Source organism: Advenella sp. S44 (genome assembly GCF_002810445.1).
In the GTDB taxonomy this organism is placed as follows: Bacteria; Pseudomonadota; Gammaproteobacteria; order Burkholderiales; family Burkholderiaceae_B; genus Advenella.
In genome coordinates this window covers 1-115343 of record NZ_NEXS01000009.1, presented here as the reverse complement: position 1 = coordinate 115343, position 115343 = coordinate 1, and the positions used below count along the sequence as shown (strand labels likewise).

At 55.4% G+C, this 115343-nt stretch carries 104 protein-coding genes and 1 tRNA gene; 73 read left to right on the top strand and 32 right to left on the bottom strand.

The genetic code is table 11. From position 1 onward, the window contains the following. Positions 1-52 precede the first annotated feature (52 nt). A complete protein-coding gene (locus CAP48_RS14390; RefSeq protein WP_100697914.1) occupies positions 53-1516 on the bottom strand; it encodes a form I ribulose bisphosphate carboxylase large subunit in 1464 nt (487 codons plus the stop codon). A gap of 141 nt (positions 1517-1657) precedes the next feature. Here CAP48_RS14390 and CAP48_RS14385 point away from each other — a divergent pair, with 141 nt between their 5' ends. The 25 genes from CAP48_RS14385 (at position 1658) to ftsB (ending at position 26468) form a co-directional block, all read left to right on the top strand. Beyond that, positions 1658-2569, top strand: a complete 912-nt coding sequence (locus CAP48_RS14385; protein ID WP_100697912.1) for a LysR family transcriptional regulator — start codon at positions 1658-1660, stop codon at positions 2567-2569. 320 nt (positions 2570-2889) lie between these two features. After that, positions 2890-4809 carry a methanol/ethanol family PQQ-dependent dehydrogenase gene (locus CAP48_RS14380; protein ID WP_100697910.1) on the top strand — a complete coding sequence of 640 codons (1920 nt, stop codon included), beginning with the start codon at positions 2890-2892 and terminating at the stop codon, positions 4807-4809. Positions 4810-4914: 105 nt separating this feature from the next. After that, the gene (gene moxJ, locus CAP48_RS14375; RefSeq protein WP_100697908.1) at positions 4915-5799 is read left to right on the top strand and encodes a methanol oxidation system protein MoxJ; all 885 of its coding nucleotides are present in this window, start codon (positions 4915-4917) and stop codon (positions 5797-5799) included. A 57-nt stretch (positions 5800-5856) separates the two neighbouring features. Further along, entirely contained in the window at positions 5857-6378 is a 522-nt protein-coding gene (gene moxG, locus CAP48_RS14370) for a cytochrome c(L), periplasmic (protein ID WP_100697906.1), read from the top strand. A 111-nt stretch (positions 6379-6489) separates the two neighbouring features. Beyond that, positions 6490-6795 carry a methanol dehydrogenase [cytochrome c] subunit gene (locus CAP48_RS14365; protein ID WP_100697904.1) on the top strand — a complete coding sequence of 102 codons (306 nt, stop codon included), beginning with the start codon at positions 6490-6492 and terminating at the stop codon, positions 6793-6795. Positions 6796-6924: 129 nt separating this feature from the next. After that, positions 6925-7959 carry a MoxR family ATPase gene (locus CAP48_RS14360; protein ID WP_100697903.1) on the top strand — a complete coding sequence of 345 codons (1035 nt, stop codon included), beginning with the start codon at positions 6925-6927 and terminating at the stop codon, positions 7957-7959. Then, complete coding sequence (locus CAP48_RS14355; RefSeq protein ID WP_100697901.1) at positions 7956-8825, top strand: DUF58 domain-containing protein; 870 nt, start codon at positions 7956-7958, stop codon at positions 8823-8825. Before CAP48_RS14360 ends, CAP48_RS14355 begins: the two co-directional genes overlap by 4 nt. An 8-nt stretch (positions 8826-8833) precedes the next feature. Beyond that, the gene (locus tag CAP48_RS14350) at positions 8834-9757 is read left to right on the top strand and encodes a hypothetical protein (protein WP_100697899.1); all 924 of its coding nucleotides are present in this window, start codon (positions 8834-8836) and stop codon (positions 9755-9757) included. Further along, complete coding sequence (locus CAP48_RS14345; RefSeq protein ID WP_100697897.1) at positions 9754-10800, top strand: vWA domain-containing protein; 1047 nt, start codon at positions 9754-9756, stop codon at positions 10798-10800. The genes CAP48_RS14350 and CAP48_RS14345 overlap by 4 nt, the downstream gene beginning before the upstream one ends. Next, positions 10772-11416, top strand: coding sequence for a hypothetical protein (locus tag CAP48_RS14340; protein WP_197707278.1), 645 nt, complete (start codon positions 10772-10774; stop codon positions 11414-11416). The genes CAP48_RS14345 and CAP48_RS14340 overlap by 29 nt, the downstream gene beginning before the upstream one ends. Continuing rightward, entirely contained in the window at positions 11416-12513 is a 1098-nt protein-coding gene (locus CAP48_RS14335) for a vWA domain-containing protein (protein WP_100697895.1), read from the top strand. The genes CAP48_RS14340 and CAP48_RS14335 overlap by 1 nt, the downstream gene beginning before the upstream one ends. Next, the gene (locus tag CAP48_RS14330) at positions 12510-13037 is read left to right on the top strand and encodes an SRPBCC family protein (protein ID WP_242444499.1); all 528 of its coding nucleotides are present in this window, start codon (positions 12510-12512) and stop codon (positions 13035-13037) included. The genes CAP48_RS14335 and CAP48_RS14330 overlap by 4 nt, the downstream gene beginning before the upstream one ends. A 7-nt stretch (positions 13038-13044) precedes the next feature. Next, on the top strand, positions 13045-14025 hold the full coding sequence (locus tag CAP48_RS14325; protein ID WP_161495268.1) for a YncE family protein: 981 nt from the start codon (positions 13045-13047) through the stop codon (positions 14023-14025). Positions 14026-14046: 21 nt separating this feature from the next. Continuing rightward, on the top strand, positions 14047-14676 hold the full coding sequence (locus CAP48_RS14320) for an aspartate kinase (protein ID WP_100697891.1): 630 nt from the start codon (positions 14047-14049) through the stop codon (positions 14674-14676). A 375-nt stretch (positions 14677-15051) separates the two neighbouring features. Next, on the top strand, positions 15052-15372 hold the full coding sequence (locus CAP48_RS14315) for a DUF485 domain-containing protein (protein ID WP_100697889.1): 321 nt from the start codon (positions 15052-15054) through the stop codon (positions 15370-15372). Further along, on the top strand, positions 15365-17083 hold the full coding sequence (locus CAP48_RS14310; protein WP_100697887.1) for a cation acetate symporter: 1719 nt from the start codon (positions 15365-15367) through the stop codon (positions 17081-17083). The genes CAP48_RS14315 and CAP48_RS14310 overlap by 8 nt, the downstream gene beginning before the upstream one ends. A 154-nt stretch (positions 17084-17237) precedes the next feature. Continuing rightward, a tRNA-Asn gene (locus tag CAP48_RS14305) sits at positions 17238-17313 on the top strand. 747 nt (positions 17314-18060) lie between these two features. After that, positions 18061-18459: a hypothetical protein gene (locus CAP48_RS14300; protein WP_100697885.1), complete on the top strand. Its 399-nt coding sequence runs from the start codon at positions 18061-18063 to the stop codon at positions 18457-18459. Positions 18460-18516: 57 nt separating this feature from the next. After that, a complete protein-coding gene (locus CAP48_RS14295) occupies positions 18517-18906 on the top strand; it encodes a cupin domain-containing protein (protein WP_100697883.1) in 390 nt (129 codons plus the stop codon). Between the two features lie 9 nt (positions 18907-18915). Continuing rightward, positions 18916-19788, top strand: coding sequence for an NAD-dependent protein deacetylase (locus CAP48_RS14290; RefSeq protein ID WP_100697881.1), 873 nt, complete (start codon positions 18916-18918; stop codon positions 19786-19788). Between the two features lie 349 nt (positions 19789-20137). Then, entirely contained in the window at positions 20138-21790 is a 1653-nt protein-coding gene (locus tag CAP48_RS14285; protein ID WP_100697879.1) for a CTP synthase, read from the top strand. 10 nt (positions 21791-21800) lie between these two features. Further along, entirely contained in the window at positions 21801-22658 is an 858-nt protein-coding gene (kdsA, locus tag CAP48_RS14280; protein WP_100697878.1) for a 3-deoxy-8-phosphooctulonate synthase, read from the top strand. Between the two features lie 181 nt (positions 22659-22839). Beyond that, positions 22840-24486 carry an MDR family MFS transporter gene (locus CAP48_RS14275; protein ID WP_100697877.1) on the top strand — a complete coding sequence of 549 codons (1647 nt, stop codon included), beginning with the start codon at positions 22840-22842 and terminating at the stop codon, positions 24484-24486. 227 nt (positions 24487-24713) lie between these two features. After that, positions 24714-26000, top strand: a complete 1287-nt coding sequence (eno, locus tag CAP48_RS14270; protein WP_100697875.1) for a phosphopyruvate hydratase — start codon at positions 24714-24716, stop codon at positions 25998-26000. Between the two features lie 30 nt (positions 26001-26030). Next, positions 26031-26468 carry a cell division protein FtsB gene (gene ftsB, locus CAP48_RS14265; RefSeq protein WP_100697873.1) on the top strand — a complete coding sequence of 146 codons (438 nt, stop codon included), beginning with the start codon at positions 26031-26033 and terminating at the stop codon, positions 26466-26468. A 291-nt stretch (positions 26469-26759) separates the two neighbouring features. On the opposite strand, the gene CAP48_RS14260 is transcribed toward ftsB, so the two are convergent. From CAP48_RS14260 to CAP48_RS14200, 13 genes are all read right to left on the bottom strand, one after another. Continuing rightward, on the bottom strand, positions 26760-27797 hold the full coding sequence (locus tag CAP48_RS14260) for a TadE/TadG family type IV pilus assembly protein (protein WP_100697871.1): 1038 nt from the start codon (positions 27795-27797) through the stop codon (positions 26760-26762). Between the two features lie 314 nt (positions 27798-28111). After that, positions 28112-29035, bottom strand: a complete 924-nt coding sequence (gene hslO, locus CAP48_RS14255) for an Hsp33 family molecular chaperone HslO (RefSeq protein WP_100697869.1) — start codon at positions 29033-29035, stop codon at positions 28112-28114. 23 nt (positions 29036-29058) lie between these two features. Next, complete coding sequence (locus CAP48_RS14250; RefSeq protein ID WP_100697867.1) at positions 29059-29580, bottom strand: gamma carbonic anhydrase family protein; 522 nt, start codon at positions 29578-29580, stop codon at positions 29059-29061. Between the two features lie 6 nt (positions 29581-29586). Continuing rightward, entirely contained in the window at positions 29587-31038 is a 1452-nt protein-coding gene (locus tag CAP48_RS14245; RefSeq protein WP_192871340.1) for an AMP-binding protein, read from the bottom strand. Beyond that, positions 31035-31568, bottom strand: a complete 534-nt coding sequence (locus tag CAP48_RS14240) for an RDD family protein (protein ID WP_100697865.1) — start codon at positions 31566-31568, stop codon at positions 31035-31037. The genes CAP48_RS14245 and CAP48_RS14240 overlap by 4 nt, the downstream gene beginning before the upstream one ends. Before the next feature lie 11 nt (positions 31569-31579). Next, positions 31580-33046: a class I SAM-dependent RNA methyltransferase gene (locus CAP48_RS14235; RefSeq protein WP_100697863.1), complete on the bottom strand. Its 1467-nt coding sequence runs from the start codon at positions 33044-33046 to the stop codon at positions 31580-31582. Between the two features lie 11 nt (positions 33047-33057). Next, on the bottom strand, positions 33058-33477 hold the full coding sequence (locus tag CAP48_RS14230) for a CopD family protein (protein WP_100697861.1): 420 nt from the start codon (positions 33475-33477) through the stop codon (positions 33058-33060). A gap of 4 nt (positions 33478-33481) precedes the next feature. Further along, complete coding sequence (locus tag CAP48_RS14225) at positions 33482-34762, bottom strand: glutamate-5-semialdehyde dehydrogenase (protein ID WP_100697859.1); 1281 nt, start codon at positions 34760-34762, stop codon at positions 33482-33484. A 7-nt stretch (positions 34763-34769) separates the two neighbouring features. Next, complete coding sequence (holA, locus tag CAP48_RS14220) at positions 34770-35831, bottom strand: DNA polymerase III subunit delta (protein ID WP_100697857.1); 1062 nt, start codon at positions 35829-35831, stop codon at positions 34770-34772. 5 nt (positions 35832-35836) lie between these two features. Then, the gene (gene lptE, locus CAP48_RS14215; RefSeq protein WP_100697855.1) at positions 35837-36406 is read right to left on the bottom strand and encodes an LPS assembly lipoprotein LptE; all 570 of its coding nucleotides are present in this window, start codon (positions 36404-36406) and stop codon (positions 35837-35839) included. A gap of 18 nt (positions 36407-36424) precedes the next feature. Beyond that, on the bottom strand, positions 36425-39082 hold the full coding sequence (gene leuS, locus CAP48_RS14210) for a leucine--tRNA ligase (RefSeq protein WP_100698625.1): 2658 nt from the start codon (positions 39080-39082) through the stop codon (positions 36425-36427). 147 nt (positions 39083-39229) lie between these two features. Next, the gene (locus CAP48_RS14205; RefSeq protein WP_100697853.1) at positions 39230-39931 is read right to left on the bottom strand and encodes a LuxR family transcriptional regulator; all 702 of its coding nucleotides are present in this window, start codon (positions 39929-39931) and stop codon (positions 39230-39232) included. Positions 39932-40311: 380 nt separating this feature from the next. Next, positions 40312-40665 carry a hypothetical protein gene (locus CAP48_RS14200; protein ID WP_100697851.1) on the bottom strand — a complete coding sequence of 118 codons (354 nt, stop codon included), beginning with the start codon at positions 40663-40665 and terminating at the stop codon, positions 40312-40314. Positions 40666-41033: 368 nt separating this feature from the next. On the opposite strand from CAP48_RS14200, the gene CAP48_RS20565 reads away from it, so the two are divergent. Continuing rightward, positions 41034-41165 carry a hypothetical protein gene (locus CAP48_RS20565; protein ID WP_255411715.1) on the top strand — a complete coding sequence of 44 codons (132 nt, stop codon included), beginning with the start codon at positions 41034-41036 and terminating at the stop codon, positions 41163-41165. A 49-nt stretch (positions 41166-41214) separates the two neighbouring features. On the opposite strand, the gene CAP48_RS14190 is transcribed toward CAP48_RS20565, so the two are convergent. Next, positions 41215-41883 (bottom strand): TIGR00730 family Rossman fold protein, encoded by a 669-nt coding sequence (locus tag CAP48_RS14190; protein WP_100697847.1) that lies wholly within the window; start codon positions 41881-41883, stop codon positions 41215-41217. On the opposite strand from CAP48_RS14190, the gene polA reads away from it, so the two are divergent. Beyond that, on the top strand, positions 41882-44599 hold the full coding sequence (gene polA, locus CAP48_RS14185; RefSeq protein WP_100697845.1) for a DNA polymerase I: 2718 nt from the start codon (positions 41882-41884) through the stop codon (positions 44597-44599). The two genes, CAP48_RS14190 and polA, sit on opposite strands and share 2 nt — an antisense overlap. Before the next feature lie 125 nt (positions 44600-44724). On the opposite strand, the gene CAP48_RS20560 is transcribed toward polA, so the two are convergent. Continuing rightward, positions 44725-44859 (bottom strand): hypothetical protein, encoded by a 135-nt coding sequence (locus CAP48_RS20560; protein WP_255411714.1) that lies wholly within the window; start codon positions 44857-44859, stop codon positions 44725-44727. A gap of 201 nt (positions 44860-45060) precedes the next feature. Here CAP48_RS20560 and CAP48_RS14175 point away from each other — a divergent pair, with 201 nt between their 5' ends. Beyond that, entirely contained in the window at positions 45061-45378 is a 318-nt protein-coding gene (locus tag CAP48_RS14175; RefSeq protein WP_255411713.1) for a LysE family translocator, read from the top strand. 86 nt (positions 45379-45464) lie between these two features. Here CAP48_RS14175 and CAP48_RS14170 read toward each other — a convergent pair whose 3' ends face one another. After that, positions 45465-45935 carry a MarR family winged helix-turn-helix transcriptional regulator gene (locus tag CAP48_RS14170; protein ID WP_100697841.1) on the bottom strand — a complete coding sequence of 157 codons (471 nt, stop codon included), beginning with the start codon at positions 45933-45935 and terminating at the stop codon, positions 45465-45467. A 163-nt stretch (positions 45936-46098) separates the two neighbouring features. Here CAP48_RS14170 and CAP48_RS14165 point away from each other — a divergent pair, with 163 nt between their 5' ends. The 6 genes from CAP48_RS14165 to CAP48_RS14140 all read left to right on the top strand — a co-directional run bounded on the left by CAP48_RS14165 (position 46099) and on the right by CAP48_RS14140 (position 51889). Continuing rightward, positions 46099-47025, top strand: a complete 927-nt coding sequence (locus CAP48_RS14165; RefSeq protein WP_161495267.1) for a tripartite tricarboxylate transporter substrate binding protein — start codon at positions 46099-46101, stop codon at positions 47023-47025. A gap of 27 nt (positions 47026-47052) precedes the next feature. Next, positions 47053-48582, top strand: coding sequence for an acyl-CoA carboxylase subunit beta (locus CAP48_RS14160; RefSeq protein ID WP_100697837.1), 1530 nt, complete (start codon positions 47053-47055; stop codon positions 48580-48582). Positions 48583-48665: 83 nt separating this feature from the next. Continuing rightward, positions 48666-50009, top strand: a complete 1344-nt coding sequence (locus CAP48_RS14155) for an acetyl/propionyl/methylcrotonyl-CoA carboxylase subunit alpha (protein WP_100697835.1) — start codon at positions 48666-48668, stop codon at positions 50007-50009. 23 nt (positions 50010-50032) lie between these two features. Beyond that, positions 50033-50260: an acetyl-CoA carboxylase biotin carboxyl carrier protein subunit gene (locus CAP48_RS14150; RefSeq protein ID WP_153045708.1), complete on the top strand. Its 228-nt coding sequence runs from the start codon at positions 50033-50035 to the stop codon at positions 50258-50260. 1 nt (position 50261) lies between these two features. Then, positions 50262-51509 (top strand): CaiB/BaiF CoA-transferase family protein, encoded by a 1248-nt coding sequence (locus tag CAP48_RS14145; protein ID WP_100697831.1) that lies wholly within the window; start codon positions 50262-50264, stop codon positions 51507-51509. After that, the gene (locus tag CAP48_RS14140; RefSeq protein ID WP_100697829.1) at positions 51506-51889 is read left to right on the top strand and encodes an aldehyde dehydrogenase family protein; all 384 of its coding nucleotides are present in this window, start codon (positions 51506-51508) and stop codon (positions 51887-51889) included. The genes CAP48_RS14145 and CAP48_RS14140 overlap by 4 nt, the downstream gene beginning before the upstream one ends. A 96-nt stretch (positions 51890-51985) precedes the next feature. Here the strand turns inward: CAP48_RS14140 and htpX are convergent, their stop codons facing one another. Beyond that, entirely contained in the window at positions 51986-52870 is an 885-nt protein-coding gene (gene htpX / locus CAP48_RS14135; RefSeq protein ID WP_100697827.1) for a protease HtpX, read from the bottom strand. 184 nt (positions 52871-53054) lie between these two features. Here htpX and CAP48_RS14130 point away from each other — a divergent pair, with 184 nt between their 5' ends. Continuing rightward, entirely contained in the window at positions 53055-53936 is an 882-nt protein-coding gene (locus tag CAP48_RS14130) for a DMT family transporter (RefSeq protein WP_192871339.1), read from the top strand. A gap of 30 nt (positions 53937-53966) precedes the next feature. On the opposite strand, the gene CAP48_RS14125 is transcribed toward CAP48_RS14130, so the two are convergent. Continuing rightward, the gene (locus tag CAP48_RS14125; RefSeq protein WP_100698623.1) at positions 53967-55106 is read right to left on the bottom strand and encodes an aromatic ring-hydroxylating dioxygenase subunit alpha; all 1140 of its coding nucleotides are present in this window, start codon (positions 55104-55106) and stop codon (positions 53967-53969) included. Between the two features lie 262 nt (positions 55107-55368). On the opposite strand from CAP48_RS14125, the gene xseB reads away from it, so the two are divergent. The 9 genes from xseB (at position 55369) to dnaB (ending at position 62803) form a co-directional block, all read left to right on the top strand. Next, entirely contained in the window at positions 55369-55623 is a 255-nt protein-coding gene (gene xseB / locus CAP48_RS14120; protein WP_100697823.1) for an exodeoxyribonuclease VII small subunit, read from the top strand. Beyond that, positions 55620-56534, top strand: a complete 915-nt coding sequence (locus tag CAP48_RS14115) for a polyprenyl synthetase family protein (protein WP_100697821.1) — start codon at positions 55620-55622, stop codon at positions 56532-56534. The genes xseB and CAP48_RS14115 overlap by 4 nt, the downstream gene beginning before the upstream one ends. 77 nt (positions 56535-56611) lie before the next feature. Beyond that, on the top strand, positions 56612-58480 hold the full coding sequence (dxs, locus tag CAP48_RS14110) for a 1-deoxy-D-xylulose-5-phosphate synthase (protein WP_100697819.1): 1869 nt from the start codon (positions 56612-56614) through the stop codon (positions 58478-58480). A 14-nt stretch (positions 58481-58494) separates the two neighbouring features. Continuing rightward, complete coding sequence (gene folE2, locus CAP48_RS14105) at positions 58495-59292, top strand: GTP cyclohydrolase FolE2 (protein ID WP_100697817.1); 798 nt, start codon at positions 58495-58497, stop codon at positions 59290-59292. Positions 59293-59666: 374 nt separating this feature from the next. Continuing rightward, positions 59667-60047, top strand: a complete 381-nt coding sequence (gene rpsF / locus CAP48_RS14100; protein WP_100697815.1) for a 30S ribosomal protein S6 — start codon at positions 59667-59669, stop codon at positions 60045-60047. Between the two features lie 24 nt (positions 60048-60071). Next, on the top strand, positions 60072-60410 hold the full coding sequence (priB, locus tag CAP48_RS14095) for a primosomal replication protein N (RefSeq protein ID WP_100697813.1): 339 nt from the start codon (positions 60072-60074) through the stop codon (positions 60408-60410). A 69-nt stretch (positions 60411-60479) separates the two neighbouring features. After that, the gene (rpsR, locus tag CAP48_RS14090) at positions 60480-60755 is read left to right on the top strand and encodes a 30S ribosomal protein S18 (RefSeq protein ID WP_100697811.1); all 276 of its coding nucleotides are present in this window, start codon (positions 60480-60482) and stop codon (positions 60753-60755) included. A gap of 15 nt (positions 60756-60770) precedes the next feature. Then, on the top strand, positions 60771-61226 hold the full coding sequence (rplI, locus tag CAP48_RS14085) for a 50S ribosomal protein L9 (protein ID WP_100697809.1): 456 nt from the start codon (positions 60771-60773) through the stop codon (positions 61224-61226). Between the two features lie 194 nt (positions 61227-61420). After that, on the top strand, positions 61421-62803 hold the full coding sequence (gene dnaB, locus CAP48_RS14080; protein WP_100697807.1) for a replicative DNA helicase: 1383 nt from the start codon (positions 61421-61423) through the stop codon (positions 62801-62803). 205 nt (positions 62804-63008) lie between these two features. Here the strand turns inward: dnaB and CAP48_RS14075 are convergent, their stop codons facing one another. The 4 genes from CAP48_RS14075 to CAP48_RS14060 form a co-directional block, all read right to left on the bottom strand. Beyond that, entirely contained in the window at positions 63009-64040 is a 1032-nt protein-coding gene (locus tag CAP48_RS14075) for a bile acid:sodium symporter family protein (protein WP_100697805.1), read from the bottom strand. 588 nt (positions 64041-64628) lie between these two features. Then, positions 64629-66443 carry a PhoH family protein gene (locus CAP48_RS14070; RefSeq protein ID WP_100698621.1) on the bottom strand — a complete coding sequence of 605 codons (1815 nt, stop codon included), beginning with the start codon at positions 66441-66443 and terminating at the stop codon, positions 64629-64631. A gap of 77 nt (positions 66444-66520) precedes the next feature. Continuing rightward, complete coding sequence (locus CAP48_RS14065) at positions 66521-67006, bottom strand: peroxiredoxin (RefSeq protein WP_100697804.1); 486 nt, start codon at positions 67004-67006, stop codon at positions 66521-66523. A 1-nt stretch (position 67007) separates the two neighbouring features. Beyond that, positions 67008-67454 (bottom strand): Mth938-like domain-containing protein, encoded by a 447-nt coding sequence (locus CAP48_RS14060; RefSeq protein WP_100697802.1) that lies wholly within the window; start codon positions 67452-67454, stop codon positions 67008-67010. Between the two features lie 319 nt (positions 67455-67773). Here CAP48_RS14060 and alaC point away from each other — a divergent pair, with 319 nt between their 5' ends. The 4 genes from alaC (at position 67774) to CAP48_RS14040 (ending at position 73306) form a co-directional block, all read left to right on the top strand. Beyond that, positions 67774-68964 (top strand): alanine transaminase, encoded by a 1191-nt coding sequence (gene alaC, locus CAP48_RS14055; protein WP_100697800.1) that lies wholly within the window; start codon positions 67774-67776, stop codon positions 68962-68964. Continuing rightward, on the top strand, positions 68961-70265 hold the full coding sequence (locus CAP48_RS14050; protein WP_100697798.1) for a homoserine dehydrogenase: 1305 nt from the start codon (positions 68961-68963) through the stop codon (positions 70263-70265). Before alaC ends, CAP48_RS14050 begins: the two co-directional genes overlap by 4 nt. A gap of 82 nt (positions 70266-70347) precedes the next feature. Further along, a complete protein-coding gene (thrC, locus tag CAP48_RS14045) occupies positions 70348-71781 on the top strand; it encodes a threonine synthase (RefSeq protein WP_100697796.1) in 1434 nt (477 codons plus the stop codon). A 298-nt stretch (positions 71782-72079) separates the two neighbouring features. Then, a complete protein-coding gene (locus CAP48_RS14040) occupies positions 72080-73306 on the top strand; it encodes an NnrS family protein (protein ID WP_100697794.1) in 1227 nt (408 codons plus the stop codon). A 216-nt stretch (positions 73307-73522) separates the two neighbouring features. Here CAP48_RS14040 and CAP48_RS14035 read toward each other — a convergent pair whose 3' ends face one another. Next, on the bottom strand, positions 73523-73942 hold the full coding sequence (locus CAP48_RS14035; protein ID WP_100697792.1) for a MarR family winged helix-turn-helix transcriptional regulator: 420 nt from the start codon (positions 73940-73942) through the stop codon (positions 73523-73525). A gap of 381 nt (positions 73943-74323) precedes the next feature. Between CAP48_RS14035 and CAP48_RS14030 the strand changes: the two genes are divergently transcribed. Next, positions 74324-76108, top strand: a complete 1785-nt coding sequence (locus CAP48_RS14030) for a chloride channel protein (RefSeq protein WP_100697790.1) — start codon at positions 74324-74326, stop codon at positions 76106-76108. 24 nt (positions 76109-76132) lie between these two features. On the opposite strand, the gene hpnE is transcribed toward CAP48_RS14030, so the two are convergent. The 3 genes from hpnE to hpnC are packed head-to-tail and all read right to left on the bottom strand — an operon-like array spanning position 76133 to position 79416. Then, on the bottom strand, positions 76133-77716 hold the full coding sequence (hpnE, locus tag CAP48_RS14025) for a hydroxysqualene dehydroxylase HpnE (RefSeq protein WP_100697788.1): 1584 nt from the start codon (positions 77714-77716) through the stop codon (positions 76133-76135). Next, positions 77700-78581, bottom strand: coding sequence for a presqualene diphosphate synthase HpnD (gene hpnD / locus CAP48_RS14020; RefSeq protein ID WP_100697786.1), 882 nt, complete (start codon positions 78579-78581; stop codon positions 77700-77702). The genes hpnE and hpnD overlap by 17 nt, the downstream gene beginning before the upstream one ends. Continuing rightward, entirely contained in the window at positions 78571-79416 is an 846-nt protein-coding gene (gene hpnC / locus CAP48_RS14015) for a squalene synthase HpnC (protein WP_100697784.1), read from the bottom strand. Before hpnC ends, hpnD begins: the two co-directional genes overlap by 11 nt. 84 nt (positions 79417-79500) lie before the next feature. On the opposite strand from hpnC, the gene alr reads away from it, so the two are divergent. The 14 genes from alr to phoU all read left to right on the top strand — a co-directional run bounded on the left by alr (position 79501) and on the right by phoU (position 93231). After that, complete coding sequence (alr, locus tag CAP48_RS14010) at positions 79501-80676, top strand: alanine racemase (protein ID WP_100697782.1); 1176 nt, start codon at positions 79501-79503, stop codon at positions 80674-80676. Then, a complete protein-coding gene (locus tag CAP48_RS14005) occupies positions 80666-81373 on the top strand; it encodes an SDR family oxidoreductase (protein WP_100697780.1) in 708 nt (235 codons plus the stop codon). The genes alr and CAP48_RS14005 overlap by 11 nt, the downstream gene beginning before the upstream one ends. 78 nt (positions 81374-81451) lie before the next feature. Then, on the top strand, positions 81452-82813 hold the full coding sequence (gene radA, locus CAP48_RS14000; protein WP_100697778.1) for a DNA repair protein RadA: 1362 nt from the start codon (positions 81452-81454) through the stop codon (positions 82811-82813). A 110-nt stretch (positions 82814-82923) separates the two neighbouring features. Beyond that, complete coding sequence (locus CAP48_RS13995; RefSeq protein WP_100697776.1) at positions 82924-83694, top strand: sulfite exporter TauE/SafE family protein; 771 nt, start codon at positions 82924-82926, stop codon at positions 83692-83694. 22 nt (positions 83695-83716) lie between these two features. Next, positions 83717-86227, top strand: a complete 2511-nt coding sequence (locus CAP48_RS13990; RefSeq protein WP_153045707.1) for an ABC transporter permease — start codon at positions 83717-83719, stop codon at positions 86225-86227. Further along, on the top strand, positions 86227-86646 hold the full coding sequence (locus tag CAP48_RS13985) for a group II truncated hemoglobin (protein ID WP_100697772.1): 420 nt from the start codon (positions 86227-86229) through the stop codon (positions 86644-86646). The genes CAP48_RS13990 and CAP48_RS13985 overlap by 1 nt, the downstream gene beginning before the upstream one ends. After that, positions 86639-87373 carry a 3-deoxy-D-manno-octulosonic acid kinase gene (locus CAP48_RS13980; protein ID WP_161495266.1) on the top strand — a complete coding sequence of 245 codons (735 nt, stop codon included), beginning with the start codon at positions 86639-86641 and terminating at the stop codon, positions 87371-87373. Before CAP48_RS13985 ends, CAP48_RS13980 begins: the two co-directional genes overlap by 8 nt. Positions 87374-87433: 60 nt before the next feature. After that, positions 87434-88537, top strand: coding sequence for a polyamine ABC transporter substrate-binding protein (locus CAP48_RS13975; protein WP_192871338.1), 1104 nt, complete (start codon positions 87434-87436; stop codon positions 88535-88537). A gap of 1 nt (position 88538) precedes the next feature. Further along, on the top strand, positions 88539-89660 hold the full coding sequence (locus tag CAP48_RS13970) for an ABC transporter ATP-binding protein (protein WP_100697766.1): 1122 nt from the start codon (positions 88539-88541) through the stop codon (positions 89658-89660). Continuing rightward, positions 89657-90571 (top strand): ABC transporter permease subunit, encoded by a 915-nt coding sequence (locus CAP48_RS13965; RefSeq protein ID WP_100697764.1) that lies wholly within the window; start codon positions 89657-89659, stop codon positions 90569-90571. The genes CAP48_RS13970 and CAP48_RS13965 overlap by 4 nt, the downstream gene beginning before the upstream one ends. Beyond that, positions 90568-91368: an ABC transporter permease subunit gene (locus CAP48_RS13960; protein ID WP_100697762.1), complete on the top strand. Its 801-nt coding sequence runs from the start codon at positions 90568-90570 to the stop codon at positions 91366-91368. Before CAP48_RS13965 ends, CAP48_RS13960 begins: the two co-directional genes overlap by 4 nt. Next, positions 91365-91721 (top strand): Spx/MgsR family RNA polymerase-binding regulatory protein, encoded by a 357-nt coding sequence (locus CAP48_RS13955; RefSeq protein WP_100697759.1) that lies wholly within the window; start codon positions 91365-91367, stop codon positions 91719-91721. The genes CAP48_RS13960 and CAP48_RS13955 overlap by 4 nt, the downstream gene beginning before the upstream one ends. Positions 91722-91737: 16 nt before the next feature. Then, positions 91738-92445 carry a ribose-5-phosphate isomerase RpiA gene (gene rpiA / locus CAP48_RS13950; protein WP_100698619.1) on the top strand — a complete coding sequence of 236 codons (708 nt, stop codon included), beginning with the start codon at positions 91738-91740 and terminating at the stop codon, positions 92443-92445. A 33-nt stretch (positions 92446-92478) separates the two neighbouring features. After that, entirely contained in the window at positions 92479-93231 is a 753-nt protein-coding gene (gene phoU / locus CAP48_RS13945; RefSeq protein WP_100697757.1) for a phosphate signaling complex protein PhoU, read from the top strand. Between the two features lie 466 nt (positions 93232-93697). Here the strand turns inward: phoU and CAP48_RS13940 are convergent, their stop codons facing one another. Further along, positions 93698-93970 (bottom strand): oxidative damage protection protein, encoded by a 273-nt coding sequence (locus CAP48_RS13940; protein ID WP_100697755.1) that lies wholly within the window; start codon positions 93968-93970, stop codon positions 93698-93700. Between the two features lie 12 nt (positions 93971-93982). After that, entirely contained in the window at positions 93983-95362 is a 1380-nt protein-coding gene (gene argA / locus CAP48_RS13935; RefSeq protein WP_369806363.1) for an amino-acid N-acetyltransferase, read from the bottom strand. 79 nt (positions 95363-95441) lie between these two features. On the opposite strand from argA, the gene hrpA reads away from it, so the two are divergent. The 4 genes from hrpA to CAP48_RS13915 are packed head-to-tail and all read left to right on the top strand — an operon-like array spanning position 95442 to position 104915. Next, complete coding sequence (gene hrpA / locus CAP48_RS13930; RefSeq protein ID WP_100697753.1) at positions 95442-99317, top strand: ATP-dependent RNA helicase HrpA; 3876 nt, start codon at positions 95442-95444, stop codon at positions 99315-99317. An 11-nt stretch (positions 99318-99328) separates the two neighbouring features. Beyond that, positions 99329-102853, top strand: a complete 3525-nt coding sequence (dnaE, locus tag CAP48_RS13925; protein WP_100697751.1) for a DNA polymerase III subunit alpha — start codon at positions 99329-99331, stop codon at positions 102851-102853. Between the two features lie 44 nt (positions 102854-102897). Beyond that, entirely contained in the window at positions 102898-104037 is a 1140-nt protein-coding gene (locus CAP48_RS13920) for a glycosyltransferase family 4 protein (protein WP_100698615.1), read from the top strand. Further along, positions 104034-104915, top strand: coding sequence for a polysaccharide deacetylase family protein (locus CAP48_RS13915; protein WP_100697749.1), 882 nt, complete (start codon positions 104034-104036; stop codon positions 104913-104915). The genes CAP48_RS13920 and CAP48_RS13915 overlap by 4 nt, the downstream gene beginning before the upstream one ends. 71 nt (positions 104916-104986) lie before the next feature. Here the strand turns inward: CAP48_RS13915 and CAP48_RS13910 are convergent, their stop codons facing one another. Together CAP48_RS13910 and CAP48_RS13905 are read right to left on the bottom strand one after the other, a co-directional pair. Next, on the bottom strand, positions 104987-105745 hold the full coding sequence (locus CAP48_RS13910) for a YdcF family protein (protein WP_100697747.1): 759 nt from the start codon (positions 105743-105745) through the stop codon (positions 104987-104989). Positions 105746-105748: 3 nt separating this feature from the next. After that, the gene (locus tag CAP48_RS13905; protein ID WP_100697745.1) at positions 105749-106708 is read right to left on the bottom strand and encodes a glycosyltransferase family 9 protein; all 960 of its coding nucleotides are present in this window, start codon (positions 106706-106708) and stop codon (positions 105749-105751) included. A 140-nt stretch (positions 106709-106848) separates the two neighbouring features. Here CAP48_RS13905 and msbA point away from each other — a divergent pair, with 140 nt between their 5' ends. After that, a complete protein-coding gene (gene msbA / locus CAP48_RS13900; RefSeq protein WP_100697743.1) occupies positions 106849-108606 on the top strand; it encodes a lipid A export permease/ATP-binding protein MsbA in 1758 nt (585 codons plus the stop codon). 73 nt (positions 108607-108679) lie between these two features. Continuing rightward, positions 108680-109042, top strand: a complete 363-nt coding sequence (locus CAP48_RS13895) for a hypothetical protein (RefSeq protein WP_100697741.1) — start codon at positions 108680-108682, stop codon at positions 109040-109042. 22 nt (positions 109043-109064) lie between these two features. Here CAP48_RS13895 and rng read toward each other — a convergent pair whose 3' ends face one another. Further along, entirely contained in the window at positions 109065-110528 is a 1464-nt protein-coding gene (gene rng, locus CAP48_RS13890; RefSeq protein ID WP_100697739.1) for a ribonuclease G, read from the bottom strand. Positions 110529-110692: 164 nt separating this feature from the next. Between rng and folE the strand changes: the two genes are divergently transcribed. The 4 genes from folE to CAP48_RS20555 all read left to right on the top strand — a co-directional run bounded on the left by folE (position 110693) and on the right by CAP48_RS20555 (position 114746). After that, positions 110693-111418, top strand: a complete 726-nt coding sequence (folE, locus tag CAP48_RS13885; RefSeq protein WP_192871348.1) for a GTP cyclohydrolase I — start codon at positions 110693-110695, stop codon at positions 111416-111418. A gap of 149 nt (positions 111419-111567) precedes the next feature. After that, positions 111568-113601 carry a TonB-dependent receptor domain-containing protein gene (locus tag CAP48_RS13880; RefSeq protein WP_100697735.1) on the top strand — a complete coding sequence of 678 codons (2034 nt, stop codon included), beginning with the start codon at positions 111568-111570 and terminating at the stop codon, positions 113599-113601. A 4-nt stretch (positions 113602-113605) separates the two neighbouring features. Then, complete coding sequence (locus tag CAP48_RS13875) at positions 113606-114631, top strand: alpha/beta hydrolase (RefSeq protein WP_100697733.1); 1026 nt, start codon at positions 113606-113608, stop codon at positions 114629-114631. Continuing rightward, positions 114621-114746 carry a hypothetical protein gene (locus CAP48_RS20555; RefSeq protein ID WP_255411712.1) on the top strand — a complete coding sequence of 42 codons (126 nt, stop codon included), beginning with the start codon at positions 114621-114623 and terminating at the stop codon, positions 114744-114746. Before CAP48_RS13875 ends, CAP48_RS20555 begins: the two co-directional genes overlap by 11 nt. The last annotated feature ends 597 nt before the right edge of the window (positions 114747-115343 follow it).

Sequence of the window (115343 nt, the reverse complement as noted above, 5' to 3'; positions counted from 1 at the left end):
GTTCTCTCTTGTCGTGAAGTTCTAGTGTTCAGGCTTTGATTACATCTGTCATTTAAGCGACAGACGGCATGGGTGTGTAGTCGGATGTGTCGGTTGACTCGTAATTGAATGTCACTTCACCCCATGTATCCAGCGCCGCACGCAGGGGACCGCAATGCTTGGCGGCATCCTTCAGAATTTGCGGGCCTTCCTCTGCAATGTTGCGTCCTTCGTTACGTGCCAGAACCATGGATTCGAGCGCCACGCGATTGGCTACCGCGCCAGCCTGAATACCGTCGGGGTGACCAATAGTGCCGCCGCCGAACTGCAGGATGACATCATCGCCAAACAGATCCAGCAGTTGGTGCATTTGTCCGGCATGAATACCACCAGAGGCTACCGGCAAGACTTTGCGCAGCGCTACCCAGTCCTGATCGAAAAATATGCCGCGAGGCAGATCGGTCTCGGTATAGGATTGACGGCAGACGTTGTAATAGCCTTGTACTGTCATTGGGTCGCCTTCCAGTTTGCCTACCGCGGTGCCGGCATGCACATGATCGACGCCAGCCAGTCGCAACCACTTGGCAATTACGCGGAACGATACGCCGTGATTTTTCTGACGCGTGTAAGTGCCGTGTCCTGCGCGGTGCATGTGCAGAATCATGTCGTTCTGACGGCACCAATGCGAGATCGACTGAATCGCCGTCCAGCCTACCACCAGGTCGACCATCACGATGACCGAGCCCAGTTCCTTGGCAAACTCTGCACGGCGATACATCTCTTCCATGGTGCCCGCAGTCACGTTCAGGTAACTGCCCTTGACTTCGCCCGTTGCAGCCGATGCCTTGTTCACTGCATCCATGACAAACAGAAAACGATCGCGCCAGTGCATGAAGGGTTGCGAATTAATATTTTCATCGTCTTTCATGAAATCGAGGCCGCCCTTGAGGCCTTCATAAACCACGCGGCCATAATTGCGTCCGGAAAGACCGAGCTTGGGTTTTGTGGTGGCGCCCAGTAACGGACGTCCGAATTTATCAAGACGCTCGCGTTCAACAATAATGCCGGTGGGCGGGCCGGCGAATGTTTTCACATACGCTGGCGGAAAGCGCATATCTTCAAGTCGTGCTGCCTTCAGGGGTTTGAAGCTGAACACGTTGCCGATGATGGACGCAGTCACGTTTGTGATAGAACCCTCTTCGAACAATGATAGGTCGTAGGCGATATAGCAGAAGTATTGCCCTTCGTTATTGGGCACAGGATCGACCCGGTATGCTTTGGCGCGATACTTGTCGCAGGCAGTCAACCGGTCAGTCCATACCACTGTCCACGTGGCTGTTGATGATTCTCCGGCAACCGCAGCAGCCGCTTCGATGGGGTCAACGCCTTCTTGCGGTGTGATGCGGAACACGGCGAGTATATCGGTGTCAAGGGGTTCATAGTCGCCGTCCCAGTATCCCATCTGCGCATATTTGAGTACACCGGCTGCGTACCGTTTTTTCTGGTCTTTGATCTGGACGTTGCTGATATCGTTCATTGTTCTATCTCCTGAGTGCTTTGTGTGATCAAGCCGGCAGGGTGATGCGTCTGACCGGTATGAATGAACTATACAAATCACAATGCTTCAGGTCTAATAATAAATATCGAAGAAATCATAAGCACAGGCTTATACATCACCATGCGACGTTACACACTTAGACAGCTCGATACCTTCCTGGAAGTTGCTCGCGCCGAGTCGGTATCCAAGGCAGCCGAGAAATTGCATGTGACACAACCTGCCGTGTCCACTCAGCTTCGACAGATGGAAGAGGCATTGGGTATCGCGCTGGTAGAAGCCAATGGCAGACAGATCCGCCTGACTGCAGCCGGTCGTGAAGTAGAACAATATGCGATCGCTGCCACTTCGCAGCTTAGTCAACTTGATGACGTCGTTGAAGATTTAAAAGGGCTGCAGCGAGGTCGCATCAACCTTGGTATCGTTGGTACGGCCAAGTATTTTGTTCCGATGCTGCTGGTGCATTTTCGCAAACGTTTTCCGGGCATCGAGATCTGCCTGCAGATTCAGAACCGTGATCAGATTTTTAATATGCTGGAGCGCAACGAACTGGATCTTGCCATTACCGGCAGGGTCCCGGAAAGACTCGATTGCCTGTCCGAAGCCTTTGCGACCAATCCTCTTGGATTTGTGAGTGCGCCGGAGCATCCGTTATCAAGACGTCGCCAAGCACCGTTGTCCATATTTAATGATGTCGATTTTGTAGTCAGAGAAGCCGGCTCGGGCACGCGCGCGACCATGGAGAGCATTTTCCAGAAAAATAACATCAGTCCGCGCATTGTGATGGAGATGCCCAGCAATGAGTCGATCAAGCAGGCGGTGATGGCAGGCATGGGGCTGACCTTTTTGTCATTGCGTACCGTGCGTCACGAGCTGGCGGCGGGGCACCTCGCCTTGCTCGATATTCACGACACGCCGATTCTGCGGCAATGGCGCGTGGCACATCTGCGTACCAAGAAACTGGCGCCCGCTGCGTTGGGACTCAAGGCGTTTCTCATTAGCGATGCAGCTGCATTGATTAATGTCTGGGCCTGACAACTAACGGTACACATTGTCACGCAAGCGTCACATCAATCAGCAAGGGTGGGCAAGCTGTTTCAAATTCGACGGGCACTGTTCTCAATACCAACGCCTTTGGCGCTTCGCACACGCTTGCGTGATGATCGATACAGGGCGCTTTGCGCCTATATTTGTTTTTCAATTAAGGGTTTACCTGTATAAACGCCGGACTGGTACGGATATTGCTTAAGAAGGCGGGCGAGGAGTCTAAACGCACTGTCAGGGGTGTTATCACGTTGGAGACACTTTTGTGATAACGAAACTATACTTCGAAGCAAAAAGGACGGAGACAATATATGAAGCGAATACTGCTTTCTATTACGCTCGCAATGGGGGTTGCACTTCCCTTTGCGCATGCCAACGACAAACTTATAGAGCTTTCAAAAAGCGATGAAAACTGGGTGCTTCCCGGAAAAACCTATAGTGCTACAAACTATAGCCCGATGAAGCAGATTAACGTTGATAACGTTAAAACGCTCAAGCCCTCCTGGAGTTTTTCAACCGGGGTGCTCAACGGGCATGAAGGCACGCCGCTGGTTGTGAATAATATTATGTATATTCACACACCATTTCCCAATACCACCTATGCAGTCGATCTCAAGGAGCCCGGCAAAATATTGTGGAAGCACGAGCCAAAACAAAGTGCGGCAGCGCGCTCTGTCGCGTGTTGTGACGTGGTCAATCGCGGCCTGGGCTACTGGCCGGGCGATGGAGATTCACCACCCCTGATTCTGAAGACGCTTCTTGACGGCCATGTGGTCGCGCTGGATGCGGAAACCGGAAAAGAGCACTGGAAAGTGGAAAACTCCGATTATAAAGTCGGTTCTACTTTGACGATCGCGCCGTATGTGGTCAAAGATATCGTGCTGATCGGTTCATCAGGTGCAGAGCTGGGTGTGCGCGGTTATGTCACTGCCTATGATGTGAAAACAGGTGAACAAAAATGGCGCGCTTATGCGACAGGTCCCGATGAGGATATTATTCTTGCCGATAACTTTAACGAGAAAACACCTCAGTACGGGCAGAAGGGTCTGGGCACTGAAACCTGGGAAGGCGACGCCTGGAAAATCGGCGGCGGCACGAACTGGGGCTGGTATGCCTATGACCCGGACACCAACATGGTGTACTTCGGCACCGGTAACCCTGCTCCATGGAACGAAACCATGCGTCCTGGCGACAACAAATGGACAATGGCAATCTGGGGAAGGGATGTCGATACCGGTCAGGCCAAGTTTGCTTACCAGAAAACACCTCATGATGAATGGGATTACGCTGGCGTGAACGTCATGATGCTCAGTGAGCAGAAAGACAAAGATGGCAAGATGCGCAAGCTGCTGACCCATCCTGACCGTAACGGCATTATCTACACGCTTGATCGCGAGACCGGTGAGCTGGTATCTGCCGATAAGATGGACGATACGGTGAACTGGGTCAAGAAGGTGGATCTGGAGACAGGTATACCATTGCGTGACCCTGAGTTCGCCACCCGTATGGATCACAAGGGTCGCGATATCTGCCCGTCTGCCATGGGTTACCACAACCAGGGGCATGATTCGTACGATCCCGAGAAAGAACGCTTCTACATGGGCATCAACCATATTTGTATGGATTGGGAACCGTTCATGCTGCCTTACCGCGCAGGTCAGTTCTTCGTTGGCGCAACACTGACCATGTATCCTGGTCCTAAGGGTGATCGTCAGAACTACGTTGGTCTGGGTCAGCTCAAGTCTTATGACGCCATTACCGGCAAGTTCGATTGGGAAGTGATGGAGCGCTTTGCAGTTTGGGGCGGTACCATGGCTACAGCGGGCGATCTGGTGTTCTATGGCACGCTTGACGGTTTTATCAAGGCGCGTGACAGTCGCGATGGCAAACTTGTGTGGAAACATCGCTTGCCATCCGGTGTAATTGGACACCCAATGACATACATGCATGACGGTGTGCAGTATGTGGCCATTTTCTATGGTGTCGGTGGCTGGCCTGGTGTAGGCTTGGTGTTTAGTCTTGATGATCCGACTGCCGGTCTCGGTTCAGTGGGTGCTTTCAAAAACATCCAGAACTACACAGCGATGGGCGGTGGCGTAATGGTATTTTCTCTTGACGGAAAGGGCGCTTATGACGACCCTGACGCGGGAGAGTATGCTGCCACGAATACATCGGCTAAAGCAGAACCATCGGCTCAAGCAGAACCGGCCGAAAAGCCTAAGGCGCAGTAAACAGTAATAGTGGTATTGCCCGCCATTTCTTCGGAAATGGCGGGATCTAAAACTGAACAGAAATGAAAAGATAACGACGACATTGTCGGAATAACGGAGACAAATATGCTGAGAGTGATGCGTGGAAAATGGGCCGGTTTAAGTATTTCTGCGCCGGCTATGCTTGTAGCGGTACTGTTATCGGGAGTTAGCAGTGCGCAGCAAGTGGAGGGCGAAGTTCCCGCGTCTCCGGATATCTTGCGCGTTTGCGCTTCGTCGAATGAAAATCCCTATACCAGCAAGGACGGTTCGGGCTTCGAAAACAAGGTTGCCGATATCGTCGCAAAAGCGATGGGTCGCAAGGCAGTCTTTGTGTACACCGAAAAGCCCGCTATTTACCTGGTGCGCGATTTTCTGGACAAGAATCAATGTGATGTGGTGATGGGCCTGGACACCGGCGACGATCGTGTGCTCACTTCCAAACCTTATTATCGTACCGGCTACGTGTTCGTAACACGCACGGATCGAAATATCCACATCAAAGACTGGGAAGACGACCAACTGGAAAAACTGACCAGTATTGCCATGGCCGTAGGATCGCCTGCCGAGCTGATACTCAAGGCGATTGGCAAGTACGAAACCAATATGAACTATATGTATTCCCTGATCAACTTCAAGTCGCCGCGAAACCAGTATGTGCGACTTGATCCGTCACGAATGGTCAATGAGGTCATCCAGGGCAAGGCCGATGCAGCCATCGCTTTTGGCGCAGAAGTTGGCCGTTATGTGAAAGCCTCAAGCGTACCGCTGACAATGGAGTTCGTGCCGGAGGATCGAGTTGCTGATGGCGAAGGCAAGACAATTGAATTCAATTATTCACAATCTGCAGCCGTAAGAAAAAGTGACGGCGATTTGCTCAAGCAGATTAACGAGGCGATTGCCAAGGAGCAATCAGAAATTAAAAAAGTGTTGGAAGAGGAGGGTATCCCCATGCTTCCAATCGAGTCCTAATTTTCCGACAAATGCACTCGGAAAGAAATTATTAAAATGCCAGGAGATAACCCAAATATGGTAAAGCAAGCATTGATCAAACGCCTTTTATGCTGTGCAGCAATTGCTACGGTTTGTGTCGCACCTGTTGTTGCCCAGCAGATGCCTTTTATTAATATTGTCACCGGTGAGCCCCTGGATCTGGAATCAGGCAAGGAAGAAGGCCGCGATACGCCTGCGGTCAAGCAATTCATGCAAACTGGACAGAATCCATACAACGAAGACAAAGAAGCGTTGGCCAAAGGAAAGGATCTCTTTAATACCTCTTGCTCAGGCTGTCACGGGCATCTTGGTGAAGGGAAAATCGGGCCGGCGCTCAATCATGGCAACTGGCATTACGATCTGGAAGAAGACAAGGCCATGTTTGAAGTGATATTTGGGGGCGCGACGCGCCAGATGGGCCCGCAGAACGAGTTTTTGACTCAGGACGAAATCCTTCATACCATGGCCTGGGTCAGGCATCTGTATACAGGTGAAGCCGAGGAGGCAACCTGGCTGACGGAAGAGCAGCGAAAGAATTTCAAGCCTTATAAAGAATAATCCGCAGTTTAATGCGGATAGCAGATCTTGCGTTAAAACGCGGGAAATCGGAGCCTGTAATATTCGGTTAGCGGTTGCCGACAGGCAGTGATCATACAAGAGGAGAAACTGATGAGACAGTCTATAATTCGTTCCGCGCTTGTGTTGGCCGGGACTGCCGTAATGGCTCTGGGTTCAGCAAGTGCTTTTGCATACGACGGCACAAAGTGCAAGGCGCCCGGCAATTGCTGGGAGCCTAAGCCAGGATATCCAGCCCAGGTGAAGGGATCCAAATACGATCCTAAACATGATCCCAAGGAAGTGGCAAAGCAGCAGGAAACCATTCAGAAAATGGAAGAAAGAAACAAGCTGCGCGTGGAAAACTTTAAAAAGACAGGCAAGTTCGAATACGACGTTAAAAAGATTCCAGCGTCATAACAATATATGGAGCAGCTATGCGCGCCCTGAGCCGTTGCAACGGTTCAGGGTCGTTCGCAGTGAGCGGTTGCCTGCATTTCGGCGTCTCTTTGTATTGATTTGATATGACCCTTTCTGGAGAAGAGTTTGATGGTTCACGAACCTGCCCAAGACAGCATTGATCTGGTTCATTGGCGCCAGCGAGCCCTGTTGTTTGAGCAGGAAGTAGCAAAAGCGGCAATTGGCCAGACGCGTACCATTCGAATGCTCACGATTGCGGTTTTCGCCAGAGGACATGTCTTGCTCGAAGGGGATGTTGGCGTTGGCAAGACGCTAATGCTGCGCGCTGTTGCGCGTGCTATCGGGGGCGCTTACAGTCGGGTGGAAGGCACCATTGACTTGATGCCGGCCGATTTGATTTATCACACCTACCTGAACGAAGAAGGACGACCCCGGGTCGAGCCGGGCCCGTTGCTCTCGCATGGGCAGGACATATCGGTTTTTTTCTTCAACGAGATCAATCGCGCCAGGCCGCAAGTGCATTCGCTGTTACTCAGACTGATGGCAGAAAGAGCTGTCAATGCCTTTAACCGGGATATCCCGTTGCCAAACGTGCAGGTTTTCGCAGACCGCAACCAGATCGAGAAGGAAGAAACCTTTGAGTTGCCCGCTGCCGCCAGGGACCGCTTTTTTATGGAAGTGCCGGTCCAGGCGCCCGATGACAGGCAGTTGCGACGAGAACTTATTTTCAATCCCCGGTATCACGATGTTGATGCATTGATCCAGGAGGTTACCGAAGGTGTATTGGATCATGCTGCACTAAATGCCGTGGCCGTACAGATTCAAGCAAGCATCCAGACCAGTATGGCGCTGCAGGATTACGTGGTTGCGCTGTGGGAGGCGATTCGCTATCCCGCCGGTGCTGGTATCGAGATTGCCGGCGTCGATAGCGCCAGGCTCGTCAAGGGCGGGGCCAGTCCGCGAGGCATGGCTGTGCTGGTTCGGGCAGCCAGGATCTTGGCGTGGCTTGAGGGCCGCGATATGGTATTGCCCGAAGATGTGCGTGACGTCTTTTACGAGACCATCGGACATCGGATTTTTCTGAATCCCATATACGAACCCAGGCGCGATACGATTGTTCCGGAACTGTGCCGGCAGGTCTTTTCAACGGTGGCGGTCCCATGACTGCGCCCGGGAACGCCGCTTCCGCTGGAGCGATGATTGATTACTCGTTGCGCTGGCGCGTGCAAAGCGTTTATCCTGGCACCCATTCAGGCGCCGGCGGTGCGGCTTCGGGCATATTCCGGGCACTGGTGCCCTTTGAGCGTGCACCGGATATTCGCAGACTGGACTTGCGGCGCAGCATGCGCGACCCCTTCGGTCAGTGGTACTCACGGGAGTACCAGCCTCGGGTTGCCGTTACGGTTTGCGCGCTGGTCGATGTTTCTGCCTCCATGGCCTGGCGCGACAACGATTCAAGCAAACTGGCAATTGCGGCCGGACTGTGCGATGTACTGGCGCAGTCGGCGCATCGCAACGGCGACAGTTTTGGACTCTATGCCTGTGGCAAAGAGGTTCATGAGCAAACAAGCCTGGTGGCGACACGCAATCGTGCCGGCGCGACCGAGATGATCAACCACCTGGCGCAAGTGCGCCCGGCCGACGACAGTGCGGCGGGTCTGGCCCAGGTTGCAGAACACCTTGCGGGGCCACGCAAGCTGGTCTTTCTGATTTCCGATTTTCTGTTCCCCGATGAACAAATCGAAAAAATCCTGGCAACGCTGGTATTGCACGATGTCATCCCGGTTGTGCTGCAGGACACTGCCATCGCCGACCTACCCGAATGGGGATTTAGCGAGTTTGCCGACCTGGAGTCGGGCCGGCGCCGTTTTGTGATTCTGCGTCCATCCCTGAAGCGGCGCTGGCTTGACCAGGCCGAAAAGCGTCGAAAACATTTGGACAGCATTTTCAGGCAATATGTCAACCCGCCTTTTGCAATAACAGATCAGCTGGATATTGAGGCACTGAACACGTATCTGCTTGAGCGATAGGAGGCATGATGAGAGGACGGATATGGCCTTTTCTGCTTTTTATTGCGGCGTTATATTTTGCGGGTGCATTGAATCCCTTGCGTGCGCAGGTAACCAATGTGCAGGTACAGGCGCCCAGGCCGGCCGGATGGATCCTGGGTGACGTCATCCCGGTCACGATCACGATCGACAGCAAGCAAGCCAAGTTACAACAATCGTCGTTGCCGCACCCGGGACGGCTGAACTACTGGCTTGACCTTCGGTCTCTGGATGTGCAAGAAAAGGCATTCAAGAATGGCTTGCGCTATACGCTGACGTTGCGCTATCAGACTTTTTATGTACCGCTGGATGTAAACCAGCGTCAAATCCCCGAGTTAGATCTGCTTTTTACCGATGGCGGACAGTCCCAGACAATAAGAATACCGCCTCAGGACTTTTTCATGTCTCCGCTAAGGGGCGTTGCGCATTCGGGTATTGGGCTGACCGAACAGGTCCAGCCGGATGTGCCCGCACGTCCCATTGCCAAGACGTTTTTGCAGAAACTGGTTATCAGCCTGGGTGTGCTGACCGTGCTATGGCTGATTGCGCTTGCCGTTCACTATTGCATTTGGCCTTTTCATCGACGCCCGGCCCGACCGCTGGCGCGTGCGCATCGCGCCATCAAAAAACGATTGCGCAAGCCTGGCGCAGACGCATACCGGCACAGCCTTATCCAGTTGCATCGGGCGCTTGATGTCAGCAATGATGGGCGCCTGCTGGCCGGTGACATTCCACAGTTTGTGCAGCAACACGCATTTCTCAAACCAGTACAAACCGATCTTGAGCAGTTTTTTGCCGCTTCCTCGTTTGTGTTTTTTAGCGATGACCAGACGCGAGCGTTGTCCGAGTTGCCTCCTGCGGCCCTGCTGGGCATCGCAAAGCGGCTGGCAGCCGCCGAAAGGAAGAGCATATGAACGGCCTGGGCGTGATTGCGGTCGATTTCCCGTACATGCTGTTACTGCTTCCCGGCAGCTTGCTGCCGTTCTTTCTTCGTCCGCGCCGGGTGTCGGGCTGGCCCTGGCTTGGCACGGCTGGATCCGATCGACTTTCAGAAGCCGTTGACATCCTGCTGCGCATTTTGGGTTTTTTGGCTTTATTGGTATTGATTCTATGTCTGGCCGGCTTGCATATGAAAGGGGGCTCGATCCAGAAACTGGGAACAGGCGCACATATGGTGCTGTTGATTGACCGCAGTTCAAGTATGAATAGCAGTTTTGACGGAGATATACCGTCTGGTGAGGAAGAGTCCAAGGCTGCCGCGGCAAAACGTTTGTTGAAGGGATTTGCGAAGCAGCGCGAGCAGGACCGGATCGGCATGGTTGCATTCTCGACCATGCCGATGTATGTCTTGCCGCTCACCGACAATTCGCAGGCGGTTGATGCGGCCATCAATGCGATCGATCGGCCCGGCTTGTCCTATACCGATATCGGTCGCGGGCTTGCAATGGCGTTGTCCCAGTTTGATGAGGACAATGACCCGCTGGCGTCCCGGGTCATCTTTCTGGTGTCCGATGGTGCAGCCGTAGTCGATATGCGGGTGCAGAACGCGCTGAAGCAGGCGCTGGCCTTGCGCCCGATTCGTTTGTATTGGTTGTTCCTGCGAACCCCGGGGTCACCGGGAATAGGGGATATGCCGTCTGATCCGGACAAAGACACTCCGCAGGCCATGCCGGAACGCCATCTTGATATTTTCTTCAAGTCCCTGGGCGTGCCGTATCGGGCTTTCGAGGCCGAGAATGTAGAGGAGGTCGCTGAGGCGATCGCCGAAATCGACAAACAAGAAAAGGCGCCCCTGCAATATACCGAACATATTCCGCGCAGGGATCTGTCAGGCTATCTTTCCGGTCTGGCTGCCGTGATCCTGGCGGTATTGCTGATGGTCCATTGTGCGCAGCGGCTGGTCGGCGGCAGTGCAATAAGGAGTGAAAATGGTCGACAATTCACGTCCGGGATTTAAGCGCAAGCGCCTTGCCTTGCGCTTTCCGGCGCCGGGACGAATATACACATGGTTTTTATGGCTGGGATTGCTGGCAACCGTGGCCGGGCTGATCGGCTCGCTTGTTTTTCTGCAGCAAACAACGGCCGATAACGTCATCATTGACAAACTGGAAAAACGTAACGATATCGCTGTTGACGAGCAGGCAGTGCCACAGGTCGCCTTTGCCCGGCTTCGTTTTTTGACCGCAATCGGGCGGCTGGACGAAGCCTTGCCATGGGTTGAGCTTCTGGCTGGACGGGCTTCTCAGACTGGCTCGGCAGCATCTGCCCAGGAAATTGCCCATGCCGTTTACGCGCTTTACAACATGGGTAATGCACGGCTGCGACATGCCATCGATCTTCTGGGCAGCAGTAAAACAGACGAGGCGCCGTCTTCAGTACGCCTTGCCAAAGACTACTATGTGAGAGCGCTAAGGCTGGATCCGTCGTTCTGGAGTGCCCGGTATAACCTGGATATTGCATCTCGCCTGGTTCGCGATCTGCCGCAGGCCGAGATGACCGACGATGAGGACTCGCCGGAGGCACCCAAACGGTTTTGGACAGACTTGCCGGGTCTGCCAAAGGGGTTGCCGTAATGCGTCGCTTGCTTGTCGATTTTCGATTCTGGCTTTTGGCAGTTGCCTGCGCGTTAGCGATCGCAGGCTGCTTCAGGCCTCATATCGCGGTCGAACAAGAGCGGCCTGAAGTTCTGTTTGCCGTGGACATTACCGGCAGTATGAATGTGCGGGATTATGGCGTCGGAGAAAAGTTGCATACCCGGCTGCAGGAAGTCCGAACGAAGTTGAAGCAGACATTGACCCAGTTGCCTTGCGGCAGTCGTGCCGGGCTGGCGGTTTTTTCTGAAAGACGCTCGTTCTTGTTGCTGGAGCCGATTGAGGTCTGCGAAAGCTTCGCGGCTTTGTCCACCACAATTGAGCAGCTGGATTGGCGAATGGCATGGGAAGGCGACAGCTACATTACGAAAGGGCTCGAATCAGGACTGGAAATTGCCAAGAGCCTGGGCGTCAGTCTGGTGTTCGTGACCGACGGGCACGAAGCGCCGCCGCTGCCGGCAGAGCAGGCCGAAATCGGCCATATGATGATGCAGGGTGAAGCCGAGGTCCGGGCGCAATCGTTAACAACGCAGGGCGCCACGACAGCCGATAATGAATCGGAGCGCAACGCAGGCGTGGTCATTGGTGTAGGAGGCGCCAATCTGTCGCCCATACCGAAATTTGACGAGACTGGCAATCAAATTGGATTTTTTGGCGCTGATGAGGTCGATCAGGAGAATCGCAGCGGCCCGCCGCCGGCAGATGCGGCAGATCGTGAGGGATGGCATCCCAGAAACGCGCCATTTGGCGCCAGTGCAGCGGCCGGAAATGAACACTTTTCTTCACTGAAGGAGTCGCATCTCAGGGGGCTGGCCACAACCTATGGCTTGGCCTATACCACGTTAGCAAACTCTGGCGCGCTCACTGAACTGATCATGGCTAACGCGAAAAAGCGTCTGGTACAGACCTCGATTCCGCTTGCCCCTTACATCGCCGGGCTGGCTTTGCTTTTACTGGCTGCTTACTACTTGTCTGCGTTCTTTATAAAGCGCGCAATCCCACCGTCCGGTTCCGGCGGCGAGCAAACCACAGCAGCGGCAGAAACGAATTTATCCACGTCCACAAGGAGACTCATTTGATTAAATCAACATTAGTTAGTGCCCTTTTTTTTACTATGACATTGGCGCCTGTTTACGCGCATGGGCCAACACCCAAGAAAGTTGAGGAAGCCGTCAATATTGCCGCCCCGCCCGATAAGGTATGGGAGACCGTAGGCGATTTTGGCGCAATCGCCAACTGGCATCCGGATGTCAGCAACAGTGCGGCAGACAAGGGAAACGAGGCGGGATCCGTTCGCGAACTGACGCTGGAAAAAGGCATTATTAAGGAAAGTCTGGACGAATACGATGCCGCGGCGCATTCCTACAGCTATCGGATGGATGGCGAAAACCTGGAAGCGCTCCCGGTCAGCTCATACTCATCCACGATCTCGGTTGAGGCTGAAGGCGAGGGCAGCAAAGTCTCGTGGATTGGTCGGTTCTATCGCGGCGATACGAGCAATGAGCCACCGGAAGCACTTAATGATGAGTCGGCAATTGCGGCGATGACCGCAATCTACCAGAACGGACTTGCCGGCCTGAAGAAAACGATAGAGGGTAAATAACATGGCCATGGGCCGTATAAACCTGTTTGTTTGGTTCGTCCGTTGCGCGATGGCGGGGCTGGCTGCATTATGCTTGGCCAAGGCGGCGTGGGCGGACCGGGAAAATGAATATGTTTATGTGGCCAGCCAGGACGGCAATTCGGTAAGCATTGTAGATGTTGACACCAATCAGGTTGTCTCACGTATCCAGGTGGCCGACAAGCCGGTATTTATTGCGGTTACCCGTGATGGTAAGCGCGGCTTCGTGACGCATCCCGATAGCGGAAAAATATCCGCGCTCGATCTGCAAGGCAAGCACGTCAGTGCTGTCTATGATTTTCCGGGAGAGCCCTTTGCCGCCGTGCTATCTGCGGACGAACAGTCTCTTTTCGTATCGGACTGGAAAGGAAATGCGGTCGTGCGTATCAGTACGCACGACGGAATCGAAACCGGGCGTATCGCCGTTGGTGATGCGCCCGCAGGATTGACACTGGACGCCGCGTGCCAGCGTCTGTTTGTCGCGGATCGGGGCAGCGCGACAGTGTCAGTGATCGACACGGGTGCATGGAAGCATCTGGCGGGCATACCGGTGGGCGCTTCACCCTTTGCCTTGGCCTCCCATGGTAATCAGGTCTATGTCGCCAACGTCAAGGACAACACCATCAGCCGCCTGGAGGCTGACTCGTTGAAGGAGACGTGGCGCGTCAAAATGCAGTCCATGCCATATGGCATTGCCATTAGCAATGACGGCAAGCAATTATGGGTGACCGCCCAGCAAAAAGGTGTGCTCCAGCGGATCGGCAGCGATGGCAGTGTTGACGAGACCCTGGTGAAAGTTGGGCGTTATCCCGAGGGTGTCGCTATTGCAGGCGGGCGCGCCTACGTTGCGACATGGTTCGACGATTCAGTGGTTGTGATGGATCTGGAGCCGGGACAAGTATTGAAAAAAATTGCGGTGGATGCCGGGCCGCGTATCGTGGTAACGCGTTCGCGCTGCAAAAAAGAATAATCTGAGGGCCGGGAGGGGAGTATGTGGGTGGTAAAGCTTGATGGTAATTTGGCACATGATAATACCTTGAATCTCTGGCTGTCCCAGCTTGGAACGCTGGGTGGCGGGCGCGTCATCATCGTCCCGGGGCGATGGCGTGGTGTTGATTTCATTTGCAATATGAAGAAGCAATGGGATTTCGACAGCCTGGTCACGCACAATATGCTGGTGCTGGCCAGGGCACAATACGGTCTGATGCTTACCGGGTTGTCGTCCCAGCTGACGCCGGCCGTCAATGCCAACGCAATTCGCAATGTGTTGCAGCGCGGCGGCGTTGCGGTTTGGATGCCGCTGTATCTGATGCGTGAGCAGGCTGATGAATTGACGTCGGTGTATATGTCGTCAGATTGTATTGCAGCATGGCTGGCCAATCACTTGAAGGCTGAGCGGCTTGTTTTAATCAAGACTCGGCCGTTTTTTCCCAAGGCGGGCATGTCGCAGCACATTCGCGATGGCGTGCTCAATCCTCAATTTGAGCGATATGCCAAGCAGATAGCATGCCCAATCAATATCCTGCATAAAAGTGAGTTAGCGCGTTTTCATGACATGCTGATTAACGGCGACACAAGTGGGATGCATGCCGGATACCCTGGCGACCTGACTCTGGCGTGAGAAACCGCGGGCGCTGTTGGTCGCAGGTTGCGGGCGCCTGTTTTGGCAGCAATATGTTGTCAGAAGTCTGCACTCTTGCCCAGTGCGCAGTCAATGGCTTGAAGACGCGGAATCACATGCCCGAGGCGGGTCTGCAGAGCCGGCTACAGTACCCAGTGGATGGCTAGCCGCTATCGGCGCGGTTCGCGCCAGAAAATGCTTTCGGAAAGCCGATATTGGTTCAATGTTTTAAACGATGTTTGAGGCGTAATGCTAGGGTATATCACTAATTGCACAAACAGAACGCGACGAGTAAAACGATCTTTATAGCAGTATAAATAACAAACATTTGAGAACAACGATCAAAATTTAACAATACTTTCTGGGAGGAAAGACATGAGTGACGATATCGTCCAACGGGTGATGGCAAACCCGAAATACAAGGAAATGACCAAAATGCGCAGTACCTATGGCTGGGTCTTTTCTGTCATTATTCTGGTTGCCTACTATGTCGGTTTCATTGGCATTATCGCGTTTGACAAGCAGTTGTTTAGCCAGTCCATCAGCGGCGGCGCCATGACCTGGGGCATTCCGGTGGGCTTTGGTCTGATGATCCTGATCATCGCACTGACCGGCCTTTATATTCTGATCGCGAATACAAAATTTGATGCTATGGAACGCAGCCTGTTGAATGACGTAGGGGCAACTCATGAATAAAGGCGTATCGCGGTTATTGATCGGTATGGCATTTGCCGGCCTGTTTTTTTCCTTCGCCTATGGCGCAGATGCCATTGGCGAAACAACCAAGCAGCAGGTCAATATTACGGCGATCATTATGTTCGTCGTTTTTGTTGGTTTAACGCTTTTTATCACCAAGTGGGCTGCAACCCGTACCAAATCGGCTTCGGACTTCTACACCGCTGGCGGCGGCATTACCGGTTTCCAGAACGGGTTGGCCATTGCGGGCGACTACATGTCGGCTGCGTCCTTTCTGGGGATTGCAGCACAAGTGATGTCCAGTGGCTATGACGGCCTGATTTATTCCATTGGTTTTCTGGTGGGCTGGCCAGTGATCATGTTCCTGATGGCAGAGCGTTTGCGCAATCTGGGGCGTTTCACTTTTGCCGATGTAGCCAGTTATCGCTTTGCTCAAATGCCGGTGCGTACCTTTGCCGCTTGCGGCACCATCGTGGTCGTGCTGTTCTATCTGATTGCGCAAATGGTCGGGGCAGGTCAGCTGATCAAGCTGCTGTTCGGGCTGGACTACTGGCTCGCTGTTGTCATCGTGGGCGTGCTGATGATGGTCTACGTGCTGTTTGGTGGAATGACTGCGACCACCTGGGTCCAAATCATCAAGGCCGTCATGTTGCTTTCAGGTGCGACGTTTATGGCGTTCATGGTCATGAAACTGAACAACTTCTCTTTTGAGTCGATGTTTGCCAAAGCCGTGGAGGTTAAATCGGCGGGCGCCCTGGCTGCCGGCCAGACGCCAGAGGAGGCGGCAGCAGCAGGCACATCTATTATGGGGCCGGGCTCCTTCATCAAAGATCCGATTTCAGCCATTTCATTCGGCATGGCGCTCATGTTCGGAACCGCAGGCCTGCCGCATATCCTGATGCGTTTCTTTACGGTGCCAAACGCCAAGGAAGCCCGTAAATCTGTGTTCTGGGCCACTACCTGGATCGGCTACTTCTATGTGCTCACTTTCATTATCGGTTTTGGCGCGATTATCTTTGTCTCGACCAACCCCGATTTTCTTGATGCAAACGGCGGTCTGATCGGCGGTGCCAACATGGCAGCGGTGCATCTGGCTGACGCAGTCGGCGGACATATTTTCCTGGGCTTTATCTCGGCGGTGGCTTTTGCCACGATTCTTGCCGTGGTTGCCGGGCTGACCTTGTCCGGTGCATCCGCGGTGTCGCATGATCTGTATGCGTCGGTGCTCCGCAAGGGTAACGTGGATTCGGCCACCGAACTGCGCGTATCCCGCATCACGACATTCGTGCTGGGTATACTGGCTATTTTGCTGGGCATCCTGTTCGAGAAGCAGAATGTGGCGTTCATGGTGTCGCTGGCCTTTGCCATTGCAGCATCGGCCAATTTCCCCGTTCTTTTCCTATCGATCATGTGGAAGAAAATGACCACGCGCGGCGCCGTCATTGGGGGCTTCCTGGGACTGATTTCTTCGGTTGTGCTCACTATCGTCTCTCCCGATGTTTGGGAAGTCACATTGGGCAATCCGGAGGGCAGTGCACTGTTCCCGTATAAATCGCCAGCGTTGTTCTCTATGATCATCGCTTTTGCGGGCATCTGGTTCTTCTCCGTGACGGACAAGAGCAAGCGTGCCGCTGTCGACATCGCTGCATACGACGCCCAGCGCGTACGGGCAGAAACCGGTATTGGCAGCAGCAGGGCTACGGCACATTAACGTAGCCTGTCAGAGATAGGCAAACACGCGACTTTTAAGTCGCGTGTTTTTTATATCGTATGGCAAATGCAACAATTACGAAAAAAGAAGCCATTTTCGGAAACGGGGCTTGCATCCCGGCTTGGTTTCTGGCTATAATCATTTTCTTAATTGATCCCCGATAGCTCAGTCGGTAGAGCGACGGACTGTTAATCCGCAGGTCACTGGTTCGAACCCAGTTCGGGGAGCCATCAATTTCTTAGTAGAACCAAGCAGTTAAGCCGCCTCCGATGCGGCTTTTTTGTTTTCTACGGCTGAACCATCGCTCAATCTTGACAAAACATGATACTGATCGCGTGTTCGGCCAGGTGGTCAGCGGGCTTTACCCCATAATCGGCATTCTACGCCAGATAGGGGGAGGCTCTACACCCATAGTCGGGGATGGGCATTCACCAAACTCGATTAACCACTCCATTCCAACCGCGTTTAGCCCATATTCGCACGCGGTAATTGTCAAAAATCCTAAACCCATACGTACGGCGCGAAAGCTTTTCCATTTTTAGTGCGGAAGCTTCGGTAATGCCGTCAGTTTTAGAGAAAAATCCCATCCGCACACCTGCCTCAATCCGGGGTTTTCGTGGACCGTCCGAAAGCGTGCTGCGCAGGCTCAATCCAGAACCTTAGCAAATGCTTCGCGAGCGGGCTGCGCTGGCTCAATCCAGGGCGCCAGTGGACGTGTTACGCAAGCGTGCTGTGAGCGGCCGGCTCGGCCTTCCTATTTGCGCAAAAAACTGTGGGATAATTATTCTATTGTGTAGTGGGAAAGGCCGTAAGGTGTACGCTGTCTGGCGAAATCCTAAGGTGTACTGTGTAGGGCACAAGACCCTAAAGTGCACTGTGTAGAGGCCGAGGCCTTCACATGCCGCCGGTGTGGCGGCGTATTTTCAGGCGGTGTATGATAGTCTTCAACGGGTTTAGCCCCGGTTCAGGAGCCAATATTGAAAAAGCTGCTTTTGCTGCTGCTAGGTTGTCTGGTCAGCTTCGGGCTGATCGCCTGTAGTGTTCCCAGCAAGACGGATGTAATGGGAAACGCCGATTATTTTGATCCTGCCTTTCTCAACAAACACCTGGTTCGGGACAAGACGACGGTTGCTCAGGCCATTGAGGTTTTGGGCGAGCCCGATCGCACTACTCGCAATTCCAATAATGAAACTACGCTCAAGTATGCGCGCAAGTCTTCCGGTAATATGGCCGGCAATATGGTTGGTGCCGTGCCGGTGGTCGGACCCATGATCGATTCTGCCGGCAGGCTGTTGCGTCCGGGCAAGACCGACCTGGGGACGCAGGTGTTGGAAATTAAATTTGTCAATGACGTTTTTCAATCCTGGGAAATGTAAATTCCCGGGCCGATAGGATCCCTGACGCGGATCCATTCACTTTATGGAGTATGTCGTATGAAAGGTTTTGTCGATGATATCGAAGAGTTGACAGTCAACAATGATCTTTACCGCAAGGTGCTTTACACGGGAAAGAATCTGCAACTGGTATTGATGACCTTGCAGCCCGGTGAGGAGATCGGCGAAGAGGTTCATGAGGGTCATGATCAGTTCTTTCGGATCGAACAGGGCAAGGGCAAGGTCGTGATCGATGAGCAAACGCATGCCATCGAAGATGATGATGCCGTCATTGTTCCTGCCGGCGCCCGCCATAATGTGATCAACAGCGGTGATCAGCCGCTGCGTCTGTACACTATCTATGGGCCGCCAGAACATCGGGATGGCGTGGTGCATGCCACCAAACAGGATGAACAGGAAGAGCACTTCGATGGCAAGACGACAGAATAGTCGCCAGTCATGACGGCGTCGGCAATTGCCCACTTGCAGGCCTTCGTGCAGCAGCATGCAGGCCTGCTGGTGATCACCGGGGCCGGTTGCAGTACCGATTCGGGCATTCCGGCCTATCGCGATACTGATGGTGCGTGGATGCGACCACCGCCCATGACATTTTCGCAGTTTATGGGCACAGAGGCCGCACGCCAGCGTTATTGGGCGCGCAGTATGGTTGGCTGGACAATGTTTTCCGGCGGCAAGCCGAATGTTGCGCACCGTGCACTGCAATCGCTGGAATCAAAAGGATATACCGGATTGCTGGTGACGCAGAATGTAGACGGTCTGCACCAGCAGGCCGGTCAGTCCCGACTGTTGCAGTTGCACGGTTCATTGGCTGACGTTGTCTGTATGCAATGCCGTCGTCTATTCGATCGGCTGGGCTATCAACAGCGTCTGCTGCTGGAAAATCCAGCCTGGGCCAATATGACAGCTGTCATGGCGCCCGACGGCGATGTGGATCTTGAAACTGATTTTTCTTCGTTCCGCATCCCGCCTTGTGAACACTGCGGCGGCATTCTCAAGCCTGATGTGGTGTTCTTTGGCGAACAGGTTCCGCGCGACAGGGTACAAACCGTATACCAGGCGCTGGAGAAAGCCAGTGCGGTCCTGGTGGTAGGCTCATCGCTCATGGTGTATTCAGGCTATCGGTTTGTGCGCGATGCCGCGCTGCAGGGCAAGCCGGTGGCGGCGATCACGCTGGGCAGAACCCGTGCTGATGCAGTGCTTTCGCTGAAACTGAATGCGCAGTGCGCGCCGTTGTTGGCTGCGCTGGACGCGGGACTGGCAGAGTCTGCTGCGTTGTCGGGCAGTGTCGCTGAACGTCTGCAGGCCGTATAACCATGGCACAGAACCATCCCACATAACCGTCCCACATAACCGTCCCACATAACCGCAACAAACACGCGTTAAATAGAGCCGTTACATACACCCATCCCACATACCCGTCACATATAAAGTGTTGTTGCCCATAGCGAGAGCAGGCCAATGGTCGCAAAAAAGGCGATTACATAGCAAAGCAGCATAAGCAAGGTTTTTCGTTTTCGGTCCATGATCGTTTCTTGAAGTTTACATCGCCCATTATACGACCTGTTTTGATACGAAGGCCTTTGGCGCCTTACAAAAGGGACAGGCTCAAGTTATAATTCAAATTTCCTGCTACGGCCCTTTTCGCGGGGCCCTTATTCCAATGACAAAGTATGTATTCGTTACCGGCGGCGTGGTCTCTTCGTTAGGCAAGGGAATCGCCGCCGCGTCGTTAGCGGCCATCCTTGAGTCGCGTGGCCTGAAGGTCACCATGCTCAAGCTGGATCCCTATATCAACGTGGATCCGGGCACGATGAGTCCCTTGCAGCATGGTGAAGTATTCGTGACCGAAGACGGTGCCGAAACCGACCTGGATCTCGGTCACTATGAGCGGTTCATTTCGGCCCGCATGCACAAATCCAATAACTTTACCACCGGCCAGATTTACGAATCCGTGCTGCGCAAAGAGCGCCGTGGCGACTATCTTGGCAAGACCGTGCAGGTTATTCCGCATATTACAAACGAAATTCAAGATTTTATTATTCGCGGTGCAAGACAGGCCTGGGACGGGCAGACCGACGTGGCCATCGTTGAAATCGGCGGTACGGTCGGCGATATCGAATCGCTGCCGTTTCTGGAGGCAGTGCGCCAGATGAGCCTGCGGCTGGGCCGCAACGGCGCGGCTTTTGTCCATCTGACGCTGGTTCCCTTTATCGCTTCTGCGGGTGAACTCAAAACCAAGCCGACCCAGCACTCTGTGCAAAAGTTGCGGGAAATCGGTATCTATCCGAACGCGCTGCTGTGTCGCGCCGACCGCGAAGTGCCAGAAGACGAGCGGGCCAAAATTTCATTGTTTTCCAATGTGCCGCTGGATGCCGTCATTTCAGTCTGGGATGCCGATTCCATTTACAAAATTCCGTCAATGCTGCATCACCAGAAACTTGATGACCTGGTTTGCGACGCGCTGGCCATTTCTCCGCCTCCGGCCGATCTGTCCATGTGGGACGGTCTGGTCGATGCACTGGAGCACCCGCAGCATGAAGTGCACATCGGTATGGTCGGCAAATATGTCGATCTGACCGAATCGTACAAATCACTGATCGAAGCGTTGCAACACGCCGGTATTCATACGCGTTCAAAAGTGATTATTGACTACATCGACTCTGAAGATCTGGAGGGTGGTGCGGTCGAGAAACTGGCAACGCTCGATGCCATTCTGGTGCCGGGTGGCTTCGGTAAACGGGGTACCGAAGGAAAAATTCGCGCCATTCAATACGCGCGGGAAAACAACGTCCCCTATCTTGGCATCTGCCTGGGTATGCAACTGGCCGTCATCGAGTTTGCACGACATGTGGCACAGCTGGGTGGCGCCAATAGTACCGAATTTGATCCGGCGGCGCCGCACCCGGTCGTGGCGCTCATTACCGAATGGATGGACCGCGAAGGCAAAGTGGAAAAACGCACGGCGTCTTCCGACCTGGGCGGCACGATGCGCAAGGGTGCCCAGCGCTGTCCAGTGCTGGAAGGAACACGCGCCTACGATATTTATGGTCCTGAGGTCAACGAACGTCATCGCCATCGTTATGAGGTCAATAACGTCTATGTGCCGCGCCTGGAAGAGGCCGGCATGGTGATCAGTGCCAGGACGCCGACCGAAAACCTGCCGGAAATGATGGAAATCCCGAGCCACCCATGGTTCATGGGGGTGCAGTTCCACCCCGAATTTACCTCTACGCCGCGTAACGGCCATCCATTGTTCAGCAGTTTTATTCGGGCGGCACTGAATAATCAGCAACAGCGGCAGAACAAGCAATAAGGACAACACCATGAATCTTTGCGGCTTCGATGTGGGTTTGAGCAGACCTTTTTTCCTGATCGCGGGTCCATGCGTCATCGAGTCGCGCCAAATGGCATTCGATACCGCGGGCTCGTTGCTTGAGATGACCAAGCGACTTGGCATCCCTTTTATCTACAAGAGTTCCTTTGACAAGGCAAACCGCAGCTCGGGCAAATCCTATCGCGGACCGGGCATGGATGAAGGCTTGCAGATTCTGGCTGATATACGTGCGCAGTTGAATGTGCCCGTTCTGACCGATGTCCACGATATTACGCAGGTGGAGCGCGTTGCCGCCGCAGTCGATGTCCTGCAGACGCCGGCGTTTCTGTGCCGCCAGACCGATTTCATCTCGGCCTGTGCTGCTACCGGGAAACCGGTGAATATCAAGAAGGGCCAGTTTCTGGCCCCGGCCGACATGCTGCAGGTGGTAGCCAAGGCCAGGGCCGCCGCCATTGCTGCTGGCGGCGATGGTTCCAATATCATGGTCTGCGAACGCGGCGCCTCTTTCGGTTATAACAATCTGGTGTCGGATATGCGTTCACTGGCGATCATGCGTGCCACCGAATGCCCGGTTGTATTTGATGCAACGCATTCGGTGCAGTTGCCTGGCGGCCAGGGTACGTCGTCTGGCGGCCAGCGTGAATTCGTGCCGGTGCTGGCGCGTGCCGCGGTTGCGGTAGGGGTGGCCGGCCTGTTCATGGAGACGCACCCCGATCCTGCCGTGGCGCTATCGGACGGACCCAATGCGGTCCCGCTGGTTCATATGGAAGCCTTGTTGCAGTCGCTGACCGATATTGATCGCATCGTAAAAGCGCAGGGCTTTATCGAAAACCAGTTTGGCGCCTGATCGCTTGGTTTGCGGCTGACTATCTCCTGTCAGACCGGCGCGAGGGGTTAGCCAGTCTGCAGTGGTCACCCAGGCCGCGGTGGTCAGGCAGCTGCACTGGTCAGGCGCGCGGGCGTGATCAATCAGACGGCCCATTTTGCCTGGCAGGGTTTGATGCCGGCGTTTACTTTGAACGGGAAGTATGGTTACCAGAACAATCGAAGTGAATGAGGAAAGATCGGCATCGGGTCGATTGCTACCGTTTGGCCAGTCCTTGATGGCGGTGCTGGGTATCTGTTTCGTGGGCATGCTGGTCGGTCTGGACCAGACTATTGTGGGAACCGCTTTACCGACCATCGTCGCCGAACTCAATGGTTTTGAACTATATGCGTGGGTTGGTACTTCTTACCTACTGGCTTCGGTCATTACTGTTCCTATTTGTGGTCGCCTGAGTGATTATTACGGACGCAAACCCTTTGTGGTGGCGTCCGTCATTATTTTTACCATCGCCTCTATGCTTTGCGGCATGGCCGGTTCCATGACGCAACTGGTGCTGGCCAGGGCGTTGCAGGGCATCGGTGGCGGCATGTTGGTGGGCACGGCCTTTGCCTGTGTGCCGGATTTGTTTCCGGATGCCAAGGTGCGCCTGCGCTGGCAAATTCTGCTGAGCTCTTCTTTCGGCATCGCCTCGGCTGTCGGTCCTTCCCTGGGCGGCTTTCTGACACAATATTATGGATGGCGTTCGGTTTTCTATGTGAATCTGCCGGTCGGCCTGATCAGTCTTTTTTTTATTTGGCAGTACTTGCCGCTAATCCGCTACCAGCGTGAGCAGACCATCCGTCTGGACTGGCAGGGCGCATTGCTGATTGCACTGTTTTTGGGTTGTCTGCAACTGGCAGTGGAGCTGTTTGCCACGCATGGCGTGTCCTGGCGGGTCGGCCTGTTTTCCATTGTTTCCGTGATGGCGTTTGTCGTCCTGATCCGCTGGGAGCGACGTTGTGCCTTTCCGCTATTGCCGCTGGAGCTGTTTCGCGATCGCAGCCTGAGTACTATGTTCGCCTTGTCGTTATTGACCGGATTTGTCATGTTCGGGATGCTGTTCTATATTCCCTTGTTGTTGCAAAGCGGCTTTGGCTATTCTCCGAACGATGCCGGTATGCTGGTTACGCCCTTGGTCGTGTGCATTACCGTGGGAAGCATTCTTAGCGGCCGGGTCGTGACTCGCCTGGCCCGTCCCAACTGGATTCTGTATATCGGTTTTGTGTTGACGGCGATTGCTGTGGCCGGCGTTGTTTTGTACGACCGGCATATGCCACAACTGGTTTTTTTGCTGTACATGACCCTGGGCGGCATTGGCCTGGGTTTTATTATGCCCAACCTGACCATTTTCAGCCAGGAATTGTCGGGTCGCAGTAACCTGGGCATTGTGACCGCGCTGGTGCAGTCCATCCGCATGATTGGCGGCATGCTGGGTACAGCCATTATTGGCGCGATGGTAAATTTTTATTTTGTCTTGGGCATCCAGGGAGAAGCCCGGAAAATCGGTTCGCCGGAGCTGGTCGCTGCCTTGTCTGACCCGCAGTTGCTGGTCAGGACCGACAGCCAGGCGGGGTTGATCACCGAGATGGCCTCCCTGGGCCAGGACGCGCGGCCATGGCTGCTTGTGGCGCGCGAGCACATGGTCGGCGCAATCGAATTGGGCCTGATCGTGGTGTTTGTTGTCAATATCATCGCCTTGCTGTGGCTATACCGGTTGCCGCTGATCCGCTTTGCCAGTCTTGGAACTCCCGTGGCCGCCCCGTCATCGCGCAGGCGTGCCCGCCGCATGCGAGGCAAAAGGCAAGAGTAAGAGTAGCGGCTTAATGAAGAGGGTATTTTTTGTATGAACCCGATTGCGCGTTGTAATCGGATTGTTTGGCCTTTTTCCGGCTGGCGTTTTCCGCCTGAAAAATGTAAAAAACGGATACAAGTTTAATTGGCGGTGAATGCAAAATTACAAGATTGGCGGAGTAAGGTACAATCTACGCAATAAAATCCCATCAAAACCACTGTTTATCAGGCAGGAAAGTCATTACCATGAGTGCAATTGTTGATATTATCGGTCGCGAAATCCTGGATTCCCGTGGGAATCCAACCGTAGAGTGTGATGTGTTGCTCGAATCAGGCGTTATGGGGCGGGCCGCTGTGCCATCGGGCGCCTCTACCGGTACGCGCGAGGCTGTTGAATTGCGTGACGGCGACAAGTCCCGTTACCTGGGCAAGGGCGTGCTCAAGGCAGTGGAAAACGTCAATACTGAAATTTCCGAGGCGCTGATGGGCCTGGACGCCCAGGAACAGACTTTCATCGACCACACGCTGATCGACCTGGATGGGACCGAGAACAAGGAACGCCTGGGCGCCAACGCGCTGCTGGCGGTGAGTATGGCTGTTGCCCGTGCTGCGGCCGACGAGTCGGGCCTTTCCCTGTATCGTTATTTCGGCGGCAGCGGTCCCATGAGCATGCCTGTGCCCATGATGAACGTCATCAATGGCGGCGCGCATGCCAACAACACGCTGGATATGCAGGAGTTCATGATCCTGCCGGTCGGTGCGACCAGCTTTCGCGAATCGTTACGCATGGGCGCCGAGGTCTTTCATGCGCTCAAAAAACTCATTCACGGTCATGGCATGTCTACCGCGGTCGGCGACGAGGGCGGTTTTGCGCCAAACGTGGCCAACCACGAATCGGCCATTCATCTGATTTTGAACGCCATTACCGAAGCCGGCTACGAGCCGGGTACCCAGATTGCGCTGGGCCTGGATTGCGCCAGTTCCGAATTTTACCGCGACGGTAAGTATCATTTGGCAGGCGAGGGCAATATCTCCCTGACATCGGCCGAGTTTGCCAATCTGCTGGCGTCCTGGTGCGACAAATATCCCATTATCAGCATTGAAGACGGCATGGCTGAGAATGACTGGGATGGCTGGAAAATCCTCACCGAGCAACTTGGCAAGAAAGTCCAGCTGGTAGGCGACGATCTGTTCGTCACCAATACGAAGATTCTCAAGGAAGGGATCCAGAAGGGCGTAGCCAATTCCATCCTGATCAAGATCAACCAGATCGGCACCCTGACCGAAACCTTTGCCGCCATTGAAATGGCCAAGCGTGCCGGCTACACGGCTGTGATTTCACACCGTTCCGGGGAAACCGAAGATTCGACCATCGCTGATATTGCCGTGGCCACCAATGCGATGCAGATCAAGACCGGGTCGCTGTCGCGTTCTGACCGGATGGCCAAGTACAATCAGTTGCTGCGTATTGAAGAAGAACTGGCAGAAGTGGCCCGCTTCCCGGGTCTGGATGCGTTTTACAACATCCGTTAAGCGCTGCGGCGCGAGCACTGAGCATTTGTCATGCGCTTACTCTATCTTGCCCTGATGGTTGCGTGTGTTGCCATTCAATACCCATTGTGGTGGGGGGAAGAAGGGTGGGCGCGCGTGACCGTGCTCCAGCAGCAGCTTGAGGCGCAGGAAGAAAAAAACCGGGCGCTGCTGGCACGCAATAATGCGATGGAAGCGGAAGTTCATGATCTCAAAACGGGCACCGATGCGCTTGAGGATCGCGCCCGCATTGAAATGCGCATGATTAAGAAAGATGAAACCTATGTGCAGATCCTGACGCCCAATGAGCCTCAGCCCGAGGTGCCGGTCAGCTACGAAGTTCCGGGCGCTCCCAAGGCAGGCAAGCCTGCCCAGGTCGCGAGCAAGCCACAGGCCAAGGCAAGTGCCCGGCCCCGGGCAAAGTCTGACGCCGGAAAACCGGCCAAATCGCCCAAACCTGCCCACCAATAGCCGTTTTTTCGGGTGTGCCTGGTGTGGTACGGCTTTTCCCATGTCTTTCAATTTCAGTGCATATCGCAGTCATCGATATTGCAGTCATCGATATTGCAGCTATCGATATTCCGGCCCTCTTGTGAGCCATTTATTTTCCCATCCCTTTTCCCATTTGCCTGGTTTTGCGAGCCGCTGACATTAAGAGCCACAGACTTTACGACTTGCGGACTTTGCGATTGTACGATTCGCCGATTTTACGAACCCCTGACTTTGCGACCGCCTGACTTGCTTGTTTTTCCCCTTGTGGTGTTAAGGCAGGCAAGCCGATTCGGCAGGCAGGCTGTTTTCGGCGGCGCTATTGTGCGCCAGGATATCGGAAGCCGGCAATCGGGTTTTTTCCGAATGACTTTGGTCAATCGCTGTGGATCGGTTTGGCAATTGGTCGGAGCGGTTCTTTGCCGATTCTAATTGGCCGCTAACGTTGTTCTCCGTATGGCTATTGGGTGGCGCCTTTACGCTCGTGCGCTGTTGCTCCTTTCCCGGGAGTTGGGCAAATGCGTTTCGATGTAAATAGTGCACATGGGCGGTTTCCTCAGCCTGCCAGAGTACCGGGTGCGATTGCATTTCTATGGTAATCGATGCGCGGATTGGAAGTGCACCATGTGTCGCCAGCGGCGATCCTGATTCACTGATCGGTCCGAACAGCGTGCGTAGCAGGGCACGCATGCCCGGAACGACCGGCACGTAAAGATACTGAGCATGCAGCTCCAGCGTGTTGGCATCGTAGATCGTACTGCCCGACGTGGGTCCGCGCGGATATTGTTGGTGCTGGTTTTGCTGGTAATTATTGTTGATGGCCGGATTGCCCGTCTTTATCGCGATGGGAAGATCTTTTTGCATGAAATCGGCAAACTCGGCCATATCGGGATGCGCGATGGCAATATCCCATGCGCGCCTGGTGCCGATGCGCTCCAATTGATTCATTTGATGAAGCATACGATCTCGCGGACTGCGAAAAGCGCCCGCTGGCGCATACAGTGGCGTCAGTGCGCTGAGGAATGCCGCTTCAATGGCCCGGGGCCTGGCGTGGCTGACGCTGCCGGCGCGCCCGGCCTCCAGCAATGCCAGGCTGACGGCTTCGCGCGTCATGTACCATCGTGATACCTCGTAGCTGGTCATCGCCGCAAACAATAGCGGGATCGCGACCACGATAAACTCCACGGCAGCAAAACCGCGCTGTCCTGTGCAAGCGACCATCGTTTGTGATCGTTCGGCGTTAGCCTGCGTAGTCTGGGCGCTGCGGGAAAAATGGAAAGTAAAAAGCGTTTCTGGCAGGAGGTGTTTCATCCCGGCAGTTTGCGCAAATCAACGGTAATTGTATAGTGTGGATTGTTGCGCTGGACAAAAGAGGCGACGTCAGAAAGCAAGTCTTCCATGGGCGTTGACGAGCGCAAGAAGCAGCAAGAGAACAGGGAAAGCGGGAACGACGAAAGAGGTTAAATGAAGTCGTGGAGTAAAGGGGAAGAGAGGAAGAGAATAACAGAACAAGAGAACAAGAGAACAAGAGAAAAAACAGCTGGTGCCTTGGATAGCTACCAGCTGCCTGTTATGCGAATCGGTAACAGCGGCGATTGCCTGCTGGGCCCTCGGTTAATGCTCAATTAATGCTCGATGGGTTCGGGTGGATCTTCGGGAGCCTGGCCGTCGATGAACAGACGGGCGCAATCGACGGCATCGAATGTGTATGGCTTGCCGCAGAAATTGCAGGCAATGTCGACTTTATCCTGTTCGCTTAGAATGTTTTCGATTTCGTCCTGGCCAAGCATCTTGAGCATATTGCCCACGCGTTCCCGGGTGCAGGGGCAGAACCAGCGCACCGGTTGTGGCTCGAATGTGAGCAAGGGCTCTTCCCAGAAAAGTCGATGAATCAGTGTTTCGGGAGATTCGCTGAGCATTTCCTGGGTAGTCAGGGTCTGGGCCAGGACCCGCGTGCGCTGCCAGGACTCCTGGTGCGCCACGCTGTCATCGGCCGTGCCGCCGTGATCAGGCAAGCGCTGCAACAGCAGACCGGTTGCGCGCTGGGCGTTGGCGGCTAGCCAGATATGCGTGTCCAGCTGTTCCGATTGTTTCATATAGTGCTCCAGCACGTCGGCAACCGAATCGCCTTCCATGGGCACCACCCCCTGGTAGGGTTGCTGGCCTTCCTGTCGGTCTGTCGGATCCAGAATGACAATAAACCGGCCATTGCCGTTGCTGTTGAGCAGGGACTGGAAGGTGGCGTTGTCGGGAACGACAAACTCCTGCCGCAACTGTACGGTCGCTCGTAGGCTCAGGTCAGACTGACACTCGACCACGATTAGGGCCAGGGCGCCATCGCCCTGCAATTGCAACACAAGCGAGCCATCGAATTTAATGTTCGAGGCCAGCAGCACTGAGGCAGCACAAAGTTCTCCGAGCAGGTCGCGCACGACCGGCGGATAGCTCTGGTGTGCCAGGCCGGTGTGCCAGGTTTTGGTCAGATCAACGGTCTGGATACGGGTGCTGCGGTCGTCAAGAAGGTATTTTTGTAATTGGTCAGTGGTCATGGCAGGATGGCAAAAGGCCCGAATTATGCAAGGCGCTTGAGGCCGCTGCGGTAGCGTTGCCCCTGCCACACGTAATGGGCGGTATTTTTATGGATATTGGCAATCTCCTCCTCGCTTAGCGTACGTGCGATTTTGCCGATACCGATAACGAGAGAGCCGTCAGGAATGACTTTACCTTCAGTGATAATAGCGCCTGCGCCGATGATACAGTTTTTGCCAATGCGTGCATTATTCAGCACAATGGCCTGCATGCCGATCAGCGACCCCTCGCCAATCGTGCAGCCGTGCAGCATGGCTTGATGGCCCACGGTGACATTTTTTTCGATGGTCAGGGGGACACCTTCGTCCACGTGCAGTACGCTGCCTTCCTGCACGTTGCTGCCTTCCTGAATCAGAATAGGCGCGTTGTCGCCGCGAATAGCCACATTGGCCCAGACGCTGACATCTTTTTCCAGCGTCACGTTGCCGATGACTGTTGCGCTGTCAAAGATAAAAGCGGTGGGGTCGATGTTTGGCGCCAGTTCATCAATCTGATACACAGCCATGATGATTTATTCTCCTTGCTGGCCGGTAAGGGCGTCAGGTTCGGGCTCGGGCTCGCGCCAGACATAGCCGTCCTTGTCGATGTGGCCGCGAATGGCTGTGGGAATCCACTCCTGTGGCTCGGCCTGCAGGGGATGGATTTGCGCGGCGGACCAGTAATGCAAGGCAATGGCCGGGTCGGGGTAGTCGTTCTGGTCTGTTCTGTTGACCGCAATACGGCCCTTTTGGCCAGTTTTGAGCGGCTTGCCGTCCTCGTCGATGACGGTGATTCGGTGACCGGGGTAAACACGGCCCATGCTGCCCTGGCGAGGCGCCCATTTTTCCTGGCTTTCGCCAATGATATAGCCAAAGCCAAGCGGTGCAGCGACCACGTTGATATCCACATCAAAGCGCTGCTTGGCCCATTGGCCCAGCGATGGATCGTAGTCGATGTCCAGGCAGCTGATGCTGCGGATGGCCAAATCGAACTCTTCGAGCGCATCGGGATATTCGCGAATGCGGCGCAAGTCCGCCCCGGATGCGTGGATATTGGTAATCTGGTAGTGCTCAAGCAGCGTGAACAGCCGCGGTATGGTGCGACCTGCCGGACAGCCGACAATGGATTTGCCGAAATAAAGCGTGGGTAGCAGCGCGTTGAGCAGACCGTTGGGGCTGTTCCAGTCGTAGGAAGTCCAGAAAATATCGTTTGCTTTCGGAAACCAGTTTTGCGATGCAACAAAACCCGGCAGCGTACCGATAAGTGTGCTGTGATCCAGCAGCACGCCTCGCAACGGTTCGTTTGGCACACTGGCCGGATAGATGAGGATGGCCGGCGTAGAGGCGCTGACCACATGCGGGGTGAATGTCGATGGCTGACGCGCCAGTAGGGTGCGCCAGGAAATAATGCGGTCGTCATCGGTATGAATCCCGATGATCTGCTTGACCGGAGATTGATTATCCACAGCGGAAATCAGCGCGGTAATGGAATGCTTGTCCACCACGGCAACGCGTGCCTGCGAGTCGTGCAGTCTTTCGGCGTATTCGGCGTTGGTCAATGTCGCGGTCAGGGGCACGACGATCGCCCCCACCGTCAGAACCGCCAGCTGAGTGATGGCACTTTCTGCAGAATGTTGCAGTGCAACAGCGACGCGGTCCTGCGGTTGCACACCCATACGGATCAAGCCGTTGGCCAATTTATTGACCTTTTCGGACAGTTGCCCGTATGTGAGCAGTGTAAGTTGCCCTACCTGATCTTCGAAATAAATGGCAACCTGGCGCGCTTCATGAGGGCTGGAGGCCCACCGGTGACAACAGGCATCCGCTATATTGAATACCGAGGGAACCAGCCATTCAAATGATTTATAGAGTGACGAATAATGATCGGTCATATGGGGACGTAAGGAAACGGGGGCGCTAAAGAAATAGGGCAGTGCATGCAAAAATGATCCTGCCTGCTGCCCGGGGATTTCTGATTCTATCATTGAATCGCCGCCGGCGATAGATCGGCCAGGCGGGTGCCGGCCAGCCTGTCATGCAGCATGAGGCCGTCCCGATCAAACCAGCTGTAGACAAAATTAAGAAACGGCGTAAAGACAATGAACAGGGTCACGGAAGGCCAGCCCAGCGATGTCGAGGCCAGATACACAAGATAGGCACCCAGCAGGGGGACAGGCCAGCACAGGACATAGCGCAACACCAGTTGGCCCAGCGAGGGCCGTATCGCTTGCCGACCCACGAGCCGGATATTCCAGGTCTTCATGGGCAGGGTCTGGCCGTGCTTACGCCAGCACAGCAAAAAATAGACGCCGATGGCGACAAACAGGACGGCCTGCCGCGGTCCAAGCAATGTCAGGCCGCTGCGGCTTTGCGTGAGCGTGTCGAAAATATAGTCGGCAAAGAAGACGACACCGAACAACAGCACGGCCTCATACATCATGCAGGCAAACAGGCGCCATCGGGAAGGAGAGCGACGCGACAACAGTGCCGCGTCAGGGGAAGCAGTAGGTTTCATGCAAGTGGATTTCAGGGTTTACGGTAGCTGTCGGCAACCATTTCAAATGAAAACAGGCGGCAGTCGAGCGCTCCATTGTACAGCGGCGTACGGCGCCGGGCTTTCAGGCGCAGCTTTCTAGGCAGTTCCAGGTCGCTGGAGATCACGTGGACCTGCCATCCGGCAAATTGCTGTTTCAGGCAGGCTGACCAGTCTCGCCAGAAACTGTCGTCCTGCTGATCCAATCGTTCGCCATAGGGTGGGTTCGTAACCAGCCAGCCCGAATCCGTTGGCGGTTGCAGATCCAGCGCGTTGGCGCGTGCGAACTGAATGGAGTCAGGCGCCAGATTGGCCCGTTGCATATTTTCGTGCGCCGCTTCCAGCGCATGCGGGTTCAGATCGCACCCGTACAGCGGCGTTTCCAGTTCGGGCGCGATGCGGCTCAAAGCGTCTTCTTTCAAGGCTGACCATTGTCGGGCATCGGCGTTGCGCAGGCGCTCAAAACCAAAGGGCCGGGAAATGCCGGGAGGCACGCCCTGCGCGATCCAGGCCGCCTCGATTAGAATGGTGCCGCTACCGCAGAATGGATCCAGCAGGGGCATGGACGGGTCCCAGCCCGAGAGAGCCAGGATGCCTGCAGCCAGGTTCTCGCGCAGTGGCGCTTCGCCCTTATCCAGGCGCCAGCCGCGCTTGAACAGTGATTCTCCGGAGGTATCCAGGTACAGCGTGCCAGAGTCCCGAGTCAGAAAAAGATGCACTCTGGCATCGGGTCGCACGGTATCAATGCTCGGGCGCTCGCCTTCGCGGTCGCGCAGGCGGTCGCAGATACCGTCTTTGGCCTTCAGATTGCAGAACATCAGGCTTTTCATGGGGCTCTGAATGGCCGAGGTATCGACCCGCAGGGAGTGTTCCGCACCGAACCAGCGCTCCCATGGAGCGTCGTAGGCCAACTCGTAGATATCGTCTTCCTTGAGCACCAGGCCGTGCGCCACTTGCACCAGAATGCGGGTGGCCAGGCGCGAGTACAGGTTGGCCCGTAAAATGCCTGTCCAGTTGGTTTCGAAGGCACATCCGGCGCGCCCCTTTTCTACGTGCTCAAACCCCAGTGCCTGCATTTCCTCGCACAGCACTTCCTCCAAACCCTGCGGACAGGGCGCAAAGATGCGAAATGTCTCAGTCAGTCGGGACGAAGGACGCTGGCGCGATTCGTCTGCCTTGCGTGATGCATGGGAACGATCAGAACGGTCAGTACGATCGAGACGGTCAGACAGCGTCCGGCGCGGCTCACGTGCTGCAGGAGCATCGGTACCGGCGGGCATTGGCCGCCTGGGTTTGGCAGGCGTCGCTTTCGCTTCGCCGGTGCGCAGCTGGTTTTGGGCTACCGCGCGAGCACGCGCACCGGAACGCACCCGTGGCTTCTCATCATCATCGATAGTGCGGCGCGGAGAACGGGCAAGGCTGAGCTTCTTGCGATTTTGGGGGGAATTGTCGTCGGTCATGGCTAAGCCTGTCAGAAGGGTTTGGTGACCACAAGAATGACCACCGCCAGCAGTAGCAATACCGGTATTTCATTGAACCAGCGATAAAAGACATGATCGCGCTGGTTGCGACCCTGTACAAATTTTTTATAGATACGGAAGCAGGCGTGATGGTAGCCGATAATCAGCAGGACAAACACCAACTTCGCGTGCAGCCAGCCATTGGTCAGTCCGATTTTGTAATGCAGCATAAGGACCAGTCCGAACGCCACGGCCGGAACCGCCAGCATGGTGGTAAAGCGCAGCAGCCGCCTGGCCATGCCCAGCAGGACCGGGTAGACCGGGCCATCTTGCGGTTGTTGGGCCAGGTTGACGAAAAGGCGTGGCAGATAAAACAGTCCGGCAAACCAGGCAGTGATGAACACGATATGAAGCGATTTGATCCAAAGCATTGTATTACCCGCGCAATTGGCCGTTGCCTTCGAGTACCCATTTATAGGTTGTCAGGCCTTCGAGGCCGACTGGGCCGCGAGCATGCAGACGATTGGTTGAAATGCCGATTTCCGCGCCCAGACCGTACTCGAATCCGTCAGCAAAGACAGTCGGCAGATTGACATAAACAGAGCTGGAATCGACTTCCCGCTGAAACCGGTTGGCAGCCGAGACACTGTCTGTGACGATGGCTTCAGTATGGCCCGAGCTCCAGGCGGCAATATGCGCCATGGCATCGTCAATAGAGTCAACAATGCGAATGGCCAGAATGGGCGCAAGGTATTCGGTCGCCCAGTCTTCATCGGTGGCGACATCTGCCTGCGGCAGCAGCTGCCGGGTTCGGGAACAGCCGCGAAGTTGCACGCCTTTTTCGATATAGGCAGCAGCAAGGGGCGCAAGCACCTGCTGCGCCACATCCTGATGGACCAGCAGCGTTTCCATGGAGCCGCAAACACCATAGCGATAGGTCTTGGCCTGGAAAGCGATGTCGTGGGCCATTTTCAGATCGGCGGCGCGATCTATGTACACATGACAATTGCCATCAAGGTGGCGAATCATGGGCACGGTTGCCTCCGCTTGCAGGCGTCGGATCAGTCCTTTGCCGCCACGCGGAATAATCACGTCCACGAAATCGGCCATGGTAATCAGCTGGCCAACAGCGGCGCGATCTGTAGTGTTGATGGTTTGCACGGCATGCGCAGGCAGCCCCGCGTGAGCTAATCCTTCCTGGATGATTTTTCCCAGCGCCTGATTGGAGCGGAAGGCTTCACTACCGCCGCGCAGGATCGCCGCATTGCCCGACTTGAGGCAAAGCGCCGCCGCATCGATCGTGACATTGGGTCTTGATTCGTAGATGATGCCAATGACACCCAGCGGTATGCGCATTTTGGATACCCGCATGCCGTTAGGCCGGATTCGGGTTTCACTGCGGCTGCCAACCGGATCTTCCAGCGCCGCGATCTGGCGCAGTCCGGTCGCCATCAGGCCTAGCGCCTTGTCCGACAGCGTCAGGCGATCAAGCATAGCCGGTTCCAGACCGTTGTCACGGGCTTTTTCCAAATCCAGCGCATTCTCTGCTCGCAATTGATCTGCCTGTGTTTCCAGCGTATGGGCCATATGCAGCAAGGCTGCCGACTTCTGTTTGTCGTCGGCGCGCATCAGCAGACGCGAGGCGGCCTTAGCCTGCTGGCCGTATGCCAGCATTTGCGTCTCAAGGGTAGGGGTTGGACTGTTTTCAGTTGTCATGATTGAATCAGTGAGTAGATACGGACGTCTCTGCCATGCGCAGAACGAGCCGGGCCATTTCCTGCCATGGGTCGGTCAGTCGCCCGTCTGCCGGAAAGCCCTTGAACAGGCGATCGATATCGTGGGCATGCTGCACCAGCCCCATGATCTGGGAAAAGGGCAGCCGATCCAGCGTATTGAGAATCAGTTGATCCTTGGGAGGAAACAGACCCAGCTTGCGGGTCAGATTCCTGGGATTGTGTCCATTCTGTCTTGCCTGGGCAAGCGTGTAAAGATTACGAATGTCATAAGTGAGCAGGCCCAGCACCATCGGCAGGGCTTCGCCCTCTGCCTGCAGACCATGCAGCACCTTCAAGGCGCGCTGGCCGTCGCCGCGCAAAATGGCATGGCTCATATCAAAGACATTATAGCGACTGACGTCGAGTATGGCATTTTCCACTTCATCCAGCGTCAATTCGCCTTCTGGGTATTGCAGGCCAAGTTTGAGGATTTCCTGATGCGCAGCCAGCAGATTGCCTTCGACCTTATCGGTGATCCATGCCAGGGTTGCCGCATCGGCGTGCTGCTTCTGGCGTTTGAGCCTGCCCTGGATCCATGCGGGCAGCTGCTCGCGGGTGATGATCGGGGTGGTGACCAGCACCGCCTGCTGCGTGACGGTGGTATACCATTTTGCAGAAGACATGGTTCGGTCTGCCCGGGGCAGAATGAGCGCCACGGAAATATCGTTCAGCTCGCCGTTGGCAGCGCGAGTAGCCATTGCGGCCAGCGCGTCGCCGCCGGTTTTACCCGGTTTGCCGGTAGGCACTTCGATTTCCATCAGCTTGCGATCGCCAAACAGGGAGATCGACTGGGTGTTTTCTTCGATGGCATGCCACGGTCCGGTGGCCGCCAGCGTGAGCGTGACCCTTTCGGTGTATCCCTGGCGGCGGCAAGCCGCGCGCAAGGCATCCAGCGCTTCATTGCGCAGCAGCAACTCGTCGCCGCTGATGACATAAAGCGGATGCAGAGGCGCATCCGGTTTACCCAGATCAGTAATGAAGCGCTCGTAGTTAGGCGTTTGTCCGGCCATTGCGTTTATCGGGCAAACTGCGCATCACCTGGCGTGCCCGCACCCTGTTGATACCCCTGAATGACATCATCAGAGCTGATACGCCGAACCAGTTGGTCTACCATCTGGGCTTCCATGTCTTGGTAAAGCGTGACCATTTCCTGGTCCTTGGCTTGCGAGTTGGCCTCGTCGTACGGTAATGTGCGTGTAGAGGTGAGCGTGGACGGCGGAATCAGCAATTGGCCGTCCGAGGATACCAGTTGAAATGTCAGGCGCAGCATCAGTTCGTACTCTTCAACCTGTCCCTGGGCATTGAGCGAGACCTCACGCTGCGATTGCTCCCTGTCCAGTTGCGATAGCACTGCCTGTGCCGCCCCGGCATTGTCCACGAATTGCAGCGACGGCGAGCTGGCCTGCAGCGAGCGACGCAAATTTGCGCCAAAACGCGTGTTCGCATCAATATTGGTGTACATCGACGTAAACGGTAGCGGTTTTTCACCCCGCAGTTTGAAGCCGCAGCCGACCAGCACCATGCTGAGCAAGACGGCCGCCAGCACCAGCTGAGGCCAGCGCAAAAAAGGGGTAGGGTACGCCATGGTTTTCACCTGCTGAAATTAACCGACAATATTGACAAGTTTTCCGGGAACCACGATAACACGTTTGGGCGGGCGTCCTTCCAGGAATTTGTCCAGCGAAGGATGGCTTTTGGCGACCGCCTCAATGTGTTCGCGATCGGCGCCATTCGGTATCTGTATGGAGCCGCGCAGTTTGCCGTTGATCTGCAGCATCAGTTCGATTTCGTCGGCAATGAGCGCGGCTTCGTCAACGACTGGCCACGGTGCGTCAAGAAGATCGCCGTACTGTTCGACGTAGCCAAGATCGTTCCACAAATGCCAAGCCAGATGCGGCACGATCGGATACAGCATGCGGATCAGGATTCCAGTAGCTTCGCGCAGGGCCGCATCTTCTGCCGCGCCCTCTGGCAATGCGGCATCGTCAATGGCATTGAGCAGCTTCATATTGGCCGAAACGACTGTATTGTACTGAATACGCTCATAGTCATAATTGGCCTGGCGCAGCAGCGAATGGGCCTGCAGGCGCAGATTCTTGACCGCTTTGCTGGCCTGGGTAAAATCAGGCGTCTCGGCGGGCGCTGCCAGGATGCGGTCTTTCAGGCCGCGGGCGATAGACCACACGCGCCGCAGGAAGCGGTGCGCGCCGTCAACGCCGGAATCGGACCACTCTAGCGTCTGCTCGGGCGGGCTGGCAAACATCACAAACAACCTTGCCGTGTCGGCGCCCATGGTATCGATCAGCGCTTGCGGATCAACGCCGTTGTTCTTGGACTTGGACATGGTGCCTACGCCACCGTACTGGACGACCGAACCGTCTCGGTTCAGGGTGGCGCCGGTAATGGCGCCTTTCTCGTCGTACGTATTGGTCACTTCTTCAGGCCAGAAATACTCGACGGCCCCCTGTGGAGTCCGGCGAGAGTAGATATGATTCAGCACCATGCCCTGGCAGAGCAGTTTAGTGAATGGTTCGTCAAATTTAAGCAAGCCCAGGTCGCGCATGACCTTGGTCCAGAAACGCGCGTACAGAAGATGCAATACGGCGTGCTCGATACCGCCGATGTACTGGTCCATGGGCATCCAGTAATCATTGCGCTGGTCCACCATGACATTGTCGTTGCCGGCTGAGGTATAGCGCATGAAATACCAGGAAGAATCGACGAAGGTGTCCATGGTGTCGGTTTCCCGTCTTGCCGGCTTGCCGCAAGAGGGGCAGGAACACGACAGGAAACTTTCGTCTTTTGCCAATGGGTTGCCGCTGCCATCGGGAATCAAGTGCTCGGGCAGGCGCACGGGCAAGTCGGCTTCGGGTACCGGCACCGGCCCGCAGCTTTCACAATGGATGATCGGAATCGGCGTGCCCCAATAGCGCTGGCGCGAAATACCCCAGTCGCGCAGTCGCCATGTGGTTTGTTTTTCGCCCAGGCCTTTTCCGGCCAGGGCAGTAGCCACGGCGTCGACCGCCTGACGATAGTCCAGCCCATCGAACTGGCCGGAATTGACGACCCGACCCTGCTGCTTGTCAGCGTACCAGTCCTGCCATTGGGTATTGTCAAACGCTTTGTCGGCGACCTGTACAACCTGTTTGATCGGCAGGCCATATTTAAGCGCAAAGGCAAAATCACGTTCGTCATGAGCCGGCACGCCCATGACTGCACCATCGCCATAGCTCATGAGGACATAGTTACCCACCCACACTTCAATGGCATCGCCGGTCAGGGGGTGGATCACGTTAAGGCCGGTCGGCATGCCTTCTTTTTCACGGGTAGCCATCTCGGCCTCGGTCGTGCCTCCAAGCTTGCATTTTTCAATAAATGCAGCCAGTTCCGGATTGCGGGCCGCTGCTTGCGTTGCCAGCGGGTGTTCGGGCGCGACAGCGCAAAACGTGACGCCCATGATCGTGTCCGGCCGGGTCGTAAATACAAACATGCGGCCGTTCTGAATCAGCTGGTTCTGCTCGTCACGGATATCATGCGTAAACGCAAAGCGTACCCCTTCGCTTTTGCCCAGCCAGTTTTCCTGCATGAGACGCACCCGTTCGGGCCAGCCCGGCAGGTTGTGCGTGACCTGATCCAGCAGCTCCTCGGTATAGTCGGTAATGCGCAAGTAGTAGCCCGGAATTTCCCGCTTTTCGACCAGTGCGCCCGAGCGCCAGCCCCGGCCATCGATAACCTGTTCGTTGGCCAGTACGGTTTGGTCCACGGGGTCCCAATTCACAACCTGTGTTTTTCGGTAAGCAATGCCTTTTTCCAGCATTTTGAGAAAAAGCCACTGGTTCCATTTGTAGTACTGTGGATCGCAGGCACACATTTCCCGCGACCAGTCGATCGCCAGTCCCATCGCCTTCATCTGTTTTTTCATGTAGGCGATATTGTCATAGGTCCATTTGGCAGGTGGCACCTTTGATTTGATGGCCGCATTTTCCGCGGGCATACCAAAGGCATCCCAGCCCATGGGCATCAGTACGTTGAATCCCCGCATGCGCAGCTGGCGCGCCATCATGTCATTGATTGTATAGTTCCGGACATGGCCCATGTGCAGCTTGCCGCTAGGGTAGGGCAGCATGGAGCACGCATAGAATTTGGGCTTTTCATTGCCACTTGCGTCTTTTGCGTGTTCGGTCACAAGATAGGCGTCACGCTCCTGCCAGTTTTGCTGGGCGGATTGTTCAAGTTCGGTGGGGTGGTAGTGATCCTGCATCATAAGTTCGCACAAAAGAGGACGCAATGTGTTGCGGGCCGGCAAACGAGAGCGGCACGAATCCGGCGTCCGGAAAGAATGGGGTTAACCCGTTATTATAGATGTTAGCCGGCCCAACCGTGTGCGATGGACCTGGAATAGAAAATTCTATGACGGAATAATGCCGGCGATAAACGCTCTCATGGCTGCGTCATGTCGGCTTTGCGTGCTGGTCTTGTCCAGGATCTGCTTCGTGTGGTAATTGACGGTATGAGAGGAAATGCCCAGGATATGCGCGATGTCATCATTGGTCTTGCCGTCGGCGATCCATTTGAGAATGTCGGTCTGTCTGGCGGTAAGCTCAATTGCCAGCTGTTCGCGGTGGCGTCTGGCCAGGATGAGTTGGCACATGTGCTGCACGGCGTAAATAAGCAATCGGTACAGCGACAGCTTTGCGTTCAGTTCCTGGTGGGTGATCGGCCGATTCAGTCGGATCAGCGTCAGGACAGAGCTGGTGTTTCCCTGCAGGTTGGTGCCTGGCGCGAACAAACCATAGAAGTTCTGGTGGTTTCTTGCCGCAAGCTCCGGATGGATAGCGTAAAAATCCTTTAGTTCCCAGATCAGATCGGCCTTTCGTTGCATGACGGCCGGAATAATGGTGTCGTGAATCAGATGCCGCTCGTCCAGCCGGATGAGCGCCTCGGGGATCGTGCCCAAATGATGATAACGGGAGGTGGTAAAGGGACTGGGGCATCGTTGAATATAATCGAAACAGTCAAATCCCAGCATGGCTAGCCCACGTTCGATCATCGCCAATTGTGATGCCTCGTTCTGCGCTAGCAAAAATGTGTCGTAATCCACAGTAGACATGCCGCCCCCTTTATCAAATACGGAATCCTGATCGTATCGGAAAGAGGCAAAAAGTGAATGGTCGATATGCGCAGCAAAGGATAAAGTTGTCCGGCCCGAAATAGCGTGGTGTCAAGGCCGTGCAGGTGTGGAGCAGCCAGGGTGTTGCTCGCCTGCCAAAAGCTGAACAGCGGCAAAATAACGCACCTGTTATGGGTCAGCCGAATGCGACAGGCCTGTGCGACGGTGAATCGGTTGCGCGCGGACAAAGCAGAATGAGCCTGTGCAAATGGCAACCTAGGTCGTTTGAGATGGCCACATGGTGTTCAGTCGAACCAGGCAGCAGTGCCTGTGGGATCCTCTGCCCCGAAAAGGCCCCGCCCGCAACAAAAGTCGTCAGGTTAATTGCCGCCGTACAAGTCGGCCTTTTCCTTTGGCGCGGCTTCGGCCGGCGCCTGCGGATCATGGATAACGGTGCTGGTGCCAATACCGGTGCCCACGCCGGCCGTCGCGCCCGAGCCAATACTGGTGCCGACGCCCACACCGACACCTGCACCGGCAGACACGCGTCCGCCATGACCGACCCCGACGCCGGCGCCAACCGGCCCGATTCCCGTCCCCAGGCTGATGCCGCCGCTGCCAATGCCGAGGGATACTCCACTGACCAGGGGTACGCTGACTCCAAAACCGGTGGAACAGCCGCCAAGCAGCAAGGCCCCGATGACGATAAGAGAGGTTTTGATCTTGTTTGACATGAAGCGCCTTGATCGGTGTAAGGATAGGGTAAACGTAAAAAATTGATCAGAACTTAGCATAGAACCCTGATGGGACTGCGAAAACAAGTGCAATTTTTTGCAAACTGTGTAATAAATCCCTGGGGGTGTTTATATCGGCCGTCGACGCCCGCCAACGTTGGGTTATGATGCGGCAACAGTCAATTATGTCCCATCGGCAGCGAAAAACCTGTCGCCCGGGTCGCAATATCACAGGAGGCCTGATGATTCGTCATTCGATATTACCGGTTTTCGCAGCCCTGGTACTGTCCGGCTGCGCGAGCAAAGCCATTTATGATGAAAATGATTTGCACTTCATACTGCCGTGTAAAACGGATACGTCGGCATGCATGGCAAAAATGGAACAAGCCTGCGCTCAAGCTAACGGGCGGATCATGTCACGCAATACCGTCAATGAAGAGGTGCCGGTCGTGCAGGTTATCTGCCGGCCGCCGCCTCAAAAGAAACCGCAGGCGGAGTAAAAGTCCGGCGCCAGATAGATGGCCGCTTTGGCAGTACAATGCAAATCGCTTAGCACAGCCCGACACAGCTGGCGTCCAGTACGTATTGCTGGTGCGATGACTGAATATGCTCCACCACTTTTTGCGGATCGTCTTCGACAATGAACAAATCCAGGTCGTGTTCAGAAATCAGTTTGTTGGTGACAAGCTGGCTCCGTATCCAGTCCATGAGGCCCTGCCAGAACTCGGAGCCGACAAAGACAACCGGCGCCTTGCTTGCTTTGCCGGTCTGGATCAGCGTGAGCGCCTCGAACATTTCGTCCAGCGTGCCAAAGCCGCCGGGCATGATGATATAGCCCGCGCTGTTCATGAAAAACGTGGTCTTGCGCGATACGAAGTATTTAAAATACAGGCTCTCGGTCTGATAACGGTTGTCTTTCTGCTCGTGAGGCAGCTCAATGTTCAGCCCGATGCTGGTTCCTCCCGCTTCATGACAGCCTTTGTTGGCTGCCTCCATGATGCCGGGCCCGCCGCCGGAAATAACATTGAAGCCGGCCTTGGCCAGAAGGCCGCTAATCTCCTGCGTTTTGGTATAGTAGGGCGAATCTGACCGGATCCGTGCACTTCCAAAAATGCTTACCGCTGCGGTCAAATCCTTGAGATGATCGGCCGCTGTCTGCAGCTCGTCTGTTATCTCGTTAATCTGACCCTGAATCGTTGTTGCTTTTGTTACTGACATGAAAAAAACCTTGTTACTTGTTGACGGATCAAGCTATTTGTACCGCGCTTTCTATGCCATGCCCGATCTGCGTAATGCGCGTGGAGAGCCCACAGGCGCCCTGTATGGCGTGATAAACATGATGCGAAAATGCATTGATGATTATAAGGCGGATTATGCCGCATGTATTTTTGATGCCAAAGGGAAGACCTTCAGGGATGATTTGTACCCGGAATACAAGGGCGACAGGCCACCCATGCCCGACGATCTTGCTGTGCAAACAGGTCCTATTCACGAGGCCATAAGCGCAATGGGCTGGCCCGTTATTGCTGCCCCGGGCGTGGAAGCGGATGATGTGATTGCGACGCTGGCAGATATGGCCGCACGCTCTGATATTCACACCATTATATCAACTGGCGACAAGGATTTGGCGCAACTGGTCAATTCCCATATTTCGCTTGTCAATACCATGACCGGCGAGAAGCTGGACGAGCCCGGTGTCCTTGGCAAGTTCGGCGTCAGACCGGAACGAATTGTGGACTATCTGATGCTGATCGGCGATTCCGTCGACAATATACCCGGCGTGCCCAAAGTAGGGCCGAAAACCGCGGTCAAGTGGCTCAATGAGTACGACAGCATTGACAATCTGGTTGCCAACGCCCACGCCATTAAAGGCGTTGCGGGACAGAATCTGCGCGACGCCATAGCGCAGTTTGATCTGACGCGCAATCTGATTACGGTCAGGCGCGACTGCGAACTGACTGAATTCATGCAAGGCGTAGAAGATCTGCTGCCCCGGGCTCCTGATGTGCCAACGCTGACAGCGATCTACGATCGTTACGGCTTTCGCACCTGGCTGCGCGAACTGACCGGCCAGGCTGATCGCGTGCCCGAGCAGGATGCGCGGGTGGCGCCGAATCTGCCCGAAGCGCCGGTGCAGGTCAATTACCAGACTGTTGATACGGCGGACAAGTTGACCGCATGTTTTGAGGCGATCAAGCAGGCGGAACGGGTCGCCATCGATACGGAGACGACTTCTCTGAATCCCATGCAGGCCAGCCTCGTGGGTATTTCACTTGCAATCGAGCCGGGCTCGGCCTGGTACATCCCATTGGCTCATCGCGGCACCGGCGCGGGCACGCAATTGGACAAGGCGCACACGCTTGGCCTGATGCGCGACTGGCTGCAGGACGAAAGCGCGGCCAAGATCCTGCATAATGCCAAATATGACAGTCATGTTTTTCTTAATGAAGGAATCGTACTGGCAGGTATCGAAGATGACACCATGCTGATGGCGTATGTACTGGAATCCCACCGCAACGTGGGCATGCAGGACCTGGCCCAGCGTTATCTGGGGCGCACCGGCACCACCTACGAGGCAATTTGCGGTAAAGGCGCCCGGCAGATCTGTTTCGATGAAGTGGATATCGAAACGGCAACGCATTATGCTTCAGAAGACGCCGACTTCACCTTGCAGCTTTATCAGGCGCTGGCTCCCATGGTTCGGGAACAGGAAGGCCTGCAGCGCATTTATCGCCTGGAGGTACAGGTCTCGCGCGTGTTGACACTGATTGAACGCAATGGGGTGCGAATTGACGAGGCGATGCTGCGCCAGCAAAGCGCGCAGATTGGCGCCAAGCTGGTTGAGCTGGAGAACAAGGCATACGAGCTGGCCGGGCAGCCCTTCAATCTGAATTCGACAAAGCAACTGGGCGAGATTCTGTTCGGCAAAATGAGCCTGCCGGTACTGCGCAAGACGCCCAAGGGGGCGCCCTCTACCGATGAGGACGTGCTATCCAAACTGGCAGCCGACTATCCGTTGCCGCGTACGCTGCTGGACTACCGCAGTCTGGCCAAGCTCAAGTCCACCTATACCGATAAATTGCCGAAAATGATCAACCCGATCACCGGACGGGTGCATACCGATTATGCCCAGGCAGCGGTCATCACCGGCAGGTTGGCTTCATCGGAACCCAACCTGCAGAACATTCCGGTCAGAACAGAAGAAGGGCGTCGCATCCGCATGGCATTTGTGCCATCCGATGGTGGCGTTATTGTTTCGGCCGACTATTCCCAGATCGAGTTGCGGGTTATGGCGCATTTATCGGGCGATGTGAATTTGCAAAAATCGTTCCAGGAAGGCGAGGATATCCACCGCGCGACGGCCGGCGAAGTGTTTGGCGTTGCCCCGGACGCGGTCAATAACGAACAGCGCCGTGCCGCCAAGGCCATTAACTTTGGTCTGATTTACGGCATGAGCGCATTCGGGCTGGCTGCCAACCTGGGCATTACCCGCGATGCGGCACAAACGTATATAGACCGGTATTTCGCCCGCTATCCGGGCGTGGCCGACTATATGTCGCGTATCAAAAAGGAGGCCTCGGCAAACGGTTATGTGGAGACGGTTTTCGGACGACGCCTGTGGCTGCCCGAAATCAACGCCAAGGGACCGCGGCGCGCCGGAGCAGAGCGGGCCGCCATCAACGCGCCCATGCAGGGCACATCGGCAGATCTGATCAAAATGGCCATGGTGGCGGTACAGGCCTGGCTGGAGAAGGAAAAGCTGGTTTCTCGCCTGGTCATGCAGGTGCATGACGAATTGGTACTTGATGTGCCGGGCGCTGAACAGGCGCTGGTCAGCCAGGCGTTGCCCGGGCTGATGTGCAATGTGGCCAGCCTTGCAGTGCCGCTTGTGGCAGAAACCGGCATCGGCAATAACTGGGAAGAGGCGCATTGACGGCAGGGCCATCGCGCTGAACGCCAGGCTCAGTAGCGCAGTCGCGTGTTCCGACCCGCAGCATCAGCCTGCACTAGTGTCTGCGTAACGATGCTGGTGGTGACGTTGGCAAAGCAGCGGGCACCCTAGGGCCGGTATTTTTCTTCATCGGCCGGCGTTAGCGCGATAATGCCGGGGCATTTGCCGACAGTCGCCACTGCTTCCAGTGCGTGTCGGATGGCCTGCTGCACCGGGGCCGCATGCATGCCAGTTTCTGCCATGCCCCATGGCGTAGGTCAGCTCGTTGGGGCCGATAAACACCACATCCACACCGTTGCAATATCACCGGCGACCACAATGGCTTCTGGAGTTTCGACCATGGCACCCAAGACGATTAGGCGCCGCCTATCTGATCTGGCTCTGGTTGAAAATGCTCCTGGGGCAGCCTGTAGCGCAGCAAGACATCGCCGGCTGCGATCGCGTTGCCGGTAGCCAATACGCACTCACTGTTGATGCGCGGCTTTCTGACAACCATTACCAATCCTAAAGCGCTACTGTTTTTCACCGCATTCTTTCCCCAGTTTGCCACCGTGGGAGGAGACAAGCAGGTGGTTTCCTTCCTGTTGCTGGGGTTGGCCTATGTGGTCATTGGTTTTGTTTGCGAATCCACGTTCCCATGGTTGGTCGGCAGTACGGCAGGGGCTGTTTCGCGTAATCAGACTGTCAAAATCCGGATCGACCGCGTCGTTGGACTGGCATTTATTGCGCTTGACTCGCGTATCTGGCTGACAAAGCGTTGAGTCCGTCGAAATAACATTATCAGGGCTGCCCGTACCATAGCAAAGGGGGGTAGCAGTGTGCCGGCAGTTCGCCCTTCCTTTCTGCGTTATTTGGGCAGGACGTTCTCAGCGTAAGCCAGCTTGCTTAAGCTGCTACGTAAATCCCCCAGCTCTTGTTTTCCCAATATTGCTTCATATTCTTGTTCAATCGATTTAATTGACGCATGGATTTGCAGCAAATATTCGACGCCGGTATCTGTAAAAAAAATAATCTGTGCACGGCCATCGGATTCGTCCTGTGAGCGCGTGACCAGACCGGCATCCTCCAGCTCCTTAAGCAGTTTGCCGACCGCTTGTTTGGAAATGCCCGCGCGTCGCGCAATTTCTATGCTTCGTGTTCCCTCCAGATCAATAAAGGGCAGGATCGAGCCTCCTACAATGGGGTTAGTATTCCCGGTTTTATCAGCCATTTTTTTTGACAGGCGTTGTGAGAAATCACGGCGCGCCAACAGAAACAAACGTCCTATGCCGAAGGATCGGGCTGAACGCAATTGAGCTGTTTTTCGAGCAGAAATCATAATGAGTCGTTACTCTTAATTAGTCAACCATGTTGACTTTTGTTTTGAACAGGTAGATCATATTGTATCAATGACTATACAAAAAATTTCGTCTTGAACGAGATAATTCACGGAGATAAAAATGCAGGCATTTCGGATTTGGATGGTTACCCTAGCTTGTTGTATGTCAGTAACTACAGCGTCGGCGCACGAGGCTTACCCGTCAAAGCCGATACAAATGATTGTTTCGTATCCTGCCGGGGGCAGCACCGATACGATTGCCCGGCTGTTTGCGGCAAAGCTGAGCCAGGTAATGGGACAGCCGGTGGTTGTAGACAATAAGCCGGGCGCCGCAACCAATATCGGAAGCAATCTCGTGGCTAATGCCAAACCCGATGGTTATACCGTGTTATTCGGCGGTGGCACACCTACGCTGAATGCCGTTTTTGGGCCGGTTCCTTCATTTGACCCGATTGACGATTTCCAGCCAGTCAGCGTGATTGCCAGGGTGCCATTCGTGATCGCAACGCGCACTGATTCCGCATTTGCAAATGTACAGGAAATGATCAGAAAATCGCGCGCAACCCCAGGCAAATATACGATATCCAGCGCCCAGCTTAGCTTGTACGTGGAGTTGACGAAGCACCGCGCACAGGCGCCTTTGCTGCACGTGCCATATAAAGGGGGTGCGCAAGCGACCAATGATGTGATCGGTGGGCAGATCGATACAGTGTTTTCTCTTGTGCCCGTCGTCCTGGGCTATCTTCAGTCGGAGCGCTTGACTGCGCTGGCTGTGACATCAAAAGAACGCAATCCGTCATTACCGTCGGTTCCTGCACTTCAGGAGCTGGGAGTCGATTTGGATCTTAGCGTATGGTTCGGCCTGCTGGCACCAGCGGAGACGTCCGACCATATTGTACAGGCGCTGGGAGAGGCGACGCGTCGCGTCGTCCAGGATGACACCTTTTCCAAAAAGCTGGCCGACATTGGCGCGCAAGCGTCATTTTCCTCTCCTGCCCAGCTCAGGGAGCAGATGAAGCAGGAATCCCAACAATGGAACCAGCTTGGAGAATCGGTTCCTCAGTTACGGCAGGCAGCAAAACAGCGTTAATTCAATTTGATAATTTTGGAATAAAAAATGTTTGATGATTTGATACAGGAACACGAAGAACTTCGCCGCAAGGTGCTTTCCATGGGGGGAGATCGCAAGCTGCAACAGCGGGCGCAAGAAGGCGTCATGAATGCGCGCCAACGCATTGACCGCCTGGTGGATCCCGGCACTTTTCATGAAATGGGTCTTTTTGCGACCAGTAATCGGCCGGAAATGCGCGAGTGCTCTGCTGCCGACGGCAAGGTAACGGGGTACGGGAAAATCAATGGCAGAGAGGTCGCCGTTGTGTCCAACGATTTTACCGTTATGGGGGCATCCAGCAGTTCAGTCAATACCCGGAAGGTTGGTTATGTCAAGCGTGTTGCGACTCGCCATGGTATGCCCATGATTTTTCTCGGAGAGTCTACCGGTGCCCGCATGCCTGATGTCATGGGAGCGTCGGGCGTAGGCAGCGGAGACCGGCCGACCCAGTATTTGCGTACGCGGGAAACGCCATGGGTGTCTGCAGTGCTGGGGCATTGTTACGGTTCATCATCCTGGTATGCCGCGTTGGGAGATTTCGTCGTTATGCGCAAGGGGGCGATTACTGCGGTATCCAGCGTTAAGCTGACTGCCCGCGCCATTAATGAAGAGGTTGACCCCGAAACCCTGGGTGGGTGGAAGTTGCATACAGAGGTCACCGGTATGGTTGATCTCGCAGTCGACACAGACGAACAAGCATTGGACGCCATTGGACGATTTTTGTCTTATCTGCCCAGCCATCATAACGAACCGCCACCCGTGTGTCCGGTTCCTGAAGGATCAGGGGACGATATCGGGTACATCCTGGACATTCTACCGAGCGCCCGTGCCCAGGTATATGACGTCAGAAAAATCCTGAATCTTATTTATGACAAGGATTCGATTTTCGAGCTCAAGCCGCGGTTTGGAAAGTCCATCGTTACCGCATTGGCCAGGTTGGGCGGCCGCTCTGTCGGTATTGTGGCCAATAACCCTATCCATAAAGGCGGAGCCATTGATCCGCAGGCATGCCGCAAGGCGGTCAGCTTCATGATTCTGTGCGACTCGTTCAATATTCCGCTGGTGTTTATGGTCGATCAGCCCGGCTTTTTGATCGGAGTCGAAGGCGAGCGCCAGGGCGCAATCGGGCATGTGATGAACTGGATGAACGCCATTTCTCTGGTTACTGTGCCAAAAATTTCAGTTGTCATGCGCAAAACATACGGGCAGGCCGTACTGAATATGGGGGGCGGCGGTAACGCCGATGAGGTGATCAACTGGTTCACTGCAGAAGTCAATTTTATGGACCCGCGCTCGGCCGTCTCGATTGTGCATGGCGTGACCGAGGCAGATGATCCCGTGCAATACCAACAACTACTTGAGCAAATGACAAAAGGAACATCTGCCTACGATGCGGCGGCTGTCTTTGGCGCGCAGTCGGTCATCCATCCTGCGCAGACCCGAGCGCATCTGATCCGCAGTCTGGAAATACATGGAATGCGCCTGACCGGCGGTGTTGGCGAACATCTGATGCGCACCTGGCCAACGAGTCACTGACCGGTGGCCATATAGCGATATCTGATACTGTCCGCAGCGACCGGACTGTTCGTTATTAATCATTGAATTTGGAGTAATCAACAATGTTTCAAAAGGTCCTGGTTTCAAACAGGGCAGCGATAGCTGCGCGCGTTTTGCGGACATTGCGCAAGATGGGGATACGGTCAGTGGCAATCTATTCCGAGGCCGATGCGTCATTGCCGTATCTGGCTCTGGCGGACGAAACTTACTGCATCGGACCGGCCGATCCTGCACACAGTTATATGAATCAGGACGCGATACTCAAGGTCCTGGAACAAAGTGGGGCCGATGCCGTTCATCCGGGCTACGGTTTTCTTTCAGAAAATGCAGCATTTGCCCGCAAAGTCATGCAGGCCGGCGTCACCTTCATCGGTCCCAGCCCACAGTGGATTGATGCGATGGGCCACAAGACCCGGGCGCGTGCGCTGATGCATGAGTTTGGCCTGGCAATGGCGGCCAGCTCTGGCTTGCTGACCGATGATGAAAATGAACAACGCACAGCCGCTGCCAAGATCGGCTATCCGGTCATGGTAAAGGCAGCCGCCGGAGGCGGTGGTATCGGCATGGCGGCGGTGCACAATGATGCGCAATTGCTCAAGGCGGTTGTTCAAACCAAAGCCATGGCGCTGCGCAGTTTCGGCAGTGCCGATCTGTACTTGGAGCGCATGATGGAACGACCCCGCCACATTGAGTTCCAGATTCTGGCGGACCGTTATGGCAATGCCTGCCATTTGTTCGAGCGTGATTGCTCGGTCCAGCGGCGGCATCAGAAAGTGATTGAGGAGTCGCCCGCTGCGCGAATACCCAGAGCGCTGATAAACGCCAAGGCCAGCGAGATTGTACAAGTGTTGCAGAACATGAAGTATGACGTGATTGGCACCGTCGAAACCTTATTGGATCAGCAGGAAAATTTTCAATTTTTGGAAACCAATACAAGAATCCAGGTTGAACATGCAGTGACCGAAGAAATTACAGGAGTTGACCTGGTTCAGGTGCAGATTCGGCTGGCCGCCGGTGAGCGTTTGTCCGAGGTCTTGCCTGAATCCGTCTCGATTCGCGGCCATGCGATCGAGGCGCGCATATACGCCGAAGATCCGGTCCGGTTTTTCCCGTCGCCCGGCACACTGCGGGCATTGTCTTTTCCCGCCGGTCGAGGCATCCGGGTGGAAACCGGTTTTGCTGCTGGCAATGTCATCACACCCTACTACGATCCGATGATCGCCAAGCTTATTGTGCATGCCGACAGCAGGGAAAAGGCAATTTGCAAGCTGCAGGAGGCATTGACTGCCACGGTGATCGAAGGCGTCAAAAATAACATCCCCTTCATACAGAAGGTGATCGGCAGCGCCCAGTTTAAGGCCGGAGACGTTGACACCGGTCTGACACAGCGCATACTTTCGAATTAATTTTGTCTATCAGGAGAATGAATATGTCAACCGAATTGATCTCGGAAGTGACAGGAACCGTGTGGAAAATCCTCGTTCAAGTGGGGGCCGGGGTAACACCCGATGAGCCTGTCCTTATCGTTGAATCCATGAAGATGGAAATCCCGGTCATGAGTGAAGAAGAGGGCGTGCTGCTGGCGCTTGATGTCAAGGAAGGGGATGCAGTGGAAGACGGCCAGGTGGTGGGTCAAGTCGGTAAAAGGAACGGCTGACATGAAAAAGGAAACAGCGGGTGCACAGACCGGGGCCGCGCCACTGACCGGCATCCGTGTCATTGAAATCTGCACCACTATCGCCGGCCCCGCCTGCGGTCGGCTACTCGCCGATTTTGGCGCAGACGTTATAAAAATTGAGCCGCCTGACGGCGACCCGGTGCGTCAGATGGGCAGCCATGTTGGCGAGGTGTCGCTCTATGGCGCCTCAATACTGCGAGGCAAAAGATCCATCGCGATGGACTTGAAGAGCGCAGAGGGTCAAAGGCTTGCCCAGGCCCTGATCGGCAAAGCCGATGTGGTGCTTGAAAACAATCGTCCTGGTGTCCTGGAGCGACTCGGACTGGGTTATGAGGCAATGTCCCGCCTCAATCCAGCCATTATCTACGCACGCATCAGTGGCTACGGGCAGACCGGTCCAAGCGCTCATTTGCCCGGTTACGGTGCGATTTGCGAGGCATTTGGAGGCGTGCGGCACATGACCGGAGATCCGGATCGTCCTCCGTCCCGGGTCGCGCTGGCCACCACAGATTATCTGACCGCTGTGTACACCGCATTCGGTATTCTGGCGGCGCTTCGCCATCGCGATGCATCGGGAGAAGGACAGGTTATTGACGCAGCGCTTTATGAATCGGCCTTTACGCAAATGGAGTCGCTGGTGCCGGCATTCGACAAGCTGGGCAAAGTGCCCATGCGTCAGGGGGCGAATCTTCCCTCCATGGCGCCCAACAGTTTGTACCCAACGGCAGGCGGCGGTTTCGTACTCATTGCGGCCAACAGCAATGCAACATTCGACAGGCTTGCCAGATTAATGAACCGGCCCGATTTTCTGGCTGATCCCCGCTATAGCACGATCCGGGCACGCGGACAGGCGGAAAATATGCGCTACATTGACTCTGAGGTAGCTGACTGGACACGGCAGCAGGACGGCCGTGCGCTTGAAAAGTCCCTGCAGGATGCCGGCGTGCCGGTCTCTCGTGTATTGACGATCGAGGATATTTTTGAAGAACCTCATTATCGGGCGTGCGACATGATTGCGCAGGTCGCACATCCTGAGCTAGGCAGTGTCAGTCAAATCGGCGTGACGCCCAAACTGAGCAAATCGCCGGGGCGTATTCGATGCACCGGTCCGGCGCTGGGAGAGGACACCCGCGATGTGCTTGGCACCGAACTGGGTATGAGCCCCGATGAAATCGATGTGCTGATCACTGCAGGCGTCGTGCACCATTCGAGCAGAAAGGGAGCCTGAGATATACAAGCAAAGGCCGGTTTGTATCGCGTGGTATTTATGGTAACGGAGAAGGAGAATTTATCAGCAGCAATGAAATCTTCGGACCGGTTGCGGTTTTATTTTTATGTAAGTTCGAATCAATCCAGGAGTGTGTTGTGTTGACCAATCATACAAACTGCGGGCTGGCTGCAGTGGTATGGGGACACCACATAAGTTACATCCATCAACTTGTATCGCGAATTGAAACAGGTCCGGTTTTTGTCAACAACTACTTTGCCGGCGGCGTCGAGAACTTGCTTGGTGGATATAAAGAAAGCGGGATTGGAAAGGGTATGTCGGCCAATTTGAATTATCAGCGCTTCAAGAACCTGGTCTTTGTGCTGGGTCCGGCGCAATGAGCGGGTCACAATATCCGCGTGAACTGATGAGCATCCACGGCAAAGTGCGTCTGTGGTCATGGACGATGCCCGGCGAGGCCGCCAGGCATCGACAAATCAGGACTGCGCAATACGTGCACGCAGCGCATTGATGCGGTGCTCAATGGGGGGGTGGGTAGAAAAAAGGGCTGCCACGCCGGCGCCGCCGCTAATGCCAGCCGATTCGAATTGCTTGGGCAGGTTGCCAGGGTTCAAGCCGCCCAGTCTGGCCAGCGCATTGATCATCGGAGAGGCTGAGCCAAGCATTTGCGCAGAGCCGGCATCGGCCCGGTATTCGCGCTGACGCGAGAACCATGCCACGATAATGGATGCCAAAACACCGAACACGATCTCACAGACCAGCACGGTAATGTAGTAGCCGGGGCCCACGCCGCGCTCATTACGGAAAATCGTGCGGTCGATGAAATACCCAACGACACGAGCCAGGAAAACCACAAACGTATTGACCACGCCCTGGATCAGGGTCAGGGTTACCATGTCGCCATTGGCGATGTGAGCTACTTCATGACCCAGCACGGCGGTCACTTCCTCTTCGCTCATGTTTTGCAGTAGGCCGGTAGATACGGCTACCAGTGAGTCGTTTTTAAAGGCACCGGTGGCAAACGCGTTGGGTTCGCCTTCGTAGATGGCTACTTCGGGACGGCCAATGCCGGCGCGATCAGCCAATTGGTGCACCGTGTCAACCAGCCACCATTCGTTCTGGTTGGCCGGCGCAGCCGGATCGATCACCTTTAGTCCCATGGACCATTTGGCCATCGGCTTGCTCATCAGCAGAGAGATGAAGGCACCCACGAAACCCACCACGGCAGAAAAGACCAATAGCTGGCCCATGTTAATACCATTGGCGTCCATGTAGCGGTTCACGCCCAACAGGTTCAGCGTAATGCCCAATACCACCATGACGGCGAGGTTGGTCATAAGGAAAAGAATAATGCGTTTCATGCAGCAGGTCCTTGTAGGAAGGGGTCAACCCGGATGACAGATGTGGAATCCGAAAGAGTCTGACATCGGGAGCTTAAAAATAACTGAATTAGGCCAGATCAATTATATAAGGGCTATGTTGTCCTTTTACAGTGTTGTTCGCAGTAGAATGTTATTTTATTTTCAAGCGATTTCCGGATTTAGCATGCAGGCACTGTGGATGTTGGTGGCTTCTCTCATGTTCGCCATCATGGGGGCGTCTGTGAAACTGGCGTCCGAACACGCAGCCTCGCTGCCGCTGGTCATCTTGTTCCGGGGCTTGCCATCAGTCGTGCTGCTCGTGCTTTGGGCGGTGTCAACACGAAAATCGCTCAAGCCCAAAAGTATACGGCTGCATCTTATGCGCAACGTTTTTGGCGTCGGCGCCATGTGGATGGCGTTTTACGGATACAGCGTACTGCCGCTGGCCACCAGCACTAGCCTGAACTATACCTCGCCGTTATTTATCGCTGGCTTTTTGCTGCTTTCGGGCAAAGCGGCCAACGATATGGTGCGCACGCTTGCAGTAGCCATCGGCTTTGCCGGGGTGTTGCTGATTCTGCGGCCGAGCATAACTGAAGATCAATGGTTTGCATGCGCGCTCGGACTGCTTGCCGGCGCATGTGGCGCGGTGGCCATGATGCAGGTGCGCCAGCTGGGGTCCATTGGTGAACCCATCTGGCGCACTGTCATGTTCTTTTCCATTTTTGTGACGAGCACCAGCCTGGTGGGCATCAAGGCGCATGGTATTGGCCAGCCAGACATGGTAGCGTGGGCTGCTTTGCTGGTCGTCGGACTGTCGGGGCTCTTTGGGCAATTGGCCCTGACACGTGCCTTCGGATCGGGCTCGCCGCTACTGTCGGCCGCACTTCAATACACCACAATTATCTTTTCGGCGTGCATCGGTATCCTAGTATGGAACAACGCGCCGGACGTGCTGGCATGGCTTGGCATGGGCATGGTGATTCTGGCTGGACTGCTTTCGGCATGGCGCACCTTGTCGCTTGCCGAAAGGCAAAAGAAAACGCTCATCAAAACCACCCCCTGAAGCGTGCAGGGCAAGCCACTTGCCCTGCACTTAAGCCATCAGTTTGTTATACCACTCATGAAAGTGCTGCATGCCGTCTTCCATGGGCGACTGGTAAGGTCCGGATTCGGACGTGCCGCGGTTGTATAGAGCCAGTCGGCCCGCATCCATGCGTTCGGCAATCTCATCGTCTTCGATCGCTGTTTCCATATATGCCGCCTGCTGGGCTTCAATGAAGTCGCGCTCGAACATAACGATTTCTTCAGGGTAGTAAAACTCAACCAGATTGATCGTTTTTTGCGGCCCCGCCGGGTAAAGGGTGGACAGAACCAGCGCATGCGGATAAAGCTCGATCATATGCGTGGGAAAGTAGGTGACCCACATCGCGCCAAAGTCAGGGGCTTGCCCCTGGCGGAATTTAAGTAATTCGTCATGCCATTTTTTGTAAACTTCCGAGCCTGGGTTGGCCAGTGCCTGATGCACGCCCACGCGTTGCAGACTGAAGGTGTCGGTAAAGTCCCAACTCAGGTCATCACAAGTGACAAAACTGCCCAGGCCCGGGTGAAATGGCGCGACATGGTAGTCTTCAAGATAGACTTCGATGAAGGTTTTCCAGTTGTAATTGCATTCATGCACGAGAGCGCGATCAAACACATAATCGGAAAAATCGAACTCGGGGCGGTTAAACAGCGGCGCCATATCGGTGGCCGGATTGCGCGGGCCCTCAAATAGCAGGCCGTTGCAGTTCTTTAGCGGAAATTGCTGCAGATTCTTGCAGGGGTTACTGTCAAATTGCGGCGCACCCAGCAGCGTGCCCTGATTGTCGTAGGTCCAACGGTGTAGCGGACAGACAATATTGCCGCCGGTGCTGCGCAAATTGCCATGATTGTTTGTCGTGCTGGTCACGTCGCCGGCCTGCCCACCCAGCATGATAGCCTGCCTGTGCCGACAGACATTTGACATAAGGCTGATCGTGTCACCATTGCGCACCAGCACGCGGCCGGCCTGTTCATGCGCCAGTGTGCGCCAGTCTCCGGATTCGGGCACCAGTTTTTCATGTCCGACGTACAGCGCCGAGGCATCGAAGATGCGGGCCTGCTCCTTTTTAAAGATATCGTCGTCAAAGTAGACGTCGACTGGTAGCTGAGTCGACGCCGGTGATACATGTGCCAGTTTGGCAATATCAGACATGAAATGCCCCCCGAGGAAAACAAATGCCGCCTCACCAAGGGTCATGAGCCGGCATCAAGTGTGTAAAAAATGAAAAAGGAGGGTAATTTTAAAGAAAATCAATACCTTAGTCAAGAAAAATGGGCTAGGCAAATACCGCAATATTTGCCGGTCTGGGCGGCACGAATCGAGTTTGAGGCGAAAGTCGTAAATCTGCAACCGCAGCTGCCGCTGATTTCGTACAATGAGCAAATTGCACAACTGAAAGCATTGGAGACTGGTTTTGACCGTGAACGCAAAAACCGACACTGTGGCACTGCCCGATCAGTTCGAGGCGGCGCTGGGCGAGCTCGAGTCGATCGTGACGCAAATGGAAGACAACAGCATGTCGCTGGAGGATTCCATTGCTGCATACGAAAGAGGTGTCCGTCTGGCGCGGGTGTGTCAGGACAAGCTGGATGCCGCAGAGCAACAGATCAGTGTGCTTCGCAACAATATGCTGGTTCCCCTGGCTGAAACAGGAACGCCGGAATCATGAATGCCCGGGTCGTTCCGTTTCAGGACTGGTTGCCAGCCTGTATCGATAAGGTCGAGGGCTCGCTTGACAACGCGTTACCGCCAGCAGATGAATCGCCTGCGAAGCTGCATGAGGCCATGCGATATGCTGCACTTGGCGGCGGCAAGCGTTTGCGGGCGGCGCTGGTATATGCCGCCGGACAGGCAAGCGCCCAGCAAAATGCACTACCTTCGGCGCTGGAGCACACCTTGTCCCGGGCGGCTGCCGCCGTCGAACTGATTCATGCGTATTCGCTGATTCACGACGATCTGCCGTGTATGGATGATGACGTACTGCGGCGTGGCAAGCCTACGGTTCATATTCAGTTCGACGAGGCGACGGCAATGCTGGCAGGTGATGCCCTGCAGCCGCTGGCTTTTGCGCAACTGGCCCAGATGCCGGTCGCGCCCGCGCTTGTCGTTCAGGCGGTCAATGTGCTGGCACAGGCTGCCGGCAGTCAGGGCATGGTGGGTGGACAAGCCATTGATCTGGCTAGCGTCAGCATACGCCTGGATCCCGAACAGTTGCAGCATATGCATCGGCTCAAAACCGGTGCCCTGATTGAAGCCAGTGTTCAGTTGGGGGCAATCGTTACCGCTGCCAATTCCGACATCCGGATGGCGCTGGAAAACTATGGTTCGGCCATCGGCCTGGCGTTTCAGGTGGTTGACGACATACTCGATGTCACTGCTGATCAGCAGGCGCTGGGTAAAACGCCGGGCAAAGATGCGGCTGACAACAAACCCACGTACGTGTCGGTGATGGGGCTGGCGCAATCCAGGGACTTTGCCCAGCAGCTGTATGAGGCGTCGCTGGACGCCATCAAGCCCCTGGGCGAACCGGCCTGTCGCTTGCGGGAGCTGGCTGACCTGATTATCCATCGAAAATCCTGATTGCCCGCTGATGTCAATCCGTGATTCATTCTGCCCGGCTTTTGCCCTTTGCAGTGCCGGGCGCCCAAGAAGATTTCATGACAAAGTTACTAGATACACTTGATTCACCCGCAGATGTGCGAAAACTGAGTCCGCAACAATTAAAGAGCGCGGCAACCGAGTTGCGTGCCTTCATCCTGGACTCGGTCTCGCGCACGGGTGGCCATCTGTCGTCCAACCTGGGTACCGTAGAACTGACACTGGCCATTCACTACGTTTTCAATACGCCGCATGACCGGGTGGTATGGGATGTCGGGCATCAGTCCTATCCCCACAAGATTCTGACAGGCAGGCGCGCCGATATGGGCGGGCTGCGCCAGTACGGCGGGATTTCGGGGTTTCCGCGTCGCAGCGAGTCAGAATACGATGCTTTCGGCACAGCTCATTCCTCAACGTCTATTTCGGCTGTGTTGGGTATGGCGGTTGCCTCCCGCAATTTGAATGTTGACCGCCAGCATATCGCCGTGATTGGCGATGGCTCCATGACCGCCGGTATGGCTTTCGAAGCGCTTAATAACGCTGGCGTGACGCCCGGCGTCAATGTGCTGGTGATTCTGAACGACAACGATATGTCGATTTCGCCCCCGGTAGGTGCGCTCAATCGGTATCTGGCGCGCTTGCTGTCGGGCGGCCTGTATCGTGACGCAAAAAATGTGGGTCGTGCCGTGCTCGAGCATATGCCGGCGCCCATGCTGGACATCGCCCGGCGGGTCAAGGGGCATGCCAAGGGCATGATCAGCCCGGCCACGCTGTTTGAAGAACTCGGTTTCAATTATGTTGGTCCGATCGATGGCCATGATATGGAGTCGCTGGTTCCGACCCTTCAGAACTTGCGGGAATTGGGCGGCCTACAGTTTTTGCATGTTATAACCAAAAAAGGTCAGGGTTATAAACTGGCCGAAGCCGATCCGGTGCTTTATCATGGACCGGGTAAATTTGATCCGGAATTGGGCATCCAGAAGCCGGCTAAGCCAGGCAAGCGGACATTTACCCAGGTCTTTGGCGCCTGGCTTTGCGATATGGCCGAGCAGGACTCGCGTCTGGTCGGGATAACGCCTGCCATGCGCGAAGGCAGCGGTCTGGTCGAGTTTGAAAAACGTTTTCCGCAACGCTATTTTGATGTAGGTATTGCCGAGCAGCATTCGGTCACGTTCGCGGCCGGCATCGCCTGTGAAGGGCTCAAGCCGGTACTGGCCATTTATTCCACGTTCCTGCAGCGCGGTTATGATCAGTTTATTCACGACGTGGCCCTGCAGAACCTGGACGTTACCTTTGCGCTTGATCGCGCCGGTCTGGTAGGTGCTGACGGCGCAACACATGCCGGCAATTACGATATCGCGTTTTTGCGTTGCGTGCCCAATATGGTTATTGCCACGCCTTCCGATGAAAACGAGACTCGCTTGCTGTTATCCACTTGTTATCAGCATGTCGGTCCGGCTTCTGTCAGGTATCCGCGAGGCAGTGGAGTCGGCGCGCAGGTTGAATCCACGCTGGATGCCGTGGAACTGGGCAAGGCCGTTGTGCGTCGTCAGGGTCAAAAGCTGGCCATACTGGCTTTCGGGCCCTTATTGCATGCTGCGGCGCCCGTCGCAGAAAAGCTGAATGCGACGCTGGTGGACATGCGGTTTGTCAAGCCACTGGATGAGACCTTGTTGCTGTCGTTGATGGCATCGCACCAGCAACTGGTCACCGTGGAAGAGGGCGCCATCATGGGTGGCGCAGGCAGTGCAGTGGCCGAGCTGATGCACGCAAATGGCCTGTGTTGTGATTTATTGCAGTTGGGATTGCCGGACGTCTTTATCGATCATGGCGATCAGGCAGGGTTACTGGCCAGTGTCGGACTGGATGCAGCAGGAATAGAGCAGGCGATTACCCGGCGTTTCGGATCGTCACCTGCTGATAAATAATATAGAGCGAATAAATGAATTCTCAAATTGAACCATCGGTGCTCATGCCCGATGTGCAAAGTACGCTGGATGAGCGTCATATCACCATACAGCGTGTGGGTATCCGGCAGGTCAAGCAGCCGATGCTGCTGCAACTGGCTGACGGTTCGGTCCAGGCAACTATTGCTGAATGGACTTTTACCGTTATGCTGCCGGCGCATGAAAAAGGCACACATATGTCCCGTTTCATGGCGTTGCTCAACACCTGGCGCAACCGCCCCATGACAGCCGAGACGTTCCGGGCCATGGCGCTGGAGATGTTGCCGCTGCTGCATGCCGAAAAGGGTGATATCACGGCGACATTCCCTTATTTCATCAATAAGAAGGCGCCGGTATCGGGTGTGGAAAGCCTGATGGATTATCAGGTTACCTGGGTGGCCAAAGCGCAGAAGGACCAGGCGGTTGTGGAACAGACGGTGCTGGTGCCCGTCATGAGCCTGTGCCCATGCTCCAAGGCAATTTCCGAATATGGGGCGCACAACCAGCGTTCTCATGTGACCGTCAGCCTGATCGCACAGCAACACTACGAACTGGACGATCTGATCCGGCGTATCGAAGCGCAGGGCTCCTGCGAACTGTGGGGCTTGCTCAAGCGCACCGATGAAAAATATGTGACCGAAAGATCTTATGATAATCCGAAGTTTGTTGAAGACCTGGTGCGCGATGTCGCGGCGGTGTTCCAGAAGCTGCCTGGCGTAGTCAGTTATCGCGTCGAGGCCGAAAATTTCGAATCCATTCATAACCACAGCGCATACGCGGTGGTAGAAGGCTAAAAAAGGCAAGGTCCGGGCGGGCAGGTTGTCAAGCCGGGCATGATCAAGCTGCAACAGCAGGCCGCAAACCTGCTCGCCCAAAAAAGTAGTGGTAAATCAGCATCTTGCCTTGAAAAAAGGCCACAAATCGTGGTTTTTCTGATTATTTCGTGTTATAGTCTACGGTTTCTTGCTCGCCCCGGTATGGGGCTGCGGGTGTGCTGGGCAACGTTGGTCATTAAAAGAATGACCATATCGCTTTCATACCGTCTACGCAGCCAGTGGTGCCGGCGGGCTGCCCCCCGCGATCTGATGTCTGGTTTTGCTGTGGCTGCAAAGTGCAGTCAGGTTCAATTGCAAACGCCATGTCGCGGACATTCCACAAGGAGTTATCTATGCGTCACTACGAAGTAGTGTTTATTGTTCACCCTGATCAGAGCGAGCAAGTGCCCGCCATGATCGAACGTTACCAGGCAACGGTAACAGGCGACGGTGGTACTGTACACCGTCTCGAAGACTGGGGTCGTCGCCAACTGGCTTACCCAATCCAGAAACTGGTCAAAGCTCACTATGTCTGCATGAATATCGAATGCTCACAAGCTGCATTGGATGAGCTTGAGCATGCGTTCCGCTATAACGACGCTGTACTGCGCCACCTGGTTATCAAGGCCACCAAGGCTCACACCGGTGCGTCAGTCATGATGAAATCTGTAGAGCGTGAAGAAGCCCGCAAGGCAACCACCGAGCAGACATCAGAACAGGAAAACGCGGGTTAATGGCGCGCTGCGCCAGGCATCAACATGAACCAGCTTAGCCTGCAGGCCCGCATATTGGAAATGGGCGCCCTCAGGCATACACCGGCAGGTTTGCCGGTACTGGATCTGATCCTGACGCATGAGTCCGAAGTGATTGAAGCCGGCCTGCCGCGACACGTTCAAATGACGATTCCGGCAAAGGCCATTGGCCAATGGGGTCAGAAGCTGGCCTCGCTGCCACTGGGAGCTGAAATGCGCGTACGCGGGTTTCTGGCACCCACAAGGAAAAACTCCAGCAGGCTGGTGCTGCATATCCAGCAGGCTGAATTTCCCGGCAGATCGAAAACAACGGACACGCCGCCTACACCAGGCATTCCCGCATAACGGACAGAGCGGTACGCTCACTATTGAAATTCAGAGGGCCCGGCCCTCGCAAACATAAAAGGCAATATCATGGCTTTCATGAAAAAAGGCAAGGATAAACGCAGTAAGTTTCCTCAGCAAAATCCATTGTTCAAACGCCGCAAGTTCTGCCGCTTTACGGCAGCCGGCGTTGAAGAAATCGATTATAAAGATATCGACACCCTGCGCGATTTCGTCACTGAAACAGGAAAAATCATTCCTGCACGTCTGACAGGTACCAAAGCGCACTACCAGCGTCAGCTGGATACTGCCATCAAGCGTGCGCGCTTTCTGGCTCTGTTGCCGTACACAGATAACCACAACTAATTCAGGAAATCCATCATGCAAGTTATTCTTCTCGAGAAAATTGTCAATGTCGGCAACCTGGGTGAAGTGGTTCGCGTCAAAGACGGTTATGCGCGCAACTTTCTGATCCCTCAGAAAAAAGCCCGCCGTGCAACACAAGCTGCAATCGCCGAATTTGAAGCCCGTCGCGCCGAGCTGGAAAAAATCCAGGCAGAAAAACTGGCTGCTGCCCAGGCTCAGGCTGAAAAACTGAACGGCTACAAACTGCAGATCGGCCAGAAGGCTGGTGTGGACGGTCGTCTGTTTGGTTCTGTTACCAATATGGACATCGCTGCTGGCCTGCGGGCAGCTGGTTTCGAAGGCGTTGAAAAAAGCCAGGTTCGCCTGACTGACGGTGCCTTCAAAGCCGTTGGCGAATACCCGGTGCAGGTCTATTTGCACGCTGACGTGGTGTCTGACATCACTGTCAATGTCGTGGGCGAAATGGCGTAATCCATTGCACGTTCACTGCGATAGCAGTACCACAAAGAGCCGGTTAATCCGGCTCTTTGTATTTGCGGGCCTGCCTCACGCCCTGGCGGTTAACTGCGTATAATGACATCTTTGTCTGGTTGTTATGTGCCGGTTTTGCCGCGGCTTACTCAACATCCGATTGTCATATTTCCTATTTCCCGGTTCTCCCTGCCATGAATGCTCCTGATCCTCAACTGGATTCCCTGCGTCTGCCACCTCATTCGGTTGAAGCCGAACAGTCTGTGCTAGGCGGGTTGCTCATAGACAATGCGCAACTGGAAAATATCAGCGGTATGCTCAACGAAGACGATTTCTATCGTCATGATCATCGGCTGGTATTTCACCACATCGCAAAACTGATCAACCTGGATCGCCCGGCTGATGTCATTACGGTGCACGAGTCGCTGGTGCTCGAGAGTAAGTCCGATGAAATTGGCGGGCTGGCCTATCTGGATGCGCTCACGCGCAACACGCCGTCTGCCGCCAACATTATTCGCTATGCCGAGATTGTTCGCGAGCGGGCTATTTTGCGCAAGCTGGTTACCTTTGCCGATGAAATCGCCTCCGAGGCGCTCAATCCCAAGGGCAAGGAAGCGCGCCAGTTACTGGACGAGGCCGAGACACGCATCTTGCAAGTATCGGAAGGCTCTTCTTCCGGAAGCGAATTCAAGGAAGTGGGCGATTTGCTGGTCGATGTGCTCAAGCGCATTGAGGAGCTGGGGGAGGGCAATCACGGCGATGTGTCGGGCATTCCAACCGGATTTGTCGATCTGGACCGCAAGACCACGGGGCTACATCCCGGACAGCTGGTTATCGTGGCAGGTCGGCCGGCCATGGGTAAAACGTCGTTTTCCATGAACATTGCCGAACATGTGGCCATTGACGAGGGGCTGCCTGTAGCGGTGTTTTCCATGGAAATGGAAGCCACGCAGCTGGCAGCGCGTATGATTGGCTCCATTGGCAAGCTGGATCAGCAACGCATGCGAACCGGCAGGCTACTGGACGAAGACTGGCCCAAGCTGACCCACGCCATGCAGTTGTTGCAGGAGGCGCAAATCTATATTGACGAGTCGCCGGCGCTCAGTCCGCTGGTGCTGCGTTCACGTGCGCGCCGTTTAAAGCGCAAGTGCGGCAAGCTGGGTCTGATCGTGGTCGACTACCTGCAGCTGATGTCGGGCAATGCGCTGTCAAAAAACGATAATCGTACCGCGGAAATCTCCGAGATCAGCCGCTCGCTCAAGACGCTGGCCAAGGAAATGGAATGCCCGGTGATTGCGCTGTCACAGTTAAATCGGGGTCTGGAACAACGGACCAACAAGCGGCCCATCATGAGTGACCTGCGCGAATCGGGTGCGATCGAGCAGGATGCTGACTTGATTTTATTTATTTATCGAGATGAAGTCTATCACCCTGATACACAGGACAAGGGCTCGGCCGAAGTCATTATTGGCAAGCAGCGTGCAGGCCCTATCGGTACGGTCAGGCTGACATTTGCCGGCGAATTTACCAAGTTCATGAACTATGCCGGTCCGGGCGACAGTTTTATTGCTGAATAACGGCGGGATGCATTATCTGCCATAGCTAAATAGCCGGCGGCCAATCGTGTTTCCAGCGTGTCGCCCGCCGCAAAGAATGCGTTAACGGTCAGCGCGATTTCCTGAGGAATGCCTAGCCCTGGCTATCGACAGGGATGTCGTCGGGGCGCGTGCTTATTCCGGCGGTAATAACCGCGCAGACCTGTGGCAAAGAATGCGTTACCGGTCAGCCCGGTTTCCTGAGCAACGCCTCGTCCTCGCTGTCGACAGGAATGTCTTCGGGGCGCTTGCTCAGTCTGGCGGCAATGACTGCGCAGACCATCAGCTGGATCTGGTGGAAAATCATCAGAGGCAAAACAATGGCGCCCACCGCCTGTCCCGCAAACAGCACCTGAGCCATGGGAAGGCCGCTGGCCAGACTCTTTTTCGATCCACAGAACACAAGTGTGATACGGTCTTCGAGGGAAAAGCCCATGAGCCGACCAATCAGCGATGTCAGAACCAGCACAACCGCCAGCAGCAGGACGCTGGCGACCACTACTGCAATAAGGGCAGCTATTGGTGTTTCGTGCCAGAGCCCTTCATTGACCGCTTCGGAAAAGGCAACATACACCACCAGCAGAATCGAACCCTGATCCACAAATTTCATCAGCGAGCCATGCCTGCCGATAAACGCGGACGTCCATGGGCGGCTGAAATGTCCAAGCGCAAAGGGAACTAGCAACTGCAGGGTGATTAGCCATATGGCCTCAAGCGCATGCTGGGGATCTGCCGTCGCGTTGCTATCGGTAATCAGTAAATTAACCAGCATGGGTGTGATGAAAATGCCCAGTATGCTGGAGGACGAAGCGCTGCATACCGCTGCGGGAATATTGCCGCGCGCGATGGAGGTAAAGGCGATGGCTGACTGCACGGTTGCCGGCAAGACGCACAGGTATAGCACGCCCTTGTACAAATCTGGCGTTAACATAGGTTCAAGCACCGGCCGCAGCACAATGCCCAGCAGCGGAAAAAGAATGAATGTGCAGGAAAAAATGACCAGGTGCAGTCGCCAGTGCGTCGCACCGGCAATAATGGCCTGACGCGACAGGCGTGAACCGTGCAGGAAAAACAGCAGCGCAATGGCCAGATTAGTGATCAGCTCTGCTATCGGCATCCCCTTGCCGTGGGCCGGTAATACAGATGCAATAATTACGGCGATAATCAGCAGCAGGGTGAAGCGATCTATTTTCAGAAAACGAAGCAGGGACTGGGACATTGCGGGGGTCTACGGTTAGGGGTTAAAGGGTTGCGCCTATTGTACTCAATCCTGCGTCCGATTCCGCACGCATCGGTAAGGCGTTGGGCGTAATCGCTTAGCATATCCCGTGATGTTACGGCACGGTTATAGCGGTATAAACGGTCTTGCCCGCGCCTGACTGTTTGTCGGCAGGACTGGATATGACTGGCTCACAGGCCGATTTGCGTCGGCAATCCGTAGCCTGCCGACTAACGCCTGGCATAAAGGAATGCACATTCGGTAAAATCACCTTAAACCTCAAGTGAGGTATTGGCCTGTCGTTAAAAAAGCCGAATACCTACACAAACAAGAAAAGGCGCCCCAGCAATATACCGAACCTAGTCCGCGCAGGGATCTGTCCGCCCCGAAAACCGGGACTTGTTAGAAAAGCAGGAATCTATTAAGAAACGGGGCTCGTTAGAAAAGTACGGATCCATTAAAAACACGGATCCATTTAAAAACAGGGACCGGTCAAAAAAGCCGGAGCCCATTAAAAAGCCGGTGGCTTATCTCATTTTGGAATGGTGCCACCGGCCTTTGCCTTCTGACAGGCCGAGTCAACTCACGCTAAAGCGCATCTGCGGCATAGTCGGCCAGGCGAGAGCGCTCGCCTTTTTGCAGCGTGATATGGCCCGAATGGGGCCAGCCCTTGAAGCGATCAACCACATAGGTCAGACCCGAACTGCCTTCGGTCAGGTACGGTGTATCGATTTGTGCGATATTTCCCAGGCAGATGATCTTGGTACCCGGTCCGGCCCGGGTGATCAGCGTTTTCATCTGCTTGGGCGTCAGGTTCTGCGCTTCGTCGATGATGAGGTATTTATTCAGGAAGGTTCGACCACGCATGAAGTTCAGCGATTTGATCTTGATATGCGATTTGACCACCTCCTTGCTGGCGCTACGATCCCACTCTCCGGATGAACCGTCGTTTTTGCTGCCGGTATTGAGAAACTCCAGGTTATCTTCAAGCGCTCCCATCCATGGCTGCATTTTCTCTTCTTCGGTGCCTGGCAGAAAGCCGATATCTTCGCCCACGGGTACTGTCACACGGGTCATGATGATCTCGGTATAGCGCTTGGTTTCGAGCACCTGGGTCAGGCCGCAGGCAAGGGCCAGCAGCGTTTTTCCGGTGCCCGCCTGGCCTAGCAGCGAAACAAAGTCAATGTCGGGATTCATCAGCAGGTTGAGCGCAAAATTTTGCTCTCGGTTGCGTGCGGTCACGCCCCAGACGTTGTTTTTCTTGTGCGTATAGTCGCGCAAGGTCGCCAGTACAGCTGTTTTTCCATTGACCTCGCGAACCTGCGCGTACAGTGGCGAGTCGCCTTCAAGATAGACAAACTGGTTGACGACAAAGTCGGCGCACAGCGGACCCTTGATCTTGTAGAAAGTGGTGCCGCCCTGTATCCAGGATTCAACATCTTTGCCATGCTTGGTCCAGAAGTTGTTTGGCAGCAACATGGCGCCTTCATACAGCAGGTCCGAATCTTCCAGCGAATGATCGTTCAGGTAATCTTCGGCTTCCAGTCCCAGCGCTCGCGCCTTAAGCCGCATATTGATGTCTTTGGACACCAGCACGATCTGACGTTGCGGCTGCTCGCGATGCAGGGTTTGAACGACACCCAGTATCATGTTGTCGGCCTTGCCATTGGGCAAATCTACCGGAAGGCGGCCTTCCATATTCTGCGTCTGAAACAGCAGGCGGCCGGTGGCGTCCTTGTGGCCCAGGGCGTTGAGTGCCATTCCCTTGAGAACGTCTTGCGTTTCTGCGACAAGCGCATCCAGCGATCGACTGACCTGCCGCGCGTTGCGAGCCACTTCCGTCATGCCTTTCTTATGATGGTCCAGCTCTTCCAGCGTCATCATGGGCAGGAAAATATCATGCTCTTCAAAGCGAAAGATCGACGTGGGATCATGCAACAGCACATTGGTATCAAGAACAAACAGTTTTGACAGCCCGTTGGTGCCGGCGGTATTTGCTGCCCGCACAGGTGCGCCGCGCGTACTACCCGACTTTCCCGAGACCGCAGAGGCGTCGCCGGTCTCTGCTTTGCGCGCAGTGGTCCGGCGAGCCCGGGTGCCGGCCTGCTCGCGTGTTTGAGGCTCGGGCGACGCCGCTTTGGCAACGTCGGCGAGCGCCTGCGGCGCTGTGCCGGTGGCCGGCACAGTGCTGCTGGCTGGTTCGGCCTGACTGGCATCCTGTTGGCCATAATCGGTTGCATTGGCCGCTTCGGTGCTTGCCACCGTACCGGTTGCATCTTGCTTGCGGCGCTTGCGTTCGCGGGGCGCCGTCGCTGCGGAGTCTTCCCTGGAGGCTTTTGGAACCGGCATTCCTGTCATGTCCAGGATGTCGGCAGGTTTGGCAGGCAGCTTTGGAAGTGGCATAGATAGTTTCTCACATGGCTGTTGTTCCACGCGCGGTTGCGCCATGGAAAGGGGTACCTCGCGGAGCCCGGTCGGGACTAATCCTGTTGTGCGGCATTCAGCGTGCGCACCGCGTCAAGGACGGCCTCAACATGACCGGGGACTTTGACTTTGCGCCATTCCTGCACAAGCTTGCCGCTGGCATCGATAAGAAAGGTGCTGCGCTCAATGCCGCGCACCTGCTTGCCGTACATATTCTTCATCTTGATAACGTCGTATTGTGTACACAGCGTTTCATCAGGATCGGATAGCAGGGCGAAGGTCACGTTCAGCTTTGTCGCAAAATTTTCGTGGCTTTTGAGCGAATCGCGCGACGCGCCCAGCACGACGGTATTTTCTTTTTCAAAGTCGCTTAGCGCATCCCGAAAACCCTGGGTCTCGGTTGTGCATCCCGGCGTGTTGTCCTTCGGATAAAAATACAGTACAACATTTTTGCCTTTCAGACCGGCCAGTGTAACCGGTCCCAGCTGGCTGTCAGCCTTGAAAGCGGGCGCTTTTTTACCAATTGTGGGGGGATTTGTCATTTTATTCTCCTTCGCTGAGCATCAACGCCACAGCAACATTGCGGCCTTCAGCCATCAGTACATTATAGGTGCGTGCCGCTGCCTTTGAGTCCATGGCTTCGACGCCAATTCGCGCGGCCAGTAGCGGCCCGGTCACGGCAGCGGGCAGAAAGTGCTGGCGCGAGCCAGTGCCTACGAGCAAAATTTCGGGTGTGTTCTTAAATTTGACGCTTGGGGCATCGTCTTCTAGAAAGTCGATGGCATCGCCTTGGACCTTACGCATATCTGCGGCCAGAATCAATTGATCTGTCGTGATATCGCTAACGGCTATCACGCCCCATTGGCGGATTGCGCCTTCAGGGCGAAATGCAATGGCGTGGGTGTATTTGACCTCGTTGACTTCGATAAATTGGTCCCCATAGCGGGTGACTGTATTAAGTGCTGTTGGCTGTTCTCGTTTCAGTTCCACAAAGACTCCTTGTGCGTTTATCTTATTCTAACTGTATTTCATATATGTGATAGTGGTACTCAGATATTTTGTACCATGTGCAAGCGCCTTGCCAGGCTGTGTTGCTTGCAGGCCCTGCGGGCGGGTGCGACCTCAGGATGAGCGCCCGGCATGCCGGGGCGCGCACCATCGCCCAAACCTTTCCTTTTTTGTACTGCAACGACAGCGCCATTGCAAATTTTTTGCGTGCATGGGCAAAATCGTTTGCCGTACGGTCTTATATAGGCTAGATTTACTGGTTTCATCCTAAATTTGTTCCTTCACTCCTTCCAGGTCCGTCATGAGAAACTTCCCACGTATAGAAAGGCTCCCCCCTTATGTGTTCAACATTACCGGCGAGCTGAAAATGGCGGCGCGCCGGCGTGGCGAGGATATTATCGATATGTCCATGGGCAATCCGGACGGTCCCACACCTAAGCATATCGTGGACAAAATGGTTGAGGCCACAATCCGTCCCGATACGCATGGCTATTCAGTATCCAAAGGCATTCCGCGCCTGCGCAAGGCAATTTCCGACTGGTATTCGCGCCGTTATAACGTCATTCTGGATCCGGACCGCGAAGCCATCGTGACCATCGGTTCCAAAGAGGGGCTGGCCCACCTGATGCTTGCAACGCTCGACAAGGGCGACACGGTGCTGGTGCCCAATCCCAGCTATCCGATACATATTTACGGCGCGGTGATCGCCGGCGCCAACATTCGTTCCATACCCATGAAAAAAGGGCTGGATTTTTTCGAGGAAATCGAGCGCGCCGTGCGCGAATCCATTCCCAAGCCGAAAATGATCATCCTTGGGTTTCCCAGCAATCCGACCGCGCAATGTGTCGACTTGCCGTTTTTCGAGCGGGTGGTTAAGCTGGCCAAAGAGCATGATATTCTAGTTGTGCATGACCTGGCCTATGCCGATATCACCTTTGACGGCTACCAGCCGCCGTCTATCATGCAGGTGCCGGGCGCCAAGGAAGTGGCCGTTGAGTTTTTCACGATGAGTAAAAGCTACAATATGGCAGGCTGGCGTGTGGGCTTCATGGTGGGCAATGCGGAGTTGGTCAATGCACTGGCCCGTATGAAAAGCTACCATGATTACGGTACGTTTACGCCCATCCAGGTGGCCTCCATTGCTGCGCTGGAAGGCCCACAGGAATGTGTGGCCGAGGTGGTCGCGCACTACAAGAATCGCCGCGATGTACTGGTCAAGGGTCTGCATGATGCCGGCTGGATGGTTGAAATCCCCAAGGCGGCCATGTACATCTGGGCCGAGATCCCCGAACCGTACAAGGCAATGGGATCACTGGAATTTTCCAAAAAACTGCTGGCCGATGCCAAGCTGGCGGTATCGCCGGGTATCGGTTTTGGCGACCTGGGCGACGACCATGTGCGCTTTGCCATGATCGAGAACGAACAACGCACGCGCCAGGCAATCAGAGGAATTAAAGAAATGTTCAAAAAAGACGGGTTCCTGAAAAAATGAATCCAATGAAGGTAGGTTTACTCGGTTTTGGGGTTGTGGGCAGTGGCACCTATGCGGTGTTGACGCGCAATGCAGAAGAAATTTCACGTCGCGCCGGGCGCCAGATTGTCGTGTCCAAAGTGGCAACGCGCACGCCTGCCAAGGCAGTGGCCGTATTCGGCGACAAAGTGCCTGTCAGCAACGATATGGCGGGGCTGGTGGCCGATCCCGAGGTGGATATTGTCGTGGAGTTGATCGGCGGCACGACACTGGCACGCGAGCTGGTGCTGGCTGCCATTGAAAACGGCAAGCATGTGGTAACGGCCAACAAGGCGCTGCTTGCCCTGCATGGCAATGAAATCTTCGCCCTGGCCAGCAAAAAAGGGGTCATGGTCGCGTTCGAAGCAGCGGTGGCAGGCGGCATTCCCATTATCAAGGCGATCCGCGAAGGGCTGACCGCCAATCGTATTCAATGGCTGGCCGGGATTATTAATGGCACCACCAATTTTATTTTGTCGCAAATGCGCGATCACGGCCTGCCGTACGAGACCGTGCTGGCACAGGCTCAGCAACTGGGCTATGCCGAGGCAGATCCGGCAGGCGATGTCAAAGGCATTGACGCCGCCCATAAACTGGCATTAATGGCGTCACTGGCGTTTGGTATTCCCATCCAGTTCAGCAAGGCGCATATTGAAGGCATTACCGAACTGGATCAGCAGGATATTGTCTATGCCGAAAGATTGGGCTATCGCATCAAGCTGCTTGGCATTTCGCGACGTCGCGACCAGGGCATTGAATTGCGCGTGCATCCGGCACTGGTGCCGGCCAAGCGGCTGATCGCCAATGTGGAAGGCGCGATGAATGCGGTCGTTGTCAACGGCGATGCGGTGGGCGATACGCTTTACTACGGCCCGGGCGCCGGCTCTGAAGCCACGGCTTCGGCCGTAGTTGCTGATCTGGTCGATGTGACCCGCTTGCATACGTCCGATCCCGGCAATCGGGTGCCTCATCTGGCCTTCCAGCCGGAAGCGCTGTCCGATACGCCGATCCTGAATATGGAAGATGTGCGTACCAGCTACTATTTGCGACTATCGGTGGAAGACCGTTCCGGCGTTCTTGCAGACCTGACGCGAATTCTTGCAGACCACCGGATCTCCATCAATTCCATGATGCAGGAGCAGGACGGTGAAAATCGCGCCATCATTATTTTCCTGACACACCAGGCGCGGGAAGGCGATGTCAATACCGCGATTAAGACCATAGAGGCCATGCCGTTCGTGCATTCGTCCATTACGCGTATCCGCCTGGAACATCTGGACTGACGGATCTGACCGGCACGATCGGCAAGCCAAGCGGTCGTGCCTTCACGTTTGCGGCGTGGGACGCCGCAATAACGGAGCAATAATGAAATACATTTCCACCCGCGGCGGTATGAGCCCGGTTTCATTTTCCGAAATCCTTCTGGAAGGTCTGGCGCGGGATGGAGGTCTGGCGGTGCCTGAAAGTATTCCTTCGGTCAGCGCCAAGCAGCTCGAACTGTGGCGTTCGCTGTCGTATGCCGAGCTGGCGACGGAAATACTGAGCCTGTACATTGATGACATTGCGCGTACCGATCTGGAACGCATTTGCAAGGCGGCCTATAACGAATCGGTCTTTTCCGGCAGCGAGATTGTTCCGCTCAAGCCGTTGAACAAATCCATGACGCTGGTTGGCTTGTCCGAGGGGCCGACACTGGCTTTCAAGGACCTGGCGATGCAGTTCCTGGGCCAGGTTTTCGAGTTTGTATTGGCGCGTGAAGGCCGCAAGCTGAACATTCTGGGCGCCACATCGGGCGACACCGGTTCTGCGGCAGAATACGCCATGCGTGGCAAACTGGGGGTATCCGTCTTCATGCTCTCACCGCATGGACGCATGAGCGCCTTTCAGCGTGCGCAAATGTATTCGCTAATGGATGAAAATATCCATAATATCTCGGTCAAGGGCGTATTCGATGATTGCCAGGATATCGTCAAGGCGCTGGCCGGCGATGTCTCGTTCAAGACAAACTATCATCTGGGCGCGGTCAACTCCATTAATTGGGCGCGTATTTGTGCGCAGATTGTGTACTATTTCTGGGCCTGGCTGCGCAGCACCGATGCTGCAGTCAATGACGGCGTCGACGTATCGGATCACAAGGTGTCGTTTACCGTGCCGTCTGGCAATTTCGGCAATATCTTATCCGGCCATTTCGCGCGCCGCATGGGCCTGCCTATCCATCGCCTGGTTCTGGCAACCAACGAGAATAATGTGCTGGAAGAGTTTTTCCGTACCGGTATTTATCGGCCCCGGGTCAGTGCGGAAACGTTGGCCACCTCCAGCCCGTCCATGGATATTTCCAAGGCCTCCAATTTCGAGCGTTTTGTGTTCGATGTGCTCGGGCGGGATGCCAAGCGTCTGGCCGCTACGTGGAAAAAGCTGGAGCAGGAGGGGGCATTTGATCTGTCTGCAGAAAAAGCCCGCTTTACCGAAGAGTTTGGCTTTGTCGGCGGCAGCAGCACGCATGCGGATCGTCTGAACACTATTGGCCAGGTGCAGCAGGAGTCTGGCATTCTGATTGATCCACACACGGCCGATGGCGTGAAAGTGGCTGGTCAGTTTGTCGAGGACGGCATTCCCATGTTGGTACTGGAGACCGCGTTACCTGTCAAATTCGGTGAGACAATTCTTGAGGCTACCGGCCAGCAAGTACCCGTTCCCGACCATCTGAAGGCACTGGCTGATATGCCGCAAAAAGTGGTCATTATGGACAACGACGTTGAAGCGATACGCGACTATATCAAGGCGCGCGCGCTATCCTGACTGCTGCGATGAGCGAGCTGCCGCCGTACCGGCGTTAGCAAGTAAAAAGGCCGATCCGATGGATCGGCCTTTTTTAATTGAGATATGCGCTCGGCTTGATAAGTCCCTGTTTGCAAACGCGATTCGGCGGGGTCATGGTCTTTTTCTGTTGTTGCGCAGTATCCGAGTACCTGCGTATCGTGCAGCGATTGGAACCCCTTTTTTTGACCTTGGACAAGGCCAAGTGCAAGAGTAGGCCGGTTTTTCTAAAAACATGTATATAATTTACATATTATTGTCCTGACCATGGCGGATTCTCATGCACGCATCCATTCCTGTACAGCCGCGTTTTTCTTCTGCCGCATTTTTATCCCTTGGATTTCGCCCCTTGTATATTGCAGGCGCGGCGTGGGCGCTTATTTCTGTTGCCATTTGGATTTTTATGCCGCACTTGCTCAGGGGGCAGCTGGGTGGGGTATGGTGGCATGCCCATGAAATGCTGTGGGGCTTTGTTGCCACAATCGCAGTGGGTTTTTTGACAACGGCCAGCGCCACCTGGACCGGTATCAATCCGATCAGGGGGCGCGCGCTGGGCATGCTGACCCTGTGCTGGCTGGTGGCGCGGCTGGCATTTCTGGTGCCGGGCCAGCCTGCATTCATTGTTGCAATGGTTTGCGATACGCTGTTTTACCTGGCTGCAGCGGTGGCGCTCTGGCGGGTGATTTTCAAGGCGCGCAATAAACGAAACTATATTTTGCCCGTGATGATGCTTGCACTTGGACTGAGTGATTTTTTATATCTTCTGGCCGTAAGCCAGGGCCGGGTAGTGCTGCTTACGGGCTTCATGCAAATCGGCATTCTTTGCATGGTGTTTATTGCTTTGCTGATCGCACGCCGGGTTATTCCGTTCTTTGCCACCCGCGCGATCGCGGACCTGGAAATGCCTGCGCATGAACGTTCTGGTTTATTGCAACTGGTGGCCTGTGGCGTAGCCATCCTGGGCGTTGTCGTGCAGGTCGATTATCTGCTGGCGGCCGGTGCAGCAACAGCCGGCGCCACGGCGCTTTATCAGCTTGTTCAGTGGAAACCACTGCGTGTGGTGCGTGTGCCATTGTTGTGGGTACTGTACCTCGCCTGGTTTTTCATGGGTGCCGGTTTGCTGCTTGCCGCCTGCTATTTCCTGGGCTGGCGACCAACATTTCTCGCACGGCAGGCCGTATATGTGCACGTGATTGCCATGGGCGGTTTTTCCATTATGATTATCGGCATGATCACGCGTACAGCGCTGGGCCATACCGGACGTGCACTGAAGGCGGATCGTTTAATGGTATGCAGTTATCTGCTGATTTTCATCGCCACCTTGGTGCGATTGGCTGCGCTGATGCTGCCTGCGCTGAGCATGCCTATGTTGCACTTGGCTGCGCTGGCCTGGATAATCGCCTTCGCCCTGTATTTATACCGTTTTGTCCCTTTTCTTGTGTCACCCCGTCCACAGCAGGGCAATATGCCGCCTATGGCAATACGACCAGACCAAAAAAAATCATGACGTAATTCCGTGGTGTGTAGTCGCAGATGCAGACATCGCAAGCTTTGCCGGTGGCATCACAACGGCTGCAACGTCCTATGAATCCGTAGTGACTTCGACGTGGCCGGGCAATGGCAGTGAACGGGCACGAAAGGTAGCAGGAAGGTGGCCGGCCCCGACGCCACTGTGTGAGTGACTATGATGCGCAAGAGCCGGAGCTGGCGGTTGCCGCAATTCTTATGATTCGCTGTTTCCGGTGTCCAGTACCCGACTGAGCATGGGCTTGATGCGCGAGAGTTCGTCTCTGTGCGCCGCCGACAGTGCCGCTAAGTGTTGCTCGGCTCGCGATGTCAGTTGCAATAGCACTTTGCGCTGATCCGCTTGGTCTGTGAGCCGCTCGATAAGATGGCTTTCAGCCAATCGACTTGCCAATTCCACTGCGCTATGGTGTTTTATCCGCAAGCGGTCGGCCAGAGTGCCGACTGTCACCGGTGCTCCCTTTCCGTATCCTTTGATGACCAGCAGCGCCTGGTGTTGTCTTGGCGTCAGTCCCACAGACTTTGCGCGCTCTTCACTAAACTGCAGAAAACACCGTATCAGATAACGAAATTCCGCCAGGGCTGTGTAATCGGATTGGTCAAGCGAGTCGTCAGGCATGGCAGTGGATCGTAACTGTTGAGGTGAAGGAATACAAGCAGGGTACGCAACAGGGTGCCCAGGCAAGGAATCCAGGCAAGGAACGTTGCGGGTCCAATGTAAACAGGAAGCGTACATACGCAATTGCGCAGTGTATCAGATGCAGGTTGAATTATTATATCGTAATACGATATAATTACGCGCTTCTGGAAATTTATGCCAATCTGATTCTTGAATCACATCCAGTGGCACGGCTCATGTCCTATATCCGTGTCACGGCCCTTGCCCGTTATTTTTTATCCGGCTCCTTTTTGTATCGGAATTCCTTTTTTTATCGGGCTCCTTGATATATCCGTCTCTTTTTTTCTTTCTCGATCTGCCTTTTATCTCTGTCTCAACTTCATGACTATCAAACACATCCGTAATCGACAGCTCAGCGATTTTTCAACGGATAAGCGAGTCCTTTTCGTCATTGCCATTGCCTTGCCGGTTGCTATCGCGGCGATGTGCGCCGGCCTGTTGCTACTGCAGTTGATCCGGTTGTGCACCAATCTGGCCTATTTCGGACAATTTTCGTTTGCCGAACTGCGGCTTGAGGATGCTTCCCTGGGACTGTGGGCGGTAGGTATTCCCGTGATCGGCTCGCTGCTGATCGGACTGATCGCCCGTTACGGCAGCGAAAAAATCCGCGGGCATGGTATTCCAGAAGCGATTGAAGCGATTTTGCTGGGCCGCTCGCGCCTGGATGCCAAAGTGGCGGTGCTCAAACCGTTGTCGTCGGCGATTGCCATTGGTACGGGCGGGCCTTTTGGAGCCGAGGGGCCGATCATCATGACAGGGGGTGCGATTGGTTCACTGATTGCGCAGGCTCTGCCGGTTTCGGATAACGAGCGCAAAACGCTATTGGTTGCCGGCGCTGCAGCGGGTATGACAACTGTATTTGGAACACCCATTGCAGCAATCATGCTTGCCGTCGAACTGTTATTGTTCGAATGGAGTCCGCGCAGTTTTATCCCGGTTGTTGTTGCCGCTACTGTTGCTCAACTGGGACGCAGCCTGCTTGGAATGGGCGAGCCGCTGTTTCCCTTTGACGGAGCGATGCTGACCACTCTGGCCGGTTTCGCAGGTTGGATTGCCATCGGTATCGCGGCTGGTTTGCTTTCGGGCCTGCTTACGCAATTGGTGTATGCCTGTGAAGATGGCTTTCAGCGACTGCCCATACACTGGATGTGGTGGCCCATGATCGGCGGGCTGGTCGTGGGCATTGGCGGATTAATTGATCCGCGCGCACTTGGCGTTGGCTACGAAAACATATCGGCGATGCTCGACGGCCAGATGCTGGGAGTGGCAGCGATCACACTGCTGGTTGTCAAGGCCGTCATCTGGTCGGTCGCGCTCGGCTCAGGCACATCGGGCGGCGTGTTGGCGCCGCTGTTGATTATGGGCGGGGCAATGGGAGCGGCACTGGGCGGATTTCTGCCGGATGCCAGTCCTGGTTTCTGGGCATTGCTGGCCATGGCGGCCATGATGGGCGGGACCATGCGTGCGCCGCTCACAGCCACTTTTTTTGCCGTCGAGCTCACGGGCAACGTTCAAGCGCTGTTGCCCCTGATCGTGGCTTGCGTGACAGCGCATGCAATGACTGTACTGCTGATGAAGCGTTCCATTCTCACTGAAAAGATTGCTCGACGTGGTCACCACATTGTGCGCGAATATCGGGTTGATCCGTTCGAACTGACGCATGTGAGAGATGTCATGACCTCAGACGTGATTAGTGTCCCGGCAGCCATGACGCTGCACGGCGCGGTGCGTTTTCTGACATCGCCCCAAACCCGCCACCCGAGCTTTCCGGTGGTAGACCAGCAAGGCAATGTGCTTGGCATTGTGGACCCGCCATCGGTCCTGGCCTGGCGGCGAGCCGGCAGGCACCGCAACCAGAGCCTGGGCGAGCTGCTGCAGGGCGCCAGAATCACGCTTGCCTATCCTGATGAATATCTGGCGGGATTGGTCGATAAGCTGGTGCATGCCAATGTCGCTCATTTGCCTGTTGTCTCGCGCACCGATGGTTCGTTGATCGGATATATCGGCTGGAAGGACCTGATGCGGGTGCGGCAGCGCCTTGCCACCGAAACGCATGAGCGTGCAACATTAATGGGTCCAAAACGCAGGCGTACTGCCCGGCAATAGTTGCCGGGACATCAGCAATCACCGCTAGTCCGGTTGGCGATGGCTGCCAGTTGTCTGAGCCGCTTTGGCCGCCGCCAGGCCACTCATGACGGCACCCTCCAGCACGCCGGGATAGCCGGTATTGGTCCAGTCGCCTGCGAGAAACAGCCCCGTCCAGGGCGTGATGTTCTCTGGCCGGCCCAGGCCAGGCGTGGCGGCAAAGGTCGCCCGTTTTTCCATGATCATTTCATAGCCCAATACTTGCGGCAATGCGACACCCTGGGGCATTTGGCTGCGTACCTGGGACAGAATGGCGTCGGCAATCGTGTTCCGGTCTGTTCCGATCAGATGATCTGCATGACTGATGACAATGCAAATCGCATGGGGTGTCGCGCCGTTGTGTTGAGTCGTTGCGTCTGTATCTTTTTCGCGGATCGTCTGCGCAGCGGTGACCGGATGCATGAATGCACTGCGGTTAAACAGCCATTGTCCATCAAATCCCGCCTTTCGATTTTCCTTGAGCATATACATGCTGTCCGGCAGTGGAAAAGGCGCTTCCAGGAAAATTGTCAGTGTGGCAATGGCGTGATACCGAAAGGCACTCAGTTGTTCGAGCAGCGCTGATTTTGCCGCCGTCGTGGGCCCGGGCTCGCGGCATGTTCCGTCCCTGTTCTCATCTGTATTGTCCTGAACGATAGACTCGGTGCTTTTATTTACGTTATTGCTATGCATTAGTTGCGACAGCAGGCGCCGGCAAATGGGGGGCGGAGCGGCAAGTATGACGGCATCAAAGTCCAGGCGTCCATCGCCGGCATCGCGATGCCCGTCAGGATCGTGTTGCCCTGTATCGCACGGATTTGTTCGATTCTGGCCGTCAGTGTGCAATCGATAGCCACTAGGTGCGAGGCTTAAGCCGCGCACAGGAGTGTTGAGATGAATAGACAGCTCGGGCGCCAGCACTTCTGGCCACAGTGCACTCAGATCGACCCGAGGAACAAGCAGATCACTGGCTTTAGCGTCGCTGGCCAGACTGTCCCTGAGCACGACGGCAAACAGACGCATGCAGGCATCGGCAATGGGCGTGTTCAGGGTCGCAATGCACAATGGTTCCCAGAAAAGACGAATTAATGCAGCTGGCTGGCGATGCGCTTGCAGCCACGCCAGTACTGTCGTGCCAGGCGCTACGCGCCAGGCGGACCATTGCAGTTGCAATAGCGCCCGAAACAGGCGGTATTTGTGGCCGGCGCTCACGCCCTTCATGTTAAGCAAGGCCAGTGGCAACCGGAGCGGCCCCGGATGCTTCATGTTGGCCATCAGACTTAACGAGCCATCCAGGGTTGTCAGTTGTAATGGCAATCGCAGCAGGGCATGTTCGCTATTGACACCGATGTCCCGCATCAGCTCAAGGACATGACGATAGGCGCCCAGCATCAGGTGCTGGCCATTGTCCAGTGTCACGCCGCGACGCGGTATTACCGCCTTGCGGGCGCGGCCCCCCAGTACCGGAGACTGCTCGAAAACCTGAGGATGCCAGCCGGCGCGTTTGAGTGTAAAGGCGGCGGCCAGGCCAGCCCATCCGGCGCCAACGACGGCAACGCGCCGCCCGGCGTGATCAGGCGCCAGGGACATCCAGCCCACGCATCTTGCGGATAAAACCTTTGCCGCCGCCTACCCAGATCCTCCAGGCGATAAGCAGTTTGCGCAAGGGCGTCAGGGAGATGCGGCTTGTCAGCACCGGCCAGCCGTCTTTTTCGATTTCACAAAGCAGGGTGTAATAAATGGCCGCCATCATCAGCCCCGGGCGCTGTGCACGCCGGTCTTGTTCAGGCAGCAGCTGTGCCGCTTCCTGGTATAGCTGGCGGGCCCGGACAGTCTGGAACGCCATCAGGGCGCGAAAGTCGTCCGTTTCCCGGCTGTTCAGAATATCGGCTGCCTTGACGTTGTGCTTTTGCAGGTCATCAATGGGCAGATAAATGCGCCCGCGCCGCGCATCGTCGCCTACGTCGCGAATGATGTTGGTCATTTGCAGTGCCAGGCCAAGCTTTTCGGCATAGGCCAGCGTGTCCTCGTTATTGTAGGTAAAAATTTGCGCCGACAGCTGGCCTACCACGCCCGCCACGTGCCAACAGTACTTGCGCAGGCCGGGCCAGTCCATATAGCGCGTCTGGTCCAGATCCATCTCCATGCCATCGATAATGGCCTGAAATTGCGCTTGCTGCAGTCCAAAAGGACACAGGTGCGGCTGCAGCGCCTGCGCAACAGGGTGCTCGGCGTGCCCCTCGAACAGCTTGTGTATTTCCTTGCTCCACCAGGCCAGCTTGATGCGGGCGACCGAGGGGTCGGTGCATTCATCCACCACGTCGTCCACTTCCCTGCAAAACGCATACACGGCCGTGATGGCGCGTCGCTGCTGCACGGGAAGAAACAGGAAGGCGTAGTAAAAGCTCGATCCGCTACGCGCCGCTTTCTCTTGGCAATACTGGTCAGGTGTCATAATAATTGTTTCGTACGCTGCGCCACGCTATCAGGGCCCAGTCTTTTTTATTCAGTGTTGGTCGGTGGTCAAAGACGTCGCCCGCAACGGCGTCTATTTTTTCCAGTATGCGCAGGCCACCCTGGACGATCATGCGCAGCTCCAGGCCCGGCCGGCCATGCAGACGTGTACACAGCGGCGCACCGGCAAGCAGTATTCTACGTGCAAACGCGGTATTTTCCTGCATTAACTGTGGCCAGTGGCGATTCAGTTGCCGGTTGGCCAGGTCGGCATGGCTCATGCCGTAGGCGGCCAGCCGGTCTGCCGGCAAATAATATCGATGGCGCGGGGTATCAATGGCGATATCCTGCCAGAAGTTGATCAGTTGCAGCGCGCTGCAGATCTTATCGGACAGTTGCAACGAGGATTCGTCTGTCTCGCGATACAGGTGCAGGAGTATCCGTCCGACCGGATCGGCAGAGTAGCGGCAGTAGTTCATCAGGTCCGTATCGTTCTGGAAGGGCTGATGCATAACATCCTGCCGGAATGCTACCAGCAGGTCGCGCAGCGGCGTGACCGGCAGCCCGTGCAGGCGCATTTCGCGCTGCAGGGCAAGAAAAAGCGCCTGGGGCACATTTTCAAATTGCGTGGCCGAGAACTGATTTTGCTGCATATGAAGCACGGCCCGGTCAAAGGCATCAAGCTGGGCCAGGCGTTCCTGGGCGCTGGCCCGGCCTTCGTCGGCAATATCGTCTGCTTGACGGGCGAAGGCATAGATAGCCGTGACCGCAGTGCGCAGGCGTCGCGGCAGGAGGATGGAAGCTACCGGAAAATTCTCATAATGATCGACGGACATGAATACGCGCTAATGTAGTGATGCAATGATTATAATTTATGCTGATCGTTCAAGTACGATGAATTTGACTAGTGGAGCCACACCATGCCGCGTCCCATCCGGGCATTGATATCACAGCAGGCCATGTCGCATAATCTGAGCATTATCCGGCAATACCTTGACAATGCGCGACAAGCGCCGGCCGGCGGCCATGGCGGCACGCCGGCAGCGCAGGCCGGAGCGACCCATATCTGGGCCGTCATCAAGGCCAACGCCTATGGTCACGGACTGGAAACCGCCATCGCCGGTTTTTCCCAGGCCGATGGTCTTGCCATGCTGGATTTGCAAGAGACTGTCCGCTGTCGCGACGCCGGCTGGCAGGGGCCGCTGCTTTTACTCGAAGGTTTCTTCGAGCCAGGGGATTTGCCGGTATTGCAGCAAAACCGCGTCGTCAGCACCATTCACCATCCTGACCAGATCCGCATGCTGCAGGCAAGCACACTGGCGGGGCCGCTGGATGTCTTTCTGAAAATCAATACGGGCATGAATCGGCTGGGCTTTGCGCCGCAGCAGTTTGCCGACGCTCATCAGGATCTACTGGCGTTGCAGCAGCAAGGCAAAGTCGGGCGGATTGGCTTTATGACGCATTTTGCTGATGCCGATGGCGCGCAGGGGGCAGTCGACGGACCTGTACAGCTATTTCGCGATACAGTGGGCGATAGAGCAGGCAGTATCAGTCTGTGCAATTCGGCTGCGGTTCTACGGTACCCGCAACTTGCAGTTTCTGCCGCTGACAACTGGGTGCGCCCCGGCATTTGCCTGTATGGCTCTTCGCCTTTTGCCAATACCACCGGCCAGGAGTTCGGCCTGCGTCAGACCATGACGCTGCAGGCGCGTCTGCTTTCCATCCAGCATGTGAAAGAGGGACAGAGCGTGGGTTACGGGTCTACCTATACCGCTACGCGCGATATGCGTATTGGCGTGGTGGCCTGTGGCTATGCTGACGGCTATCCGCGCAGCGCGCCGTCGGGGACACCGGCGTCGGTCAATGGCGTGGCAACCCAGCTGGCCGGGCGCGTCTCAATGGATATGCTCACTATTGATCTGGATCCGATACCCGATGCCGCTGTCGGCGACTGGGTGACCCTGTGGGGCAATGATGGCCCGCACATCGACGATGTTGCGGCATCGGCGGGTACAATTGCCTACGAACTGCTGTGTGCGCTGGCCAGGCGCGTTCCGGTTCACATTGAACACCCAGGAGAGTCCATTGAAAAATAAGTGCGTCCTTGTAACCGGTGCTACCAAAGGCATAGGATGGGCCATTACCCGCCGCCTGAGCGATGCCGGCGCCCATGTGATAGGCATCGCCAGGCAGGTCAGTGATATTGACTTTCCGGGCTTTCTGTATCAATGTGATTTGAATGATGCGGGCCACACCGAAGAAATGCTGCGCATGATCCGCGAGAAATACCCGGTGGATGCCGTGGTCAACAACGCGGGTATCGTCCTGGCCGAGAACCTGGGTCAAGTGAATCTGTCGTCCCTGTATCAGTCTTATGATGTCAATCTGCGTGCTGCCGTTCAGGTCACACAGGCCTTTGTGGAATCAATGAAGGTGCGTCGTGAAGGCCGGATTGTGAACATTGCCAGTCGCGCAGCAGGCGGCAAGGCAGGGCGCACAAGCTATTCAGCATCCAAGGCGGCGCTGATCGGCTGCACCAAAACCTGGGCGCTTGAGCTGGCTGAGTACGGTATTACCGTTAATGCCGTCTCGCCCGGCCCGATCGAAACCGAGTTTTTCCGCAAGGGTCAGCCGCCGGGCAGCGAGCAAGAAAAACAGATGCTCACACGCGTGCCTATGAAACGGCTGGGTCGTCCCGAAGAAGTTGCGGCCACCGTGGCGTTTTTGCTCTCGGATGAAGCGGCTTACATTACCGGACAGAATCTGGGCGTGGACGGCGGCGCATCCCTGTAGACAGGTGGCGCCAAGCCGCTTGCTTTTTCGTTTATTAAATCAGGACGCCCTTGCAGGGCATGGGAAATCAGGGGCGGTATGGCAAAGGCAAAAACGGTGTATGTATGTCAGGAGTGCGGGGGCGTCAGTGCCAAATGGCAGGGACAGTGCCCACACTGTCAGGCATGGAATACCATGGTGGAAACCGTAGAGCGGGGCAGTGCGGCAGTCGCGCCCAACCGTTATGCCCACCTGGCGCAGGCCGCGCCAGTAAGAAACCTGGCCGATATCGAGGCGCGCGACACACCGCGGCAACCTACCGGTTTATCCGAATTTGACCGGGTGCTCGGCGGCGGGCTTGTGCCCGGCGGCGTGGTGCTGATCGGTGGCGACCCGGGTATCGGCAAATCCACATTGTTGCTGCAGGCGCTGGCGTCGCTCTCGCTGCGAGCACAGGTCCTGTACATTACCGGCGAAGAGTCGGCCGAACAGGTGGCGCTGCGGGCCAAACGTCTGGACCTGGCTACCGGCGCCGTACAACTGGTGGCGGAAATCCAGCTCGAAAGCATCCAGGCAGTCCTTCAGCAGTATAAGCCTGCGGTGGCGGTGATCGATTCCATCCAGACCTTGTACTCTGCCGAGTTGACTTCCGCCCCCGGCTCGGTATCGCAGGTACGCGAATGCGCAGCCCAGCTTACGCGCATTGCCAAGCAGACCGGCGTTGCCATGGTCATGATCGGCCATGTGACCAAGGACGGCACGCTGGCCGGCCCCCGTGTCCTGGAACACATTGTGGATACTGTCCTGTATTTTGAAGGGGAAACCGACTCCTCTTTTCGGCTGATCCGGGCTTTCAAGAACCGCTACGGCGCCGTAAACGAATTGGGCGTGTTCGCCATGACGGACAAGGGCCTCAAGGGGGTAAGCAATCCCTCGGCGCTATTTTTATCCCAGCATACCGATAATGTGCCCGGTTCCTGTGTGGTCGCCACCCAGGAAGGCAGCCGTCCGCTGCTGGTAGAGATCCAGGCGCTGGTGGATACGGCACACGTTCCAAACCCACGCCGACTGACGCTGGGGGTTGATGGCAGCCGTCTGGCGATGTTGCTGGCGGTGTTGCACCGTCATGCGGGCGTGGCCACGTATGATCAGGACGTATTTGTGAATGCCGTAGGCGGCGTGCGAATTACTGAAACCGCAACGGATTTGCCCGTCCTGCTGGCAATCCTGTCTTCGCTTCGTAACAAACCGTTGCCCAAGGGAATGATCGCCTTTGGCGAAGTCGGGCTGGCTGGTGAAGTGCGTCCGGCGCCGCGTGGGCAGGAGCGGCTGCGCGAAGCGGCCAAGCTGGGTTTCAGCATTGCGCTCATCCCGAAGCACAACGCCCCAAGGCAGCCGATAGAGGGGCTGGAAATCAAAGCGGTTTCCCGGCTGGATGAAGTGCTGGAGCTGATACGCTGAGTGGCGGCTGGCCGGGAGCGTCCCGGGCTTGCCGATAACAGTTTCAGACATGATTAATTGAGAAGCGCAGCAGCAGCAATGCCGGCGCAGGCCTTTTTAAATGAGAAAGCATGGATTGGTATTTGAATCTGCTGTTGTTTGTTTCGCTTGGCGCAGCCATCGGGTTTGTGGGCGCCATTGTCGGAATCGGCGGCGGCCTGATCGCCATTCCCATGCTGGCACTGGTGTTTTCGATGCCGCAGCAACTGGCGCAGGGCACGGCCCTGCTTATGATTGCGTCCAATGTGGTGTTGACCCTGCGAAATTATCACAAGCGCTCGCCTATTGATTTTCGTAGCGTAGCCATCGGCGTGGCTGCCAATGTGATAACAACACATCTGGCGGCACTGGTTGCACAGGGCATGAGCCCCGTTTTGTTGCGTAACCTGTTTGCACTTTTTCTGGGTTCGGTGGCCACGTTCTATGTATGGCAGACGCTGCGAAAAGGCAAAAAACGCGAAGCGAGCCCGGCAGCGCCATCCTTGCGTATGGGCTTTATACAATATGTCATACTGGGGTCTATTTCAGGCGTGATTGGCGGCCTGTTCGGGGTCGGCGGATCGCTTATTCTGGTGCCGGTCATGACTGTCGTCTACCGATTCAGGCAGACCTCAGCACAGGCAATGGCGCTGTCCATGATCCTTCCCGGTTCGCTGGTGGCGTTAATAACCTATTCGTGGCACGGCAATACGGACTGGACCGTGGGTATTGCGCTTTCGCTGGGTGGTATGTTGATGATCCGGCAGGGCGTGCGCCTGGCGTTTTATCTGCCCGAGCGCACGCTTAAACTGATCTTTGCCGGCGTGCTGTATTTGACAGTGGCGCTGTTGCTGTTCAAATAAATCCTTTTTTCAGGAGAACACCTTGGGTCCCTTGGCTATATGGCAAATGGCATGGCGCTTGTTTCGCCGCGACTGGCTATCGGGAGAATTGCGTCTGCTGGCATTGGCCCTGGTTGTGGCGGTGACCGCAGTATGCAGCGTTGGGTTTCTGGCCGACCGTGTCTCTTCAGGCCTGAACGACAACGCCGGCCAGGTGCTTGGGGCAGACCTGCTATTCGAATCGGATACTCCCATTGAACCTGAAGTGCTCGAACATGCCGGCGCTCTGGGACTGCAAACGGCCAAAACCTGGCAGTTTCCGTCTATGGTGACGTTTGGCGATCACTCCAGACTTGCCTCTATCAAAGTGGTCTCAGCGAACTATCCGTTAAAAGGGACCGTGACCTTGCAAGAAGCGGACCAGAGCAAACAGTCGGATGCACGGCAGTCTGTACAAACCATTCCGCCAGCAGGGACAGCATGGGTGGATCCGGCACTGCTTGCCCAGTTGCAGGCATCGCCGCAGGCGCCATTGCGAGTGGGCATGTCCACCTTGCAGGTGTCGGCAATCATTGAAAACGAGCCCGATCGCAATGTCGCCTTTGTCAATATTGCGCCGCGGTTGATGATGAACGAGGCAGACATGCAAGCAACGGGTCTGCTGGTGCCGGGCAGTCGGGTGAAGGAGACCTTGTTGCTTGCCGGTGACGGTGACGCCGTCAGACAGATGCGCGTATGGCTGACGGATCGACCCGCCAAGGGACGCCAGATTATCGGCACCGATTCGGCCCGCCCTGAAATCCGGGCATCGCTGGACCGCGCAGAACAGTTCCTTTCGCTGGTTTCGGTCCTGAGCGTGATGATCGCCAGTGTCGCTATCGCCCTTGCCGCAAGGCGTTTTTCTAGCCGCCATCAGGACGGCCTAGCTGTCATGCGCAGTCTTGGCGCTACCCAGGGAACCATATTAAGGCTGGTGGCGATTGAATTTTTGCTGATTGCCACGTTCGCCTCGGTGGTTGGCGTGATTTTGGGCCTGGCGCTGCATTATGTGCTGATGTATTTCCTGGCAGGGCTGATTCCCGCCACGTTGCCAGCAGTGTCTTGGGCACCTGGCTTGGCAGGCCTGGTCACAGGCTGGGTACTGGCTTTCGGCTTTTCGGTTATACCGGTCATGCACCTGTCGCGAGTGCCACCGCTTAAGGCGCTGCGCCGCGAGCTGGATGTGGCGACCGGCAGGCCATTGATCGCCATTGCGGTGGGGATCTTCATCTGGGTCGGCCTGCTGTTGCTGCATACTGGTAATACCACCCTGGCGCTCATCAGTGCCGGCGGGTTTATCGGGGCCATGCTGGTGTGTGCGTTTATCACCTGGATCATTCTGCGCCTGCTGGCAAAGCTGCGCCACAGACTGGTGTCACGGCCGGTTTTGCGCTTCGCCCTGGCCGGACTGGTGAACCGGCGTGGCATGACCGTTGTGCAAATATGCGCGCTGACGCTGGGAATCATGATTATCCTGCTGCTGGGCTTGCTGCGCACCGATTTGCTGGCCGCCTGGCAGAACAATCTGCCCCCCGATGCCCCCAACCGCTTTCTGATAAATATTCAGGAGGAGCAAAAGCCGGCGCTAGGCGAGATGTTTGCCGCAGCGGGTTTGGATGCGCCCTTACTTGATCCCATGGTGCGGGGGCGTCTTGTTCGCATTGGCGATAAGGACGTTGATCCTTCGGCCTATGCTTCTGAACGTACCCAGCGGCTTGCCGAACGCGAGTTCAATCTGTCCTGGCTCACCCAGCTGCCGGCGAGTAACCGTATCGCCAGCGGTCGCTGGCTGGACCCGGCTGCCGCCGAAGTCTCGTTTGAAGACGATATTGCAGCCCAGCTTGGCGTCAAACTCAATGATGAGGTGACCTTCGATGTCGCCGGTGAGCCGGTCAGTGCAAAAGTGACCAGTCTCAGAACAGTCAAATGGGATTCGATGCAAGTGAATTTTTTTGCCATCCTCTCGCCCGCGGTCTTGCAGGACAAGCCGGCCACCTGGATTACCGCTTTTCATCTGCCCGAGCAAAAAGCGGCATTCACCCAGGATGTGGTCAGCCAGTTTCCCAATATCACCGTGTTTGATGTTTCGGGCATATTGCGTCAGTTACAGACTATTCTCGATAGCGTTGCGGCTGCGGTACAGTTTTTGTTTGTGTTTACACTGGCCGCCGGCATTGTGGTGCTTAGCACCGCCTTTCTTTCTACCCAGGATGAGCGGATGTACGAGGCGGGACTGCTGCGTGCCATGGGGGCGACTTCAAGGCAACTGGACCAGGCGCAGCGCAGCGAACTGATTGTTATCGGCGTAGTGTCGGGCACGCTCGCTGCCGGTTTTGCAATACTGATTGCGCAGCTGCTGGCCGTGCAAGTCTTCGACATCACGCTCAAAACCGGCATCATGCCCTGGATAAGTGGAATCGTATTGGGCATGGTTGCCTCATGGGCGGGGGGTAAAATGGCCTTGCGTGCTGTCAAAAATACACCCCCGCTACTCATTTTACGGAGTGCCGACTAATGGCAAGAACACTGAATATTGTGGAAAATCTTGATACCACAACGACATTTTATGACCAGATCGGCGGCCAGGCCGGCCTGCATGCCCTGGTGGAACGCTTCTATGACCTGATGGACCTGGAGGATGACTTCAAGGCATTGCGCGCCACGCATGGCGACTCGCTCGATAGCGCCCGCGAAAAGCTGTTTCTCTTTCTGAGCGGCTATCTGGGCGGACCGGACCGGTATATCGAAAAATTCGGACATCCCATGTTGCGCGCCCGGCATCTGCCCTTTGCCATCGGCATCCGGGAACGTGATGAATGGGTCGCCTGCATGGGGCGGGCCATGATCGACTGCAATGTGCCAGCGCCTTTGCAGGAGCATTTGCTGCATTCGTTTTTCGGCGTTGCCGACTGGATGCGAAATAAAGATGGCTGATCCGCACTTTAACAGCACTCATCGGCCAGTGCGTCAAATGCATCATGGTATCCGCGTACATCCGGACTTTCCCGTTCCGGCCCGTATTGAAATTTTTACGCCACGAACCTGGGGCGATAAGGCAGTCAAGGTTTCCGATGGCGGACGCAATACCGCCTGGTATCTTTCCACGCCCTGGGGCGAAGCCGTATTGCGCCACTACCATCGCGGTGGACTGATCAGTCGCTTTGTCGACGAGCGCTACTTGTGGATATCCGAGGAGAGAACCCGATCTTTTGCGGAATTTGCGCTGCTCAATGAGTTGCATGCGCAGGGTCTGCCGGTACCGCGAGCCATGGCCGCCTCGTACCAGCGACGCGGGGTCACTTACCGCGCCGCCATTATGACCGAAAGGCTGCACAATACGGTGTCGCTGGCCCAGGCCATCAGCAGGGCCGGGCCAGCCAGTATCCGGCTGGTCGAGCCGGTGAGCACAGCGATCCGCCAGTTGCATGACGCCAATGTCTATCATGCCGATTTGAACGCCCATAACATTCTGGTCGACGATGCGCAGAAAATCTGGCTGATTGACTTTGACAAATCATCGCGCAGGCCCATGACGGCAAGTTTGCGCGAACAGTCGCTGCAGCGTCTCGGACGTTCGCTGCAAAAGCTGCTGGGAGAGCAGGGCGTGATTTTTTCGGGCCAACTGCAACAGCATTATCAGCAAAGCGGAAAAAATCGGTGACCCTGGGAGAAAATGCCTTTATTATTTCTTTTTTTTCTAACCTGATTTGGGGAAAACGCAATGAAACCGTCCTCTGTCCGTCGCCTTGTCCTGGCGATGTCACTGGCCTGCGCTGCACATGTCGTTCATGCTGCTGAACAAAAGGTACTGAACGTCTACAACTGGGCTGAATACAGTGCGCCGGACACGATTCCGGGTTTCGAGAAGCAAACCGGCATCAAGGTTCGCTACGACACATACGATACCAACGATATTTTGCAGGCCAAGCTGCTTACCGGCAAATCAGGATACGACGTGGTTGTGCCTTCAACCCATTACGCATCGCGCCAGATCGAAGGCGGCCTGTTCCAGAAACTGGACAAGTCAAAAATACCAAACTGGAAGAATCTGGACCCGGCCATTATGGAACTGGTCGCCCAGGTCGACCCGGGTAACCAATACCTGGTGCCCTGGGGTTACGGTACCAATGGCATTGGCCTGAACGTGACCAAGGCCAAAGCGGCGCTGGGTGATGATGTGGAGCTGGGCAAGTGGGAAACGTTATTCGACCCCGAAAACGCCAAGAAAATGCAGGCTTGCGGCATTTCCATCCTGGACGAAGCGGCCCAGGTGTTTCCTGCAGTTCTGCATTATCTGGGCAAGGATCCCAATAGCGACAAGCCCGAAGACTATCAGGCCGCGCTGGATGTGCTCAAGAAAATCCGACCGTACATTCGTCAATTCAGCTCATCGGGTTATATCGATGAACTGGCTTCGGGCGACCTGTGCATGGTTTACGGCTTTTCCGGAGACGTGATGATTGCGGCCAGCCGCGCCAGGGAAGCCAACAAAAACGACGTCATCGACTACTATATTCCTGCCGGCGGCGCGCCTGCCTGGTTCGACACGATGGCTGTGCCCAAGGATGCGCCACATCCGGAAAACGCCATGGCATTCATCAATTATATTGAAGAGCCCGAAGTGCACGCGGCGATTACCAACAATATGTTTTATCCCAATGCTAACAAGGCGGCGCGTGAATTCGTGAACAAGGAAATTGCCGACAATCCGATGATTTACCCGACGCCCGACGTGGCAAAGAGCCTTTTTGTGATCAAGGCCCAGCCAATCAAAATCGCCCGCTTGCAGACGCGCTTGTGGGCCGAGCTCAAAGCAGGAAAATAAGATGTCGGAGCGGCATTTGTCAGCAGCCAGCGATGCGGATGAATTCGTCAAGCTGGTTGACATCGTCAAGATTTTTGGCGACACCGTTGCCGTGCAGTCGGTCAACCTGAGTGTGCGGCGCAACGAGATCTTCGCGCTGCTGGGCAGCTCAGGCTGCGGCAAATCTACATTGTTGCGCATGCTGGCCGGCTTTGAAGAGCCGACCTCAGGCAAGATCCTGCTGGACGGCACAGACCTGACAGGTGTCGCACCGTATAAGCGACCAGTCAATATGATGTTTCAGTCGTACGCGCTGTTTCCCCACATGACCGTAGAGGCTAATGTGGCTTACGGCCTGAAACAGGAAGGCGTTGATCGCCAGGAAATTCATGATCGCGTGTTCGCTGCGCTGGACCTGGTGCAAATGGCCGGTTATTCGCGGCGCAAGCCGTCGCAATTGTCGGGTGGACAGCAGCAGCGCGTGGCGCTGGCGCGCAGCCTGGTCAAACGGCCCAAGTTGTTGTTGCTGGATGAACCCATGTCGGCGCTGGACAAACAGATCAGGCAGAAAACGCAGATCGAGTTGGTGCGCATTCTGGATCAGGTGGGTGTTACTTGTGTCATGGTAACCCACGACCAGGAAGAGGCCATGACCATGGCCAATCGCATCGCTGTCATGACCGAAGGCCAGATTGTGCAGACCGGTACGCCGCAAGAGGTCTACACGTTCCCCAACTCGCGCTTTGTCGCCGGTTTTATCGGATCGACCAATATCTTCACCGGCACGATCGTGGTGGATGAGCCCGATCATATCGTGATTGAAAGCGATGAGCTGATGCGCCCGCTGTTTGTCAATCATGGTGTCAGCGAGCCGCTGGGCATGGAAGTGTTCGTCTCAATTCGTCCCGAGCAGATTCGCGTGCTTATCGATCAGCCTGATGACGAAACTAATATTGGCCACGGTATTGTCACGCACGTGGCCTGGATGGGCAGTTATACCCTGTATCAGATACGTCTGGATGCTGGCAAGATTATAGAGGCCAGCGTGCCAGGCATTGAGCTGTCGCAGGAAAACGCGCCAGGCATCGACGACGAGGTCTTCGTGACCTGGGGGCCGGACAGCGCAACGGTGCTGCCGTCATGAAACCATTGCGTTCGCTGCGAAACTACCGCCCCGATCAGCAGATCTGGGCCATTTTGCCGCCGTATGCATGGCTGGTCCTCTGTTTGCTGGTGCCGTTTTTCATTGTTCTTAAAATCAGCTTTTCAGAATCCACTTTCGGTATTCCTCCTTACGGGCCTTTGGTGCAAATCGAGGAGCAGGTGCTCACGCTGTCGCTGCACTTTGAGGGATATCTGCTGCTGCTGACTGATCCGCTTTTTGTGGGCGCCTATCTCAAATCGCTGAAAATGGCGCTGGTCACGACCTTATGGTGTGTGGCTATCGGCTATCCGATGGCCTACTATATCGCCCGGTCGTCGCCGCGTCAGCGTAATTTGCTACTGCTGGCGGTGATCCTGCCATTCTGGACCTCACTGTTGCTGCGCGTCTATGCCTGGATCGGTATTTTGCGCAATGAAGGCTTGCTGAACCAGTTTTTGATGTGGACGGGTATTTCGTCGGCGCCGATAGAAATCTATCGCACCGATATGGCCGTGTATATCGGCCTGATTTATACCTATCTGCCATTTTTTATTCTGCCGCTGTATACGAGCCTGGTCAAAATGGACCGGCGTCTGTTGCATGCGGCCTATGATCTGGGCGCGCGCCCCTGGAAGGCATTTGTCACCATCACGCTGCCGCTTTCAATACCGGGCGTGATCGCCGGCGCCATGCTGGTCTTTATTCCCACCGTTGGCGAGTACGTGATTCCCGAGTTGCTGGGGGGCACTAACACGTACATGATGGGGCGCCTGATGTGGGATCAATATTTTACCGACACCAACTGGCCTGTCGCGGCGGCAGTGGCGGTCACAATGACGGTCTTCCTGCTGATTCCGCTTGTCATATTCCAGTATAGTCAGGCCAGGGCCCTGAAAGGACGGGACGCATGAAACAGGAAAATACCTGGTTAAAATGGCTGTTTCTGGGAGCAGGCCTGCTGTTTCTGTATATCCCGATTCTGAGCCTGATCGTGTTCTCCTTTAATGGGTCGGCATTGGCTTCAAGCTGGTCGGGCTTCTCGCTGCGCTGGTACCAAAGCCTGGCGCAGGACCGGGCCTTGCTCAATGCAGCCTGGCTGTCGTTGCGCATTGCGTTTCTGACCGCGACTGCGGCAGTGGTCATCGGCACCTGGGCCGGCTATGTCCTGGCGCGCAAGGGTCCGTTCAAGGGCTTCGGCCTGTACATCGGTATGCTCAACGCACCGCTGGTCATTCCAGATGTCATTTTGGGCATTTCGCTGTTGCTGATGATTATCGAAATCCGCAACATGACCGGCTTTCCGGAAAGCAACGACATTTTTACCATCTGGCTGGGCCACGTAACGTTATGCGTGGCTTATGTGTCGGTGGTGATTCAGTCGCGTGTTCGGGAGCTTGACCGCTCGCTCGAAGAAGCCGCGCTGGACCTGGGCGCGCCGCCTCTGCGCGTGTTTTTTACAATCACACTGCCGCTGATCGCGCCCGCACTGGTGGCTGCCTGGCTGCTGTCTTTTACATTGTCCCTGGATGATGTGGTTATTGCCTCCTTCCTGAATGGTCCGGGCTATACTACCTTACCAATTGAAGTGTTTTCGCGTGTGCGGCTCGGGATCAAACCCGAAGTGAACGCGCTGGCAACGCTGATGATTCTGCTGGTCGGGACATTTGTGATTATTGCCAATTATTTTCAGGGACGTACAAAGCAATGAGTGTAATACGCCAATACGGGCTCAAGCGCTGCAGCACTTGCGTTAAAGCGCGCAAGTGGTTGCAGGAACAGGGGCAGCAGGTCGAATTTACCGACTATCGTGATGAACCGACAGACCAGGCGCTGCTTCAGACCTGGGCTGCAGCCGCCGGTGGTGCGCAGGCGATGATCAATCGCAACTCCCAGACCTGGCGCGGCTTGCCGGAAAATCGCAAAACCCCCGGTTCGGAACAGGAGTGGCTGGCGCTGGCAGCGGAATTTCCCTCGTTAATCAAGCGGCCGGTCACCATGTTTGCCGATGGTTCGATCACATTCGGGTTTGCACAGGACACGTTTGCGGCCCATCTCTCGTAACAGGTAAAATATGGAACTGAAGTCACAGGAACAACTCAAGCGCGACGTGGCCCTGGCCGCCGTCGGGTACATTCGTCCTTTTTTCGGGCCTGAGGCGGTCATCGGCGTTGGCACCGGTTCCACGGCAGATCTGTTCATCGACGAGCTGGCAAAATACCGCAAGGAATTTGCCGGCGCCGTGGCCAGCTCCGAACGCAGTGCGGCGCGTTTGCGCGAGCAGGGCGTGCGCGTGCTGGATCTGTCCGAGACCAACAAGCCCTTGCCGGTTTATGTGGACGGCGCCGATGAGATCAACCCCCTGTTGCAGATGGTCAAGGGCGGCGGCGGGGCGCATACACGTGAAAAGATCGTGGCGGCCGCGTCTGACCGGTTTGTCTGCATCGTAGACGAAACCAAATGCGTTGATCTGCTGGGCGAATTTGCCATACCGCTAGAGGTCATTCCCATGGCCGTGCCCGTAGTAATGCGCAAGATCGCTGCGTTGGGGGCCACCGCGACTTTGCGTGCCGGCTTTACGACCGACAATGGCAATCCGATACTGGACGTTGCAGGCATGCGCCTGGCCGACGCCCGCGAGATGGAAACCACCATGAACGCCATTGCCGGCGTGGTTACCTGTGGCCTGTTTGCGCTTGAACCGGCCACCGCGGTCATGGTCGCCAAACAGCAGGGGGTAGACATTCGCGAAAACGAATGTCATATTCCTGACATCGAACGGTCTTAAACTTCTTTTATCTTTCTTATTGCAGGCATCGACATGGCACTACATACCAATACCCGCTTTGATGCGGAACTCGAAGATATCCGCTCTCGTTTTTTACGTATGGGCGGCCTGGTAGAGGCAATGATTGAAGACAGCATGTTGATTCTGGCCGAGGGCGACCTCAGTGTGGTCGAACGCGTGTTCGAGCGGGAAAAGGAAGTCAATCGGCTGGAAATGGACATTGATCATTCCATTGCCCAGACACTGGCTTTGCAGCAACCCACGGCGGGCGACCTGCGTCTGGTGATATCGGTGTCCAAGATGTTGACCGATATGGAACGCTCGGGCGATGAAGCCGAGAAAATCGCGAAAATGTCGCGCCGCCTTCACGAAAGCGCCAATCGTTACGAGCCCGTGGTAGACATGACGCATTTTGGCGAAGCTGTCCAGAAAATGCTCAATCGCAGTCTGGATGCCTTTGCCCGTAAAGACGCCATTCTGGCCGCAGATGTCGTGCGTAGCGACAAGAAGGTCGACAAGGAATGGAAGGGCATTCTGCGTGAATTGAGCAGCTACATGATTGAAGACCCGCGCACAACAACGGCGTGTATAGACTTAATCTTTATTGCCCGCGCCCTGGAGCGTATCGGCGACCATGCCAAGAATATGGCCGAGCGGGTGATTTACTTGGTGCAGGGCGAAGATGCCCGCCACACCAGTGTCAAGAAAGTGGAATCGATGGCGCGAGGTGACGAAGAACCCACAGCGCCTGCAACATCGGCCTCGGTCTCGGGCGACTCGAACTGAGCAAGGCCGGTCTGACAGTGCCCGTGGATTGACTGTCCGACAGCGCCGCGCGATTACTTATCCTGCGGCGCCCGGGGATTATCCACCTGACCGTACTACGCAATCGCTTCAATCTGGTGGGTAACGCGATTCTTATGCTGATTTGGCATCGCGTCTTCCAGTATCATGTGCCAGCGCTACAGGTATTGATCATTGAATTTGCAAATCGGGAGTATTCGATTCGGACAGACAGTAAAAACTCAACAACAATAAAAACCGAACAGGCAGTAAACACAGATCAGGCAGTAAAATTGGACAGGCAGTAAAACGAAAACACGCCGCATGAAAGTGCGGCGTGTTTTTTACCATGTCGGCTTGAGCCTGTATAGTGGCGAAAAAAAACGGGCATGCGCCCGGCGGGGTCGCAGTTATCGCATCTGCCATAACTGCCGGTTTATCACAATTGTAATTTTAACTGAACACCAATTTATGCTGACGGTGGAACGTAGCCTTGCGCCTCAACATCGACATCGTCAAACAGAAAACTTTCCATTTGCTGCTGCAGATATTTCCGGGCGCGGGCGTCGGCCAGATTCAGCCGATTCTCATTGACAATACGAGTCTGGATGTCGGTCCACTGCTGCCAGGCCTCCTTGGAAATGGAGTTCCAGATCTTGGTGCCCAGTTCGCCGGGGTACGGAGGATAGTCAAGACCTTCGGCTTCTTTTTTCAGTTTGACACATTGAATCATTCGGGCCATGGCAATTCTCGCTTAAAGTTTTTTGATAAAGATATGACTGTTGCGGCTACGATTGTAGTTCATTTGCTTTTCCTGGGGCAAATCACCTATCGTTCCCTGGACAAAGCCGCGTTTGATAAACCAGTGCGAGGTCCTGGTAGTCAGTACGAAAAGCTTTTTCATTCCCATGGCGCGTGCGCGCGCTTCGGTATGACGCAAGAGCATTTCGCCTTCGCCCGAGCCTTGCCATTCAGGATTCACAATGAGGCAGGCCATCTCGGCCATCAGGTCTGCGGGAAACGGATTGAGTGAGACGCAGCCATAGATGACGCCATCGTGCTCAAGCACGGTAAAGCGTTCTACATCGCGTTCAATCACATGACGTCCGCGCGGCACCAGTGTGCCATCGGCCTCCAGCGGCTCGATCAATTGCACGATTGCGCCAATATCGTCAATCGTGGCGGTGCGCAAGTCATCCAGCGTGTCTTCCACCACCATGGTGCCTACACCGTCGTGGGTGAAGTATTCCAGCAAAATGCTGCCATCAAGATCGAATGGAATCAGGTGAGCGCGCGCCACACCGCGCTTGACCGCCTTCGCCGCATGCGACAGATAACTGCGAGTGTCCACGTCCAGCGTGCCGTCGCGGATCATGGCTTCAGCGTCTTCGCGCGCAATTTCTGTGATAATCTGACCAAAACTGTCGCGCAACATGCGGTCCTGGGTCAGGAAAATGAGTTTTTCGGCGCGCAGGGCAACCGCAGTACTGGTGGCAATGTCTTCCATCGCCAGATTGAACGCCTCGCCTGTGGGCGAAAATCCGATAGGAGAGAGCAGGACAACACCACCGTGCGACAGCACTTTTTTCATCGCGTCCAGATCGAACTTGCGCACCTTGCCTGTATGACGAAAATCCACGCCATCAATCACGCCGATTGGCTGCGCGGTCACGAAGTTGCCCGAGATGATGTGAATCTGCGCATTGGACATGGGGGTGTTGGGCAATCCCTGGCTGAAAGCGGCCTCGATATCAAGCCGGATTTCACCGGCGGCTTCTTTGGCGCATTCCAGGGCTTCGGCAGAGGTCGGCTCCGGCTCACGGCCGAACTGAAAGGAAAACCCTTTGAGGCGTAACTGTTCGTTGACCTGCGGCAGACAGCCGTGAACCAGTACAATGTGCACCCCTAGAGAAGTAAGCAGGGACAGGTCCTGTATCAGCGCATTAAGTGCCCCTGCCTGAATCAGATCGCCGCCGAATCCGACCACAAACGTCTTGTTGCGCAGCGTATGCACGTAGGGAGCGACATCGCGAAACCATCGCACGAATTGTGCGGGAACAAATTCAGGTGCATCCTGGGCAGAATAGGTTTCGGGGTCGGGAGCAATGGTCACGGTGGTCTGGGTTCCTTGAATTGATGGGAAATACCGCAAGCGGATAGATAAGCGGCCTGCCAAAATTATAATGTTGGCTGAATGAACAGATTGAAATTGTATGAAAAAAAAGGAAGATCGGACCGCCGAGACGGCAAAGAAACCACAGAATGCGCGCCAAAGTCCTGGTCAGCGACCTGTGCATGCGCCGCGCCAGATCCCGCCCATCACTTATCCTGAATCGCTTCCGGTCAGTGAGCGGCGGCATGAAATCGCCCGTGCGCTGCAGGAAAATCAGGTCATTATCGTCAGTGGCGAAACCGGTTCGGGTAAAACCACGCAGTTGCCCAAGATCTGTCTGGATGCAGGCCGAGGACGCACGCGCCTGATCGGCCATACCCAGCCGCGGCGGCTGGCCGCAACCTCGGTGGCCCGCCGTATTGCAGAAGAACTCAATACTCCACTGGGCGAACTGGTGGGTTACCAGATCCGGTTTAATGACCGCACCGGCCCGGATGCGGCCATCAAGCTGATGACAGATGGCATTTTACTGTCTGAGTCGCAAAAAGATCCGCTGCTGCGCAAGTACGATACGATTATTATCGACGAGGCCCACGAGCGCAGCCTGAACATCGATTTTCTGCTTGGCTTTTTGCGTGTGCTGTTGCCGCGCAGGCCCGATCTGAAACTGATCATCACCTCCGCGACGATTGACGCTGACCGCTTCGCCCGCCATTTTGCCGATGCCGCCGGGAAACCGGCTCCGGTCATTGAAGTGTCGGGCAGGCTGTTTCCGGTCGAAGTGCGCTACCGGCCGGTCCATTTTCTTGACGACGACGACCAGGCCAGGCCGGCAAAACAGGCGGCAGGCGATTCACGTCGTCTGGACCGCGATGGCGAGAAAGAGCTGGTTGACGGCATTGTGGCGGCGGTAGACGAATGCGCCGCGCATGGCGCCGGCGATATTCTGATCTTTCTGCCAGGAGAGCGCGAGATACGCGAAGCGGCCGAGGCCCTGCGCAAGCATCACCCACCCAGCACCCAGATATTGCCGCTTTTTGCCCGTATGTCGCAGCAAGAGCAAGAGCGCATTTTCCGCCCCGACACCAATCAGCGCCGGGTCATTCTGGCTACCAACGTGGCCGAAACATCGCTCACCGTGCCCGGCATCCGCTTTGTGGTCGATAGCGGTCTGGCCCGCGTCAAGCGGTACTCCTGGCGCAATAAAGTTGAACAACTGCAAATCGAACCCATCAGCCAGGCCTCTGCCAACCAGCGCGCCGGGCGTTGCGGCCGTGTGGGCCCGGGTGTCTGTATTCGGCTGTATGACGAAGAGGGCTTTGCACAACGCGCCAAGTTTACCGATCCCGAGATTTTGCGATCATCGCTAGCCGCAGTGATCCTGCGCATGAAAGCGTTGCGCATGAGTGATATCGAATCGTTCCCGTTCGTCGATCGGCCAGCAGGCAAGGCGGTGGCCGATGGCTATAACCAGTTGCAGGAACTGGGTGCCCTTGACGAACACAACGCCTTGACCACCATTGGCAAAACTTTGTCATTATTGCCGCTGGATCCGCGCATTGCGCGAATGATTCTGGCAGCAAACGATCAGCATTGCCTGCACGAAATATTGATCATTGCCTCTGCCTTGTCCATTCAGGATCCGCGAGATCGGCCCTTTAATGCGCGCGAGGCGAGTGAGCAGGCGCATGTGCGCTTTCGCGATAACAAGTCTGAGTTCATGTCCTATCTGAAACTGTGGAACTGGTATGAAGACGCCGTGCGCCACAAGGGATCACAGCGCAAGCTGGTCACGCAGCTGCGTGGTGAATTTCTCTCGCCGCTGCGCTTGCGCGAGTGGCATGATGTTCACACGCAACTGATGCAATTGGTGCGCGAACAGGGCTGGCGTGTCAACACGACCGAGGCGACTTTCGAGCAGGTGCACCGCGCGCTGCTGACCGGCTTACTGGGCAATATCGGCGTCAAAAGCGAGGAAAGCACTCAGTATCAGGGCGCGCGCGATATTCGCTTTGTGGTTCATCCCGGCTCGACGCTGGTCAAAAAAAGCGGCAAGTGGATCGTGGCAGCCGAGCTTGTGGAAACCACGCGCCTGTATGCACGATGCATTGCCAATGTCGACCCGCGCTGGATCGAGGCGGCCGGTACGCATCTGCTGAAAAAACACTGGTCCGATCCGACATTCAATCCGCGCCGCGGACAGGTGCTGGCCAATGAGCGTGCGACGCTGTACGGTCTGATGGTCTACAGCGGCCGCAAGGTCAATTACGGGCGCATCGAGCCGGGGGAGGCTCGCGAAATTTTTATCCGCCAGGCGCTGATCGATGGCCAGATGACCGCGACGCTGCCGTTTCTTGAGCATAATTCGAAGGTGATCCGGGAAATTGAAAAAATGGAGCATCAGGCCCGACGGCCGGATATTCTGATTGACGATGAACTGATTTTTGCCTTTTATGATAAGCAGATTCCAGCAGACGTATGCCAGGCGCAAACGCTTATCAACTGGTATGGCAAGCTGGACCAGGCAACGGCCAGGCAGTTGCTGCTGAACCGCGAAGACCTGATGCGTCACGAGGCATCGGGCATCACGTCCGATGTGTTTCCTAAGCGCACAGAATGGGAAGGCATGGCTTTGGCCCTGTCCTATCATTTCGAGCCGGGGTCGCCCAAAGACGGGGTGACCGCAACGATTCCGGTGTTTTTGCTCAACCAGGTGGATCAGGCTCAAAGCGAATGGCTGGTACCTGGCATGCTCAAGGAAAAAGTGCTGCATCTGCTCAAATCGCTGCCGCAGAAATTGCGGCGCCATTGCGTGCCTTTGCCTGATTATGCTCAGGGATTTTTCGAGCGCTGGTTTGCCACAGCTGCCGATCCGGACCGCTCGCTGCTGGTTGCGCTGGCCGATGACATTCGTGATGAACTGACGGTTCGCGTCTCTGCCAGCGACTTCAAGCCCGAAACCCTTCCGGCGCATTTGTTCATGAATTTCCGGGTCGTTGACGAGCACGGACGCATGTTGTCTGCCGGCCGCAATTTGAGCCAGCTCAAGGCCGAGCATGCGCCGGCTGCACAAGCGTCTTTTCAATCCATGGCAAGCCGCGACAAATCGGTGGCCCAGGTGGTCAGCCAGGACGATATTGTGGAGTGGAATTTCGGCCAGTTGCCCGAAATCATGGAGATCCGCAAGAAGAACGACGTATTCATCGGTTATCCGGCATTGGTTGATCTGGGACAAAGTTGCACTATCGACGTTTTCGATGATCCGGATATCGCTGCGCGCAAGCATCGCCAGGGGCTGCTGCGTCTGTTTCGCATCGCCATGAAAGACCAGTTGAAGCAATTGGCCAAATCCATTCCGGATCTCACTCGCATGGGCATGCTGGCGGTATCGCTCATGAATCAGGACAGCCTGCGCGATCAAATTGTACAAGCGGCGCTGGGCCAGGCCTGTCTGGGGCAGCCGCTGCCGACCAACGCAGAACAGTTCGAGACGCGCCGCCAGGATGCCAAGGGACGTGTAGGTTTGCTGATTCAGGAAGAAGCCCGACTTGCCATGGTCACACTCACTGAATGGGCGTCTTTGCAAAAGAAACTGGTGTCGGTGCGTTCGGTCAAGCCTTTGCACGATGATATCGTGGCCGGCATTAGCGCTTTCATGACCGAGCAGTTTCCGACAGCGCATGCGCACGCCAGACGCGTGCATTATCCGCGCTATCTGAAGGCGGCCTCGGCGCGCATCGACAAATACCGCAGCGATCCGGCACGCGATGCCCGCCTGATGCAGGAAATGGCGCCACTGCTACTGAATTATCAGCGCATGCGCAGCGCCCTCAAAGGCCAGGCCGACCCGCGGCTGGACGACTTTTTCTGGATGCTGCAGGAGCTGCGCGTGGCACTGTTCGCCCAGGAGCTGCGCACCCCTGTGCCGGTGTCGGTACGGCGTTTGCAAAAAGCCTGGGAAAGCCTTAATCGTTGATACAATAGCGTATGACTTCAGTAGATGCTTCTCCCACGTTTGTCCATTTGCGCACCCACTCGGAATTTTCCGTGGTGGATGGCACTGCGCGCATCAGCGAGCTGGTTGCCGCTGCCGCGGCCTATTCGCAACCGGCCATTGCGCTGACCGATTTATCCAACTTGTTTGGCCTGATCAAATTTTATAAATCGGCCAGAGCCAAGGGCATTAAGCCCATCGCCGGATGCGATGTGTGGCTGGCCAATGATCAGGATCGGGATAAGCCGTTTCGGGCGCTGTTGCTGGTGCAAAATCGGCAGGGTTACCTGGCGCTGTGCGAGTTGCTCTCGCGGGCCTGGACTGCCAATCAGTACAAGGGAAGGGCAGAGCTGCAGCGTGACTGGCTCGAAAATCAGTCGGGCCTGATTCTGCTTTCCGGTGGCATGGCTGGCGATGTGGGTCAGGCCTTGCTGGCTGGCCGGCCTGATCAGGCCGAATCGCTGGCGCGCCGCTGGGCCGCCTGGTTTCCGCGCTCGTATTTTATCGAATTGCAGCGCACCGGCCCGCAAGCGGACGAGCGCTACGTGCAACTGGCCATGCAGCTGGCGGCACGGCTGAACCTGCCTGTGGTCGCGACCCATCCGGTGCAGTTTACGCGGCCTGAAGATTTCCGCATGCACGAGGCGCGCGTCTGTATTTCTGATGGCGAGCTGCTGGGCAACAAATCGCGTACGCGCCGCTTTTCCGAAGACCAGTATGTGCTCAGTTCCGAGCAGATGATCAGCAAATTTTCTGATGTGCCTTCGGCCATTGCCAATACCGTTGAAATTGCCCGCCGCTGTTCCCTGACGCTGTCGCTGGGCAAGCCGCATCTGCCCGACTTTCCTACGCCTGACAATAGTTCGCTGGACGAGTATCTGGTCAAATTGTCCGAAGAAGGGCTGGAAACCCGTCTGGCGCAGTTGTATCCGGATGAACAGGAGCGGCAAAAGGCGCGACCGGCTTATCAGGATCGGCTCAAGCTCGAATGCAAAACTATCATCGGCATGGGATTTCCCGGCTATTTCCTGATTGTTGCCGACTTCATTAACTGGGGTAAGAACAACGGCGTACCCGTGGGGCCAGGCCGTGGCTCCGGCGCCGGCTCGCTGGTCGCGTATGCGCTTGGCATTACCGATCTGGATCCGTTGCGCTATGACTTGCTGTTCGAACGGTTCCTGAACCCCGAACGCGTATCCATGCCTGACTTCGACATTGACTTTTGCCAGGACAACCGCGAGAAGGTGATCGAATACGTCAAGGAAAAATACGGACGCAACGCGGTCAGTCAGATTGCCACTTTCGGTACGCTGGGGGCCAAGGCAGTTGTGCGCGACGTGGGCAGGGTGCTGGAGTTGCCTTATTCCCTATGCGATGGCCTGTCCAAACTGATTCCGTTCAACCCTGCCAATCCCTGGAGTCTGGCCAAGACGCTGGAAGAAGAGCCTGAATTTCGTCGTCGTTACGACAATGATGAAGAGGTCAAGGCGATTGTTGATCTGGCGCGACCGCTGGAAGGCCTGACCCGCAACGTCGGCATGCACGCCGGCGGCGTGCTGATTGCGCCCGGCAAGCTGACCGATTTTTGTCCGTTGTATTGCCAGCCTGGTAGCGATACCAGTGTGGTTTCCCAGTATGACAAAGATGATGTTGAGGCCGCAGGCCTGGTCAAGTTCGACTTTCTGGGATTGCGCAACCTGACGATTCTGGATTGGGCGGTGCGCTATGTTCGGCGCTTTAATCCGGCCCTGCGCGACTTTGACATCATGTCGCTGTCGCTGGACGATCCCGGGGCCTATCGCATTTTGTGCGAAGGCAATACCACAGCTGTCTTTCAGCTTGAGGGCCGGGGTATGAAAGAGCTGCTCAAAAAGCTGCTGCCCAATACGTTTGAAGATATTATTGCCGTGCTGGCGCTGTATCGTCCGGGTCCGCTGGAATCGGGCATGGTTGATGACTTCGTCAACCGCAAGCACGGACGCGCTGATGTCGATTATTTCCATCCCTCACTTGAGTCGACGTTGCGTAGCACCTATGGCGTCATTGTCTATCAGGAACAGGTGATGCTGATTTCCCAGATTGTAGGTGGCTACAGTCTGGGCGGCGCTGACCTGTTGCGTCGTGCCATGGGCAAGAAAAAAGCCGAGGAAATGGCTAAGCACCGAGAGCTGTTCGAAAAAGGCGCGGTGGAAAAAGGCTATGACGGTGCCCTGGCCGTGCGCCTGTTTGACTTGATGGAAAAATTCGCTGGTTATGGCTTTAACAAAAGTCACTCGGCGGCGTATGCGCTCATTTCCTATCAGACAGCCTGGCTCAAAGCGCATCATCCTGCTGAATTCATCGCCGCGACAATGTCTTCGGACATGGACGATACCGATAAGGTTCAGATTTTTTGGCGTGATGCACTGGACAATGGGGTTGCTGTGCTGCCGCCCGATGTGAATCAGTCGGTTTACCGTTTCGAGCCTGTAGAGGATGAGGCCATGCGCGCGGGCAAGCCACCGCGTACCATCCGGTTCGGCCTGGGCGCCGTCAAGGGCACGGGCCAGGGCGCCGTCGAGGAAATCCTGCGGGCTCGTGATGCCGGCGGACCGTTTCTGGACCTTTACGATTTTTGCAAGCGCGTCAATCGCCATACCGTCAATCGCCGCACCATGGAAGCGCTGATTCGTGCCGGTGCATTTGATGAGCTGGAACGCAATCGTGCGGCACTGCTGGCTGCCCTGACACGGGCCATCGATGCGGCCGACCAGGCCGATCGCAGTGCCGATCAGGTCTCTTTATTCGGCGACGATTCGGGCGCTATCGTGCAGGACCAGGTCGCGCGCGTTCCGCCTTGGAATCTGCATACAGAACTTATCGAAGAAAAGAATGCGCTTGGCTTTTATTTCAGTCATCATCTGTTTGATGTCTGGCGCGATGAGGTGCGGCGCTTTGCGCCGACCAAATTGTCGGGCATTAATGAATCGCGCGACGCCCAATGGGTGGCCGGGGTACTCATCGGCCAGCGCTTCTTTGTCAGCAACCGCAGGACGCCGGGCCAGCCCGAAGCCGATGATCGCTTATATTTCCTGCTGCTTGACGACGGTTCGGCGCAGGTAGAGATCATGTGTCCGGGCAGTGTGTATGAACTGAATCGACACATTCTGAAAACAGACAGCCTGGTCATTGCGCGAATCAAGGCCAAGGTCAATCGCTTCAATGGTGGTCTGCGCATCAGTGCGGACAGCCTGTATGACTTGCAAAAGGCGCGCGAAGAACGGGCACGCTGCCTGCAGATCGAAATTGCAGAAGGCATGTCGGTCAGTGCCCTCAAGTCTTTGTTGAATCCGTATCGCGCCGAGCCTGAGAACGGCATTCCGGGCGTGCGGGTGCAACTCAGTTATGTTGCCGCCCGCCAGGGATATAAATGCGATATCGAGCTGGGCGAGGAATGGCGCGTGCGCATGGCCGACAGCCTATTTGAGCGTTTGCGCGAACATGAACAGTCCCGTTCCGTAGAGGTAGCCTATCTGTGAATACGCCAGTCAATTCATCGGTTGCTGGAGACCGGTCGCAAGCATTGCAGGCGGCCCAGGCGCCAAATTCGCTTTGTGAGAAAACAACAAGGCCGCTACGGATTGTGCACTCGGAAGCGGCCGTGTCTTTTGGCGGGCAGGAACACCGTATCTTTAAGGAAATGCGTGCCATGCGCAAGCGTGGCCACCATATGGAGCTGATCTGCCGGCCAGAAGCGCAACTGGTGGCCCGCATGCGCGAAGAAGGATTTGTGGTGCACACGGTCCCGATGGGCGGCATCCCGAATTTTATCAAAGGGGTCAGCGCCATACGCCACATTCTGCGTGAAGGGCGGTTTGATGTGTTGAACACGCACAGCCGCAAGGATACCCTTATCGCGGCCCTGGCTGGCCGCCTTGCCGGTACACCGCTTATTGTGCGTACCCGGCATCTGGCCATCCCGATCGGATCACTGTTGTCATATACCTGGTTGCCGCATAAGGTGGCAACGGTCAGCAACCACGTACGACAAATGGTTCTGGACAAGGGGGTCTCCCCAGACAAGGTAGCCACGATCTATTCGCCGGTAGAGCCGCCTGCGCCGGTGGCGCACTCTACGCTGCGTGATGAACTCGGTCTAAGCGACTCGGCCATTGTCGTCATTTGCGTGGCGGTGATGCGGGAAAAAAAAGGCCATGTCTTTCTCATCGATAGCATGAAGGCGCTGTTTGAGCGTTATTCCGATCTGCATCTGGTGCTGGTGGGCGCCGGTTCGCCCACTTTTGAAAAGGTCCAGAAGCATATTGCCGATAGCGGTCTGCAAGAGCGCGTACACCTGTTGGGCTATCGCAAGGATGTGCCCAATCTGCTTGCGGGCAGCGACATTTTTGCGCTGGCCACAGAGCAGGAGGCTTCGGGCACGGTTTACGTGGAAGCCCAAATGAGTGGCCTGCCGGTGGTAGGCACGAATGTGGGCGGCGTCTGCGAGATGCTCAAAGATGGCGAAACCGGAATACTGGTGCCGTTGCATGATGCCCAAGCCCTGACCCTCGCGCTCGATAAGCTGATACAAAATCCGGCATTGCGCGAGAAGATGAGCCGCGCCGCACACAAATGGCTTTATGATGAAGCTGTGTTTTCCCCCGAAATGCTGGCGCTCAATACCGAAGCCGTTTATAGCAAATGGCTGGATGAAAAATCATGAAAGATAATGCCAAAAATGTACCGGTGCTCATGTATCACCATGTGCATCCGCTTAAAAGCCCGCTCAACGTGCAGCCCGATGTTTTCGAGCGTCAATTGGCTGCCTTGAAAGGCGCGGGCTATCGTTCACTGACCATCGAGCAGTTTGCCGATTATATGAACGGCACACCCGTGCCCGAAAAATCGGTGCTTATCACATTTGACGATGGTTATCTGAACAACTACACCTATGCTTATCCGCTGCTGAAAAAGTACGGCATGACGGGCGTTCTGTTTGTGGTCACGGGATGGGTGGGTGAAGGCGAGCCGCGGCCTACGACGGCCAATGCCGGCGTGGGCGAGCTGCCGGCCGCTTTTGTGCACGAAGAGTCCAAGCATCTTGTGGCCTCCGGTGAAACCGACAAGGTGATTTTGCGCTGGTCCGAATTGCAGGAGATGGATGCCAGCGGCATTATGCAAATCCATTCCCATACGCACACGCATACCCGTTGGGATAAGGTGGCCGCAAGTCGCGAAGAGAAAATCGAAAAAATCAGCGAAGAATTGGCCCTGTGTCGCGGGTTAATCGCCCAGCGGCTCAATAAGGAAGATGATTTCATCTGCTGGCCACAGGGCTATTTCGATGAAGATTACAAGCAGGCGGCACGGGAGCTGGGCTATCGTTATTTTTTCACCACCGATGCCTATGGCTTTAACAAGCCTGACGGCGACAGCGAAAATATTTTTCGCATTGCCGTGTCCAATCGTAGCGGAAAGTGGCTGCTTAACCGGCTGTTCTACGCCCGCGATACGCTGGCCGGCCGGCTTTACGGCAAGTTCAAGAAATGGAAAAAAATGCGCCGTGAAGCCAAAAAGCGGGCCCGCCAGGCCCAGGCCTGACAGACGCAATAGAAGAGCAGGTCAGGCGAGCTCTCACCGTTGTCCGGGCTATTGGCCGGACGAGGGCGCAATTACACCCAGCCGCGTAACCAATATACCAGCACACCCACGTATTCCTTAAGGATCGAACGGCTGCCGGCCAGGGCCCGTTCGTTGGGGATGAACAAAGAAAAATCCTTGTCGTCGGGCACCGTGATTTGCCCTGGATTGGGCGCTGCGGTCACCTCAAGATCGTATTTGCTGAATGCGGCCATGGAGCGGGGCATATGCAGCGCAGAAGTCACCAGCAGGATGGAGTGGATCTGGTGGTCCTTCAATTGCTGCACTGTCATTGCAGCATTTTCGTGTGTGGTGCGGCTCTCATTTTCCAGAATAATATCCTCGGCCGGCACGCCCAGTGTCTTCAGGCGCGCCGCCATGCCGCGGGCTTCACTGACGTCGCCCGACAATGCGCCGCCGGACACCAGGATGCGTGGCGCCTTCTGCTGGAAATAAAGTTCGGCGGCAGTATCAACCCGGGCAATCTTGGAATCAGGCTCCAGTGGTTCGAACCAATTGATGCGATTGTTGGCGGTCGCGCCACCCAATACCACGATTGCCTGCGCGGTTGGATACTGCTCGGCGGGATGATGCGGATAACTGTTCTCAAGAATACCGCCAAATACAATGGAAGTAATGGGCAGCGACCAGATCAGAACCCACAGTATGCCGGTAAAAATCAGCGACAAGCCGCTACGGGTAAAGCGAACCAGACATAGAACGAATCCGGCGACCATCAGGAAGATACATAAATTGAGGGGGATAACAAGATTGATCAGTGAGCTGAACATGGTTTAGTCGTTCCGCAATAATGGTTTCGCGGCCTCCAGTACGTCCGCGGCAGACGGCCAGTGCCCGTATCTCCCCAGCAATTGTGCATGGGATGTCCACGGACGAGTGCGTGCAGGATTGGTCACGCCGATCAGGGTCAGCTGTGGCGTTTTTGTTAATGCGGCCAGATGAGCCACACCCGAGTCGTTGCAAATGACCAGACGGCACTGCCGGAGCAACGCCACAAACGCGGCCAGATCCAGCGGGGGAATCACTGTAGCGCTCGGCGCATTGGCTTTTGCCTGGGCAACTTCGTGATGCGGCGGCGACATCACAACAGTATAACCTTGTGATTGCAACTGCCGGGTCAGGCTGTCAAAGTGGGGCCACACCTTGCTCTTGCCTTTGTGTTGGCCGGTAGCCGTCGGGGCGATCAGCACGGGGGTGTCCTGCACGCCCGCCTCGGACAAGGCGGTTTGCGCCGCTGCCATGGCCGGGGCCTGCGAGTCCAAAAAGAGATTGTCTGCCGCTTGTGGGGCTAGCGTATAACCCCACTGGGCAAATGCCTCACGAGTAAGCCAGTACCAGGATTGCACCGCATGCATGGGGTCGCGAGCCTTGGCAAAAGGCCATCTAAGAAGCAGCGAGCGGCCGTCGTCCCGATAGCCTGCGCATGGCAGGCCGGCCAGTCGAAAAGCCAGTGCACTGGTAAGCGAGTCGGGCAACAGCAGCCCGACACTGCGTCCGGCGCAGGGATGACTGCGGCGGTGCGCTTTGATACGTTGTCGATCCTCCCGCCAGTGGCCGCTGAGGGGCACAAACTGCAGGTTCGGCAAGTCCGCAAGCAATGCCTGGGCCCACGGCTTGCCGCAGGCCACAACGTTCAGACCGCTGGCCGCAGCTGCCTGGACCGCCGGCCGGGACATGCAAACATCACCGATCCAGTTTGGCAGCCGAATATAAACGCGCTCTAGGTTTTTCATGCTCAGGATTTTAGCGTGGATTTCATGTCGCTGCGGCAAACTTCTCCCGGTGATCGTGCCAAACAGACACGCAAGCCGGCGCTAAACCGGTAAAATCCCCGGGATGAACAGTAACAAAATGACAGTATAAGGTACCAAGATTGGATAACTCTTTCACAAGTGGCAGCCGCCAGACGGTGTTTCGACGGATTTACGCCAGGGTAGGCGACTACTGGCATGCACTGATTGCGGCGCTGGTTCTCGTATCCGTGGCGGCCGTCACGCAACCGGCGCTGGCCTACATCATGAAACCGTTGCTCGACGAGGGCTTCAATGGGGCCAAACCGCATTACATCTGGTCTATTCCGCTAACTGTCGTGGGCTTGTTCCTGGTCCGCGGCATCCTCAATTTTCTGAGCGACTACCTATTGGCGTGGATCGCCAATAACATGTTGCTGGGTATCCGCAATGACATGTTTGAAAAGCTGCTGGGTATGCCCGATGGTGAATTCCAGAAGGGCGACACCGGCAGGCTGATGAACCGGTTCACGATCGACGCCGGCAATATTACCGACTATGCCACCGAGGTCTGTATTATCCTGGTGCGCGATGGTGCCGTTGTCATTGCCCTGCTGGCCATGTTGCTTTATCTGTCCTGGCAGTTGACGCTGATTATCTTTATTATCATGCCCATTTCTGTCATTACAACGCGAATATTCGTCAAGCGACTGCGTCGCATCAATATGAAAACGGTGGACATCAATGCCGAGCTGACGCGGGTTGTCAAAGAGTCCATCGAAGGCCAACGCGTTGTTAAATTGTTCAATGGATACAAATTCGAGCGTGAACGGTTTCTGTCGGTCAATGGCGGGCTGCGCAGGTTCGCCATGCGTTCGGCCATTGCCAGTGCCGCCATGACACCCATTACCCAGCTTAGTATCGCGGTTGCGGTGGGCGTTGTCATTGCTACGGCGTTATACCAGGGCAGCACCGGTGCGCTTACTGTTGGTTCATTTGCGGCATTCCTGACAGCGCTGGCCCAGATCTTTGATCCGGTAAAGCGCCTGACCAATGTGGCGGCAAGGATGCAGAAAATGCTGGTGGCGGCCGACAGCGTTTTTACGCTGATCGACAGCCGCCAGGAAAACGACACCGGTAAAAAAATCCTGGACTCCGACAAATTGGGTAGCATCACGTTTGAAAACGTGAGCTTTCGTTTCCCAGATGCTGCCAGCGACACCCTGAGCGACATCTCCTTTACGGTCAAGCGCGGTGAAACCATTGCGTTCGTCGGTCGTTCCGGTAGCGGAAAAACCACCCTGGTCAATATGATCCCGCGGTTTGTCGATCCGGTCGGCGGACATATCACGATAGACGGCACAAATATTGCTGATTACACACTGCAGAGCCTGCGTTCGCAATTGTCGCTGGTAAGCCAAAGTGTGGTGCTGTTTGAAGGCACCATGGCCCAGAACGTGGCCTACGGTTTTTTTGGTGATACCAACGAGGATCGCATCCGGCAAGCGCTGGCTTCGGCCAACCTGCTCGATTATGTCAACTCGCTGCCGCAGGGGCTGGAAACCCCCATAGGCGAGAATGGCGCCTGGCTCTCGGGCGGGCAACGCCAGCGTCTGGCCATTGCTCGCGCCCTCATCAAGAACGCACCCATCCTGATTCTGGACGAAGCCACATCGGCACTGGATAACGAGTCCGAAAGACAGGTTCAGGCGTCACTGGAAACGCTGATGCAGGGACGTACGACGTTTGTCATTGCTCATCGCCTTTCCACTGTGCAGAACGCGGATCGCATTCTTGTTCTGGATAAGGGCCGCATCGTCGAACAGGGAAATCATGCCGAGCTCTTGAAAAATAGCGGATTGTACGCATCTTTATATAACATGCAGTTTCGTGACAGCTGATGGCGTGTGAATAGCCGTGCAGCCTCGCGTACAATACTGATTCCACTACCAATATTTGTATTTGAGATATATTATGACCCAATCCTCTCCCAGCCAGGGCGCTTTCTGGGGATACGAACATCCCGAGGTTAAAGGGCCCAACGCATTGATGTTTTTTACCTGGGATCTGTCAAAAACCATCGAACAGGCGTTCAAGGACGCGAACGATGACAATATCAATGAATTTCTGGACACCGCCCAGACTTCAATTGATGCGCTGTTGCAGAAGTACATTGAAATTGAAGCAGATCCGGCCACATTCGATGGCCAGAGTATTCGCTTGCGCTTTGAACAGAGCGAAGAGAGCAATACACCGTTAATTGCGCTTGAAACATCGCCTCATCTGGAGGATCGCATTATCAAGATGCAGGCCCGGGTGCAGCCAGGCCACAGCTAAAATCTGTCGTCGCCGGTCCTGATCAGATCAGGACAATATCGTACATTTCCTGGGAGTACCGGTTATCCACTTCAAGGGTAACCGGCTTGCCGATGAAATCCCCCAGCGTGGCCAGATACTGGCTCTCTTCCTCCAAAAACAGATCAATCACCCCCTGTGATGCAATAAGCCGGAATTCCCGGGGGTTAAATTGTCTGGCTTCCCGCAAAATTTCGCGCAATATGTTGTAGCACATAGTCTGTGGCGTCTGGATCCGGCCCCGCGAATCGCAAGTGGGGCAGGGCTCGCACAGTTGATGCGACAGCGAGTCGCGTGTGCGCTTGCGCGTCATTTCCACCAGTCCAAGTGGTGAAAATCCGTTGGTGGTGGTTTTTGTGCGGTCGCGGCTCAGGGCTTTTTGCAATTCGGACAACACTGCCTCCTGGTGGTCCTTATTATCCATGTCGATGAAATCGATAATGATAATGCCCCCCAGATTGCGGATGCGAAGTTGGCGTGCGATAGCGTGGGCCGCTTCCAGATTGGTCTTGAAAATCGTGTCGTGAAAACTGCGGCCGCCGACAAAGCCGCCCGTGTTAACGTCAATACTGGTCAGCGCTTCAGTCTGGTCAATGATCAGATAGCCGCCCGATTTCAACTCCACCCGACGCGATAGCGCAGACTTGATTTCTTCGTCGACATTGGCCGTATCGAACAGCGGCCGTTCGCCATGATAGTGGCTGATTTTATTGGAAATGCCGGGCGTGTATATGTCGGCCCAGGTCTGCAGGGTCTGCACTGTGACGCGAGAATCAATTTCTATCGACTCGGTTTCGGGGCTGACCATATCGCGCAACACCCGCTGCGCCAGGGTCAGGTCTTCGTAAAGCAACGAGGGCGCCGCCTGCGTCATTACCGCAGCCTGGATCATGGACCAGCGGCGGGCCAGATATTCCTGGTCGCGCCGGATTTCGTCGTCGCTGGCGCCTTCGGCCTGGGTGCGAATGATATATCCGCCTTTTTCAGTCGCAGGCATGTGCGCGGCCACCCGCTCTTTCAGACTATTGCGCTCTGCTTCAGATTCAATTTTCTGCGAAATGCCAATATGATTGTCGTAGGGCAAATACACCAGCATGCGCCCGGCAATGCTGATCTGGTTCGACAGCCGTGCCCCCTTGTTGCCCAGCGGGTCCTTGATGACCTGCACCAGTAGCGTTTGCCCCTCAAACAGCAGCTTTTCAATTTGCGTATAAGGGATGCCGGTATTGCGCACAGCGCGATTTTCGCGCAGGTCTGCAATGTGGATGAATGCTGCGCGTTCCAGTCCGATGTCGACGAAAGCGCTCTGCATGCCCGGCAATACGCGCACGACACGACCCAGATAAATATTGCCGACCTTGCCGCGTTGCCGTGTGCGCTCAAGATGAATCTCCTGAACGACGCCGTGCTCTATCAGGGCAACGCGGGTTTCAAACGGTGTTACGTTGATCAGAATGTGTCCACTCATATTATTTTCGTCTGCTACGGTTTCGTGGTTGGTCCTGTCAGCTTAGCATGAGATGTCTGCGCAAAGCGATGGGCAGCATACAGGGGTTCGTGATAAACAGTATCATAATGCATTGGATCAGGTTCATATTTCAGAGAAGGACAAGTGTCGTGAGTGATAGCAACATAAAAACGGACAACGGGCAACAATCGGAGCAGGCGACGCATCCGGATGACAGCGGTTATATTTCCACCCGGATTCGCCAGCGTATTCGCCAGGCTGGTGCCCGCTTTCATGCCAATGACAATATCGCCCGTTTCATCGAGCCTGGCGAACTTGAGCTGCTGCAGCAGGAAGTGCAAGAGAAAATGCAGGCAGTGCTCTCCAGTCTGGTCATCGATACCGATAGCGATCACAACACTAATGAAACCGCCAAACGGGTGGCAAAAATGTATTTGCGTGAGGTTTTCGTTGGCCGTTATACCGAAGCGCCGCAAGTGACTGAGTTTCCCAACATTGAAAAGCTCAACGAGCTGATGATTGTCGGACCGATACAGGTGCGCAGCGCCTGCTCTCATCACTTGTGCCCGATTATGGGCAAGGTCTGGATCGGCATCATGCCCAACGAGCATTCCAATCTCATTGGCCTGTCGAAATATGCAAGATTGGTTGCGTGGCTGATGGAACGTCCGCAAATTCAGGAAGAGGCCGTCAAGCACATCGCTGATCTGCTTATGAAGAAAATGAACCCGGACGGCCTGGCAGTGGTTATGGACGCAGATCACTTTTGCATGCAGTGGCGTGGCGTCAGGGATATGGAATCGCGTATGATCAATAGTGTCATGCGCGGTTCCTTCCTGAATGATTCGGACCTGCGCCGCGAGTTTTTATCTCTGATCAGAGCACGGTAACATGACATGTCGACGGCGGCGATAATAGTTTGCCTGACGCAACACAAGTGCAAGTGCGGTCGCGATTTTTTATAAATAGTAATCATTCTTATTTACATTTGTGTCTCCAGGAATTAAAGTACAACCTTTTCTTGAAGGGAAGTACCGAAATGACGCGCTATCGTTCAATACTGGGTCTGGTTGTGGCAGGGGTGTTTGTCCCGGCGGTGATAGCGGCACCCGTTGATTCTCCCGCGACTCTGGAACCAATTGTGGTCAGCGCTTCGGGCTCGTCCCAGAATGTGAGCGATGCGCCCGCCAGTGTCACTGTCATTGATCGGCAAGAGCTGGATCACATGCCGGTGAACAATCTGACTGATGCCATCCGTGATATTCCCGGCGTGAGTGTCATTGGCAGCAACCCGAGCAAATCCGATATTTCGATTCGTGGCCTCTCGGGCGACTATACATTGCTGTTGGTCAATGGCAGACGCCAGAATACGCGTGAGTCCCGTCCCAATGGCAGTGGTGGGTTCGAAGCGGGCTTTATGCCACCCCTGGCGGCCATCGAACGCATCGAGGTGGTGCGCGGTCCGATGTCTTCTCTCTATGGTTCGGACGCCATGGGGGGTATTGTCAACGTGATTACCAAGGACTTTACGCCGGAATGGACGGGGAGCTTGTCAGCAGGCGGCATCCTGCAGGAAAGCAGTGACGCGGGTAATACTGCCAATAGCAGCTTTTTCCTGTCCGGGCCCCTTGTTGACAACAAACTCGGCATTCAGATATATGGCGGGGGCAATTTTCGTCAAGAGGACAGTATTGTCGGCGGCTTCAATCGGCATGAAGATAAGAATATTGTGACGCGCCTGGCCTGGCTGCCCACGGAAAACCAGCGAGTAATGCTGGAAGCCGGGCGGTCGGTACAAAAGCGACGCAGCACGCCGGGCGAGTCTATTGCGGCCTACACCGCCCGTGGCACGTCCATCAAGGCCAATACTCGGGATGATACCATCGGCAGTCGGAATCACTGGTCGCTCACGCATACCGGAGATTGGGACTTGATGACATCTGAGCTCAGTGTGTATCAGGAAAATGCCAAGCGTGAAGTCATGACTGATGGAACCTATGACAGTCGCAAGCCGGAAATTACTCAAACGATATTTGATGCTCGTTTCGTGCTGCCATTCTCTATTCATAAATTAACGTTTGGCGGCCAGTATCAGCGGGGTCGTCTCAAGGACGATAGTGCAACAGGACTGAACCAGACAACGCCCGGCACCATTAACATGAACCAGTATGCGCTGTTTGTGGAAGATGAAATTGCGCTGCGTCATAATCTGGCGCTTACGCTGGGCGCGCGCATGGACGACCATGAACTTTATGGTGTGCACTGGAGCCCGCGAGCTTACCTGGTCTATCATCCGAATGACAGATTCACCATCAGGGGTGGCATCTCAAAAGGCTTTCGCACACCAGGGCTGCGCGAATTGTCGCCCAACTACGGCACGGCGACCGAAGGGGGGCGCGGTATTATTTACGGGAACCCCGACCTGAAGCCGGAAACCAGTACGAGCCAGGAAATCGGATTCGAGTACCGTGATCCCGTGGGCTACCATGCTTCTGTCACGCTATTTAATACCGACTTTCGCGACAAATTGACCAGTTACTCCACGGGTGACACCGATCCGCGCAGCGGCCTGAACAATTATGTCTACGCCAATGTCGGCAAGGCCAATATCAAGGGTATCGAGCTGTCTGCTGGAATGCCGCTTGCAACCGGGCTAAAGTTGCAGTTGAATTACACTTACCTAGATTCGAAGCGCAAAAGCGACGATGAAACGTATACCTCTGGCCAGTCCCTGAAGGGTCAACCGCTGGAAATGACGCCCAGACATAGCGCAAGCGCCAAGCTGTCATGGCAGGCTAACGACAAACTGGATCTATATGCGAAGGCCAGCTATACCGGCAAACAGGCATGGGCCAATCAGCGGAATGGGTTCGGCGGCCAGGGAGGGACCCGTTATCGCAGCGGTTTCGTCACCGGTGATCTGGGTGGTAACTACCAGATTAATAAAAATCTGGCGGTTGGCTTCGCAGTGCTCAATATTGGCAATCAGCGTATGTACGGAATCGACACTGCAGGCAACTGGGCAATTGAAGATGGTCGTCGCTATTGGCTCAATTTGAATATGACATATTAAGTTCATGATAATCACGAATCTGATACGATCATTGGCAACCCGTTATTTGCGTACGTGTTCGTTCCTGTGCCGGGCCGGCGTCATTGCCTGGCTTGCCACCTCCGGTGCACAGGCCCAGCCGGTTCAAACCATACCCGACATATTGCCCATGGCACATAAAATATACAGTGTCAGTCATCAGGACATGGACTGGCAGAAGCGTCATTACCGCATTTTTGTTGCGGTTCCACATAGCCCGCAGGATCGGCAAGCGCCCGTATCGACGCTTTATATTCTGGACGGAAATGCGCAATTTCCGCTAGCAGTGAACGCGGTCTATGATTACTGGGCCAAATTGTCTGTCAAGCAATCCCAAGCAACATCATTACCGCTGATTGTGGGGCTGGGCTATCCCGAAGAAAAAGCATATCCGCTGCAGGCGCGCGAGCGCGACTACACCTACGCCGCGCCCGGTGAGCGATTTGCCAGAGGTGGCGGCGCCGCAGATTTTTACGAATTTGTGCAGGGCGCGGTCATGCCTTACATAAAGACGCAGCACCCAGCTGATCCCGGCAAACAGATTCTCGCTGGTCATTCTTTTGGCGGACTGTTTGCGTTATACGTCCTATTAAATCATCAGGATGCCTTTGATCAGTACGTGATAGGCAGTCCTTCATTGTGGTGGGGAAATGGCGCAATCGTTACCAATGCGACCTTGTTACCCGGGCAGGACCCAAACAGCGAAAATGCTACGGCAGCGCTTGCGGAACAGACCACATCCAACGGTGATGGGCCGGGCGGTCGATTTGTGACGATTCTGCAGGGAGAATACGAGGAAAATCCCGAAGCAGATCCCGACATGAAACCCGAGCGATTGGCGCGCATGAAGCAGCGGCGCTCTCCCGTCAACGCCCGTAAGCTGGATGCGTGGTTGCAACAGCGTGGTTTGGATAGCGATTTCATGCTGGTAGAAAAAAGCGGTCACGGCGGCGTCATCCCGGCAGTGATCCATGCTGCTGTTAGCGCCGCACTGAAAAATCGTGAGCAATAAGAACGAAGAAGGTGCGATGGCTGAAGCGACCGGGGGCAGTACCTCTGTTGATTATCTTCGCATTATTGACTGGAAAAATCGACTGGAAAAATTGCAACGGTTGAGCAAAACGTGAGCACCGGCCGTACGCGTCTGCACATCGGCGCTATCAGATGACAGAATAAGCCTTACCCAGAGTGGTAGAACTTAGCGCGAAGGGAGCAGATTGAGTTTAGGAGATTGAGAGGTAGGTCGACTGTGGTATGGGGGTCGTGAAAGATAGCATGCTATTAGATAGGATAGTAGGAGACAGAAGGGTAGTAATAGAAGGGTAGTAATAGGGGGTAGTAATAGAAGGGTAGTAATAGAAGGGTAGTAATAGAAGGGTAGTAATAGAAGGGTAGTAATAGAAGGGTAGTAATAGAAGGGTAGTGAACTAGCTCCTGGTTGCCAAAGGCAAGTCCAGCAATAGTGTTTTGAGCGCAGACATTGTCGTTTTTGGACTAAACCCCACATGGATTCTGACCAACAGCGCCCGAGAGCGTGGCGAGCAGGGCATAGTTAGCGCAGTTTTGCCGAAAAAAACGGTGAGAAACCGCTGCCTGCGTTATTGCGATTGAGCGGTGATGTTGCATTTTTGTCGCAAAAAACGGACATCATTGGGGGGCGCGTAAAAAGAATAAGAAATGTCGCAAAAAAGCGAATCTGAATCAAATCATGCGCTTAGGGTAAT

Excerpts from the sequence above, each read along its gene's own strand:
- CAP48_RS14380 (WP_100697910.1), top strand. The coding sequence starts at position 2,890 with ATGAAGCGAATACTGCTTTCTATTACGCTCGCAATGGGGGTTGCACTT.
- CAP48_RS14250 (WP_100697867.1), bottom strand. The coding sequence starts at position 29,580 with ATGGCTGTGTATCAGATTGATGAACTGGCGCCAAACATCGACCCCACC.
- CAP48_RS14390 (WP_100697914.1), bottom strand. The coding sequence starts at position 1,516 with ATGAACGATATCAGCAACGTCCAGATCAAAGACCAGAAAAAACGGTAC.
- CAP48_RS14170 (WP_100697841.1), bottom strand. The coding sequence starts at position 45,935 with ATGATTTCTGCTCGAAAAACAGCTCAATTGCGTTCAGCCCGATCCTTC.
- CAP48_RS20565 (WP_255411715.1), top strand. The coding sequence starts at position 41,034 with ATGGCAAAAATGGAACAAGCCTGCGCTCAAGCTAACGGGCGGATCATG.
- CAP48_RS14340 (WP_197707278.1), top strand. The coding sequence starts at position 10,772 with ATGGTCGACAATTCACGTCCGGGATTTAAGCGCAAGCGCCTTGCCTTG.
- dnaE (WP_100697751.1), top strand. The coding sequence starts at position 99,329 with ATGACTTCAGTAGATGCTTCTCCCACGTTTGTCCATTTGCGCACCCAC.
- CAP48_RS14275 (WP_100697877.1), top strand. The coding sequence starts at position 22,840 with ATGGTTACCAGAACAATCGAAGTGAATGAGGAAAGATCGGCATCGGGT.
- rpsR (WP_100697811.1), top strand. The coding sequence starts at position 60,480 with ATGGCTTTCATGAAAAAAGGCAAGGATAAACGCAGTAAGTTTCCTCAG.
- CAP48_RS14310 (WP_100697887.1), top strand. The coding sequence starts at position 15,365 with ATGAATAAAGGCGTATCGCGGTTATTGATCGGTATGGCATTTGCCGGC.
- CAP48_RS14030 (WP_100697790.1), top strand. The coding sequence starts at position 74,324 with ATGACTATCAAACACATCCGTAATCGACAGCTCAGCGATTTTTCAACG.
- CAP48_RS13995 (WP_100697776.1), top strand. The coding sequence starts at position 82,924 with ATGGATTGGTATTTGAATCTGCTGTTGTTTGTTTCGCTTGGCGCAGCC.
- moxG (WP_100697906.1), top strand. The coding sequence starts at position 5,857 with ATGGTAAAGCAAGCATTGATCAAACGCCTTTTATGCTGTGCAGCAATT.
- CAP48_RS13910 (WP_100697747.1), bottom strand. The coding sequence starts at position 105,745 with ATGTTCAGCTCACTGATCAATCTTGTTATCCCCCTCAATTTATGTATC.
- CAP48_RS14130 (WP_192871339.1), top strand. The coding sequence starts at position 53,055 with ATGCAGGCACTGTGGATGTTGGTGGCTTCTCTCATGTTCGCCATCATG.
- CAP48_RS14115 (WP_100697821.1), top strand. The coding sequence starts at position 55,620 with ATGAATGCCCGGGTCGTTCCGTTTCAGGACTGGTTGCCAGCCTGTATC.
- CAP48_RS13905 (WP_100697745.1), bottom strand. The coding sequence starts at position 106,708 with ATGAAAAACCTAGAGCGCGTTTATATTCGGCTGCCAAACTGGATCGGT.
- thrC (WP_100697796.1), top strand. The coding sequence starts at position 70,348 with ATGAAATACATTTCCACCCGCGGCGGTATGAGCCCGGTTTCATTTTCC.
- ftsB (WP_100697873.1), top strand. The coding sequence starts at position 26,031 with ATGCGCTTACTCTATCTTGCCCTGATGGTTGCGTGTGTTGCCATTCAA.
- CAP48_RS14065 (WP_100697804.1), bottom strand. The coding sequence starts at position 67,006 with ATGACAAATCCCCCCACAATTGGTAAAAAAGCGCCCGCTTTCAAGGCT.
- CAP48_RS13895 (WP_100697741.1), top strand. The coding sequence starts at position 108,680 with ATGACCCAATCCTCTCCCAGCCAGGGCGCTTTCTGGGGATACGAACAT.
- folE2 (WP_100697817.1), top strand. The coding sequence starts at position 58,495 with ATGAATTCTCAAATTGAACCATCGGTGCTCATGCCCGATGTGCAAAGT.
- CAP48_RS14160 (WP_100697837.1), top strand. The coding sequence starts at position 47,053 with ATGTTTGATGATTTGATACAGGAACACGAAGAACTTCGCCGCAAGGTG.
- CAP48_RS14200 (WP_100697851.1), bottom strand. The coding sequence starts at position 40,665 with ATGTCAAACAAGATCAAAACCTCTCTTATCGTCATCGGGGCCTTGCTG.
- CAP48_RS13975 (WP_192871338.1), top strand. The coding sequence starts at position 87,434 with ATGAAACCGTCCTCTGTCCGTCGCCTTGTCCTGGCGATGTCACTGGCC.
- CAP48_RS14385 (WP_100697912.1), top strand. The coding sequence starts at position 1,658 with ATGCGACGTTACACACTTAGACAGCTCGATACCTTCCTGGAAGTTGCT.
- CAP48_RS14320 (WP_100697891.1), top strand. The coding sequence starts at position 14,047 with ATGTGGGTGGTAAAGCTTGATGGTAATTTGGCACATGATAATACCTTG.
- CAP48_RS13880 (WP_100697735.1), top strand. The coding sequence starts at position 111,568 with ATGACGCGCTATCGTTCAATACTGGGTCTGGTTGTGGCAGGGGTGTTT.
- CAP48_RS14295 (WP_100697883.1), top strand. The coding sequence starts at position 18,517 with ATGAAAGGTTTTGTCGATGATATCGAAGAGTTGACAGTCAACAATGAT.
- polA (WP_100697845.1), top strand. The coding sequence starts at position 41,882 with ATGAAAAAAACCTTGTTACTTGTTGACGGATCAAGCTATTTGTACCGC.
- CAP48_RS14150 (WP_153045708.1), top strand. The coding sequence starts at position 50,033 with ATGTCAACCGAATTGATCTCGGAAGTGACAGGAACCGTGTGGAAAATC.
- phoU (WP_100697757.1), top strand. The coding sequence starts at position 92,479 with ATGGCACTACATACCAATACCCGCTTTGATGCGGAACTCGAAGATATC.
- CAP48_RS14365 (WP_100697904.1), top strand. The coding sequence starts at position 6,490 with ATGAGACAGTCTATAATTCGTTCCGCGCTTGTGTTGGCCGGGACTGCC.
- CAP48_RS14225 (WP_100697859.1), bottom strand. The coding sequence starts at position 34,762 with ATGACAACTGAAAACAGTCCAACCCCTACCCTTGAGACGCAAATGCTG.
- CAP48_RS14335 (WP_100697895.1), top strand. The coding sequence starts at position 11,416 with ATGCGTCGCTTGCTTGTCGATTTTCGATTCTGGCTTTTGGCAGTTGCC.
- priB (WP_100697813.1), top strand. The coding sequence starts at position 60,072 with ATGAACCAGCTTAGCCTGCAGGCCCGCATATTGGAAATGGGCGCCCTC.
- CAP48_RS14285 (WP_100697879.1), top strand. The coding sequence starts at position 20,138 with ATGACAAAGTATGTATTCGTTACCGGCGGCGTGGTCTCTTCGTTAGGC.
- CAP48_RS13940 (WP_100697755.1), bottom strand. The coding sequence starts at position 93,970 with ATGGCCCGAATGATTCAATGTGTCAAACTGAAAAAAGAAGCCGAAGGT.
- CAP48_RS14350 (WP_100697899.1), top strand. The coding sequence starts at position 8,834 with ATGAGAGGACGGATATGGCCTTTTCTGCTTTTTATTGCGGCGTTATAT.
- CAP48_RS14155 (WP_100697835.1), top strand. The coding sequence starts at position 48,666 with ATGTTTCAAAAGGTCCTGGTTTCAAACAGGGCAGCGATAGCTGCGCGC.
- CAP48_RS14075 (WP_100697805.1), bottom strand. The coding sequence starts at position 64,040 with ATGTCCCAGTCCCTGCTTCGTTTTCTGAAAATAGATCGCTTCACCCTG.
- CAP48_RS14235 (WP_100697863.1), bottom strand. The coding sequence starts at position 33,046 with ATGACCGACGACAATTCCCCCCAAAATCGCAAGAAGCTCAGCCTTGCC.
- CAP48_RS14035 (WP_100697792.1), bottom strand. The coding sequence starts at position 73,942 with ATGCCTGACGACTCGCTTGACCAATCCGATTACACAGCCCTGGCGGAA.
- CAP48_RS14315 (WP_100697889.1), top strand. The coding sequence starts at position 15,052 with ATGAGTGACGATATCGTCCAACGGGTGATGGCAAACCCGAAATACAAG.
- CAP48_RS13965 (WP_100697764.1), top strand. The coding sequence starts at position 89,657 with ATGAAACCATTGCGTTCGCTGCGAAACTACCGCCCCGATCAGCAGATC.
- moxJ (WP_100697908.1), top strand. The coding sequence starts at position 4,915 with ATGCTGAGAGTGATGCGTGGAAAATGGGCCGGTTTAAGTATTTCTGCG.
- CAP48_RS14125 (WP_100698623.1), bottom strand. The coding sequence starts at position 55,106 with ATGTCTGATATTGCCAAACTGGCACATGTATCACCGGCGTCGACTCAG.
- CAP48_RS14325 (WP_161495268.1), top strand. The coding sequence starts at position 13,045 with ATGGGCCGTATAAACCTGTTTGTTTGGTTCGTCCGTTGCGCGATGGCG.
- hpnD (WP_100697786.1), bottom strand. The coding sequence starts at position 78,581 with ATGACACCTGACCAGTATTGCCAAGAGAAAGCGGCGCGTAGCGGATCG.
- CAP48_RS14190 (WP_100697847.1), bottom strand. The coding sequence starts at position 41,883 with ATGTCAGTAACAAAAGCAACAACGATTCAGGGTCAGATTAACGAGATA.
- alr (WP_100697782.1), top strand. The coding sequence starts at position 79,501 with ATGCCGCGTCCCATCCGGGCATTGATATCACAGCAGGCCATGTCGCAT.
- CAP48_RS14070 (WP_100698621.1), bottom strand. The coding sequence starts at position 66,443 with ATGCCACTTCCAAAGCTGCCTGCCAAACCTGCCGACATCCTGGACATG.
- CAP48_RS14145 (WP_100697831.1), top strand. The coding sequence starts at position 50,262 with ATGAAAAAGGAAACAGCGGGTGCACAGACCGGGGCCGCGCCACTGACC.
- eno (WP_100697875.1), top strand. The coding sequence starts at position 24,714 with ATGAGTGCAATTGTTGATATTATCGGTCGCGAAATCCTGGATTCCCGT.
- CAP48_RS14165 (WP_161495267.1), top strand. The coding sequence starts at position 46,099 with ATGTCAGTAACTACAGCGTCGGCGCACGAGGCTTACCCGTCAAAGCCG.
- hpnE (WP_100697788.1), bottom strand. The coding sequence starts at position 77,716 with ATGTCCCTGGCGCCTGATCACGCCGGGCGGCGCGTTGCCGTCGTTGGC.
- CAP48_RS14205 (WP_100697853.1), bottom strand. The coding sequence starts at position 39,931 with ATGTCTACTGTGGATTACGACACATTTTTGCTAGCGCAGAACGAGGCA.
- CAP48_RS13985 (WP_100697772.1), top strand. The coding sequence starts at position 86,227 with ATGGCAAGAACACTGAATATTGTGGAAAATCTTGATACCACAACGACA.
- CAP48_RS14230 (WP_100697861.1), bottom strand. The coding sequence starts at position 33,477 with ATGCTTTGGATCAAATCGCTTCATATCGTGTTCATCACTGCCTGGTTT.
- CAP48_RS14355 (WP_100697901.1), top strand. The coding sequence starts at position 7,956 with ATGACTGCGCCCGGGAACGCCGCTTCCGCTGGAGCGATGATTGATTAC.
- CAP48_RS13915 (WP_100697749.1), top strand. The coding sequence starts at position 104,034 with ATGAAAGATAATGCCAAAAATGTACCGGTGCTCATGTATCACCATGTG.
- CAP48_RS13960 (WP_100697762.1), top strand. The coding sequence starts at position 90,568 with ATGAAACAGGAAAATACCTGGTTAAAATGGCTGTTTCTGGGAGCAGGC.
- CAP48_RS13955 (WP_100697759.1), top strand. The coding sequence starts at position 91,365 with ATGAGTGTAATACGCCAATACGGGCTCAAGCGCTGCAGCACTTGCGTT.
- CAP48_RS14240 (WP_100697865.1), bottom strand. The coding sequence starts at position 31,568 with ATGAAACCTACTGCTTCCCCTGACGCGGCACTGTTGTCGCGTCGCTCT.
- rng (WP_100697739.1), bottom strand. The coding sequence starts at position 110,528 with ATGAGTGGACACATTCTGATCAACGTAACACCGTTTGAAACCCGCGTT.
- rpsF (WP_100697815.1), top strand. The coding sequence starts at position 59,667 with ATGCGTCACTACGAAGTAGTGTTTATTGTTCACCCTGATCAGAGCGAG.
- CAP48_RS14345 (WP_100697897.1), top strand. The coding sequence starts at position 9,754 with ATGAACGGCCTGGGCGTGATTGCGGTCGATTTCCCGTACATGCTGTTA.
- lptE (WP_100697855.1), bottom strand. The coding sequence starts at position 36,406 with ATGGCGTACCCTACCCCTTTTTTGCGCTGGCCTCAGCTGGTGCTGGCG.
- hpnC (WP_100697784.1), bottom strand. The coding sequence starts at position 79,416 with ATGTCCGTCGATCATTATGAGAATTTTCCGGTAGCTTCCATCCTCCTG.
- CAP48_RS13875 (WP_100697733.1), top strand. The coding sequence starts at position 113,606 with ATGATAATCACGAATCTGATACGATCATTGGCAACCCGTTATTTGCGT.
- leuS (WP_100698625.1), bottom strand. The coding sequence starts at position 39,082 with ATGCAGGATCACTACCACCCCACCGAACTTGAACAATCCGCCCAGCAA.
- alaC (WP_100697800.1), top strand. The coding sequence starts at position 67,774 with ATGAGAAACTTCCCACGTATAGAAAGGCTCCCCCCTTATGTGTTCAAC.
- CAP48_RS14245 (WP_192871340.1), bottom strand. The coding sequence starts at position 31,038 with ATGATAGAATCAGAAATCCCCGGGCAGCAGGCAGGATCATTTTTGCAT.
- rplI (WP_100697809.1), top strand. The coding sequence starts at position 60,771 with ATGCAAGTTATTCTTCTCGAGAAAATTGTCAATGTCGGCAACCTGGGT.
- holA (WP_100697857.1), bottom strand. The coding sequence starts at position 35,831 with ATGGCCGGACAAACGCCTAACTACGAGCGCTTCATTACTGATCTGGGT.
- CAP48_RS14260 (WP_100697871.1), bottom strand. The coding sequence starts at position 27,797 with ATGAAACACCTCCTGCCAGAAACGCTTTTTACTTTCCATTTTTCCCGC.
- hrpA (WP_100697753.1), top strand. The coding sequence starts at position 95,442 with ATGAAAAAAAAGGAAGATCGGACCGCCGAGACGGCAAAGAAACCACAG.
- kdsA (WP_100697878.1), top strand. The coding sequence starts at position 21,801 with ATGAATCTTTGCGGCTTCGATGTGGGTTTGAGCAGACCTTTTTTCCTG.
- htpX (WP_100697827.1), bottom strand. The coding sequence starts at position 52,870 with ATGAAACGCATTATTCTTTTCCTTATGACCAACCTCGCCGTCATGGTG.
- CAP48_RS14360 (WP_100697903.1), top strand. The coding sequence starts at position 6,925 with ATGGTTCACGAACCTGCCCAAGACAGCATTGATCTGGTTCATTGGCGC.
- CAP48_RS13970 (WP_100697766.1), top strand. The coding sequence starts at position 88,539 with ATGTCGGAGCGGCATTTGTCAGCAGCCAGCGATGCGGATGAATTCGTC.
- CAP48_RS13980 (WP_161495266.1), top strand. The coding sequence starts at position 86,639 with ATGGCTGATCCGCACTTTAACAGCACTCATCGGCCAGTGCGTCAAATG.
- CAP48_RS14050 (WP_100697798.1), top strand. The coding sequence starts at position 68,961 with ATGAATCCAATGAAGGTAGGTTTACTCGGTTTTGGGGTTGTGGGCAGT.
- radA (WP_100697778.1), top strand. The coding sequence starts at position 81,452 with ATGGCAAAGGCAAAAACGGTGTATGTATGTCAGGAGTGCGGGGGCGTC.
- CAP48_RS14290 (WP_100697881.1), top strand. The coding sequence starts at position 18,916 with ATGACGGCGTCGGCAATTGCCCACTTGCAGGCCTTCGTGCAGCAGCAT.
- CAP48_RS14040 (WP_100697794.1), top strand. The coding sequence starts at position 72,080 with ATGCACGCATCCATTCCTGTACAGCCGCGTTTTTCTTCTGCCGCATTT.
- CAP48_RS20560 (WP_255411714.1), bottom strand. The coding sequence starts at position 44,859 with ATGGCAGAAACTGGCATGCATGCGGCCCCGGTGCAGCAGGCCATCCGA.
- dnaB (WP_100697807.1), top strand. The coding sequence starts at position 61,421 with ATGAATGCTCCTGATCCTCAACTGGATTCCCTGCGTCTGCCACCTCAT.
- dxs (WP_100697819.1), top strand. The coding sequence starts at position 56,612 with ATGACAAAGTTACTAGATACACTTGATTCACCCGCAGATGTGCGAAAA.
- hslO (WP_100697869.1), bottom strand. The coding sequence starts at position 29,035 with ATGACCACTGACCAATTACAAAAATACCTTCTTGACGACCGCAGCACC.